This window comes from Myxococcales bacterium (assembly GCA_022563535.1).
Lineage (GTDB): Bacteria > Myxococcota_A > UBA9160 > UBA9160 > UBA4427 > DUBZ01.
The window spans coordinates 1-95,148 of the sequence record JADFNE010000009.1; the positions used below are offsets into that span (position 1 = coordinate 1).

Annotated in this window: 77 protein-coding genes; 40 read left to right on the forward strand and 37 right to left on the reverse strand. The window is 59.9% G+C overall.

Annotation, left to right across the window (positions count from 1 at the left end):
* Positions 1-217: 217 nt before the first annotated feature.
* From glmU to IH881_04565, 4 genes are all read left to right on the forward strand, one after another.
* Positions 218-1,591 carry a bifunctional UDP-N-acetylglucosamine diphosphorylase/glucosamine-1-phosphate N-acetyltransferase GlmU gene (gene glmU / locus IH881_04550; GenBank protein MCH7866942.1) on the forward strand — a complete coding sequence of 458 codons (1,374 nt, stop codon included), beginning with the start codon at positions 218-220 and terminating at the stop codon, positions 1,589-1,591.
* 57 nt (positions 1,592-1,648) lie between these two features.
* Positions 1,649-3,484, forward strand: a complete 1,836-nt coding sequence (gene glmS / locus IH881_04555; GenBank protein ID MCH7866943.1) for a glutamine--fructose-6-phosphate transaminase (isomerizing) — start codon at positions 1,649-1,651, stop codon at positions 3,482-3,484.
* Positions 3,485-3,609: 125 nt separating this feature from the next.
* Entirely contained in the window at positions 3,610-5,307 is a 1,698-nt protein-coding gene (locus tag IH881_04560) for a glycosyltransferase family 39 protein (protein ID MCH7866944.1), read from the forward strand.
* 111 nt (positions 5,308-5,418) lie between these two features.
* The gene (locus IH881_04565) at positions 5,419-7,623 is read left to right on the forward strand and encodes a UvrD-helicase domain-containing protein (GenBank protein ID MCH7866945.1); all 2,205 of its coding nucleotides are present in this window, start codon (positions 5,419-5,421) and stop codon (positions 7,621-7,623) included.
* Here the strand turns inward: IH881_04565 and IH881_04570 are convergent.
* The 6 genes from IH881_04570 to IH881_04595 form a co-directional block, all read right to left on the reverse strand.
* Positions 7,620-9,026: a hypothetical protein gene (locus IH881_04570; protein MCH7866946.1), complete on the reverse strand. Its 1,407-nt coding sequence runs from the start codon at positions 9,024-9,026 to the stop codon at positions 7,620-7,622. The two genes, IH881_04565 and IH881_04570, sit on opposite strands and share 4 nt — an antisense overlap.
* Positions 9,026-9,505, reverse strand: coding sequence for a hypothetical protein (locus IH881_04575; protein ID MCH7866947.1), 480 nt, complete (start codon positions 9,503-9,505; stop codon positions 9,026-9,028). The genes IH881_04570 and IH881_04575 overlap by 1 nt, the downstream gene beginning before the upstream one ends.
* Positions 9,502-10,821, reverse strand: coding sequence for a hypothetical protein (locus tag IH881_04580; GenBank protein MCH7866948.1), 1,320 nt, complete (start codon positions 10,819-10,821; stop codon positions 9,502-9,504). Before IH881_04580 ends, IH881_04575 begins: the two co-directional genes overlap by 4 nt.
* Positions 10,822-10,891: 70 nt before the next feature.
* The gene (locus tag IH881_04585) at positions 10,892-12,232 is read right to left on the reverse strand and encodes a sulfatase (GenBank protein ID MCH7866949.1); all 1,341 of its coding nucleotides are present in this window, start codon (positions 12,230-12,232) and stop codon (positions 10,892-10,894) included.
* 164 nt (positions 12,233-12,396) lie between these two features.
* A complete protein-coding gene (locus tag IH881_04590) occupies positions 12,397-13,704 on the reverse strand; it encodes a hypothetical protein (protein MCH7866950.1) in 1,308 nt (435 codons plus the stop codon).
* 123 nt (positions 13,705-13,827) lie between these two features.
* On the reverse strand, positions 13,828-15,834 hold the full coding sequence (locus IH881_04595) for a glycosyltransferase family 39 protein (protein ID MCH7866951.1): 2,007 nt from the start codon (positions 15,832-15,834) through the stop codon (positions 13,828-13,830).
* 157 nt (positions 15,835-15,991) lie between these two features.
* Between IH881_04595 and IH881_04600 the strand changes: the two genes are divergently transcribed.
* Entirely contained in the window at positions 15,992-17,623 is a 1,632-nt protein-coding gene (locus IH881_04600; protein MCH7866952.1) for a hypothetical protein, read from the forward strand.
* On the opposite strand, the gene IH881_04605 is transcribed toward IH881_04600, so the two are convergent.
* From IH881_04605 to IH881_04620, 4 genes are all read right to left on the reverse strand, one after another.
* Positions 17,602-18,498, reverse strand: a complete 897-nt coding sequence (locus tag IH881_04605) for a glycosyltransferase family 2 protein (GenBank protein ID MCH7866953.1) — start codon at positions 18,496-18,498, stop codon at positions 17,602-17,604. The genes IH881_04600 and IH881_04605 overlap by 22 nt on opposite strands.
* A gap of 21 nt (positions 18,499-18,519) precedes the next feature.
* On the reverse strand, positions 18,520-19,563 hold the full coding sequence (locus IH881_04610; protein MCH7866954.1) for a flippase-like domain-containing protein: 1,044 nt from the start codon (positions 19,561-19,563) through the stop codon (positions 18,520-18,522).
* Entirely contained in the window at positions 19,560-20,552 is a 993-nt protein-coding gene (locus IH881_04615; protein MCH7866955.1) for a glycosyltransferase family 2 protein, read from the reverse strand. The genes IH881_04610 and IH881_04615 overlap by 4 nt, the downstream gene beginning before the upstream one ends.
* Positions 20,553-20,639: 87 nt before the next feature.
* The gene (locus tag IH881_04620; GenBank protein MCH7866956.1) at positions 20,640-21,716 is read right to left on the reverse strand and encodes a class I SAM-dependent methyltransferase; all 1,077 of its coding nucleotides are present in this window, start codon (positions 21,714-21,716) and stop codon (positions 20,640-20,642) included.
* A gap of 141 nt (positions 21,717-21,857) precedes the next feature.
* Between IH881_04620 and IH881_04625 the strand changes: the two genes are divergently transcribed.
* Genes IH881_04625 through IH881_04635 form a run of 3 tightly spaced genes read left to right on the forward strand, consistent with a single transcriptional unit; the run spans position 21,858 to position 24,802 of the window.
* Positions 21,858-22,580 (forward strand): glycosyltransferase family 2 protein, encoded by a 723-nt coding sequence (locus IH881_04625; protein ID MCH7866957.1) that lies wholly within the window; start codon positions 21,858-21,860, stop codon positions 22,578-22,580.
* A gap of 54 nt (positions 22,581-22,634) precedes the next feature.
* Positions 22,635-23,654: a Gfo/Idh/MocA family oxidoreductase gene (locus tag IH881_04630; GenBank protein ID MCH7866958.1), complete on the forward strand. Its 1,020-nt coding sequence runs from the start codon at positions 22,635-22,637 to the stop codon at positions 23,652-23,654.
* 14 nt (positions 23,655-23,668) lie between these two features.
* Complete coding sequence (locus IH881_04635) at positions 23,669-24,802, forward strand: DegT/DnrJ/EryC1/StrS family aminotransferase (protein ID MCH7866959.1); 1,134 nt, start codon at positions 23,669-23,671, stop codon at positions 24,800-24,802.
* Here IH881_04635 and IH881_04640 read toward each other — a convergent pair.
* Genes IH881_04640 through IH881_04650 form a run of 3 tightly spaced genes read right to left on the reverse strand, consistent with a single transcriptional unit; the run spans position 24,756 to position 28,299 of the window.
* Positions 24,756-26,435 (reverse strand): glycosyltransferase family 39 protein, encoded by a 1,680-nt coding sequence (locus tag IH881_04640; protein MCH7866960.1) that lies wholly within the window; start codon positions 26,433-26,435, stop codon positions 24,756-24,758. The two genes, IH881_04635 and IH881_04640, sit on opposite strands and share 47 nt — an antisense overlap.
* Entirely contained in the window at positions 26,432-27,046 is a 615-nt protein-coding gene (locus IH881_04645) for a methyltransferase domain-containing protein (protein MCH7866961.1), read from the reverse strand. Before IH881_04645 ends, IH881_04640 begins: the two co-directional genes overlap by 4 nt.
* Complete coding sequence (locus IH881_04650) at positions 27,043-28,299, reverse strand: glycosyltransferase family 2 protein (protein ID MCH7866962.1); 1,257 nt, start codon at positions 28,297-28,299, stop codon at positions 27,043-27,045. Before IH881_04650 ends, IH881_04645 begins: the two co-directional genes overlap by 4 nt.
* A gap of 5 nt (positions 28,300-28,304) precedes the next feature.
* On the opposite strand from IH881_04650, the gene IH881_04655 reads away from it, so the two are divergent.
* Entirely contained in the window at positions 28,305-30,068 is a 1,764-nt protein-coding gene (locus IH881_04655; protein ID MCH7866963.1) for a hypothetical protein, read from the forward strand.
* 5 nt (positions 30,069-30,073) lie between these two features.
* On the opposite strand, the gene IH881_04660 is transcribed toward IH881_04655, so the two are convergent.
* Together IH881_04660 and IH881_04665 are read right to left on the reverse strand one after the other, a co-directional pair.
* Positions 30,074-32,587: a hypothetical protein gene (locus tag IH881_04660; GenBank protein ID MCH7866964.1), complete on the reverse strand. Its 2,514-nt coding sequence runs from the start codon at positions 32,585-32,587 to the stop codon at positions 30,074-30,076.
* Positions 32,588-32,604: 17 nt separating this feature from the next.
* Positions 32,605-35,046 (reverse strand): tetratricopeptide repeat protein, encoded by a 2,442-nt coding sequence (locus tag IH881_04665; GenBank protein ID MCH7866965.1) that lies wholly within the window; start codon positions 35,044-35,046, stop codon positions 32,605-32,607.
* Between the two features lie 568 nt (positions 35,047-35,614).
* On the opposite strand from IH881_04665, the gene IH881_04670 reads away from it, so the two are divergent.
* Together IH881_04670 and IH881_04675 are read left to right on the forward strand one after the other, a co-directional pair.
* Entirely contained in the window at positions 35,615-36,514 is a 900-nt protein-coding gene (locus IH881_04670; protein ID MCH7866966.1) for a PEP-CTERM sorting domain-containing protein, read from the forward strand.
* Positions 36,515-36,751: 237 nt separating this feature from the next.
* Complete coding sequence (locus IH881_04675; protein MCH7866967.1) at positions 36,752-38,206, forward strand: sulfatase; 1,455 nt, start codon at positions 36,752-36,754, stop codon at positions 38,204-38,206.
* A gap of 60 nt (positions 38,207-38,266) precedes the next feature.
* Here the strand turns inward: IH881_04675 and IH881_04680 are convergent, their stop codons facing one another.
* Positions 38,267-39,388: a D-alanine--D-alanine ligase gene (locus IH881_04680; protein ID MCH7866968.1), complete on the reverse strand. Its 1,122-nt coding sequence runs from the start codon at positions 39,386-39,388 to the stop codon at positions 38,267-38,269.
* A gap of 100 nt (positions 39,389-39,488) precedes the next feature.
* Between IH881_04680 and larE the strand changes: the two genes are divergently transcribed.
* Both larE and IH881_04690 read left to right on the forward strand, forming a co-directional pair.
* A complete protein-coding gene (gene larE / locus IH881_04685; GenBank protein ID MCH7866969.1) occupies positions 39,489-40,400 on the forward strand; it encodes an ATP-dependent sacrificial sulfur transferase LarE in 912 nt (303 codons plus the stop codon).
* Positions 40,401-40,418: 18 nt separating this feature from the next.
* Entirely contained in the window at positions 40,419-41,405 is a 987-nt protein-coding gene (locus IH881_04690; GenBank protein MCH7866970.1) for a hypothetical protein, read from the forward strand.
* Between the two features lie 8 nt (positions 41,406-41,413).
* Here the strand turns inward: IH881_04690 and IH881_04695 are convergent, their stop codons facing one another.
* Complete coding sequence (locus IH881_04695) at positions 41,414-42,718, reverse strand: DUF2029 domain-containing protein (protein MCH7866971.1); 1,305 nt, start codon at positions 42,716-42,718, stop codon at positions 41,414-41,416.
* A complete protein-coding gene (locus tag IH881_04700; protein MCH7866972.1) occupies positions 42,715-44,223 on the reverse strand; it encodes a DEAD/DEAH box helicase in 1,509 nt (502 codons plus the stop codon). The genes IH881_04695 and IH881_04700 overlap by 4 nt, the downstream gene beginning before the upstream one ends.
* A gap of 104 nt (positions 44,224-44,327) precedes the next feature.
* Between IH881_04700 and gatC the strand changes: the two genes are divergently transcribed.
* The 8 genes from gatC (at position 44,328) to IH881_04740 (ending at position 53,295) form a co-directional block, all read left to right on the forward strand.
* Positions 44,328-44,651 carry an Asp-tRNA(Asn)/Glu-tRNA(Gln) amidotransferase subunit GatC gene (gene gatC / locus IH881_04705; GenBank protein ID MCH7866973.1) on the forward strand — a complete coding sequence of 108 codons (324 nt, stop codon included), beginning with the start codon at positions 44,328-44,330 and terminating at the stop codon, positions 44,649-44,651.
* Positions 44,651-46,117 (forward strand): Asp-tRNA(Asn)/Glu-tRNA(Gln) amidotransferase subunit GatA, encoded by a 1,467-nt coding sequence (gene gatA, locus IH881_04710; protein ID MCH7866974.1) that lies wholly within the window; start codon positions 44,651-44,653, stop codon positions 46,115-46,117. Before gatC ends, gatA begins: the two co-directional genes overlap by 1 nt.
* Positions 46,114-47,589 carry an Asp-tRNA(Asn)/Glu-tRNA(Gln) amidotransferase subunit GatB gene (gene gatB / locus IH881_04715; GenBank protein MCH7866975.1) on the forward strand — a complete coding sequence of 492 codons (1,476 nt, stop codon included), beginning with the start codon at positions 46,114-46,116 and terminating at the stop codon, positions 47,587-47,589. The genes gatA and gatB overlap by 4 nt, the downstream gene beginning before the upstream one ends.
* An 80-nt stretch (positions 47,590-47,669) precedes the next feature.
* Entirely contained in the window at positions 47,670-48,746 is a 1,077-nt protein-coding gene (gene mtnA / locus IH881_04720) for an S-methyl-5-thioribose-1-phosphate isomerase (protein MCH7866976.1), read from the forward strand.
* Between the two features lie 176 nt (positions 48,747-48,922).
* Positions 48,923-50,878, forward strand: coding sequence for a response regulator (locus tag IH881_04725; GenBank protein ID MCH7866977.1), 1,956 nt, complete (start codon positions 48,923-48,925; stop codon positions 50,876-50,878).
* Between the two features lie 84 nt (positions 50,879-50,962).
* Positions 50,963-51,898, forward strand: coding sequence for a branched-chain amino acid transaminase (locus IH881_04730; protein ID MCH7866978.1), 936 nt, complete (start codon positions 50,963-50,965; stop codon positions 51,896-51,898).
* A gap of 236 nt (positions 51,899-52,134) precedes the next feature.
* Complete coding sequence (locus IH881_04735; GenBank protein MCH7866979.1) at positions 52,135-52,659, forward strand: hypothetical protein; 525 nt, start codon at positions 52,135-52,137, stop codon at positions 52,657-52,659.
* A gap of 132 nt (positions 52,660-52,791) precedes the next feature.
* Positions 52,792-53,295: a TIGR02266 family protein gene (locus IH881_04740; protein ID MCH7866980.1), complete on the forward strand. Its 504-nt coding sequence runs from the start codon at positions 52,792-52,794 to the stop codon at positions 53,293-53,295.
* 39 nt (positions 53,296-53,334) lie between these two features.
* On the opposite strand, the gene IH881_04745 is transcribed toward IH881_04740, so the two are convergent.
* A complete protein-coding gene (locus tag IH881_04745; GenBank protein MCH7866981.1) occupies positions 53,335-53,652 on the reverse strand; it encodes a YhbY family RNA-binding protein in 318 nt (105 codons plus the stop codon).
* Positions 53,653-53,862: 210 nt separating this feature from the next.
* On the opposite strand from IH881_04745, the gene IH881_04750 reads away from it, so the two are divergent.
* The 3 genes from IH881_04750 (at position 53,863) to IH881_04760 (ending at position 57,176) form a co-directional block, all read left to right on the forward strand.
* The gene (locus IH881_04750) at positions 53,863-55,452 is read left to right on the forward strand and encodes a PilT/PilU family type 4a pilus ATPase (protein ID MCH7866982.1); all 1,590 of its coding nucleotides are present in this window, start codon (positions 53,863-53,865) and stop codon (positions 55,450-55,452) included.
* A gap of 40 nt (positions 55,453-55,492) precedes the next feature.
* On the forward strand, positions 55,493-56,554 hold the full coding sequence (locus tag IH881_04755; protein ID MCH7866983.1) for a PilT/PilU family type 4a pilus ATPase: 1,062 nt from the start codon (positions 55,493-55,495) through the stop codon (positions 56,552-56,554).
* 106 nt (positions 56,555-56,660) lie between these two features.
* A complete protein-coding gene (locus IH881_04760; GenBank protein MCH7866984.1) occupies positions 56,661-57,176 on the forward strand; it encodes a chemotaxis protein CheX in 516 nt (171 codons plus the stop codon).
* Between the two features lie 26 nt (positions 57,177-57,202).
* Here the strand turns inward: IH881_04760 and IH881_04765 are convergent, their stop codons facing one another.
* Together IH881_04765 and IH881_04770 are read right to left on the reverse strand one after the other, a co-directional pair.
* The gene (locus tag IH881_04765; protein ID MCH7866985.1) at positions 57,203-57,505 is read right to left on the reverse strand and encodes a hypothetical protein; all 303 of its coding nucleotides are present in this window, start codon (positions 57,503-57,505) and stop codon (positions 57,203-57,205) included.
* Between the two features lie 196 nt (positions 57,506-57,701).
* Positions 57,702-57,947: a hypothetical protein gene (locus tag IH881_04770; GenBank protein ID MCH7866986.1), complete on the reverse strand. Its 246-nt coding sequence runs from the start codon at positions 57,945-57,947 to the stop codon at positions 57,702-57,704.
* A 276-nt stretch (positions 57,948-58,223) separates the two neighbouring features.
* Between IH881_04770 and mazG the strand changes: the two genes are divergently transcribed.
* Both mazG and IH881_04780 read left to right on the forward strand, forming a co-directional pair.
* Entirely contained in the window at positions 58,224-58,991 is a 768-nt protein-coding gene (gene mazG, locus IH881_04775) for a nucleoside triphosphate pyrophosphohydrolase (GenBank protein MCH7866987.1), read from the forward strand.
* Between the two features lie 156 nt (positions 58,992-59,147).
* Positions 59,148-59,699, forward strand: a complete 552-nt coding sequence (locus IH881_04780; GenBank protein MCH7866988.1) for a hypothetical protein — start codon at positions 59,148-59,150, stop codon at positions 59,697-59,699.
* Here the strand turns inward: IH881_04780 and IH881_04785 are convergent.
* Together IH881_04785 and uvrA are read right to left on the reverse strand one after the other, a co-directional pair.
* The gene (locus IH881_04785) at positions 59,690-60,388 is read right to left on the reverse strand and encodes an FKBP-type peptidyl-prolyl cis-trans isomerase (protein MCH7866989.1); all 699 of its coding nucleotides are present in this window, start codon (positions 60,386-60,388) and stop codon (positions 59,690-59,692) included. The two genes, IH881_04780 and IH881_04785, sit on opposite strands and share 10 nt — an antisense overlap.
* Before the next feature lie 95 nt (positions 60,389-60,483).
* Positions 60,484-63,378, reverse strand: coding sequence for an excinuclease ABC subunit UvrA (uvrA, locus tag IH881_04790; GenBank protein MCH7866990.1), 2,895 nt, complete (start codon positions 63,376-63,378; stop codon positions 60,484-60,486).
* A 138-nt stretch (positions 63,379-63,516) separates the two neighbouring features.
* Here uvrA and IH881_04795 point away from each other — a divergent pair, with 138 nt between their 5' ends.
* From IH881_04795 to IH881_04805, 3 genes are read left to right on the forward strand one after another with little or no spacing between them, the layout of a single operon-like run.
* On the forward strand, positions 63,517-64,746 hold the full coding sequence (locus IH881_04795) for a mechanosensitive ion channel (protein ID MCH7866991.1): 1,230 nt from the start codon (positions 63,517-63,519) through the stop codon (positions 64,744-64,746).
* A 42-nt stretch (positions 64,747-64,788) separates the two neighbouring features.
* On the forward strand, positions 64,789-65,538 hold the full coding sequence (locus IH881_04800; GenBank protein ID MCH7866992.1) for an SDR family oxidoreductase: 750 nt from the start codon (positions 64,789-64,791) through the stop codon (positions 65,536-65,538).
* A gap of 4 nt (positions 65,539-65,542) precedes the next feature.
* A complete protein-coding gene (locus IH881_04805) occupies positions 65,543-66,478 on the forward strand; it encodes a TIGR01777 family protein (GenBank protein MCH7866993.1) in 936 nt (311 codons plus the stop codon).
* A gap of 165 nt (positions 66,479-66,643) precedes the next feature.
* Here the strand turns inward: IH881_04805 and IH881_04810 are convergent, their stop codons facing one another.
* Positions 66,644-66,835: a hypothetical protein gene (locus tag IH881_04810; GenBank protein ID MCH7866994.1), complete on the reverse strand. Its 192-nt coding sequence runs from the start codon at positions 66,833-66,835 to the stop codon at positions 66,644-66,646.
* A 251-nt stretch (positions 66,836-67,086) separates the two neighbouring features.
* Here IH881_04810 and IH881_04815 point away from each other — a divergent pair, with 251 nt between their 5' ends.
* The 4 genes from IH881_04815 (at position 67,087) to IH881_04830 (ending at position 70,878) form a co-directional block, all read left to right on the forward strand.
* The gene (locus tag IH881_04815; protein ID MCH7866995.1) at positions 67,087-68,067 is read left to right on the forward strand and encodes a hypothetical protein; all 981 of its coding nucleotides are present in this window, start codon (positions 67,087-67,089) and stop codon (positions 68,065-68,067) included.
* Positions 68,068-68,273: 206 nt separating this feature from the next.
* Positions 68,274-68,648 carry a response regulator gene (locus IH881_04820; GenBank protein MCH7866996.1) on the forward strand — a complete coding sequence of 125 codons (375 nt, stop codon included), beginning with the start codon at positions 68,274-68,276 and terminating at the stop codon, positions 68,646-68,648.
* Positions 68,649-68,659: 11 nt separating this feature from the next.
* The gene (locus IH881_04825; protein MCH7866997.1) at positions 68,660-69,298 is read left to right on the forward strand and encodes a chemotaxis protein CheC; all 639 of its coding nucleotides are present in this window, start codon (positions 68,660-68,662) and stop codon (positions 69,296-69,298) included.
* Between the two features lie 44 nt (positions 69,299-69,342).
* Positions 69,343-70,878: a PAS domain S-box protein gene (locus IH881_04830; GenBank protein ID MCH7866998.1), complete on the forward strand. Its 1,536-nt coding sequence runs from the start codon at positions 69,343-69,345 to the stop codon at positions 70,876-70,878.
* A gap of 107 nt (positions 70,879-70,985) precedes the next feature.
* On the opposite strand, the gene IH881_04835 is transcribed toward IH881_04830, so the two are convergent.
* From IH881_04835 to rmuC, 3 genes are all read right to left on the reverse strand, one after another.
* Complete coding sequence (locus IH881_04835) at positions 70,986-72,440, reverse strand: adenosylhomocysteinase (GenBank protein MCH7866999.1); 1,455 nt, start codon at positions 72,438-72,440, stop codon at positions 70,986-70,988.
* 231 nt (positions 72,441-72,671) lie between these two features.
* Positions 72,672-73,103, reverse strand: coding sequence for a hypothetical protein (locus IH881_04840; protein ID MCH7867000.1), 432 nt, complete (start codon positions 73,101-73,103; stop codon positions 72,672-72,674).
* Positions 73,104-73,141: 38 nt separating this feature from the next.
* Positions 73,142-74,494 carry a DNA recombination protein RmuC gene (rmuC, locus tag IH881_04845; GenBank protein MCH7867001.1) on the reverse strand — a complete coding sequence of 451 codons (1,353 nt, stop codon included), beginning with the start codon at positions 74,492-74,494 and terminating at the stop codon, positions 73,142-73,144.
* Positions 74,495-74,669: 175 nt separating this feature from the next.
* Here rmuC and IH881_04850 point away from each other — a divergent pair, with 175 nt between their 5' ends.
* A complete protein-coding gene (locus tag IH881_04850; GenBank protein ID MCH7867002.1) occupies positions 74,670-75,626 on the forward strand; it encodes an HDOD domain-containing protein in 957 nt (318 codons plus the stop codon).
* 53 nt (positions 75,627-75,679) lie between these two features.
* Here the strand turns inward: IH881_04850 and IH881_04855 are convergent, their stop codons facing one another.
* The 3 genes from IH881_04855 to IH881_04865 all read right to left on the reverse strand — a co-directional run bounded on the left by IH881_04855 (position 75,680) and on the right by IH881_04865 (position 78,431).
* Positions 75,680-76,177, reverse strand: a complete 498-nt coding sequence (locus tag IH881_04855; GenBank protein MCH7867003.1) for a dihydrofolate reductase — start codon at positions 76,175-76,177, stop codon at positions 75,680-75,682.
* Positions 76,178-76,196: 19 nt separating this feature from the next.
* Positions 76,197-77,018, reverse strand: coding sequence for a thymidylate synthase (locus IH881_04860; GenBank protein ID MCH7867004.1), 822 nt, complete (start codon positions 77,016-77,018; stop codon positions 76,197-76,199).
* 234 nt (positions 77,019-77,252) lie between these two features.
* On the reverse strand, positions 77,253-78,431 hold the full coding sequence (locus tag IH881_04865) for a TraB/GumN family protein (GenBank protein MCH7867005.1): 1,179 nt from the start codon (positions 78,429-78,431) through the stop codon (positions 77,253-77,255).
* Between the two features lie 247 nt (positions 78,432-78,678).
* Here IH881_04865 and IH881_04870 point away from each other — a divergent pair, with 247 nt between their 5' ends.
* A complete protein-coding gene (locus tag IH881_04870; protein ID MCH7867006.1) occupies positions 78,679-79,263 on the forward strand; it encodes a hypothetical protein in 585 nt (194 codons plus the stop codon).
* 32 nt (positions 79,264-79,295) lie between these two features.
* On the opposite strand, the gene IH881_04875 is transcribed toward IH881_04870, so the two are convergent.
* Together IH881_04875 and msrP are read right to left on the reverse strand one after the other, a co-directional pair.
* Positions 79,296-79,913 carry a sulfoxide reductase heme-binding subunit YedZ gene (locus IH881_04875; protein ID MCH7867007.1) on the reverse strand — a complete coding sequence of 206 codons (618 nt, stop codon included), beginning with the start codon at positions 79,911-79,913 and terminating at the stop codon, positions 79,296-79,298.
* The gene (msrP, locus tag IH881_04880) at positions 79,913-80,896 is read right to left on the reverse strand and encodes a protein-methionine-sulfoxide reductase catalytic subunit MsrP (GenBank protein ID MCH7867008.1); all 984 of its coding nucleotides are present in this window, start codon (positions 80,894-80,896) and stop codon (positions 79,913-79,915) included. Before msrP ends, IH881_04875 begins: the two co-directional genes overlap by 1 nt.
* Positions 80,897-81,174: 278 nt before the next feature.
* Between msrP and IH881_04885 the strand changes: the two genes are divergently transcribed.
* Together IH881_04885 and IH881_04890 are read left to right on the forward strand one after the other, a co-directional pair.
* Positions 81,175-82,476: an HD domain-containing protein gene (locus IH881_04885; protein ID MCH7867009.1), complete on the forward strand. Its 1,302-nt coding sequence runs from the start codon at positions 81,175-81,177 to the stop codon at positions 82,474-82,476.
* Positions 82,477-82,854: 378 nt separating this feature from the next.
* On the forward strand, positions 82,855-84,918 hold the full coding sequence (locus IH881_04890) for an elongation factor G (GenBank protein MCH7867010.1): 2,064 nt from the start codon (positions 82,855-82,857) through the stop codon (positions 84,916-84,918).
* A gap of 59 nt (positions 84,919-84,977) precedes the next feature.
* On the opposite strand, the gene IH881_04895 is transcribed toward IH881_04890, so the two are convergent.
* The 3 genes from IH881_04895 to IH881_04905 form a co-directional block, all read right to left on the reverse strand.
* Positions 84,978-85,379: a CBS domain-containing protein gene (locus IH881_04895; protein MCH7867011.1), complete on the reverse strand. Its 402-nt coding sequence runs from the start codon at positions 85,377-85,379 to the stop codon at positions 84,978-84,980.
* Complete coding sequence (locus tag IH881_04900; GenBank protein MCH7867012.1) at positions 85,376-86,716, reverse strand: DUF342 domain-containing protein; 1,341 nt, start codon at positions 86,714-86,716, stop codon at positions 85,376-85,378. Before IH881_04900 ends, IH881_04895 begins: the two co-directional genes overlap by 4 nt.
* 231 nt (positions 86,717-86,947) lie before the next feature.
* Positions 86,948-88,084: a PilZ domain-containing protein gene (locus tag IH881_04905; GenBank protein ID MCH7867013.1), complete on the reverse strand. Its 1,137-nt coding sequence runs from the start codon at positions 88,082-88,084 to the stop codon at positions 86,948-86,950.
* 166 nt (positions 88,085-88,250) lie between these two features.
* Here IH881_04905 and arfB point away from each other — a divergent pair, with 166 nt between their 5' ends.
* From arfB to IH881_04920, 3 genes are all read left to right on the forward strand, one after another.
* Complete coding sequence (arfB, locus tag IH881_04910) at positions 88,251-88,688, forward strand: aminoacyl-tRNA hydrolase (GenBank protein MCH7867014.1); 438 nt, start codon at positions 88,251-88,253, stop codon at positions 88,686-88,688.
* A 179-nt stretch (positions 88,689-88,867) separates the two neighbouring features.
* The gene (locus IH881_04915) at positions 88,868-89,155 is read left to right on the forward strand and encodes a hypothetical protein (GenBank protein ID MCH7867015.1); all 288 of its coding nucleotides are present in this window, start codon (positions 88,868-88,870) and stop codon (positions 89,153-89,155) included.
* Positions 89,156-89,448: 293 nt separating this feature from the next.
* Positions 89,449-89,673: a hypothetical protein gene (locus IH881_04920; protein MCH7867016.1), complete on the forward strand. Its 225-nt coding sequence runs from the start codon at positions 89,449-89,451 to the stop codon at positions 89,671-89,673.
* On the opposite strand, the gene gcvP is transcribed toward IH881_04920, so the two are convergent.
* Complete coding sequence (gene gcvP, locus IH881_04925; GenBank protein ID MCH7867017.1) at positions 89,670-92,552, reverse strand: aminomethyl-transferring glycine dehydrogenase; 2,883 nt, start codon at positions 92,550-92,552, stop codon at positions 89,670-89,672. The two genes, IH881_04920 and gcvP, sit on opposite strands and share 4 nt — an antisense overlap.
* Positions 92,553-92,652: 100 nt before the next feature.
* A complete protein-coding gene (locus IH881_04930) occupies positions 92,653-94,644 on the reverse strand; it encodes a cation:proton antiporter (GenBank protein ID MCH7867018.1) in 1,992 nt (663 codons plus the stop codon).
* Positions 94,645-95,148 lie beyond the last annotated feature (504 nt).

Here is a 95,148-nt window from a genome sequence, read left to right on the forward strand (position 1 = left end):
AAGCCGCGCAGCCTGAAAGCCCCCCTCCCCCCGCAAATTCCAGTCAGACAGGAACACTCACCCGCTCTCACCCCTGGCGGCCCCGCGGGCTACACTCTGCCTTCGCATAGGCCGATGAAATTGTGACAGAGAATTGCGGTTTCGCGGCGATTTCGGTGGGTTCATCGCGATGTAAATGCAGCAAATGCATGAGTCAGATGGGAGTACGGAAGCACTGATGGACGTCACCACGAAAGAACTCGCTGTCGTGATTCTAGCCGCCGGTCAGGGTATGCGAATGAAGTCGCGTCGGGCCAAGGTGCTGCACGAGCTGTGTGGGCGGTCGATGTTGGGCCACGTGGTCACGAGTGCCGAGGCACTTTCCCCCGCACATCTGATCGTTGTCGTGGGTTACGACGGCGCGCAGGTAGAAGCGGAGTTCGAGGGCCGTGTCAAAATCGTCTACCAGACCGAGCAGAAGGGTACGGGGCACGCGGTCATGCAGGCACTGCCTCTGATCGAGGGATTCGCGGGTGATGTACTGATTCTGTACGGCGACACGCCACTGTTGACTCCCGAAACTTTCCAGCGGATGGGTCGGCTCAAGCGCGACACCGGGGCTGATCTTCTCATGCTCACGGCAGTGGGTCCGATTCCGGGTCGCGTCGTGAGGGATGCTTCGGGAAAGGTAGAGCGCATCGTCGAACAACAGGATGCCAGCCCGACTGAACTGGAGATCGAAGAGCGGAACACCGGTGTTTACATGATGAGCGCAGAGCTGGTGCGCGAGGGAATCGCAAATCTCAAAGACGACAATCAACAAAGAGAGCTGTACCTGACCGATATTGTCGGCCACGCTGTACAGAACGGACTTCGCGTCGAGGCGCTATTGCTGGAAGACGGCGATGAATGTCTCGGGATCAATACGCGAGCAGATCTGGCGACAGCTTCGGAGGTCATGCGTCGTCGGATCAATTTGCGACACATGGAAAGAGGGGTGAGCCTCAGCGACCCCAGCCAGGTCTACATCGACGTCGACGTCGAAATTGGGCGCGACTGCGTGATCGAGCCGGGTTGCGTCATTCAGGGCAACTCTGTGTTGGGCGAAGGAGTCCATCTCAAGAGCAATTGTGTGATTGAATCGAGTCGACTCGACGACGATGTCGTGTTGGGTCCAATGGCGCACCTGAGACCCGACTGCCACTTGATGGAAGGCGTCAAGATTGGGAACTTCGTAGAGATCAAGAACGCGACCCTGGGCGAAGGTACAAAGTCGGCACACCTCACCTATATCGGCGACGCCACGGTCGGTGCCGGAGTGAACTTTGGCTGCGGCACCATCGTGGTGAACTACGACGGCGTCAGCAAACACCGCTCGACGGTAGAAGACGGCGCGTTCATCGGTTGCAACTCCAATTTGCTCTCGCCGGTCTCGGTGGGGAAGAACGCCTTTGTCGCGGCCGGTACGACGGTGAGCAAAGACGTGCCCGCAGACGCCCTGGCGGTCGCGCGAGTGAAGCAAACGAACATCGAAGGTTGGGTCGCGAAGCGCGAAGGGCGTGAAACAAAGAGCGCAAAGAAGGACAAGCGCAGTTCAAAGAAAGACAAGTAGAGCGGCTGGGACAGGAAGCTTGCGGAGCCGTGGCTCTGCTCGGCGGGAGCGATAAACATGTCAGGAATCGTCGGATACATCGGTCGTGAGGGAAGTGCTTCGGACGTCTTGATCGACGGTCTGCGGCGCCTCGAATACCGAGGCTACGACTCGGCGGGGGTTGCGATCTTCGACGGCGACATCATCGACGTGCGACGCGCCGAAGGGAAGTTGACGAACCTCGAGGGCGAAATCCGCAGCGCGCCGATCGACGGTCGCGTGGGGATCGGCCACACACGCTGGGCGACCCACGGCAAACCATCCACGCGCAACGCCCATCCGCATCGGGCTGGATCGGTCGTGATCGTACACAATGGCATCATCGAAAATTATCGCGAGCTGCGCAGCGAACTCGAAGCCGCGGGTCGTGTCATTGATTCCGATACCGATACCGAGTTGATCGCGCACTGCATCGAGCAGTCCGTCGACGCGGGAAACGACCTGCTTACCGCGGTGCGCGAAGCCTGTGGCCGGTTGATCGGGGCCTACGCCCTGGCGGCGTTGTGTGAGAAGGATCCGACCACGATTGTTGCCGCGAAAAACGGCGGAAGTCCAATGATCCTCGGATTGGGAGAGAAGCAGTCTTTCCTGGCGAGTGACATCCCGGCGATTCTTCCGTACACGCGCCGGATGGCGTTCATCGAAGACGGCGAGTTTGCCGTACTGCGAGAGGATGGAATCGAAATCGTCTCGAGTACCGGCGAGCCGAGTCCGTGCGAGTTCAAGACTGTGCAGTGGGATCCGATCTCCGCTGAAAAGGGCGGTTACGACCGCTTCATGCAGAAGGAAATCTTTGAACAACCCCGCTCGATCACCGACACGATCGGCACTCGCATCGACGAAGCCAGTCTCGAGATTGATCTCGACGGGATCCAGCTCGACTCCGACTGGGTAAAAAATCTCAGCCGCATCACCCTCGTCGCCTGCGGTACGGCTTCCTACGCGTGCATGATCGGCAAGTACATGATCGAGCACATCGCAAAGATTCCGTGCGAAGTCGATCTCGCGAGCGAGTTTCGCTATCGCAATCCGATTCTCGATGACAAATGCATCGTAATGCTGGTCTCGCAGTCCGGTGAAACCGCTGACACCCTGGCGGCCCTGCGCGAAGGCAAGCGACAGGGTGCGCGCACCATTTGTATTACGAACACCCGCGATTCGACCATCGCCCGGGAGAGCGACGACGTTTTATATACCCATGCCGGACCGGAGATCGGGGTGGCGTCGACCAAGTGCTTTACCGCCCAGATCGTCGCCCTTTATCTGTTTGCCGTGAAGTTCGCGATGATTCGCGAGCTGCTGAGCCGCGAAGAGAAAGAAAAATTCCTCCACGATCTCATCAGCCTGCCGCGCGTGGTTCAAGAAACCCTGGCAATGGATGAGCGGATCGAGCGACTCGCCCATAAATATTTCAAGCACTCAGATTTTCTGTTTCTCGGCCGTGGGATCATGTTCCCCATTGCACTCGAGGGCGCGCTCAAGCTCAAGGAAATTTCCTACATCCACGCGGAAGCCTATGCCGCTGGAGAGATGAAGCACGGGCCGATCGCTTTGATTGACGAGAACATGCCGGTGATGGTGATCGCCAATCAGGGTCCGCTGTACGATAAGTTGATCTCGAATCTCGAACAAGTGCGCGCCCGGGACGGTCAGGTGATCGCGGTTGCGACCGAAGGGGACGAACACATCGCCTCCAAGGTCAACGACGTCATCTACGTTCCCGATCTCGGCGAGTTTCTCACTTCGGTGATCGTGTCGATTCCGATGCAGCTTTTCGCGTACCACGTGGCTACTCGCAAGGGAACCGATGTCGACCAGCCGCGAAATCTCGCCAAGAGCGTAACCGTCGAGTAGGAACTCAGTGAAACCCCCTTCGTAGCACCCGGTTGGCTGGGTTAATTTGTTGAGAATGATCACAGGATCATCCAGCAGAGCCCGAGCGCCGTTTCGAGCACCCTGGCCTACGACCAATCCCGTTGATGACAGCCATCCTGGCCCTCGCCTTCGCGTTGCGTGCGATCATGGCCGTTCGCACCTCGGTCATGTTCGAGGATGGTCCGCACTTTCTCGCTGTTGCCAAGCTCTTTGCAAACGGTGATTGGGCAGAGGCGCTGTCGCATCCCTATCACCCGTTGTATTCGGGGTTGATCGCGGCCTTCGAGTTGCTGATTCACGACTGGGAGGTCGCCGCGCTTTCGGTCTCGGTGATCGGCGGGACGGCGGCGGTCCTTGCGCTGTATCTCTTTTTGCGAGATGCCTTCGATTCGCGCAGCGCGATCTTCGGCGCATTTCTCCTGGCCATCTCTCCCTATGCAGTCCGTTTTACTTCGGATATCGAAAGCGAGGGGGTCTATCTCGCTTTCTTCATGGCCGCCGTTGCGCTTCTCTGGCGTGGATTGGGGCGTGGAATTGAACGTGGAAGCGCCAGCATCCTCGTTGCCGCTGGAGTGAGCGCTGGCTTTGCCTATCTCGCCCGGCCCGAGGGCGCGGGCCTGGTACTGATCGGCATCGGGTTGCTGATCCTCAAGGGGTACAGCGATGGCTGGCGCATCAGCCGCATCACGGGCATATGTTTTGCACTCGCCGGCGGCGCGCTGATGATAGCCGCCCCTTATCTTCGCGTGCTGATGCAGCAACGGGGCGGTTTCGCTCTTTCGGGAAAGAAGAGTGTATTTAGAACCCTCGGTCTTTCGGGTGAATCCGCGAACCCACTGGTGACAGATCCCGCGAGTCTCCCCTTGCTCGTCTTTGTATTCGTCGCACTGATCACCGTCATTATTTTCTCTATTTTGCGCCGACGCAATTCCGATCGACCGCAAACGCAGTCCCGCACCCGAGTGTGGGTCGCAGTCGGCTCGAGCTTGCTGGTGGGCTGGCTGCTGCTCTGGCCCGGTGGACTCAGGGAGTTTGCGAGCGTCCTGGTTTCGACCTTGCGGCCCGAGGTCTCAATCCTCGTGGCGCTGGGCATCTACGCTTCAATTAGCGCTTCATCGCAACGCGAGAGCCAGCCGCGAGACGTGTTCATTGCGGCGATTCTGGCCTTCTATGCCGTCGTATTGCTGGGGCTCCTGGCAAACTACGGCTATCTGAGTCGTCGCCACGTCCTGCCATTGATTCCTCTGCTGTTGGGATACGCGGGTCTGGGAGCGGGCTGGCTGGTGGATCGCGTAGTCGATGTAGGCAACCGAGACGATAAACGCGAAGAATCGCGCTCCGGGCGGGTCGCCTGGATGACGCCCGTGGGCGTGTTGACGGGCCTGGCCCTCGCGATGTTTGCCATCACCGCACCCAAGGTGCTGCGCGACCACCGCGAGGATGCCCTCGCCCAGCGCCTCGCCGCTGAATGGTTGCGCGATCAGGCATACGAACCGGGGGGCCGGGTGGCCTCAGACAAACGCCGAACAGCCTATTACGCCGAGCGCCAATGGTTTCCCCTGACCAAGGGAAGCGGGCTTCGCAGTCTGGAGTCCCTGGTGCGCGAACGGGTGCGGTACATCGTCGCAGACGATCGCGACCAGCTGCTTCCCAGTCCCGGGATCGAATTGCGTGAACTCTATCGCGCGGCTGCTGGGGGACGCAGCGGGGTGGTCTACGAATTGACCCGCAGCATCTCGGTCGAATCCCGGCCCGCGGGCCCGGCAATCGGCGCCGGCCCGCCAAATTACGAATTACATTGAGTCGCTCGCGCCTCTCCATTACCCTGCGGCTCGCGTTCCAGCTCCCGAAATCCTGCAACCGCACGATCTAGCCAAGGGTCGTCTGTGTAATCCCCCCGGAGGTTCGCTTCCTTGCTCCTCGAATCCATTCTCGACGGCCTCAATCCCGAACAACGCGAGGCGGTCGAGTGTGTCGAAGGCCCTCTGCTCGTGCTCGCGGGTGCGGGTTCCGGCAAGACCCGGGTGCTGACCCATCGCATCGCCTACCTGATCGGGCACTGCGGAATCCCCACCGAGTCGATCCTCGCCGTCACCTTTACCAACAAGGCAGCCAAGGAGATGCGCGAACGGGTCGAAAAGGCACTCGGCACCGACGCGGCCGGCTTGTGGCTCGGGACTTTTCACTCCACCTGCGTGCGGATTCTTCGCAGAGAGATTGGCCATCTCGGTCGCTCTCGGGGGTTCGTGATCTACGACGACAGCGATTCCTTGGGCGTCGTAAAGCTTGCCCTCAAGCGATTGAATCTCGATCCCAAGGAGTACGACCCCAAGCGCTATCGCTGGCGCATCGACCAGTGGAAGAACGAGGGCAAGCTGCCCTCGCGCGCCGCCAAGGACGCGGTCGACCTCGACGACGAGCTGTGCGTGGATATCTACACCGAATACCAGAAGATCCTGGCGGACGCCGAAGCACTCGACTTCGGAGATCTGCTCCTGCTCACGGTCGAACTGTTCCGCCGCCATCCCGCGGTCCTCCGTCACTATCAGCAACGCTGGCAGTACACGTTGGTGGACGAATACCAGGATACGAACCGGGTTCAGTACGACCTGGTGCGGATGCTCTCGGCCGCCCACAACAACTTGTGCGTGGTCGGGGACCCGGATCAGTCGATCTACGCCTGGCGGGGTGCTGACATTCGAAACATTCTCGATTTTGAAAATGACTACGAGGGCACTCGGGTCATCAAATTGGAGCGCAACTACCGATCGACTCAGCCCATTCTTTCGGGGGCGTCCGCGGTCGTGGCCAACAACGCGGATCGCCATGAAAAGAACATGTTCACCGAACGCGAGGGGGGTGATCTCATTCGCTGTTTCGAAGCGGTGGACGACCGCGAAGAGTCCCAATATGTGATTCGCGAGATCCTGGGGAAGAACCGGCGTGAGCATCGGCCCTACGGCGATTTCGCCATCTTGTATCGGACCAACGCGCAGTCGCGCTCCTTCGAAGAAGAACTTCTGAAGTACGACATCCCCTACACAATCGTGGGGGGAATGCGTTTCTACGACAGGGCCGAGGTCAAAGATGTTCTCGCGTACCTGCGTCTGATGGTGAACCCGGCGGACGATCAAGCGCTGCGGCGAATCATCAACAAGCCTGTGCGCGGCATCGGCAAGACTACCGTCGACAAGGCGTCGGACCTGGCCTTCCAGCAGGGGATCAGCTTGCTCGAGGGGCTAGCGGTCTTTGCCCAGACCACAGCCAAGCGCTGGGCGGGAAAGATCACCGAGTTTCTCGCGATGCTGGATCGCTTTTCCATCGAACTCGTAGATCGGTCGGTGGACGAGATCATTGGCCATGTATTGAAGGCCACCGGGTACATCACGTCGCTCGAAAAAGAAGGCAGTACGGAGTCGGAGACCCGGGTCGAGAACCTGAAGGAACTCGTGCTGAGTGCCGAAGACTTCCACCTTGCAAACGTGGACAACCCCGACACGGAGAGAACCGAACTCGAACTCTTTCTGGATCAGGTCGCCCTGGTCTCCGATCTCGACAACTATGAACAACGCAGCGAGGTCGTGTCGCTGATGACGGTCCATTCCTCCAAAGGACTCGAGTTTCCCCTGGTGTTCCTGGTGGGCATGGAGGAGGGCATCTTCCCCCATGCGTCATCGAGTCGCGATGCAGCGGGACTCGAAGAAGAGCGCAGGCTCTGTTACGTGGGCATGACCCGGGCAATGGAACACCTGACCCTCGCCTATGCGCGAGAGCGCAGGCGCTACGGAGGAATCAACTACCAGACGCCGTCGCGTTTTCTGAACGAAGTGCCCGAAGAAGTGATGGAAGAGGTGGCTTCACGAGGTGCCAAGACGAGATCGCAAGCCCAGGACGAGTACTCGCAAATCGGCGACGACGATTTTTCGTACAGCCAGGAGATGGGGGACGGGGGTGAGGGGGGAGTTCGCCCGGGGATGCGGGTGCGGCATTCGGTGTTTGGAATTGGAGTGATTCTTTCGTCTTCGGGGTCGGATTTGAATCAAAAATTGAAGATTCGATTCGAGCGGGCGGGGGTCAAGACCGTGATGGTTCGGTATGCGAATCTCGAGCCGGTTTAGGGCTCGAGGTTCTTTTGGTGGGGGGATGGACGGAGGGCTGTGAAGAATAGTAAGAGGGTGCAGGGATAGAGTTGGATTAGTAGGCGTAAGTTGGAAGTGGCCAGGTGCCAGGCGAGGTCTCGTTCGGTGATCAGGTAGATGAAGTAGTAACCGGCGAGTTGGAGCGCCAGGGCGAGAGTTGCGGCGGCGAGGTAGCGCGATTCGATTGTGCGTCGGGGGAACCCAGACCAGACGCCCAGGCCGAGCAGTAGTCCCAGCAGGGGTAGGCCGGTGAGCATCAACGTCATGTTGAAAAACGATGTGATGATCATTTGATGTCTCGTCCATTCGAAGATCCGACCGAGAGATATCCATGTGAAATCGGCCGCGAGGTCATTTTCTCCTCCCACGGTTAGCTTTACCGCGAGCAGCAGGCCAAGGGGAAGCGCGAGTCCCTTCGCGAACTGAAGTACCTCGGTCAGTCTCTCTCGCCACTCGGCTCGCGGGCCCACGACTGCCAATGCGACGGGGATTACCAGGGCAAAGAGCAGTCCTTCGTTTTTGGTCCAGGCGGCGGCGCCGGCCGAAATGCCGGCCGCGAACAACAAGGCCAAGCGATCATGGGGGCGCCTTGCCCCTGCGAGGATCAGCGCAAAAGAGGTCGCGAGAAAAGTTCCCGTTGGGATGTCCGATATCTGCCAGGTTGTCTGGGCCATGAACTGCGGCGAGGCGAGCAGCGCGAGCGCCCCGAGGAACGCCAGCGGACGTCCTCTAGCCTGGGCAATCGCGGCGAAGAGAATTGCGAGAGCAAGCGTGCTGAACGCAACAGACAGCAGCGCAGAGATTGTTTGATTGGCGTCCCCAGCGTAAGTCCAGAGCCGCGCGACGTTGAGCGGAAGTAGCAGGGGGTAGTCGGTGTGGGACCACTCGATGACGTCGGAAAAAGCGCGCTGCCAATGTTCTCCCGCGTCGAAAAAGAAAAATCGCGCCTTCAAGTTCCAGATCGCGAATGCATCCCAGAAACCGAGGGATTCGTCTCGAAACCGCTGCAGCCAGATGTAGCCATTGACGACGAGTGCGGTCGCGAGACCCGCGCCGAGCATCCAATCGATCGCCGATAGCGGCTCCGCGGGTTCGTCGCGCCGGGTGTCGAGTGGAGGTCGACTGCGCTGGGCCGAGACCCCGTAGCCCGCGAGCGCGACTAAAACGGCGATGTCGATCCCAATGACCCAGGGACGTGTCGCCAGACCGAGGATCAAGCAGGCAAAGTAGATCAATGAACTCGCGAACAGGCCGAGGGCTCCCGAGACTGCAGCGCGCAGCACGAGACTGCCGGATACCTGGCGAGGGCGCGGCCAGGCGATCTCGAGTGCAAACCAGCCCGTCGCTCCGCTGATCGTCAATGCAAACAAGGCCAGTTCCATTAGCGATCCCGTGCGCGGGTGAGCGCGATGCTGGCATTCAACGAGACGATGGCAACCCGCGCATTTTTGCGCAGGTACTCGCTCAACTGCTGGGAACTCTGAAAGGCTGCGAGGACAAGGTCGTGGGCCGGTGTGGGGTGCTCCTGATCGGCGTCGAGTTCCACCAGTACCGGCGCCAGGGCAAACTGCGTGAGGTAGTAACGCGCCTGGCCAGAACCGTCAGTGCGAACGTCTATATCACTCTCCGAGACATAGCCGATCACTTTGTGACCGCGAAGCGCGGCCCGGAGCGGTGCCGACTCCGAGAGCATTGCGACGTAACGCGCGGCCGGGTCGAGTTGGCCTTGTTCTCCCGTATTCATCGATGATGCAGATGCTGCGTTTCGCGCTTGCAACCACACGAGCGGGTGGGTGATCGCGAGCAGCAACAGCAGTGCCGCCGCGATCATCAAGGCAATGGGTTGCCCGAGGATCTTCATGACATCTCCCGCCCGAAATCCAACGAGAGCAAGCGCAAGCCCAGCCCATATAAAATCAAAGTGCCTCCCCCCTGCACGACCGGAAAATAGATTTCGTGGGGAAGCGGTGCGAGGGACACGGTGAGGGTCGCCATCAGGCCGAGCAGGGCCAGGCCCGGCAGGATGCGCTCGACCACCCATTGGCCCGCGCCCTCGGGCACACGTGCTATGCCGGTGCAAAGCGTTGAGAGCAGCAGGGGAACGGTCAATATGAAGTAGTGTTCCCAGACCAGGTTTGCGCTCAACAGGAATATGCTGCAGCCGATCCCCAGCCGCGTCACCTCGCGAATGGCCTGTTCTCTACTTTGCAGCGAAACATTCGCCACAGGATCGTCCCGTCGTATCCAGCTGGCGAACACGACCGGCAGGCAGAGTGCGATGGCGAGGACCAGTGAGTAACCCGAAGCACCAGCTCCCGCGACAAACGGCAATGGTGCGTAGTTTCCCATTCCCACGGCGATGATTTCTGGTGGAATCCATTGAATGGCCTGGGCCCATCCGAGCCAGCATTCGACCGTACCGAAGAATGCGCTCGAACTCGCAAACGCAAGCGCGACCCCAGTGGAGACTCCCGCTCCTTGATACAGCAGTGTTCGGAATTGTCGGGTGAGCAAAAGGTCTGCGAACAACAGCACGCTGACGAGCGCGATATTTGGTTTGAACATCGTCGCGCATCCGAGTAGAGCGCCGGCAAAAAACAACGACTTCGCACTTCCGACGTGGCGCTGGAGTGTCAGAACCAGGGCGAGCAAGCCCAATTGAACGTTGTTGACGTTCATGACTTGAGTTTCTGACTGAAAGGGAGCGAAGCGCAGGAGCAACGCGTTCAATATGATCAGGGTTGCGATCCAGGAGATGCCCAGGAGTCGCGAGATCCCGACAACCCCCGCAACAAAACTCGACAGCGAAATGACGTGCCAGCGTCCGTAGTCGGTTTCGTAGTCGCCGCTTGCGAACAAGTGAATCGCGGCGTAGAGAAATGGTGTCGAGTAGGTTTCGAGGACCGGTCGACCGGTGGCCACTACGAGCTGCCGCTTTGCATCTTCGTCGTGTGATGCGCGCCCGAGAAACAATGCGCCAATGCGGGTGCGTTCTTCGTCCGTGTAGGGGTTGTGGACACCGTCGTGCTCAACCGCTTCACCCACCACCCAGAACTGGTAGTAGTCCATTCCCGCGAACGTCTGGCCGCGGGACCACGATTCGGCAATCGCGTAGCCGGACAACAGGACCAGCAAGACCACCGCGATGCGTCGAATCTGATCTGTGGCGACTCGCATGGGCTCCCGGGACTTGCTTTACAACTTCTCGAGGCTAGCTCGGATGCTAACTCGGTTCAGACGTTGCCGTTCATGGATCTCGTTTCGACTCTTTGTCTTTGTCTTTGTCATTGTTGTTGTCGTCGTCGTTGTCTGTGTCGCTGTCGAGGTAGCCGAGCGCTTTCATCTGGCGACGGGTTTCGGGGTCGAGTTTTCCTACCGGCGAGGGCGGAAGTGCCGACCGACCTGCAGTCCAGCGCTCGAGTGCTTCTGACATGGTTTTCAAAACCTCGGGTTGCCCGTTACTCAGGTCGTGAGTCTCTCCCGGGTCGGATTTCAGATCGAAGAGCCCCGCGTCGAAATCGCCCGGCTTTGAAGACAGAATGAGCTTGTAATCACCCGAATAGATCGCCCGCAGTTCCCGCTGAAAACGTTCTCCCTTCCACTGCACGTTTCCAGCGCTGCGATAGAGCTCGGTGATCGCGGGATGTGTCAATGCGTTCAAGGCTTGACCCTCGATCGCGTGCGGCAGCGATATCCCGATCGCCTCGAGGAGCGTCGGCATGATGTCCACGGATTGCGCTCGAATCTCGCGGTCGACTTCCAGCGCAACACCCGCCGGGGGCTTGATGATCAGGACACCGCGCACCACTCCCTCGTAGAGCGAAAAGCCGTGACCCTCGAGATCGTGTTCGCCAAAGTGTTCGCCGTGATCCGAGGTGACTACGATCCAGCTCGAGTCATAGTGATTGCGAGCCTTCAACTCATCGATCACCCGGCCAATCTGCCGATCCATGAAGAGGATCTCGGCGTCGTAGAGGGCAAGTTCTTTCGAACGAGCAAAATCTTTGGATGGCTTCAGGAACTGCTCCCAGCTGGATTCGTGGGGTTCGTAGGGATCGTGAGGATCGAAGTAGTTCAAGAAGAGGAAGAACGGGTCGAGACCCGCATGATCGATGAAGCCGATGGCCAGGTCGCTCACCAGATTGCCGGGACGTCCGCTCAGCGAATCGAAAGCCGCGTCGTAGTGGTCGAACCCCTGATCGAGGCCAAAGACCGGCTTGAACCACGGTCCCGCGGCGACGGCATAGGTTAGGTAACCCTCTGCTCGGAGAATCTCGGCGAGGGTGATGGCTTCGTCGGGCAATCGATTTACGCGAAAAGCGTCGAAGCTTTGGGGTGCGCCGTCGGCGTCACCGAGCCCAACATCACCCTGGTTGCTGTAGTGTGCCCCGTGGGTCGACGGATATAGGCCGGTAAAGAGTGAGGCGTGGGTCGGCAACGTCCAGGAGGACGTGGTCAAGAAGTTTTGCATCACCAGACCGTCTGCGGCCAAAGCCTCGAGGTTGGGAGATGTGGGCCTGTCGTAGCCGTAGAGCGAAAGGTGGTCCGGACGCGTGGTGTCGAGGCTGATCATCACGATGGAATTCATCGCCGTTTTTGGCGGAGTTGTTGGTGGCTTCGCAGATAGCTCGTGCGCCTCGTCCTTCGCACAATCCTCTGCACACGAAACACTCACCGCGATGCAAAGGGCGAGCAGAGGCGCAAGCAAGAGCCCGGGCCCAGCGCCTGCCCGCCAACGTCTTTCGCATCGCTTCATTCGACGTCGCCCGAGCTTGCTTCGAGTTCTTCACCGGATTCTTCGCCAGGTTTCAGCGCAGCGAGCAGACACATCAGCGGTTCGATTGGGACACGGTACCGCCCGTGGCCATGTACAGTGAGGTAGTAGGGTCCACCAAAAAGAAGGATCGCCGCGAGCAGGGCGCCGGTTCCAAATTTGCGCGCGCGGACGGCGCCTCGCAGCGCGAGTGCCGTGAGCGCGATCAACCCCAGCGAATAGAACCATGGGATGTGTCGATAGCCCGCCCACCACTCACCCACCCAAAAACCGCTGAAGCGCGTAAGCGAGTTGGCAATGAAACGCCCCGGTCGCGCGAAGATCTCGGCCAGTGCCCACTCGCGTGCCATGCGGTCGTAGTTCCGCTCACCGACGGCTGCGAACTTTTCGCCCTGGGCTGCGTCGTGCCAGGGACTCGGGGCCAGACCGTGAAACGATTCAGCGTTGGCCCCGGGATAGTTTCCCACCCAAAGATTGACGCCGACGTTTCCCCGCAGCGGATTGATCGAACCAAACTGCTGAGCGTTGCGAATCGTCCAAGGGGTGACGACGATCGCAAAGCAGATCAGCGCCGCTGCGAAAGCCGTGCGCCGCTCCCCTTTCGGGTTCGTGAGAAACAGATGTGCAATTGTCACCGGCGCGATCGCGATTGCAGCGCCGTCGGCCATCAAAGCGAGAGCGAAGGTTGCACCTGCCAAGCCCCCCGCCCCGCGCGCCCGATACATCGGGACCAGCAGCGTATAAAAGTGCAGCAGCAACAAGAAAGCGAAGAGTTGCGAGGGCCAGGCCCAGGCGAGGAATTGCCAACCGTTGGGATTGACGAGAAAAATTCCAGCCGCCACAAACCCCACTGAGCGGCCGCCAAAGCGCACACCCAAGAGATAAAGCAGCCCCGCACTCGCGGCTTGAAATAAACAGTTGACGACCAACATCGCCTTGGCCGCCGCGAGTGTGTAGGCGCCGAAGAGCTTGAAGATGGCTGCCAGCAGCAGGGGATAGAGGGGCGAGACCCAGGCGGTGGGTAAGAAGACCTCGCCATCGGGCGAAACCGAGAAGCCGTGTCCGGCCGCGATGTTCCCGGCGATGTGACCTACTTCGAAGCCGAAGGCGAACCCGTTGCCCGCCATGGCCTCGAGGTCGAACCAGGCCCCACCGAGTCCCAGCTTGACCGCGAAGACCAACGCGACCACACCGAGGGCGCGCTGTACTTCACTCGCGGGCAGCGTCGCGGACAGTCGCGCAGCGGCCGGTGCCCAGCGCCACTCTACGCGCGCTAGCGGTTGCACCGAGCCTTCCCCCCAGCGCCAAACTCTCGACTCATCGCAACTGGCATTTCCCGAGTCTAACTCGATTCGAGACCGTAAATACCTGTATCTAAACGTATTTGAAGAAAATTTTCGAGCAAAGGATCAGCCCAGGTAGGTCCACACGATGACCGCGACTGCGGTCCCGAGCCAGCCGTGAAAAATTACGCGCAGCGGCGCCATGCGAGGGGATTGCAGCGCGCGGTCCACCACCGAGATACCGCTGGCCGCTGCGATCGAGAGTGGCAGGATTGCAGCCAGTACGTAGAAGGCCTTGGCCTGTGCGTAGTAGGGAACGCGAAACGTCACGATGAAAAGTGAAAACAACAAGACGAACATGACGACGAACATGAACGAAGCGGCGATCCTCGCATGCAATGAGTCCGCGCGAAAAGCGCGCTCCAATAGCCGACCCGAACCGATTGCCAGCAAGAAGCTGAGGGGCAGTGCGGTCCAGTAGCCCAGGGTCATGAAGTCGTAGTTCCAGTACGGGTGACGTGTGTCGACGTGCACCATTCCCGCCAGCAGACCGTCGCCCCAGAAAGTCGAATAGATCCCGTCCCAAAATGAATAGAAGCCCGCAAAGAAGGGATGCCGGAGCGACTCGCCGAAGCTCGAGTAATAAGACGCGGTGTGAAAGCCCGGGTACTCCCACCAACTCGATGTGCCGGGAAGGTTGACGTTCCAGATCACCCACTCGCCGTACGCCAAATAGTTGCGGAGATAGAACCATCCGCCTACGAGCGCAGTCGCGGCCAGGATGCCCGCGAAGGCCGCGCCGCCCCGCCGCGCCGCGGTCGTTCGATCATCACCGTCGAGCAGGCCGATCTTGCTGCCGATGACTGCGGCAAATACCGGCACCAGGATGAGCCCTGAAAACTTCGTCGCGATCGCGAACCCCAGCGCTCCTCCAACTGCCAGCCATTGGCGTGTCGAAGTCTTCTCCGCAAGCAGTGCGTTCAAGGCGAGTAGCGTCGCGAAACTGCTCCACGCCACGAGCAGTGATTCGTTCGAGACATAGGCCGACACGTAGAGGTTCATCGGCAGCAGACCCGCGAAGCCAACCGCGAGAGCCGTCTTCACCGGGTCGTTGTCAAAGAAACGCCGGGCGCAGAAGTAGGCAACCCAGACCGTCGTCAAGCCACTGCCAAAGCAGACGATGCGGTACACCACCTGCCCCGTGGCAGACTCTCGTGTTACGTCGCCGGCCAGTACGAGTGCTGCGGTCAAGAGATAGAAAAGAGGGGGGTGATAGGTAGACCAACCCTGGGTCGCATCGGGGAGACTTCGGTTTTCGATCAGGTAGTCGAGATACTGGAGATGGGCGGGGATATCGAAACCCATCATGACCGGAAGCTGTGAGATCTTGAGGACGAAGACCGCGATCCAATAACAAGTGACGCCGCCGAGCACGGCCTTGGGTAGCCAGGCGAAATTCGCGTCGACGCTTCGATTGCGTGCTGCAGTCGAGACCCCGGCGAACAGCAGGAACAGGATTCCCAAAACCAGGGCGTGTCGGCCGAAGACCTCGCCAGGGCGGGGCATGATGAGAGAATCTGCGAAGAGTTGATTGTCCCGAGCGGGCGCCGCCTGGGCGACTGCGATCCCCTGAGCGCTGACTTCCCAACGGGTGTCGGTTTCGACTTCGATTCCTTTCCCCCGAATGGCGAGTTGCAACAGTGCGGGACCGCTCGGGTTGCGTACCTGGACTCGAATTTCGTTCGCCCCCGAACGCAGCTGTTCCGTGACATCGACCGCTAGCGTGTCCTGCCACGAATCGAGGGGTTCGTCCCAGAACAGGCGAGTGCCGTTCAGCTTGAGCTCGAGGGAGCGCAGGCCTCGGGCAGTCAGCATCGCCGGGCCGAAACCCTGATCGACCTCGAATCGCCGGGTGAACGTCGTTGCGGGGGCATTTTCTCGAAGAACCGGAATGGCATCGCTCGAAGGCACGATGGGATAACCGATCCAATTCGCCCCGTTGCCTCGGGTCAGAAACGATGCATCATCCGACCAATAGACTTCATGCAAGAGTGCTGCACTGCAGATCAAAAGCAGGGCTACGAGGGATGCGATCTGGAGTCGGGTGAGGGTGGATCCCCGAATGGCCGCCATCCCTGACCCTCTTCCTTCGATTGGTACTTCGATTGGTAGTTGACGAACGACGATTGACGATCGAATCCGCCACTTGATTTGGGCGTCGAGTCGACTTGCGCGCCACCGCCCGACCCGATTCAGTATAGTGGGAAGTGATCAGGAGGCGAGTTCCTCGGTGCCCACAACCGGTGAAGAGTCCGAAACGGCGCGGGAGCATTCAAAGCCGTGGGTTTGGCCCATGGGACCGCCATTGTTCCTGGCCCTGGTCTCATTGGGCGTATTTGTTTGGATCACCGTCCAACGCGCGCAGCATCCCTTTGAACTCGAGTGGATGGAGGGCGGCTCCCTTCAGCACTTGACGCGGATCCTCACAGGCCAGGCACTCTACGCCGCGCCCTCGATCGATTTCGTTCCCTTTCCCTACCCACCGCTCTATTACTACGCGGCGATTCCCGTGACGAGCCTGGTCGGAGTCAACTTGCTGTCGCTTCGCATCGTGTCGTTGCTGGCCACGTTCACAACGGCGGCACTCCTTTGCGGACTGGTGCGGCACGAAACCCGGCGCTGGGAAATCGGCGTGATCTGCGCAGGCTTGTTCCTCGCGACTTATCGCGCAAGCGGTGCGTACATGGACGTGGGTCGAATCGACTCCCTGTTCGTCGCCCTGGTCGTGGGAGGCGTATACCTCCTTCGGGTTCGGGACGATCTGGTGGGTGTGGCGCTCGCCGGGGTGCTGGCCTTCCTCGCCAGCATGACCAAGCAGACGGGCCTCGCGTTGTTCGCGCCCTTGGTGTTTTGGTGTTTGTATCGCGACTGGATCGCCGTTGATGTCGCCGCCGGACGCTATCGACGCTCGATCGCGTTTGTCGCAACGATATTGGGACTGGTGACAGTCGCCTCGATCCTGCTCAGCCGAGGAGAGAATTCCCATTTCTTTTTCTATCTGCTTGGCGCGCAGAGTGGACACGAAATCCGCTGGTCGCTGCTGCCGTACTTTTTCTGGAAGGATCTCTTCATGGCACTTCCCCTTGCCGTGCTCGCGGTGTTTGCCGTGCTCGCGGGGTCGAGGTTTGGGTCGGGGTCATGGACGATCAAGCGATCCGAAGACAAGCTCGGCATGTTGTTCTATCTCGCATACTTCGCCGGGACGGTCATCGCCTGGATCGTTCCGCGCATCAAGGTCGGTGGCGCGATGAACAACCTGATCCCGCTGCACGCATGTCTGGTGCTGATGCTGGGGGTTGCCCTTGGCATGCTGCTGGATCGGGAACGACAAAGTCGTGGAGTCGCGACACTCCTGTCGGCCCTTCTAGTGTGCCAGTTCGCATGGCTCGGATTCGATCCGCACATTGCGCTGCCCAAGCCTGGCGATGTCGTTGCCGGAAAACGTCTGGTCGAGCAGTTGTCGACGGCTGAAGGCGAAGTATTGATCCCCGCCCATGGCTACCTCGCTGGGCTTGCGGGCAAGCGTCTCTTCGCGCATCAAATGCCGGTAGATGATCTCGCGAACAGCGGCCTGCCAGACGCCGAAGCGCTTCGCGAAGAGTTCAGCAATGCCATTGCCAATCGGCGATTCGGAATCATCATCGATTCGACGAGTCGTTTCTTGGAACAGTATCCCGACGATCATGTTCTCGAAGAGAATTACCGGATCGCGGGGCCCGTCTTCGGGAACATCGGCAAGCTCGTGCCTAGATCGGGTTGGCAAGTGGGGCCGGGTGTCGTTTGGGTGCCGCGGGAAAAGAGCCCTCAGCGGGAAGAGAGCCTTCAGCGGGAAGAGAGCCCTCAGCCGATTTTAGACCAGTAGCGCAGGGCTTCGATCGCGGTGCTCGGTCGCAGCTGCAATATTGCGCGCAGGGTTCGATATAAAAGATGAAGCTTGATGATGCGCTTGCGGCTCGAAACCTTTTCGGCGCGCACCCATCCCAGTTCACGCGCCCGGTCGGCGATGCGATTGAATACCAGCACCTCTTCGTCGAACCGCAGCATGCTCTCGGACTGTCGGGTCGTTGCACTGCCCGGGTGACGCCGATACGCATACCCTCGCTCGGGCGAACCCACCAGGGTATGTCCGTCCATCAATAGACCGACGACAAAGACGAGGTCCTGCACTTGTTTGAATGCCGGGTCGAAGCGCCGGTCTGCGATCCGCGACTTCCGGTAGCACAGGGTCGGGGTCATGATGAAGTAACCCGCCATCAGGCTCGCAACTGCATCCTCGCCGTGCAGCACCAGTTCGTCGCCCGACGATCCTGGAATCAGGAAACCCTTCACCGCGTCGGCCATGGAAAAAACCTTCGATCCGTCGTAGTTCACGATCTCGGTCTGACAGAAGAAGGCGCTGGCATCCTGGTGTTTGTTCGCGAGGGAGAGCATCAGGTCGACGTAGCCCGGGGTCAGCGCGTCGTCTGCGTGGAGCAAGGTCACGAGATCACTCTGGCTGTGATCGAGACATCGATTCCAAGTCTCGACCATGCCGAGGTTTCCGGAGTTCTCGAGGTAGCCAATCCGAGGGTCGCCGTACGCCTTCAGCAGTTTCTCTAGCGAGAGATCGAGTCCCGAGTCGTCGCATACAAACAACTGCCAAGAAGAATTTCGCTGGGCCAGGACACTGTCGACCGCAATGCGCAGCAGGTTCGTGTCACGGTAGAACGGGATGGCGAAGGTAATTTCGGCCGTCATCCGGAGAAGCCTTGGATGGTCTCAGGACGCGGGATTCGGGGCATGGAAATCTCCGCGTTGACGATCGATGCTGAAGATCGCAAAGCCCACCATGGCCCATGCGATCGCTGTGGCCAGGAGTGAGAGCGAAAGTGCCAGTGCAGCTTCGCTCGGCATTCCAACGGCCCCAAACAACGCAACGTAGAGATACTCACGAACCCCCGTTCCTCCGAGGCTGATCGGGATGACGCTCGCCAGCGTCACGAATGGCACGATGATCGCAAACCAGTACCAGTCGATATCCATTCCGGCGAGTGGAATCGCGAGACAGTACACCGCAACCACGGGAAGTCCCTGGTTGAGGAGACTCAGGGCAAAGGCGCGCCACAGCACCCTCGGAGATTCGGCCAGGTCGGCGACGGCCCCCAGGGCGTTGTCGATTACACTTGCCCCCCGCTTCGAGATACGAGCGATGGGTCGGATCAAGTTTCGAAGAAGTCGATTGGTCGTGGGATGCAGTGCAAACACCGTAACCAAAGCGATCAGCGCGCATGCCGCCATCGCGATGGCCGCGAGATAGCGGTCTTCACCGGGCAGCGGAATGAACGGCACCGCCACCAGTCCAAAACAGCCGAGCGCCGAAAATCCGAGCAGTCGTTCCACTGCGACGATCCCCAGCGCTCGCGAACCCTCGCCCGCTGCTCGCCTCACGTCCCAAACGCGATACGCGTCGCCCAGGATGGCGCCGGGGAGTACCAGATTGAAGAAGCCAGCCACGAGATAGGCGCGCAACAAAACCCACCAAGCGACTTCGAATCCGGCACCCGCGAGCAAGGTCGAAAACCGCGTCGTACCGATCGCAAAACTCACGCCGAGCAACGAAAACGCCAGGGCGAGCCAACACGCAGCCTCGCCGGGACCCGTTTGCCAGGCTGCCAGGATCGCCGCCAGAAAGCCGGCTTCGCGATCCGGCAGGGCCATGCGAAAGACCAGGACCAATAGTGTCCCGGCCACGGCCAGGCGCAGGACCAGGCGAAACAGGGCGCCGGGAGTAAAGAACCCGATCGCTTCGCCCGCGTCTTTCACTTGTTGGGATGGGGCGGCAGCAGGCGTTTGTGGAGGACATCCCGGGGAACGTTTTGAATGTCAAAATTCAAGAACGCCAGAATCAACTGTACACCGAGCAGGACCGGCAGGGCGGCGACCATCACGGTTCCGCTGGTCGCGGGCACGTTCTGCGAAATGCCGGTGAGCCAGCGTGTCATTCCGAACCACGTGCCCCAGGTGAGTGACGCAATGCCGATGATGATCTCGATCGAAGCGATGCTGAAGTCGCGCAAGTAGTAGCTGTAGAAGATGCGCTTGAAGGTATTGGCGACGTGCTTTGCGGCAAACTCGAAGATGACCGAGCGAACCCTCAGGTTGCTGCGCTCGCCGGCATAACGCACCGGCATGGGCACGTCGGTCACGACCGCGCGCAACGTGCCCAACCTGAACAGCATGTCCGATTCAAAAAAGTATCGTCGGCTGAGTTTGTGAAACGGGAGCTGCCGGGCAACGCCTGCGTGCAGCGCGGTGAAACCATTATTTGGATCGAAGACGTTCCAGTAACCGGTCGATATCTTGTTCACGAATGAGAGCAGGGAATTGCCGATCAAGCGCACGGTAGGCATCGCTTGCAGTCCGTCGAACTCGAAGAAGCGATTCCCCTTTACGTAGTCGGCTTGTCCCTGCAGGATCATGGCAACCAGTCGGGGAATCAGGGCCGGATCCATCTGGCCGTCCCCGTCGAGCTTGACCAGGATTTCCGCGCCGCCTTCGATGGCTTCGCGATATCCCGCAAGGGTCGCACCGCCGACCCCTTGATTCTCCTTCAGGCGGATGACCTTCACCCGAGAATCGCGGCACTCCGCTTCCACCAGATCTGCCGTGTGATCGGGGCACGCGTCGTCGACCACATAGATTGCCTGGCACTCGGGACCCACGCCCGCCACGACGTCGAGGATGGTTTGGGTCACGCGAAAACAGGGGATCACGACGGCGATCGCAGGAGTGAGTGGAGTCGCGGAAGTCATGATCAACCCTATCGGCCAATGGGTACCCGAGCCAAAGCCAAAGCGATCAACTCAATTACCGACACAACGGCCGTGACAATAGCAGCCCTAGCTGGATCTCTCTTCTGGCGTGATCGCCGTGAGCAGCAATTCTTCACCACATAGCGCGCCGAATCTCGTGAGTATGTACTCCCACATCCAAAACAGCCCGCTTTCAAACAGCCCCCAGGCAGTGAGATCTTCGACGCGAATGCCCGGCAGGAATCCGCGTTCTGCGATCTTCGAGCTCGCTTGCCACACGAAGTGCGCCGACGAACTCGGAGACGCAACGCTAACGACGCGAAACCCTGCGCGCCGGGTTACCTCTGTGAGGGTGCCCGCATTGAAGAGGTTGATGTGGCGCGGTGGATCGAGGTGGAGCCAGTTGCGGCCAAAGTGGCGGTGACCGCGACTTGCGGTGTTGGGTGTCGCAATGACCAGCTTTCCACCGGGGCGCAGACAGGCAGCGCATTCGACGAGCGTTGCAATCGGATCGAGCAGATGTTCAATCACATGGGAAAGCGTGATGGCATCAAATCCGTCTGGTGCGGCGGCTTTCGCATTTTCGAGTTCTGTGTAGACGCAATCATCCCCCAGTGTTTCGCGCGCGACTTGTGCGGCGCGTGGGTCGTGTTCGAAGCCTGTGACCCGCCAGCCGAGACTTCGCATGTGACGCAAGAACTCGCCATCGCCACATCCAAAATCGAGCAATGTTCCGCGCGAAGCTCCAGAAAGCCCCATGGTTCCGCGCCGACCCAATTCCGCCAACGGACCCACTAGGGAAAACAATCGACCCAAATTGCGTTCTCGCGGATCTGAAACGATGTCGCCGTAGTTCTGAATCGCGGCCGGGATTCCCCGAGTCACTGCGCGAACCAGGAGTGGTTCGTCTTCGGGACTCGAGTGGGTGTAGTAGTCGGAATAAAGGCAAGCCAATCCGGCGGGACTCGGCTGTGGGCTCAGCCAGATCAAATGGCAGCGCGGACAAAGCAAATGCGTCCAGGTGCCGGGGGCGTTGAAATGGCGATCTTGCAGGTCGGGATAGCAGAGCTCTCCCGCGCAACCGCATAACCCACACATGGGCTGGGGCACCGCATCGAGAGTTTTAGGGTCCTCTCGATCCTGTACTTTCGATTGCTCTGACATCGAACCCCCGGATGCAGCTCACTCCCGAGTCTTACGCATCATACGCGGATCCGGGAGTGTCGATCGGCGATTGACATGTGGGTGAAAACCCTGCCCAGTCCCTGGCAGAGGGGTATGCTCTTCGGCCCGAGGAATCAACCTGTGTATCGTGGATTGCGCGTCATCGCGATGGCGCCCGTGCTCAACGAAGAATCAAAGATCGGCGAGGTCGTGCGTCGCACGCCGCGTCCCCTCGTCGACGAGATGCTCGTCATCGATGATGGTTCGACGGACCGTTCGGCCGAAGTCGCGCGGGATCTCGGAGCAAGGGTGATCTCCATGGGCCGGGTTGTCGGTGTAGGAGCGGCGTTGCGTGCGGGTTACGCCGAAGCGGTGAAGGGTGGTTTTGACGTGGCCGTCGTGATGGCTGGCAACAACAAAGACTCACCCGAAGAGATCCCCAGCTTGCTTGATCCGATCGTCGACGCCGCTGCCGACTTTGTGCAGGGTTCGCGCTTCTTGAAAGCCGAGGCCAACTTTGGCCCCATGCCCTTTTATCGCAAGGTTGCAACTCGCGTGCACCCCCTGCTCTTCTCATTGGTCGCGCGACGCTGGGTCACGGAATCGACCAACGGATTTCGAGCCGTGCACCGGCGTGTTCTCGAAGACCCGGCGATCGACCTGGACCAGGCCTGGCTCGACGAATATGAACTCGAACCTTACCTCTACCTTCGAGCGATCCGATGCGGTTACAAGATCGCCGAAGTTCCTGTCACGAAGGTGTATCCTCCTAAGGCGCTCGGGCAGACCAAGATGAAGCCCATAACCGGCTGGTGGTCCATTTTGCGCCCACTAGTTTTATTGGGTCTCGGAATCAGGAAGTAAAGAGGTCGCAGATGAGATTGAGGGTGAAAGGGTGAAAAGGGCGGACCCAAGAGCATGATCAATGTCGCGGTGGTGGGTTCGGGGCATTGGGGTCCCAATCTCATCGGAAATTTCCACAATCACGCGCGCAGCGAAGTTGGCTGGGTGATCGATCAGGACGAAGATCGACTCGCGGAGGTTCGCCTGCGCTTTCCCGAGATCCGGGCCGAACTGAACTTGTCGAAAGTACTCGACGATGCCTCGGTTGACGCCGTCGTCGTCGCAACTCCGACCTCGACTCATCACGAAATCGCGCTTGCTGCGCTACGTGCGGGCAAGCATGTGCTGGTCGAGAAGCCGCTAGCGAATACGGTCGAAAAATCGATCGAGTTGGACGAAGTCGCCCGGGAGGTCGGCAAGATCCTGATGGTCGGACACGTCTTCGTGTACAACGCTGCCGCCCAACTCGCCAAACAGTACATTACCAACCACGAACTCGGTCGCGTCTATTACATCTCGATGGTGCGCACCAACATGGGTCCGATACGAGTGGATGTCAACGCAGCTTTCGATTTGGCTGCCCACGATATTTCGCTGGCAAATTTTTGGTTGGACACCGACCCCCTGAGCGTCTCGGCCACTGGAGGTGCATGGATCAACAGCGGCATCGAAGACGCGGTGTTTGCGACCCTTCGCTACCCAGACGACATTCTCGTCAACCTCCACGCATCGTGGTTGAATCCGATCAAGACGCGAGACATTCGTGTTGTCGGAGACAAGCGGATGCTGACTTTCGACGATGTTCATCAAACCGAACCTCTGCGTATTTACGACAACCAAGTCGACGCCGAAGTTGCCCAGGTGCCATTCGCAGATTCGTTCTCGTCCTTTCGCATGACCGTGCGCGAAGGTGATGTCACGGTGCCGCGAGTGCCAATGGTCCAGCCGCTCAAGCGCGAGTGCGAGCACTTCCTCGACTGCATCGAAAAGTCTTCCGAGCCGATATCCGGCGGGCGAGAAGGAATATCTGTGGTGAAGACCCTCGTCGCGATTTCAAAATCCATGGCTGAAAGAGGCCGTGAAATCGCGATTTAGCTGCGAGTAGGCCCATGAGTGGAGGCGTGATGGACATCCCTCTGGTCGATCTGGCGATTCAACATCGCGAGATCGAAGAGGATATCAAGCGCGGTTTCGAAGAAGTGTTCAAGCAGGCTGCCTTCGTCCTGGGCCCCGCGTTGGACGACTTTGAACGAGCGTACGCGAAGTTCTCAGGTGTCAGACACTGCATCGGAGTCGGCAGTGGCACCGACGCGATCGAAATGATCCTGCGCGCCCAGCAGATCGGGGTTGGCGACGAGGTGATCGTGCCCGCGAACACCTTCATCGCAACCGCGCTCGCGGTGACTCGAGTGGGCGCGGTTCCTGTGTTTGTCGACTGCGACCCGGACCACTACTTGATCGACGCCGCAAAGACCCGGACGTGCATTGGAAAGCGAACTCGCGGAATCATGGCGGTCGATCTCTACGGTCAGGTTGCCCCGTTCGAGCAGCTGGAAGATTTTGCCCGGGGTCGCGATATCGCGGTGATAGAGGATGCCGCCCAATCCCACGGCGCGCGGCGCAATGGTTGTCTCGCGGGGGGGTTCGGGGTGGCGGCCGCGACGAGTTTCTATCCGGGAAAGAACCTCGGTGCCTACGGAGATGGGGGTGCGGTTCTGACCAACGATGACGACTTCGCCCAAAGGGTGCGGGAGCTGCGGAACTGGGGTGAAACGGAAAAGCACCAACATCCCCGAATCGGTTTCAACTCCCGACTGGACACGCTTCAAGCGGTGGTGCTGCGCGCCAAGCTCGACAGGTTGCCGCGCTGGAACGAGGAACGGTGCGCTGCCGCCGCACGCTACGACGAACTACTGGCGGAGTCTGATGAGCTGGTTCTACCCAAGATCAAAGAAGGCAACGAATCCGTCTGGCATCTTTACGTGGTGCGAGTAACCGAACGCGATCGAGTTCTTGCACAACTCAACGATGCGGGAATTGGTGCGGCAATCCACTACCCCACGCCCTGCCATCTCCAGGGAACCTATGCGTCGTTGGGGCACTCGCCGGGGAGTTTTCCGGTTGCGGAGAAGGCCGCCGGTGAGATTCTCTCTTTGCCCATCTTTCCGGGCATCACCGAAGAACAGCAGCAGCGGGTTACGGAAGTTCTGCTTCGCGCAATTGGAAACGGAACTTCCCGTTGAAGTGCAGCTGGTGAGGTCGTTCGAAGCGAACACTCTTGAACGCCAAATTGCCCGATCCGTCTAGATGATCTCGGATCGTATAGTGCTCGGGATCGCTCGCGTGAAGAGCCTCGAGAAACGGAGCCCCCAGTCCAAACAAGTCATAGGGCGCTTCGTGAATCAAGTAGATGGTGTGGCGATCGCCGTTCGCGATGTACGGAGAGCGAACGATCGCGGGTTTCGTCAGGGCCCAGATCGGTTCGCTCAACTTCACGTGCTGCGTTGTGAAGAGCAGTGGTTCATGAAAGCCCCAATCCAGGCTCACGAACCTGCTGTTCTCTGCATCCGATGAATTGTCAACTTCCCTGGCGAAGTCCTGCAAGGCGATACTGAAGCGTCCCGTACCCCCGGTATCGCGTATGAGTTGTCGTGTCTTTGAAATCGTGTCGGCGTTGCTGTAAAGGCAAGCCACCAGCGAGATCGCAATGCAGCTGCGCGCGAACAGGCGAGTTCTCTGTGTTGCCCAGCTTCGCTGCCACAACCCGACCCCTGCGGATGCGACAATGAGGTGAGGGAACGGCAAGGTATTGAGCATGTGATGAGCGCGAACGGCGCCGGGGATCAGCAGCATGAATGCGGCGAGGAGAATGGTGGTCAGGACCAGGAACCCCGCAGAACCCGATCGCAGGCTCGGTCCGCGCAATTTCGGAAACGCGATGACGACTGCGCTGATGCACAAAACGAAAATGAACCCAGTGGCGGGCGCATCCACGACGAAGAGATCGTCGAACAACCCCCCCGCACTGATCAATCGAAAGAAGTGCGAGCCGTCGAGCACGCTGGCGAGTACGTCGATCCGATAGCCGATGTCGCCGCGGTCCGCGATCGCCGAGCCGGCGAGCAAGATCTCGCTCACGACCGCGATGGCGGGGCTCGCGGTCAATAGAAATACGGCACTTCCGGCGGCAATCTTTGCGCGATGATCGCGCCAGGCCGCGATGGCTACGTCTCGGCGAAACGCAAGCATCCCGATGGACAGAGCCGCCAGAATTACCACGAAGTCGACTCGGCTGTAGATCCCCAGTCCCATGCAAGCGGCACCCAGTACCAAAGCGAACCAACCCGAATGCCGCTTGTCCGGCGCGAAAGCCAGGCTGAGAAAGTAGAGCCCTGCACCACGACACAGGAGCATGCTGGTAAACGGGCCCCACTCGAATTGAGAAAACAAGTAAAAGGATGGATCGCTCGCGATCAACAATCCCGAGATCACTGCCGCATGGTCCCCAAGAAATCGTCTGGCCCATAGCATGCAAAACAACAGTCCGAGCAATCCGGTCACGAGGGTCGATACTCGCAACACGAAGGGACTCGCGCCAAAGACGGCCAGGCTCGGGATCAGTAGCTGACTCTTGAGGGATCCGAGATACGCAGCATTCCGGATGGGAAACGGCCTGCCGGCGATCCACTCGGTCCGCACGCTGGCCGGATGTACCCCTGCGCGATCCGGCTCGACGAAACCCCGTGCTTGTTGGGCGAGGAATGCTTCGTCGTAGTACAGGCCGAGGTCATCGATTCGCGGCAGCGCGAGCGACAGCGTTGCCAGTGCCATGACCATCCAGGCGAGCGGGACGATGAGCGCTTTCTGGGAAATCATTGGCTCGTGGGCTTTGCGCCAAGTTGCGCCACGAAGTGCAAACCTCGATCAAACAACAGGCTGGCGGGCCACGGGTAGATGCCCAGGGACTGGTTCCACTGCCTGATCTCCAGCCCGAGTTCGTGAAATGCATCATGCCACTCTCGATGGCTCCAGTAATGATACGGCAGATCGACCCCGAACCTTTTGTTGCCGACGTCGTCCATGAAGCGAAGGGTTTCTCGGGCGAACAATCCGTTCCTTCTATGGTCTTTGATGATGATGAAGCGCCGTGCCACGCGCTTGGCTTCCTTCAACAACTGCGTGGCGTCCTGGCTGTGGTGCAAGACGTCTACGAAGACGACGCAGTCAAAGGAGTCGTCGGCGTGGGGGATGGTGAAGCCGTCGAATTCGCGCACGGGGATCAACGCGTCTGGCCGAACCATTACGTCGATGCCCTGGATCGCGATGTCTCTGCGCTGTGATGCAAGCAACGAATCGAGTGTGCCGTCGCCGCACCCGACATCCAATACGGATGCGTCCTTTGGCAACAGGCTCTCGATGTGGCGAGACAACACGCGGACTCGGCGCTCAAAGCCGTACGATTGGTGCAGCCGTTCGGCCAAACTCACCTGCGGCCCATCCCGAGAAGACTGACGAAGAAACCCGAGAGCACGGTCTGAAGGCCGAGGGCGGCAAGGGTCACGCCCGGGATCACCCAGCGCATGGTGACCTCGTAGTCGAGGGGGCCAAAATCCGCCTCACGCCAGGCGTTGGCGGTATGGCCGATCAATCCGAGGCCGACGACGAAAGCTGTCCCGCCGACCACGAGCCCTTTTTCGAGATTCACGACTTCAAAAAAGCGGTCCATGCGCGGGTCCCTGGGCATGAATCCTTCGCTGATCGCGAATGTCTTGGCGAAGATCGCGAAAAGAATCGACTGATAACCCAGCAGAAATGCGAGGCTCGAGACCAACAAGGTGTGGGGGCCAAAGCTTATGCCGAAGACCGTAGTCGAGGGGAGCGCAACCCCGTAGCCCCCGATCCCGAACAGCAGAAGTGCCATACCTGGAATCAAGAACAACCACCGAGGGCTGTACATCAGGAAGAAACGAACCGTGCGCCAACCGTCGCGGAAGGTGCGCAGATGCGGTCCGTGCGCCTTGCGTCCATCCGGATGGAGTGTGATTGGAACTTCGGTGATTCTGGCGTTGTACAGGGCGGACTTGATGATCATCTCCGTTGCAAATTCCATCCCGGTGCAGCGTTGATCCAGTCGCAGGTAATGGTCCTTGCGAAAGCCGCGCATGCCGCAATAGATGTCGGTGACCGGCGTACGAAACATTCCGCGCACCATGAAAGAAAGCATTGGATTGCCCAACCACCGATGAAGAAAGGGCATGGCGCCGGGGAGCACAGTGCCGCCACCCCGTGGCAGGCGACAGCCCTGTACGACATCGTAACCCTCGCGCAGCTTTTCGATGAACTTGGGGATCTCGAGAAAGTCGTAGCTATCGTCCGCGTCACCCATCAGCACGAAGCGACCCCGGGCCGCGGAAATTCCGCCCATCAGCGCGGCACCGTATCCCTGCTCGCTCACGTTTTCGATTCGCGCGCCGAGCCGTTCTGCGATTTTCTGGGAGCCGTCGCGGCTGCCGTTGTCGGCGATGATGATTTCACCGGCAATGTCATGGTCTTTGAAGACTCGCAACACCTTGGTGATGCAGATTTCCAGGGTGTCGGCCTCGTTGAGGCACGGCATGACTACCGACAGTTCGATGTTGGTTTCAGCTGGCACGCGTCCGACGAGGTTAGCCCAGCCGCCACCGTTTCCGCGCACTCTTCGGGCCTGCTTTCTGTATGCTCGACCGGGAAATCGAGACATGGTCGGTGGAGAGCGAATTTTTGAGTTCCAAGCGTTCAAAAAAGGCCTCCTCAAAACGGCAACGGGCCGGCAGTTCCCAAGAGCGACTGCAATCCGCGAAGCCTCCCCACGCATCAGATGGCATCGTCTTCCATGCCCTTCTTTACGCGGCGTTTGTTGCGGCGTGCTTGATTGCCTACGGCCCCGCACTGGACGGCTCGTTCATCTCCGACGATGAACACTACGTCCTCAACAACGCCTTCGTACACGACATCAGCTCAGACAACTTGATTGCGATTCTCGACCCGACGGGAACACCTGCGAAGTTGGTCGAAAACTACGCGCCGGTTCACCTGTTTATCTACGCCCTCGAATGGCAATGGTTCGAGCGAGACACCATGGGCTACCATGTGGTCAACATCGCGCTGCACGCATTTGCGTCGCTATTGTTGATGATCGTATTGCGAGGGGGAGGGATCTCTCGGACTCCCGCGCTCCTGGGCAGCGCGTTCTTCCTGTTGCACCCGGCCAATGTCGAAGCGGTAGCGTGGATATCACAGCTCAAAACCCCGACCGCATTGACCCTCTGCCTGCTCGCCCTGATCGCACACCGCTCGCGGCCCGCCCTGGCGGCGGGATTCTTCGCCCTCGCATTGTTGGCCAAGCCGACGGCGGCAGTTGCGTTGTTCGTACTCGCAGCCGCGACCTGGCAAACCCAGCGGAACGACAAAGGCACCTCCTCCGCTCCTTCGCAGTGGGCCTGGATTGGCGTCTGGGTCCTCATGCTCGTCAGTTTTGCCTTTGCCGAGTTCTGGGCTTTCAATCAGACCGCCGGCCAGGCCCCCGTACTCTACGCCGATCCGATCGTGCGACTGCGCACCGTTTGTGCGGTCTCGTTGCGTTACCTCGTGATGGCAGTCTCCTCTTCGGGGCTCTCCGTTTTTCAAGAGCCGCCCCCCGCAGATTCATGGTTTGACCCGTGGTGGCTTGGATCACTGTTGATGTTGGGGTTGGTCGCCTCTCGCACCTGGTTTGTGCTGGTGCGCAATCGCACTGAAGCGCTTTACTGGATCTGGGCCATCGTCTCGTTCGCACCCATTTGCGGGATCATTCCCCTGCCATTCCCGATGGCCGATCGCTATCTCTACTTCATCTTGCCCGGTTTGATTGGAGCAGTGTTGTTTGCGGGTCGCGATCACTTCGAAGGTCTATTGGACAGGTTCGGCACGACATTCGAGCCGCAGAAAATCCGGGGAGTTCTCGTCGCTCTCGCGATCGTGTGGGTGTTGGGCAATTCCTTTCGCGTGCATGAGCGCGCAATGGTCTGGAAGTCTGGCTTTTCAATGATGGCGGACGCTGAGAAGCACTATCCCCAGGGAATGGCGGCACAGACGCGCATCGCTCGTCGGCTCGCGTTGGCTGGAGATGCAGAAGGGGCAGTGGTTGCACTCCGTGCGGCGCGAGCGCGGGGATACAATCGACTCGACCATCTGTTGTCCGAACGAGGTTACGACCGCATCCGGCAGAGTTCGTCGTTCGTCGCGCTCTTAAACGAACTGGCGACCGAATGGATCGAGCGATTCGAGCAGATCGAAGAACCCGACCAATACGAGTTCCGCGTCATGGCACAGGCCTACATCGTGTTGGACGATTTCGAGACTGCGATCCGCAGGATCGAAGCCGGGATTCAGGTCGAGGGGCCGATCACGGAAGGATTGAAAGAAGATCTCGAGCGCTTGTTGAGGATCCAGCGAATCCGCGCAAGCAGATTGCCCAACCGGCCGGATTGATCCGTCTACTCGCTGTCGATCGCAGAGATCAGCGACTGACGCGTTTGCGCGGCTTGCGGAAAACTCGGATCGAGTGCCAGCACCTCGTCGATCAACTCGAGGGCTTCGCTCTCCCGGTTCAGCAACCGCAGGGCAACCGATTCCTGAAAGAGAAACCGCGAGTTTGGATTCGCGACATTTCGATTCGCGAGGCGGAGAAATTCGAGGGCCTGGAAGGGCTTATCCGCGCGAAGATAGGCGAATCCGAGGGTATGGAGGGCATGGGGATTTGAACCATGTCGCTCCACGAGTTCCCCCGCGATCTCGATCGCGCGACGAGGGTCGTCCTCAGTCAAGGCAATCAAGTAAGCGCGGTCGGTTCGAGTGTCGATCGTGTACTCGTGGTTCGCGATCGCGAAGTCGAGCACTTCGAGGGCTTCGGCGTTTCGTTCCTCGAAGCGCAGCATGCGAGAACGCATGAGGTGGAACTGCGCGATTTTGCGAGAGTTCACCAGCCACTCGCCCCCCCGGTCTGCGCGCATTCTCTGGATCCAGTTCTCGAGGCGTTCCAGATGACGGTCCATCGGTCCGGCCTTTGAGTAGAGATGCAGGGCAAAGTCGGCCAGGTTCGGCAGCAGGGGATCGGTGCGCAATGCCAGGTTGGCGTCTCTCTGGGCTCCCGCGAGATCTCCGCGAGCCGCGCGCATGTGGGCTCGCAGATCTTGAATTTCTGCGGGGTATCTCTCGATCGCGAGTTCCTCGAGTTTGCTGGATGCAGCATCGATTCGTCCCGACTTTACGTTCGCGTAGATCAGCGCTGCAATGAGTTCACGATTTTTGGGATCTTCGGCAATCGCGCCGCTTAGCAGATTGCGGATCAGAAGTTGCTGTTTCGGATTGCCGGCCTCTCGCCTGGCAAACTCGAGTGTTGCCTGGGTTGTGGACAAGGCGTATCCGATCTGCCTCAGGAGGATCTTGCGCCCCTGGCCGGCCTTGCCTGTTTCGTACAGCGATTGCGCCTTCATCAGATGCTGTGCGGAGCTGAGTTTTCCATGCCGCTCGATTTCTTCGAGCGCTTCGAGGTAGTCGGAATATTCACCACCTTCGAAAAGAATATCGGAGTAGAGCTTGTGCAATCCGCCTTCGAAGTAGCCCTTGGCTGCAACGGCTTTGCGCGCAGCGCTGACCGCCTTTTTCCTGTGCTGATGAAAACGTTCGAGCTTGGCCAGCATCTCGTAGGCTCCAAAAATTTCCATCTCTTGCAGCAGTGATTCGAGAGTTTTGACCGCCTCGAAAGTCTTGGCCTGCAACCCGAGCTTTCTTGCAAGTTCGAGTTTGGTCCAGGGACTGTCGGGAAAGTCTCGCTGAAGCCGCAAAAGCGTACGCTCGGCGTAGGAAGTCCTGTAACCCGTGGTTTCATAGTTGCAAAGGCCCGCCAGCATTCGCGGCGGATCGATGCCGAGATCAATTTGTTTGTTGAAGTACGCGGCGGCGGCCGTGTAACCCTGGGTCCTTCCGATGTGGTAGGCATACAGGATGTGTACTTCAGCGTCATCCGGGTAGAGCGCGATGAGATCTGCGTAGACCGCATCTGCGGAGCCGCCGGAGGACTGCCGCGCCCCGGCCAGTTTTTGCCACTCCCGCATGTCGCGGGGAGTGATCTCCAACAGAGCGGTGATCGCGTCCGCGTAGGCGCCGGTGTTTTGCTGCATACGGGCGACCTTGGCCAGATGTCTTGCCGCAGCCATTTTCGGCGCATCATCTTCCGCTTCGCGCGCGCTCTCGAGGGAGATTCGTGCCGAGGCGAGGGCCTTTGCTCGGTTGTGCGAACCAGTCGACTGAATGCGTGCCTGTTCGGAGCGCGCTTTCCATTCGGGTTGGCCACCTGCGGCGATGTACGCTTCGAATGCATCGACCGCCCTGCTCCGCAGGGATTCGTCGATGGGTTTCCCTCCCTGGGTGCTCTGTTGCAGCATCGCATAGTAAACGAATCCGAGATGCCAGTGTGCGTTGGGGTCACTGGGGTCGAGGTCGATTGCAAGTAAAGCGATACGCAATGCTTCGTTGATACGTTTGAACGAAAATTCGCTCTTGGACAGGGCAAGCTGTGCATTGGCGTGCTTCGGATCGCGCGCGACCACCGATAATATCAATCTGCGAGCTTGCGAAGGATCGACTTCTCGCAGCACGTTGGCGAGACGAAGGGCGACCGAATTCATCTCTGGCTTGAGGGTGAGCACTTCCTGCAGGTAGAACCGGAGGTCGTGTGGATTTTCTCGATTCTCGGCTGCGTCCGCGAGTTCGATCAGTGCTGCCAGATTATTGGGGTTACTGCTGAACGCAGCACGGAACTCGATATTTGCTGCCGCATCATTGCCCTCAGCAGCATATTCACGTCCGCGCTCGAGGTGGTAGTCGGCTCTTTCCTCGGGCGAAGAACAACCGGTGTTGAGCGAGACGAGCGAAAGAAGAACGAATCCCGCAAGCGGGCGAAAAAGCTCGCGGATAACCGGAATTGCCCGGCGAAGAATCGACGACACCCAAGTCGCTCCCAATGCTAAGAAGAGTCACCGAGCCGCGCCAGCTCGGCTTTGGCGTCAATGAGTTCGGGAAATGTGCTGCCCTCGATCGCCTGTTCGAGCGCTGCTCGCGCTTGTTGGTTCGAGCCGGCCTTTGCCAATGCCACACCGAGCCGGAAGCGAATCGACGGGGAGTCGGGTCGCAGCTCTAGCGCCTTGTTGAAGGATTCGATCGCCTTTGCATGGGACCCCCGCTTGAGCTGAACCCATCCGAGAGTGTCGAGAGTGTCCGCGTCGGGCTGCATGGAAGATGCCCGGGTGGCGAGGGTGAGTGCCAGATCGAGTTCGGAGTCGGTCTCGGCCAGATGCCATGCGAGATCGTTGGTTGCGGGAACGTGTCCCGGCTGTCTTTTGGCGATCTTGCGCAAGCGTGCGACGTAGTCCTCGGTTTTGCCCTGGCTTCGCACGAGCATCGCCGCCGAGTAGGCGTAGTCGGGGTCGCCGCGACCGATTGCGGCCGCCCGGTCGAAGTAGGTGAGTGCAGTATCCAGATCTCCTGTGCGTGCGGTGAGATTGCCCTTCGCTTCGAGGGCCGAGGCAAGTTCCGGATCCTGCGCGATCGCAGCGTCGATCAATGCGCTCGCTTCGTGGATTCGACCCTCGAGGGCCAGCGTTCGTCCCTTCGTTTCCATGGCAATTGCGCTCTCGGGATTGCGCTCGTAGAGGGCGCTCGCAGCGGCTACCGCATCGCCCTTGCGGTCCGCGGCAAACAGCAACTTGATGTAGGTCTGCAGGGCCACCAGATTTGCGCTGTCTGCGAGGTCGAGATCGCTCTTTTCGATCACGTCGATCGCCTGGGCAAGACCTTCGTGCTCGCTCACCAGGGTGGCACGCTCGGCGATCGCGTCTCCGGCGAATATGGTCTGTTGGAGTGCGTCCAGAACTCGATAGGCCGACTCGAGATCGCCAAGTTTGTCGGCCGAGCGCGCGTCGATGATGTGCGCATCGGGCTTGTCGAGTGGACGATTCTGAACGTGCCGCGCCGCGAACTGTCGGGCGATTTTGAATTTCCCCATCGTGAAGTAGATTCGCGCGAGTTGGAGTGAAGCATCAGTTTCTGTTTCTGATGCACGCACCGATTCGCGAAATTCGACAGTCGCGCGATCGTGGTTCCCCGAGCGCTGGGCCGCGACCCCTGCGAGGTAGCGCGCTCGCGCGTTGTTGGGCCACAGACGGAGCGCTTCGTCGAGTTTCTGGAGGGCTTCGGCGGGCTTGTCTCGCGCCAACAGGATGGCGCCAGTCAGAAGATGCCGGTAGCTGGGCTCCTTGAGGCTCTTTGCGACTTCTTCGGCGCTGTCGAGATCCCCTTCTTCAATGAACAGATCGCCCACCGTGAAGCGAAGCACGTCGGGCTCGCGCTTGGTCCTCGAGAGTGCCGTTTGGAGTGCCTTGCGGGCTTCTTCGGGTTTGTTGTTCTGTCGGTACAGGTTCGAGAGCTTTTGGTAGGCCCGCGCGGTATCGAACAGCTTCGCGCTGTTTTCCATCAGTGCTTCGGCCTCTTCGACGGCTCCGTTGTCGGCGAGCATGTCTGCCAAGGTCGAGCGCAGGTCGAAGTTTTCCGGGTTGTTGTCCACCGCACCGCGCCAGATCTCGATCGCTTTGTCGGCCTGGTCGGTAATGATATAGAAGCTCGACGCCCACGATCGAACCATGGGATGCGCGGGATACTTTTCGAGACAAACTTCGTGGGTCTGCTGCGATTTGTCGTTATCGCCCTGATCTGCATAAAAGCGCGCGAGGATGCCGCAGGCGCGTGCGGCCTTGTCGACACTGGTTCCCTCTTCGGTGATCTTGATCAACTCGAGTTGGCTCGCTTCCGCTTCGTCAAAGCGCTTGAGATCGACCAGGGATGACATCTTGATCGCATACCCGTGGGCGTCCCCGGGCTTGAGCGTCAAAATGTGCTCTGCGTCTTCCAGGGCTGCGTCTGGCCGGGCGGCGCCGAGCAGTGCCTGGGCGCGACCGTAGAGGGCGACGCGATTGTCGGGGTCCCTTTCGAGCACCCGGTTGATTGCGCGGATCGCCTCTTCGTGGGAATCCTGCGAAATCAGCGTGGCGGTGAGGAGCAGGCCCGCCTGGACTCCGTACTCTTCACTGTTGGTCGCTTTCATTAATGGCCACAGCGCAAGGCTGGCACGACCGGTTTGTACCAGGGCCACGCCCAGTCGGTAGTTGGCCTCGGGATGGTCGGGATCGGCGGTCAAGAGCACGCGCAATGGCTTGATCGACTCGTCGAAGCGCCCCCCGGCCTGAATCGCGCGAATCTCGGCAAGCCGGGTCTCGGGATCGTTGTAGCAGCCTCCCAGGAGCAGGCCGACGAGCGCGAAAAATGCGACGATTCCGAAGCTGAGCCGCGACCTGGGGGTGGCGCTCCTGATCGGGGATTGATCGCGGGTCTCGAAATTGGTCGTTTGTTGCATGGCTGGCCGAAGCCTCCGTGAATCAAAATGGCGACCGAGAGTACGCCAATTTTGAGAGTTTCCAATCGCTTGGTCGAACACCCGCTGGGCGTAGCCCAAGACTGGCTCTCGTTGCGGTGAGTGGTCGCAAAGTCGAGAAGGTGAAGTGTTTTCTCGGCCAAATTCTCCGATTCGCCCAGGGGATGGACAGCTGTCGGAAAGTTGCGAATTTCTTGTGTATCGTGATGTCTCTCCCGGTGGGCAAGGGCAGGAAAAGATTTTCCCAAGAAGTCCTAAAGTTTCTTCTCCCAGAGGGGGGTCTAGTTCTGTACCAGCCGTTCCTGGCATCGGTTAATATTAAACAAAAACCGCATGTTACGTAGAAACCCGGGCAGGAGTGAATGGTGGCATCCGAATTGCATCTTGGAGAGGTGGAAACCGAGTGAATCGCAGCCCCCGGAGAGCTTTGACTCCGGAATTTGCTTTCTTTCCGCATAGAAAATTGCGCCAAGTGGTAAGGACAGTGGAGCCTGCAGCACCGGTTGAAACGATTTTTAGAGACTCAGAGAACGAAAGAGAGGACGAACTCATGCGCAATATGTTAGTAGCCGCATTGGCTTTCGGGATGGCGCTCGCCTTCTCGACCCCGGCGAGTGCGGGGCTTGCCACGCTGGATCCGGCCCAAAGTTTCTTGGATATCAAGCTTGGTTCCATTCCTCGGATTCGCCTCAACGCGCAATCCGCGAGCGTTACAATCAGCGGCGGACCCGGGGCACACTCCATCGCCGAGTCTGCAAGTGTCTTCCAGACGGACACCTTCACAGTTCAATCGGCGGCCTTCACTGGTTTTCCAGATCTCACCGGACTCAAGATCAGCTTGCACGCGGGTATCGGTAATTTCGGTGAGAACGCCTCTTACGTCAACCCATTCGGGCCCGGTCCGATTCAAGGTTTCGGTGGTTCTGAAGCCAACACGGGTTTCGCGACCCTCACCGCCGGTGGCTTCCAGTTCCTGATCTCTCTGGGCAACCTCGGCTCCGGCGGCATGACGACTCTGGCCGCAGTACTCCAGAACGTTCTCGTCGTCACCGGCGCACCGTTCAATACCGGCCCCGCAGTAATCACCGGTCTTTCCTCGAACATCTTGCGAGTGCCGAGCCTGGGCAGCATCACGGGTGTGGCGTTCACCCTCAACCTGACCACGGTTCAGCTGCTCACCGCAATCGAACTCACGACCGGCGCGGGAGCGAAACTGGAAAACAGCATGGTAACCCTCAGCAGTGGGTTCAATGGTCTGGTCTCCGAGGATTCGAGCGGTCAGATCAAGATGGTTTCGCCCTTCCGCCTGAAGACTGGCGGCCTTGCGGGTAACATTGCGGGTTCCGTCACCAAGACGTTCACCTTCGTTCCGGAGCCGGGCACTATGCTGCTGCTCATCAGCGGCGCTGCTGGCCTGGCGATCGTTGGCCGAAAGCGAATGCGCAAGTAAGCATGCGCCTCGGCGAGAGCCAATGAAGCTCTAGAAGAGGCGGCCATCCTTCGGGGTGGCCGCCTTTTTCTTTTTGATTTCGCGAAGTCATCTGCCGATGGGTCTGAAAATCCGGGTTAGACTCCCGGACCCACGACCACTCGGGCTCGCGAGAACCTGCCTCGCTGGCCAGACGAGCAAGCGCAACAAGCGCAACAAGCGCAAAGACGCAAAGAGTAGAAGCGAGCCTCAAAAGCGATGGCAAACCGCACGTTCTCCGATTCAGCCTGGATCTACTTCGCCGGGGCAGGCCTTCTCATCGTCGCCGCCATCGCGAGCCAGATCGAGGTGAATCTTCCCCGCGATCGTCCCGAAAGGCCGGTGGAAGCTCTGCTCGAACTCGGAGCGCGCGACGATCTCAACGTCCTCTTCATCGTGATCGACACGCTGCGGGCCGACCGCATGAACGCCTACGGCTACCACCGGCAGACAAGTCCGATCATGGCCGATCTGGCCGCAGGCGGGATCCGCTTCGCATCCGTTGAGAGTCAGTCGAGCTGGACCAAGGCTTCGATGGCTTCCATGTGGCAGGCAATGTACCCGCAATACACCGGCATTCAGCGCTACTTCCAGTCGATGACCGACGATGCCGAGATGCCCACCGAAATCCTTCACGACGGCGGAATCATCACCGGTGGCATCTGGCGCAACGGATGGGTGGCAGCAAATTTTGGCTTCAATCAGGGGTTCGATCTCTACGTTCGTCCTCATCCGGTCCGTCGCGGAGACATGCAAAAGGGGAATCCTTCTGCCCGCAATTTGAACGGAAGCGACTATGACGCCACCGAGGCGGCCTTCGGATTTTTTGATGCGTACAAGCAGGACCGATGGTTCCTCTACGTCCACTATATGGACGTACACCAGTTTGCCTACGCCGATACCTCACCGATCTATGGAACCAGCGTCAGTGACTTCTACGACTCGTCCATCCACTGGGTGGATCGCAACGTCGGCATGCTTGTCGACGCATTGCAGGATCACAACCTGGTCGACAAGACCTTGATCGTGATCATGTCCGACCACGGTGAGGCGTTCTGGGAGCACGGCCAGGAAGGACACGCGCGCACACTCTTCCGCGAGGTGCAGGGTGTTCCCCTGTTGATCATCCCGCCCTTCAAAATTCCGGGAGGGATCGTCGTCGAGCCGCAGGTTGCGAACGTCGATATCTGGCCCACGATCCTCGATCTGCTGGACCTTCCGCCCCTGGGGCGCGCGGACGGAAAATCGCTGCTGCCGTTGATGTTGGCGGCGGGGAGCAGCGATCCTCCTGGCCCAGACGCCCAGGCTCTCGCGAATCGCACCCTCTACGCTCAACTCGATCTCTCCTGGGGCAAGGTGGGAGTCGATTCAGACCCGCTCGTTTCCATGATCAAGGGCGACTACCGCGCCATCTTGCGCAACAAGATCGACGGCCAGGAATGGCTCTACGATCACTCCGTCGACCCGTTGGAAAGAAACAATCTCGCCCAGGAGAAGCCGGATCTCTTCTCCGAACTCAAGGCCGAGATTCAGGCATTTCTCGCTCGGACTCCCGACGACCCGGTTGAAACCGAGGACGTCGAGTTGTCGGAAATGCGCCTGCATCAGTTGCGGGCGCTCGGCTACATGATCGAGCCGCGAACCAAAAAAAATGCGCCGGGTGGGGATGATTGAGGAGGCCAGCAGCCCGTTGAAGGGCCGTGCCTGGCGACCGCAGGGTTTTTCAACGGGCTGCTAGCCCTCGTAGTGGGTTATCAGCGCAGCGTCCTGCTCGTGGCGTTCGAGGGCGAGTTCGATCAGGCGATCGAGCAGATCCGTGTAGCTGAGCCCGGTGGCTTCCCAAAGCCGGGGGTACATTGAGATCTGGGTGAAGCCCGGCAGGCTGTTGAGTTCGTTGATGAAGATTGTGCCGTCGTCGCGGCGCATCAGGAAATCGACCCTCGCCAGGCCCGCCGCGTCGAGTGTCTTGTAGGCGCGCACCGCAAGTTCGCGGATTGCGTCGCTCTCGGTCTGGGTCAAATCCGCTGGAATGATCAGCTCGGTAGCGTCGTCGACGTATTTGGCTTCATAGTCGTAGAACCCACCCTTGGGTCGGATTTCGCCGGCCAGAGAAGCCTGGGGTGTGTCGTTGCCCATCACCGCGACCTCGAGCTCGCGCGCGTCCACCGCCTGTTCGAGCAATACTTTGGTGTCGTAGCGGCGAGCATCTTCGATGGCCGCAACCAGGGTGTTGATGTCCTCCGCTCGTCGGATGCCGACAGACGAACCCGAATTGGCTGGCTTGACGAAGAGTGGCGCACCCAGCTGCTCGAGGCCGATCCGCGCGGTTTCGGAGATCTGTTCGGGCAGCAGATCGTTACCCTTGAAGGTGATCCATGGCACGACGGGCAGGCCGTCGGCTTGCAACAGGCGCTTGGCGACGTCTTTGTCCATCTGTATGGCGGAACTCAATACCCCGGAACCCACATAGGCTACGCCGGCCAGCTGCAACAAGCCCTGGAGCGTACCGTCCTCGCCACCTCGCCCGTGGATGATCGGAATGACCACGTCGAGGTCGGCGCCGAGTAGTGATTCGCTGCCGTCCGCGGAAATTAGCGTTGCGCCCTCGGGCGTGGCGGGGAGCATCACTTCCCGGGTATCGCTGTCAGGCAGTGCCCGTGCTCCTTCTGCGAGCAGCGCTCCGGGCAGGGTTCCGGCGGGCGCCGCGTGCCAGCGTCCTGCCGGGTCGACGCCAATCAGGGTGATGTCGTATCGCTTGGTGTCGAGGGCTGCGAGAATCGATGTCGCCGAACGGATGGAGACCTGGTGTTCGACGGACCTCCCCCCAAAAAGCAATCCCACCCGCAACTTGCTCATCTCGACCCCCTGGTTGGCCGTCATGATATCTCCAATTTTCGCGAGTTGCCTGATTTCGGGCTTGCTTGACCCCATACGGAAAGCCTCGTACCTTGGCCCGATGGCCCTCCCCTCCGCCGAATCGCCGCAAACGCTCCCGCCCGAACTGAGGCGCAAAGAGGCGGTTCTCTTGGAGCTGCTGAGGAAAACCGGCGGGCTCGCGGTGGCATTTTCGGGTGGAGTCGATTCGAGCTACCTCGCCTACGCGGCCAAGCAGAGCCTGGGCGATAAATGTCTCGCGGTGACGGCGCTGTCTCCGTCCTATCCCAAGGTGCAGCGCGAGATGGCGGAGAAAATCGTCGCTGATTTCGACATTCCCCATCGCTTCATCGAAGCCCATGAAATGGAGAACGAAGCATATCGCGTCAACCGCCCCGATCGCTGTTACCACTGCAAGACGGAACTATTCGACCGGATTGACGAACTGATGGGCGAGCTCGATTTCAATACCGTCGCCTATGGGATCAATTGCGACGACACCGGAGACTTTCGCCCGGGTCACGAAGCTGCGCGCGAACACCAGGTACTGGCACCGCTCCTCGACGCAGGCCTCGGCAAGGAAGAGATTCGTGCGCTGTCGCGCAACGCCGGCTTGCCGACGGCCGAACTGCCCGCATCCGCTTGTCTGGCGTCGCGCTTACCCTACGGCACCCGGGTCACGACCGAGCGACTCAGCCAGGTAGAACAGGGCGAAGATCGCCTTCGCGCGCTCGGCTTTCGCCAAATACGATTGCGCCATCACGGCAACCTGGCACGCATTGAAGTGTCGCCAGAGGAACTTCCCAAGGCGCTCGATCCAGCGATGGCCGCCGCCATGGCAAAGGCCATCAAGAGCTTGGGTTTTCGTTTCATCGCGCTCGATCTCGAGGGCTATCGCACGGGCTCGCTAAACGAAGTCCTCAACAATCGCGACCGACTTGATCGCGACCGACTTGATCGCGATCGCCTGGGCCCAACGGGCAGTTCGCGCTGACGCGCCGAGTAGTCAACCATGGATCCATTCATCGAATGCGTGGGTGATCCCCGCGCGATGGGCCACTGCCAGGGGCTCGCACATCGAGCACTGATTCAGCAGCGCGTCGTGGCGGCGGGCGGCAAGATCGGGCGCAGTCGCTGGCCAACCCTGCGCGCGTTGACCTCGGGTTCCGATCTGGGCCGCGGTGCCGGTCGCGAAGTGATTCGACACTACACGCATCTGGCCGAGCGCATGGCCGGAATCGCGCGCAATGCGGACGTTTCGTTTTCCTCACTGATGGAGCTCTTCAACACGAGCACCGGCGGGGCTGCACCCGACGACGAACTCGTCGCGGAGGCGGTCGCACTGGGGGTGCGGCGAATGGAAAACGCAAAAAACGGCCCCGTGATCGTGCGGACGCTGTCCGGAGCTTCTTTTGACACCAGTCCGTGGATACTTCGCAGAAGTCGGCCAGAAGTGGGCTTTGCTTCGGCTGAGATTACCTTGCCGTGGCTCGCGACGGCAGTCGCGGGCATCAACGAGTCCGGCGTCGCAGTCGCGATCGCACCGCGCAGCGAATCCTATGGTGGAGGGGTCACCGCCGGAGCGGTGAACGCTCGCAATGCTCCTCATGCAGTTCTCCTGGTGCAAGAGTGCCTCCAGCGTTTCGAAGATATAGAAGGTTGCCTGGACTGGTGTCGCAAGCGACCCCGGTCGGGAAACGTCAGCTTGATGATCGCGGATGCTGCGGGGCATCTGGCGCGGATTGAAGTAGAGGGGGTCGATTGCACGATCGCCGAAATAGATGCCGACTTCGCACTAGACGGAGCACCGCCGGAAGTGGACGAAGAACTCCGCTCCCATCTTCGCGATCACCAGCAAATTGATCTCGCCGCGTTGTCCGCCATTGGAGAATCGGTGGATCAACTGGCGGTGTGGCTCGAGCCGATTCGCCGCAAGCTTACGATTCGATCGATCGGTGATGTCGAAAGCGCCGGAAAGGCGATCGAGATCGCGGTCTAGCAGCCCTGTTAGCCCGGAGAGCTTTGCCCAGCGTCCCGCCGGTAGCGCTGTCGCTCTGCGTTGAGCGCCTGAAGCGTGAAAACCAACCCCGTGGCGAGAAAAAACAAGTTTGCGGTGTTGCGCGCCGCGATCAGCCAGCCCGGCCAGTCGGGTTTGCCAACGAAGTCCCATGTCCCCAACAGAAATGCGTCACCGCAAAGCCACGCATAGGCACCGTAGATATAGACGGTCGCGAACAGCGATGCAGAAACCGCCAACCATCTGCTGGAAAGCAGCCAGAACGGAATCGACCAGGCGAGATACTGAAACGCCCAAAAATTCGTGAGTCCGTAGAAGAGTGCGAAGCTAGCCGCCACGCTCGTTGCCAGGGCAACGGGTTTGCGCTCGTTTCGCCGCAACCAGCCCAACAAAACGATCGGCGCGATGCAGATTGCGCTGTTGTAGTCGAGCGAGGCCTGGGTGAAGTCGACGAACGGGAGACGCAGGGCTGCTGGAAGTGACCCGACGTCGGGATAGAGATTGAGGAGTCCCCAGGTCGTGATGCCGCTGCCCGTGTGGATGCGAAGTCCGGGATAGAGGAGCACCGCATCGATTACCGCCTGGGCGTTCATCAACAGGGCGGGTCCGTATCCGATCAATGCAACGGCGCCACCCGCGAGACAGAATCGCAAACGTTCCCGCAGGTCCGGCAAGGCAAAGAAAAAGACGGGGGCGGCGAGAATGCCGGGGATCTTGAACCAGAGGCAGAGTCCAAGAGCTGCCCCTGCCCACAGGCCCTGGTTCCTCGATACCAGCAGAGTCGTCGCGAGAAGAAAAAACGCGATGGAGCTGTCGGTGTTGCCATGATACGAGGAGTAGATGATGGCCAGCGGGTGCAGCCAGTAGGCCGCGGCGACCCATCGCGCATGAGGAGTTCCGGCGAGCAGGCGAAGGATCAACCACACACTCGCGAGATCGAACAATGAAAAGGGAAGTCTCAGGAGGGCCGCGAAGGAAATGCCCGTCGCGTCTGCAATATTGGCAAGCGTCGCGACCAGCCACGCCGCGGGTGGCGGGTGATTGAAAATCAACGCCCCACCCTGGTAGTAAGAAATCAGGCCCTGCTTTGCGAGTGCGATGGTGTGGAGGTGCCAGATGTCGACATCGAGAGTCCCGGATGTCGAGAAGGTGAAGAAGAGTCGCAAGGCCATACCGACCGCGATGGCCGCGAAGAACCAGTATGAACCGTAACCCCGGCGAATGACGTGATCGGAACGCTTCGCCTTTGAATCCCGGGACATTCCGTTTGGGTCGTCGCGGGTCGGCGAACTCAACGTGGGCGTCTACCGCGGCCACCTCCGGGTTTTCGTCCGCGACCGCCGCCACCACCGGAACGCCCGCGCCCGCCGCCTGAACCCGAGCGCCCGCGCCCGCCGCCCCGGGAGCCATTGCGCTGTTCGCGTGAGTCTGCGTTCGCTCCGGCTTCGTCGCCCTGCTCGCTTGCTTTGGGTTCAGTCACCGTCGTTTCGGGTCGGTGATCCGCCAGATATGCAGCGAGGATGCCCGCAAGATCTCGCCGACCCTCGTGGCTGTCCGCCAGAGTTTCGACGACGGGAATGAGACGATCGATTTGATCGGTGACCACTTCGGCCGGGAGCGCGCGCATCTCGTGCTCGACCTTGACCTTCAAGCGCTCGGCAATTCGATCGCGCATGTCTTTTTCGCTCGGAACCTTGCGCTCGGTAATCTTGATCTTGTTCACGTTCTGCATGTGCTTGAAGTTGCCGATGTCGAGCCCCGAGACCAGAGAGATCGCCACGCCACTCTTGCCTGCGCGTCCAGTGCGGCCGGTTCGGTGAACGTAGACTTCGGGAGAATCGGATGCTGAATAACTGATCACATGAGAGAGATTGCTGATGTCGATGCCCCGGGCAGCGACGTCAGTGGCGATGAGAAAACGCAGTTCGCCCCTCTTGATGCTGTTGATCGCCGCTTCTCTGGCCACCTGAGTCAGGTCGCCGGAAATCTGATCGGCGTCGATGTTGCGCCTTTGCAGGTAGCTGGTGACGTAGCGGACGTCCGCCTTGGTGTTGCAGAAGATGATTGCACTCTCGGGGTCCTCGTATTCGATAATGCGCAGCAACGTGGCTTCTTTGTTGGAAGCGGTGCAGACATAGTAAATGTGCTCGATCTGCTGGGGGGAGAGATCTTCTCCCTCGAGGGCCAGGAACTCGGCATCGTTTTGGAAGAAGCGGGAAAGCGACCTCACCTTCTCTGGAATGGTCGCGGAGAAGAGATGGGTTTTTCTGTTTTCCGGCAGATGCGAGGCAATTTCCCTCATGTCCGGCCAAAAGCCTAGGGACAGCATTTCGTCGGCTTCGTCGAGGATCAGCACCTGAAGCTCGGAAAAGTCGATCCGCCCATTGCCGAGATGATCGAGGATACGCCCGGGCGTTCCCACGATGATGTGTGCTCCCGCCTGCAACCCCTCGTTTTGCGGTCCGTATCCGACACCGCCGTAGATGGCGAGGCAACGCACTCCGCGGTACTTGCCGATCGCCGCCGTATCTTGAGCGACCTGGATGGCGAGCTCGCGGGTGGGGAGCATGATCAGCGCCTGGGTGGCCTTTGATTCAGTGTCGATGGCCTCGCAGATCGGAACTGCGAAAGCGCCCGTCTTGCCGCTGCCGGTGAACGCCTTCACGATCAGGTCGCCGCCCGATTGCATGAGCGGGATGGCCTTTTCCTGAACAGGCATCGGTTCGGTCCAACCCAGCTCGGCGATCGCGCGCTGAATGTCTTTGGAGAGACCCTTGAAAACGTCGGATTTGCTTGTCATTTCGGGCCGAGCCTATCCTTCGCCGGTATTCACCGCAATGGCGCCATACGCGAGCGCTCTCCAATCTGTCGCCCCGCGCTGCTCCGCCTGAGACTTGTCGCTGAATGCGGGCTAGCCTGCTCGCCATGTCCCGAATTGACGCCGATACGATCCAGTACATCGCCAAACTGGCCCGGCTTTCTCTCGACACCGACGAAGTTGCACAGATGACTGCGGATCTGGACCGCGTTCTCGAATACGTCGCAACCCTCGAAGAACTCGATACCGACGGGATCACGCCCACCGCCCATGCGATCGCCCTCGAAACGCCCCTGCGAAACGACGAAGCCGTCGGCGGTATGGATCCCGAGTTGGCCGTATCGAACGCCCCGGTTGCCGCTGGAACTGCCTTCTCAGTGCCCAAGGTCCTCGACGGAGAAGCGGTCTGATGGACCCCGCAAGCGCCGGCCTCGCCGAACAGCGCGACTTGCTCGCCCAGGGAAGTTGCTCCTCCCTCGAACTCGTCGATTCAGCCATCGAACGAAGCGAAAGGTTCGATGCCCGGTTGTCTGCCGTAGTCGCACTGCGGGCCGATGCGGCGCGACGGGAAGCTGGCGAATCCGACGCGCGCCGAATTGCCGGCGAGTTGCGTTCGCCCCTCGATGGCCTGCCAATTTTGCTGAAGGACAACATGGTTCAGCGGGGCGAACTCACGACCTGCGCCTCGCGCATTCTCGAGGGATATGTCTCCCCGTTCGACTCGACGGTCGTCGAACGTCTTCAAGCTGCGGGCGCCATCTTGCTCGGCCGCACGAACATGGACGAGTTCGCCATGGGATCGTCGACGGAAAATTCGATCTACGGTCCCGCGCGAAACCCGTGGGACCTCGAGCGAACCTGCGGAGGTTCTTCGGGAGGTTCGGCAGCAGCCGTGGCCAGTGGCATTGTGGCGGGGGCGCTCGGCAGCGATACCGGCGGATCGATTCGCCAGCCCGCCGGTTTTTGTGGTGTCACCGGCATCAAGCCGACGTATGGACGCGTATCGCGTTGGGGGCTCGTGGCATTTGCCTCCAGCCTGGATCAAATTGGCTGCTTTACACGATCTGCGGCGGACGCTGCGCTGTTGCTGCAGATCATCGCCGGACACGACGCCAGAGACTCGACATCGATTCCCGAACCCGTGCCCGATTACAGCGCCGGGCTCACCGGTGAACTCGCGGGGCTCACGGTCGGACTGCCGAAGGAGTACTTCGAAACCTCGGGCGGCGATCCCGGGGTTCTCGACTGCGTTCGCAGCGGAGTCGCCGAACTCGAGGCCGCCGGGGCGAAGGTCGTCGAAGTCACGCTTCCCCACACGCGCTACGGGGTGTCGGCCTACTACCTGATCGCAACCGCGGAAGCGTCGAGCAACCTCGCGCGCTTCGACGGTGCACGCTACGGCCGCAGGGCCGAGGGCGTGACCGAACTCAATGAAATGTACGAACGCTCGCGCTCTGAAGGCTTCGGAGCTGAAGTCAAGCGCCGCATCATGCTTGGCACATATGTGCTCTCTGCTGGCTACTTCGACGCCTACTACAAAAAGGCGCAGCAAGTGAGAACACTGTTGCGCGATGACTTCGACGCCGCGTTTTCGCAATGCGACGTGATCGCCACTCCGACCAGTCCAGAGATCGCGTTTCCCCTTGGCGCGAAGAGCCATGATCCGGTTGGCATGTTTCTATCCGACATCTATACGGTTTCGGCCAATCTCGCCGGGATTCCGGGGATCTCGGTTCCCTGCGGCGCCAAAGCCGGGATGCCTGTCGGTCTACAACTGCTCGGACGTGTGCTCGACGAACAGACCCTGCTGAGGGTTGCAGACGGTTTCCAGCGTCGAACCGATTATCACCTGGCGCGACCGAAGGATTTCGCATGAGCGACAACCTCTACCGGGGATACGAAGTCGTGATCGGTCTCGAGGTGCACACGCATCTGCGAACCCAGTCCAAACTCTTCAGCCCGGCGCCGGTTCGCTACGGAGACGAACCCAACGTCAACACCCACCCGATCGATCTCGCGCTACCCGGGGTGCTCCCGGTGCTCAATCGCGCTGTCATCAACCTCGCGATTCGCCTGGGGTTGGCCACCAACAGCACGATCAACCACCGTTCGGTGTTCTCGCGCAAGAACTACTTCTATCCCGATCTTCCAAAGGGCTATCAAATTTCTCAATACGACGAGCCCACGGTGAGTGGCGGTTGGCTCGAAATCGAAGTTCCGGAACCCGGCGGCAAGCGGGGTGCGGTGCAAAAGAAGCGCATCGGCATTACCCGTGCTCACCTCGAAGAAGACGCGGGCAAATCGATCCACGACTCGGCGCTGGCCGGCACCGAGACTCTGGTGGATCTCAATCGCGCGGGGGTCCCGCTGCTCGAAATCGTCTCCGAGCCCGACCTGCGGTCGGCTGCAGACGCCAGCGCGTACCTGAAGAAACTCCGCGCGATCCTGCGCTACATCGGTGTTTCGGACGCTGACATGGAAAAGGGGCAATTTCGCTGCGACGCAAACGTTTCGCTGCGCAGACCGGGCAAAGAGTTCGGCACGCGAACCGAGACCAAGAATCTCAACTCGTTTGCGTACGTCGAAGCCGCAATCGAAGCCGAGATTGAACGACAGGCAGAGTTGCTCGACGACGGTGAACAAGTGGTTCAGGCCACCATGTCGTTCGATCCAGGGACCGGTCGAACCGCCGTGATGCGCTTGAAAGAAAACGCGGACGATTACCGTTACTTCGACGATCCAGATTTGATCCCGCTCTTGATCTCCGAGGAAGAAATTGAAGCCGTGCGCAAAACCATGCCCGAGCTTCCAGACGCGAAACGGGACCGCTTCGAACGCGATCACGGACTCTCGCGAGCGGACGCCACCACCCTGATTGCTTCGATTGCCCTCGCGCAGTTCTTTGAGGACACGATCGCGATTTTCAATCAACCCAAAACCGTGGCGAACTGGATCATGCGCGATGTGCTGCAGTTCCTTCGGGAGAAGACTCTCGACATCGAAGATCTCACTTTGACGCCCCAACACCTCGCGGCGCTGGTGAGTCTGGTCGATTCGGGTCGGCTCACAGTCACAAGCGGCCGAGAAATCTTTGTCGAGCTTGCAGAGTCGGGGGGAGACCCCGAGGCGATCATGCGGGAGCGCGGTCTCGAAGCGGTGCAGGACACCGGATTGATCGAAGGACTGGTAACGGAAGTGATCTCCAACAATCCCGATTCAGTGGCTTCGTATCGCGAAGGCGACGCCAAGGTGTTGAACTTCTTGATGGGCCAGGTCATGAAGGCCACCAAGGGCAAGGCGAGCCCTGCAGAGGTCAAGAGCATTCTCGAACGAGAACTACAAAATTAGGCACAACTTTTTTAATTTCGAGCCCAAGAGTAAACTTCCCGAATCGCGTGCCATCCAGTCGCAGTTCCCTCGGAGATCCGATGACGGTTGAGACACAGAGTTGGTTTACATTGCGTTGGAGTGACGACGCGGTGTTGATGCTCGATCAGCGCCAACTCCCAGAAGAAGAGGTCTATCTGACCCTTCGCAGTCTCGAAGAAATCGCGCAGGCGATCGAAAACCTGGTGATTCGCGGGGCGCCGGCGATCGGTTGTGCGGCGGCGATGGGGATTGCCCGGGCCGCGGTCACGAGTGAAGCCACCCGCGTCGATGCCCTGGTAGATGATCTAGAGCGCGCCAGCGAGCGCCTCGCCCGCACCCGCCCAACTGCCGTGAACTTGTTCTGGGCGCTGGGAAGAATGAGCGAAGTCTGGAAGTCGAGCGCCGCCGAAAGTACCGCCGATCGCGGCGAGCAGGATGTCGAACGCATCCGGGCGGCGTTGATTCAGGAAGCCCAATTCATCCATGACGACGACATCAGGACGTGTCGCGCGATCGGAAGCGCGGGACTCGAGTTGGTTCCCCCCGGCAGCAGAATCCTCACCCATTGCAATGCCGGAGCCCTCGCCACTGCGGGTTACGGAACTGCGCTCGGACTCGTGCGTGCGGCGGTCGAGGCCGGTCGCAACGTGAGTGTGATCGCCGACGAAACCCGCCCGTACTTGCAGGGCGCGCGCCTCACCGCCTGGGAACTGCAGCGCGATCATGTTCCCGTCACGGTCATCACCGACAGCATGTCGGGGTATCTCATGCAACAGGGCAAGATCGACCTGGTTGTCGTGGGCGCCGACCGCATCGCCGCCAATGGAGATGTGGCGAACAAGATTGGAACCTACGCGGTGGCGGTCCTGGCGAAGGCTCACCAGATTCCCTTTTACGTTGCCGCGCCGGTCAACACCGTGGACCTGGCGACGCCGGACGGAGCTGCGATTCCAATTGAAGAGCGCGGACGAGCTGAAGTCGCCGAACTTGCGGGTCGCACGCTCGTGCCGAAGGGCGTACCGGTGCGCCACCCGGCGTTCGACATCACCCCGGCGGAGTTGGTGACCGCCATCGTCACCGAACGGGGCATCCATCGCCCCCCGTATTCGGCTTCCCTGGCTGCCCTGGCCATCTGACCCGCCCCCCGGCGAGTGTGTGGCGCGATCAAGAATGTGACCGCCGTCACAAAGTTTTACTTCTTCGGAACCGAATAGGGGTGACAATCCCACATATCAAGCGCGTGCAACTGCCTAATTTGTAGGCAATTTATTGCGTATTGCGACGATAGGCTCGTCCGAAGAAGAGGAAGCAGATGGTGTCCCGCAGGACGGTGCTGTGCGCCCTGGATAATCGAGATCTGGCCCGGATCTTCGAGAAGGCGTTGGAGGGAGCCGACTACCGGGTTCTGATCGTCCACGACGGTGTTCGGGCGCTTTCGACATGGCGCAAAGATCAGCCCGACCTGGTGATCTCCGACGTTTCCCTGTCCAAGCGCGACGGCTTCGAAGTAGCTGAAGACATCCGTCGGCAGGCGGAAGCTGGATTGACCCCCTCCCCTATCATCTTGCTCAGCGACTCCACGATTACGCCCCACTACCAGGAACGGGCAGATTCACTCGGGGTTGAACTCCTGCTCGCCAAGCCGGTCCCCCTCGATGAGTTGTTGGACCAGGTGAGTCGTCTGCTCAAACCATCGTGTCCGCCGTCCGCAAGCCCGGTCGCCGCGAAACGATCCAAGGGCCGGGCCAAGACGGGTGCTCGCGCGACCAAGCCCATGACCGGCAGTTTTTCCGAGCTTCCCTTTCCGCGGTTACTACACCAACTGCACGGCCTGCGTGCGACCGGGGTGTTGATGTTGGCCAGCGGTCGCAAGCGCAAGGCGATCGAATTGCGCGAAGGTGTCCCGATCGCAATCAAGTCCAACCTGATCCACGAATGCCTCGGCAACACCCTGGTTCGCAGCGGCATCTTGAACGAGGAGCAACATCAACAATCACTCGATCGCATGAAGCGGGGAGAAGGTCTGCAGGGCGAAATCTTGATCGCCATGGAATTGGTGGACGAGGAAACGCTTGCGAGTGCGTTGTGCGAACAAGCGCGCCAAAAACTCTTCGAGATTTTCGAATGGAAGAATGGAACCTTCGAGCTGGAGGTTCGAGGCAAGATCAAGCGTGCCAATGCCCTCGCGCTGGACAGCAGCACGGCCAACGTGATTCTCGAGGGTGTGCGCTACCACTATCCAATCGCCGCGATTGACAAGTTTCTGTCGACCCATCGCGGTCGCTATCTGTCCCCGGCCGCGAGCCCGTTTTACCGCTTTCAGGAAATCGACCTCGAAGAAGATGAAGCTGCCCTGGTTTCGCAGCTCGATGGACTGAACCCTGTGGAAAAATACGCTGCTGCGAGCGAGGGCATGCGGCGGGCTCTCTTCGGTTTGCTCGTCACCGGCATGTTCGAGCTTCAGCAGAACGAATCGCCCAGGGATGCCGACGATGAGGACAGAGCGAAAGCCCCGTTCGAGCGGAAGGCAAGGCCCCGGAACGAGACCGCGATTCGAGCGGAGCTGGCCGAACTCGCCCAGAACCTTCGCAACAAGAACTACTTCGAAATGTTGGGCGTTGCACAGTCGTGCACCGAGCCCGCGCTCAATCAGGCCTACGCGGATCTCGCTCGACGCGCCCATCCCGATCGATTCCAGACCAAAAGTCTGGCGATCCGCGAACTCGCATCCGAAGTATACGAGCGGGTCAACGAGGCTTTCGAGACTCTGCGGGACCGAACGCGCCGCCAGCGCTACATCCTCGAGTTGCAGATTGGCCAGGGGCAAAACCGGGACGATGAATCCGGCCAGCGCGCACTCGCCGCCGAGACCGCCTTTCAGAGCGGAATTGGGATGATTCAGCGGCGCGCCCACGAAGAGGCGCTGATGCAGTTCGGAAAATCCCTCGAGCTGAACCCGGAAGACGGCGAGTATCACGCCTACTACGGTTGGTGTCTCTATTTGTGCAACCCGGACTCGTCGATCATGGTCGAAGAGGCGATCGAACATGTGAAACGGGGCGCGCGGCTCGCGGGCGATCGAGAGAAGCCGTTTCTGTTCCTGGGACGTCTCTACAAGGTCATGGGGAAGGTCGCGCCGGCGGAGAGAATGTTTTCTCGCGCCGTCCAGATCCAGCCCAACTGTATGGAAGCGATGCGGGAGCTGCGGCTGATCAATTTGCGTCGAGAAAAGAGCCGGGGGCTGTTCAAGCGCATCCTGCGCCGCTGAACCCGCCAATCTGTTAGTTTCTGCGGTCTTTCGAGCGCTCCGGCGGCTGCCGGTTGCGTGGACCGGAACGGACAGGGAGCGGAAATGGCCAGCAAGCCCCAAGGTGGCGTCAGCGGCGAGACGATCTGGATGGACGGCGAGTTCATCAATTGGTCCGACGCCAACATTCACATTCTCACGCACACGCTCCACTACGGGCTCGGCGTATTCGAGGGCATTCGCTGCTACAGGACCGATGATGGGCGCTCGGCGGTGTTTCGCTTACCCGAGCATCTGCGCCGCCTCTACGACTCGGCCAAGATCAACTTGCTCGAAGTGCCATTTGATCAGGGCGTTTTGCATGAGGCCGTGCTCGAATCTCTGCGCCGCAATCACCTGACAGCGGGATACATTCGGCCGCTGGTCTTCATCGGGGACGGCGCGATGGGCCTGCACCCGGGGGACAACCCGATTCGGGTCGCGATCATCTCCTGGGCATGGGGGAAATATCTCGGCGAAGAGGGGATGGCACGCGGCATCTCCGCAAAGATCTCGACGTTCAGTCGGCACTATGTCAACTCGAAGATGACCAACGGCAAGACATGCGGTGACTATGTCAACTCAATCCTCGCCAAACGCGAAGCCCTGCAGGACGGCTACGACGAAGCCATCATGCTCGATCCTCAGGGTCTGGTCAGCGAAGCCACGGGAGAGAACGTCTTCATTGTGCGCGACGGCGTGATTGCAACGCCTCCCCTGCACAGCGTGCTCGACGGAATCACCCGAGAAACGCTGATCGAACTGGCCCGTGCCGAGGGAATCGAAGTGGTGGAGCGGAGCATCACCCGAGACGATCTCTACATCGCAGACGAAATTTTCCTGACCGGAACCGCGGCCGAAGTCACGCCGATTCGCGAACTCGATCATCGGGTCATAGGTGAGGGAAAGCGCGGTCCCGTCACCGAGAAGCTCCAGGCGAGGTTCTTCGATCTGGTCTCCGGCAAGCTGCCCCAGTACGAGCGCTGGCTCACGTACCTCTAGATTCGCTCTAAAATTTGCTTTTCTGATCCTCAGCCCAGGCAATCATGCCGGCGTGACTTGACATGTGTCACATCGTGATACATTAGGTTGCGAACAAACCGGAACGCGCCTGGGCTTGCGAGGTGCACGACATGCGAAACTGCGAACCCAATTCATCGGGCAATGCTTCAGGCAATACATCAGAGAGACGCTCGAGTTCATGTGGCTCCCGCCACCGAAGTCGGCGCAAGGAGCGTGTGCTCCACACCAGAATCTCTGAACAACTCTCGCAGGACATCAGGCGACTGGCGGAGGATCTGCGAGTCCCCGTGTCGAACCTGGTGCGCAATGTCCTCGAAGAGGTCTTTACCGCGGTCGAGAACGTCTCGGACGACGTAGGCGACTTCTTCGAAGACGTGATTGACGAAGCGGAAGGTGTACGCGAACGCATTCGCAATCAGCAGCGGGCGGCCAGGAGGCAGTGGCGAGATGCGCGCAGGAGCCGCCACGGCCACCGGAGCACACGAGCGGATGTCGAAGAGGAGCTTCGACGCGACGAGGCCGTGGAAGCCGGCCACGCGCCGTCGGACGCGAATCGAGGCAAAGCGGCAGCCGCTGACAAGGCCGGCGATGTCCTGGGCTGGCAGCCCATTGTGCTCAATCAAGCCGTGAGCTGCGCGGTCTGTAACACAGCAATTGCCCCCCGGGAAAATGCCTTCATGACGATCTCACAAGGCGGCGGGTTGGGGAAGGTGGTGTGCCCCAGCTGCACTGGGAGTTAAATACGGAAGAAAACTCGGGAGTTTTCTGTCTTACCTGCAGATTCGGGTGTAATTACCGTCAATTCCAACTCAGTGTATTCCGATGAATTCGTGACGGGGGTTTCTTGACGGAAGCCCTACGCGGAGAAATCTATGCTCCCGAATCTTCCCGCGACTTTTCGCGAGTACATGCTGCTCGAGCGGCGCAGAGCCAGCGAAGAAGGAATCACGGTTTCCGACTGGCAGCGCTGGGTACAGCTCAAGCGCATCCTTGACCGTCAGTTCAAGCAGGAGGGTCACGAAAGTTCAGATGATCGCCGGGAAGACTCGGTCCGGGTTCCGACCCGGTTGCGGGTTGGATTTGAATCCTATGGCGAGATTCGAGAATCCCTGATGACCAATGTCTCGCGCGGCGGGCTGTTCATCTCGACCCAGAGCCCGCTGCCGTTGGGCACCAAGATACGGGTTCAGATGCGAATCGAGGAGACGGGTGACGTGGTGGATGTCCCGGGAGAGGTGGCCTGGCACAACATGGGTCCCGACCTGGAGACCGAAGCACTCGGGATGGGAGTTCAGTTTGTACGCCTTACCCCAGAGGAAGAAAAGGCGATAGAAGACCTTTACGAACGCGCTCTGCGGAAAGCGATGTCGCGGTAAACCGGTTTGTCCGGTTTGCGCTGGACGCGACGATCGCGATCAGGCCGAGCTGCGAGTGGGCAACTCGATGCGAGGCTCTTCCGGATCGGGGCGAAACAGAATCGCCATATGGCCCACGAGCCCGCACAGGTGGGCGCCGCTGCGCTTGGCCAATTCCGCCCCCAGCTCTTTCTTGCCCTCAGCACCCGGCAACTTGATCTTGACCAGTTCGTGATCGGTCAGCGCCTGATCGAGGGCCGAGATCACCTGATCGCTAATCCCCGCTTCGCCGACTACAACGATGGCTTTCTTGCCGTGGGCAAGCTTGCGCAGGTGTCGCCGCTGGAATCCGGCCAGGGCTGGTAGGGGGGAAGTCATGGGCGGCCGACCTTAGCATGTGAGGCGGGTGGCAATGACGGATTCTTCGGTTTTCGCTGGAACCACGAACCTCGCGCCCCAAGCGAATTCGTAATTTCCGAGCGAGCTGCTCAACGCCACATCCCGGATTGCCGATACCCCCTCACGATGACCACAAAGCAGCCCGTACACCTGATCGGTCGTCTTGCGATCCAGTGCAAGATGATCACCATGGAGCAGCTTCAGGAAGCGACCCGCGAGCAGGGCCGCGATCCCGAGCGGCGGCTCGGAGACATCTTTGTCAAACTCGGCTTCGTCGACGAAGCACAGATCGAGAAGCTCAAGAAACTGCAGCGCGATCTGGTGATCAAACATCGCGCGAAACAGGCCGCGAGCGGGAGAACCGTAGCCGAATCTCCCTTGCGGCCACCTCGACAGGTCGAGCAACCCGTAGCGCCCGGCGCCGCGCCGGTTCAGGAACCGATACCGCAAGCAAAACCAGCACCACGACCAGTACCCCAACCAGCATCACAAGAACAGCCGACCCCGACCCTCGAAGATGCGAAAGCGGAGCCGGCGGCAGCCGCTGCCGCGGCAGAACCTCCGCGGCAAGCCTTCGCCAAGATCGAGACCATCCAAGCGCAGGTCGTTGTGCCCAGCGATGCCCCCGCGCCGCCGCGAACCGAACCCAAGGTGCAGGCAGCACCCGTCGAGTTTGACGACGACGATAGAGCTTCTCTCAATCTCACGATCGCAGACCCCAGCCAGGCGGACCTGGACCAACTTCACAACGTTCTCCGCGACGCGTTCAGCAAAGGCGCGAGCGATATTCATCTCCACTCCGGAGCTCCTACCCAAGTGCGAATCAACGGGGCGCTGCAAGAAGTGAATGGTTCAAAGCTCGATGCCGCGGCGACCGAGCGCATGGTCAGCGCGGGGCTCACCTCAGCCCAGCGCGAGGAACTGTGCCGGTTTGGTGAACTCGACATGTGCTACGACGTCGAAGGCGTCGGCCGATTCCGCACCAACATCTATCGACAGCAACGCGGCTTCGATGCCGTTTATCGTGCCATTCCCGCTGATCCTCCGACGCTGGATCAACTCGGTCTGCCCAGCGCGCTGGCCAAGCACACCAATTATCACCAGGGCATGGTCTTGATCACGGGGCCCGCCGGTTGCGGCAAGTCGTCGACCATGGCGGCGCTTGTCAACTTGATCAACGAAGAGCGGGACGAACACATCCTCACGATCGAAGATCCGATCGAGTACGTTCATCCATCGAAGCGCTGCCTGGTCAATCAGCGTCACGCGGGGCGCCACACGTCGAGTTTTGCACGCGCCTTGCGTGCTGCTCTGCGCGAGGATCCCGACGTAATCGTGATTGGAGAGCTGCGCGATCTCGAGACTATTTCACTGGCGATGACTGCCGCGGAGACCGGTCACTTTGTGCTCGCTACGCTGCATACATCGAGCGCAGTGCGCACCATCAGTCGAATGATCGGCGCGTTCCCCTCCAATCAGCAAGGCCAGGTTCGCACCATGCTCTCGGAGTCATTGCGCTGCGTAATCTCGCAGCGGCTCGTGGTGGCCGCCGATGGAAGTGGACGGGTTCCGGCCCTCGAGATGCTGGTCATCAACAAGGCGATCGGAAACCTGATCCGAGACGAAAAGACGATCCAGATTCGATCGGCGATTCAGACCGGTGGAGCCCACGGTATGTACCTGCTCGAGCAATCGCTCAGCGAGTTGGTGCGCAGCGGCCAGATCGCCCGGGAAGAGGCGCTGCGAATCGCCGAAGACAAGAAGCTCATTACGGCTTGATGCCAGATCGACTGGCCAGGGCCAGATGCAGGAGACCACCATGGCGCAGCTCGACGAGCTTCTGATCTATTTGAAGGAACACGACTGCTCAGATCTCCACATGGCCACAGGCCTCCAGCCCCGGGTTCGCATCAAGGGGCAGATCCGGGTGATCGAGGGCAAGGATGTCCTTACGGATGAGGGGCTGCGAGAGCTGCTCAAGGAGATCGCAAGTCCAAGGCACTGGCAAGAATACATCGAGACCCAGGATGTCGACTTTGCATACGGCCTCGAGGGTGTGGCGCGCTACCGCGCCAACTACTTCGTTCAGCAAAACGGCGCGGGCGCAGTTTTTCGGATCATTCCAGAAGAAATCATCTCGATCGAGAAGCTCAAGCTCAAACAATCGATCGAAGATCTTGCAGAGCTCGAGAGTGGACTCGTGCTGGTCACGGGACCCACGGGTTCTGGTAAGTCGACCACCCTGGCGGCGATCATCGACAAGATCAACAAAACGACCTCGAAGCACATTGTGACGATCGAGGATCCCGTCGAGTTCGTCCACCAGAATCGCGGCTGCATATTCTCACACCGCGAAGTGGGGCTGCACACTCAGGGCTTTGGACCCGCGTTGCGCTCGGCGATTCGGCAGGACGCAGACGTGATCCTCGTCGGCGAAATGCGGGAGCGAGAGACCATCGCGTTGGCCATTACCGCGGCAGAAATGGGAATGTTGGTCTTCGCGACCCTCCACACCAACAATGCAGCCAAAACGATTGATCGCATCATCGACGCCTTTCCCGCAGAAGAGCAGAACATGGTGAGGATGAGTCTCTCTGAATCGCTCGCGGGGATCATCTCTCAGTTGCTGCTTCCGACCGCCGACGGCAAGGGGCGCATCGCGTGCAACGAGATCCTGCTGAAGACTCCGGGACTGCCCAACGTGATCCGCGAAGGCAACACTCAAATGCTGTATTCCATCATGCAGGCGGGCAAGAAGGACGGCATGCAGGCGATGGATGACGTGTTGTTCGAGCACGCAAAGGCCGGAGTGATCACCGCCCAGGACGCCTATATGAAGGCCACAGAGAAGTCGCGCTTCGAGCCCCTTCTCGAAAGCTGAGACCTGCTCCATTCTTCAGAATCGCTGTTTTCGACTCAAGCTGACAGCACACGCTCGCCGATGAATTCCAACACCTACGGCAAATTCGCAAGGAGTTGGAATCGACATGTCGACTGAGAACATCGCACCCCACATCGAGATCAACACCACGGTCCTGGAAGCGCTGATCAAGGCAACCAAGATGGGCCTTCAAATGACAGGCGTCGACCCGACAGCTGTCGGATGTTCAAGGTTTCCGGCCTCAAAGCACGGCCTCAGTGTATTGGTGGGGCTGATGGGTGAATGGGTTGGGACGTTGACCCTCAACATGCCGAAGGAAGTCGCCTACCTGCTGACGGAAGGACTGCTGGGCGAGAAGCCCACCGAGTTCAGCGAAGAGATACTCGACGCCGTCGGTGAAGTCGGGAACATGATCTCGGGCTCATTCAAGGACGCCCTCGAGCCCAGCGAGATCTCGATTGACGGGATCTCTTGCCCCGCCCTCGTGATGGGGCCGAGCTACGAGTTCTACTATGCCTCGGGCTTCGTGACCGTAAGTGTCGATTTTGAGGTCGAAGAAATCTCGGTTACCAAGATGGAGTCTCGCTTCTTCTCCGTCTCGGTCTCCCTGATGAAGCGCTGAGTTCGTCACCGAGCAAAGAGTTCGACTCAGTGAAGTGTCGCGCCCTCAGGTCGCTGCATCGCCAGCCTCTTCAGCGCCTCCACGAGCTTTTTCTGGTTGGTCTGGAGCGTCTTGAGCGATTCCAAAGTCCGTTCGGCGGTCTCGAGTGTCTGGATTTGCTGAAGGAATGTGTGGCGAGCTTCGCTCAGCAGCATGTCCCTGGTTTCGCCGGTAAATTGGGTGTCGATCTTCCTGACGGCTTTGAGCAGGACATCCGCTGAGTTCTGGTGTCCGGGGTTCCGGACCGCGAAGGCCTCTATTTCCTCGATGAGTATCTTTGCAACAGACATGTGGATCTACAGTGCAATCACCATGCCGGTGATCTGCGAGAGAGGCGAAACCCCAGTGCGAGCGACGTGATCCGGTGGTCTCTGCACATTGGATGCAGATTGTGATCACCTCCGGTGAACGCCCCGTTTCGCCGTCATCATCCCGTGCACTACCCAGCCTGGGCGCGGGTGCGAACTTTTCGTCGTAGCACCGAATTCAGGCGCGAATGTTGATGCGGCTACCGCGGTCTGGTTCGCCTGCGGGATCCTGATTCTCGGGCTCATGCTCATGGGAAGTCGCAGTGGGGTCGCGCCGCGTTCTGCGCTTCTTCCGGTGCCCCTCGCCACTGCCATCCCTTTCGGGGTCGAAGATGGGGGGCTCCGAGCGTTTGACCGCGGCGGGGATGAGGTTCTTCTGGGGCTCGGGCTGTACAGGAATCGGGATGCTGTCGGGAACGTCCATCCAGGCTCCTTGCTTTTCAGGCTCACATCGCCAGTGTCGACGATCTGTCAACGGGCCGGCGAAGCAGCGGGCGGCATACGATCGAAGCGCTTGTAGGTGTATCGACCCGAGAGCATTTCAAATTGAGATGCCGCGTCGGGACTGCGTCTTTGCGAATCTTTGCTGCAGTCGCGCTGCCAACCACGCTCATGCTCGTTGCATCGCAGGCTCCGGGTCTTCATACTCGCATCGATGTCGGATTCGAAATCGTCTCCAATTCGGGAGCTGCTCGAAATCATGGCGCGGCTGCGCGACCCCGCGGACGGCTGCCCCTGGGATGTCGAGCAGACCTTTGACTCGATCGCCCCCTATACCCTCGAGGAGGCGTACGAGGTCGATCACGCCATTCGCATGAATGACATGGAGTCGCTGTGTGATGAGCTTGGGGATCTGCTGTTGCAAGTCGTCTTTCATGCACAAATGGCGGACGAAGCGGGCCACTTTGCCTTCGACGATGTCGCGGCCGCGATCTGCGGCAAGCTGATTCGCCGTCATCCGCACGTGTTTGGCGACCCCGAGCGCGGCGGCGAGCGCGAGCCATTCCGCACAACAGCAGATCAGACCCGTTTTTGGGAGGAGAGCAAAGCGCACGAACGCGCGAAGCGGGCGGCTGCGAAGGACGAACCCGCGAGCCCCTTCGAAGGAATCCCGCGAGCGCTGCCCGCCCTCGCCCGTGCGGCCAAGTTACACAAACGCGCGTCGCGGCTTTCCTGCTCGACGTCGTCAGATCTGGAGCCACAGCCCGAATCAAAGTCGAACGGAGAGTTCGATCTGTCGGCCTTCGACAGCGCACTCGAGGTCCTGGTCCGGGAAGCCAGGCGCGGCGACGATGCCCAGCACCCGCAAGCCAATCGAATGCTGGGGCAGATCTTGTCCAGGTGCGTAGACGCGGCCCGCAACCTGGGGCTAGACCCGGAAGCCGCGCTGTCCGCAGAAAATTTCGAGTTCGAGTCGCGCGTCGAGCAGCGTCACCTTCAAGTTCACCGCGCGGACGAGGGCGACTGAACCCTCCACGATTGAAGTAGGGCACACGCTTTTCCACGCATAGTGGAACCGCCGACCGTTAATCAAGATGATCCCGGAAAGATCCGATACGGACCTAGGCCCAGCCGAAACTCGGCTGCGCCTTTGTCCCTATTGGTACCGTCTCGGAGATCGAGCGTGGAAAGCAGTCCCAGTGATTCCGTGACGCTTGCTTCAAAGGAAGCGGCGGCGTTGTCGTCGCTCGCCGCCGAATCCTTTCCCCAGCCGGTGCGCCGCCGGATGCGACGCCGTCGGCGGAGTCTGCGGCGAAGGATCGTCGATGCCCTGACGCCCTTCTGCATTGTGGCAGGGCTGACCATCTTCGCGGGGGGGATGGTACAACTGGTCGAAGTTGGGGCCGCCGGTCAATCCAAGTCCCGGAGAAGCCATGCGACCTTGCGCGTTGAAGTCGGGCCTCCGCCGTCCCTCAGGGCGCAACTCGCCAAGAACAAATATCAAAATACGCGGCGAGATCGACCCATAGCCGTGCGGAATGATTCGATGCACCAGATTCAAGTCTCGAATCAGATCGCATTTCCAATGGAAGCGCAGCGCAGTTTGGTCGAAATGTTCGCCACACCGAAGCGAACGTCCGGCAGCGTGAACGACATTGTGGACTGGGGACTATTGTTCGAACCGGGGAGCGAAGACCCTCGATCCACCCTTCAGCGAGGCACTGCTCAGCGCTGAGCGGCTCCAACGATCTCCAGCAACTCAACCTCGAAGACCAACGTCGCACCACCCGGGATGGTGGGCGGGCTGCCTCGATCGCCGTAGGCGATCTCTGACGGGCAAACCAGTTTGCTCTTGCCCCCGACCTTCATCATGGTGACGGCTTCGGTCCAGCACGCGATCACGCCGTTCAAGGGGAGCGTCACCGGCTGGTCGCGCTCGACCGAGCTGTCGAAGACGTTGCCATTTCGCAGGGTGCCGTGATAGTGAACCTTCACCTTGTCCGTGGGAGTGGGCGACGGACCGCTTCCCTCGCTGATGGTCGTCAGCACGAGACCCGAATCGTACTTCTTCGCACCCGGTTCCTTGGCGGCAGCAGCGAGAAACATGACCGACATCTTCTTCTCCGCTTCGACCACTGCGGCTCCGCGCTGCTTACGAAGAGCCTGGATCTGGCTCATGTACTCCCGGGTATTGACGTGACTCGCCGCCCCCGTGACGCCGTCCTTGATTCCGTCGAGCACTACCTCGAGGTCGGCACCTACGAGGCCAAAGGAATGGAGACCCTGGGACATCGCAACCCCCAGGACATACAGGATGTTGTCTTCCTTCTTCGCAGCTTCGGCCGCTGCGGCTTGCATGGAGGCGAATGCCAGCGAGATCAGGCATATCGCGCCAATGAGAGTGTTCGTGCGACTGCGATGCATCAATCAATTCCTTAGTGGCTCGGTTCGACAGAGGGTCGTGACGGTTGGACAGGGCCAAAACCACAGCGGTTCCCCCCAGCAAGGGGTTAAAAAAATCAGGCTTGCCGTTTCCCCGTTTTGGCCCGACTTGCTCTCTTCTTGGGCCGGCGCGCGGATTTCAGGAGCTTCTGAAGATATCGTCCAGTGTGTGAGGCGCGTATTCGGCTCACTTGCTCGGGTGTTCCCTGGGCGATCAACTCTCCGCCCTCCGGCCCCCCCTCGGGTCCGAGATCGAGGATCCAGTCGGCGCGCTTGATGACGTCGAGATTGTGCTCGATCACCACCACTGAATTGCCGGCGTCGACCAGTTCCTCGAGCACGACGAGAAGCTTGCGTACGTCTTCGAAGTGCAAGCCGGTCGTGGGTTCGTCCAGGATATAGAGCGTCCGCCCGGAGGCCCGCTTGGAGAGCTCGCGCGCGAGCTTGATCCGCTGGGCTTCACCCCCCGAAAGCGTCGGAGAGGGTTGACCCAGGGGTAAGTAGTCGAGCCCGACTCGCGACAGCAGCTCGAGTGGACCGTGGATCTTGCGGTGGACTGCAAAGATCTCCATTGCCTCGAACACCGTGAGATCGAGCACGTCGGCGATGTTCAACCCCTTGTACTTCACCGCGAGGGTTGCTTCGTTGAAGCGCTTTCCCTGGCACTCTTCACAGCGCACGAAGACGTCCGCCAGGAAGTGCATCTCGATCTTGCGAACCCCGTCGCCTTCACAGGCTTCACAGCGCCCGCCTTTGACGTTGAATGAGAAGCGTCCGGGTTTGTAGCCGTGGATGCGCGCGTCGGGCAACTGGGCGAAGAAGCGGCGGATTTCATCGAATACCTTGATATAGGTCGCCGGGTTGCTGCGCGGGGTGCGTCCGATGGGCCGCTGGTCGATGCCGATCACCTTGTCGAGCTGTTCGGTTCCGGTGATCGTGCTGTGCTTGCCGATTCGCTTGGTCGAAGCATGGAATTTGCGCGACAGCGCGGGATGCAGGATGTCGTTGACGAGGGTTGATTTCCCGGCCCCCGAAACCCCAGTGACCGCGGTCAGCACACCGAGTGGGAGTTCGACATCGATATTCCGCAAATTGTTTTCCCGGGCGCCGCTGATCTTGAGGCTGCCCTTGGCGCTGCGCCGCTTGCTGGGAATCTCGATGCGTTTTCGATTCGACAGGTAGGCGCCCGTGATCGATTTTTTGCACCGCTCGAGACTTTTCGGTGTGCCCGCGTGGACAATCTGGCCCCCGGCAACCCCGGCCCCCGGCCCAAAGTCGATCACCCAATCGGCGGCCCGGATCGTCTCTTCGTCGTGTTCGACCACCACCACCGTGTTGCCGATGTCACGCATGCGCAACAGCGTATTGAGCAAGCGGCGGTTGTCGCGCTGATGCAATCCGATCGAGGGCTCGTCGAGGATGTAGATCACACCTGTCAGGTCCGATCCCACCTGACTTGCAAGGCGAATGCGCTGGGACTCTCCGCCCGAGAGAGACGGACCCGAGCGATCGAGTGAGAGATACCCGAGCCCAACCGCCCCAAGGAAATCGAGCCTTGCGCGAATCTCTTTCAAGATTTCGATGGCGATCTCTTTGGCCGCGCCCTTGAGTTTGAGGTCGCTGAAGAATTGACGAGCGTCGTTGACCGTCAGGTTCGAAATCTCGACAATGCTCTTCCCGCTGACCCGTACCGCCGCCGCTTCGGCGCGAAGACGCGTGCCGCCGCAAGTCGAACAGTCTGTATTGGCAAGCCACTGGCCGTACCAGCGCTTGGCCCGGTCGCTCTTCGCCTCGGTGAAGCGGCGCATCAACCGGGGGATCGCGCCCTCCCAGGTCGAGTTGAAACTCCCATGACTACTCTTGCCCTGCCAGGAAAGCTTGTAGCGCCGATCGCCGGTCCCGTAGAGCAGCGCTTCGCGTTGGCGCTTCGGAAGCGAGCGCCAGCGTTTGTGCGGATCGACGCCGAGATAGGCGACGATCTGGGCGCGGAACCCCGTGCTCCAGCCGGTCTTCTCACTGACCTTGTTACCCCAGGGCTTGACCGCGCCCTGGTCGATGCTGAGTTCCGGGTCGGGCACCACCAACTCGGGGTCGATCTCCACGCGCACGCCCAGACCATTGCAGTCCGAACACATGCCCTGGGGACTGTTGAATGAAAACAATTGGGGGGTGAGTTCGGGAAAGCTCACTCCGCAGTCGCCGCAAGCGGCGCTCTCGGAGAACGTCCGCTCGACTTCGCCCTGCTTCTTTCCGCTGCCGGTGATTGCCGTCAATATTCCGTTGCCCACTTCGAGGGCCTTCTCGACGGATTCGTTGATTCGCGAACGATTCTTGGGCTCGAGGATCAGACGATCGATCACGACATCGACGTTGTGCTTGCGGCGCTTGTCGAGGGATTCGATGTCCTCGCTCATCACCATTTCCCCATCGACGCGCAGGCGCAGGTAGCCGGCCCGACGCATGTCAGCGAGAAGTTCGCGGTGTTCACCCTTGCGATTCGCGAGCAGCGACGAAAGCAGGATCAAGCGCTCTCCCGGCGCCTGGGCGAGCAGCTCTTTGCCAATTTGCTCTGCCGTCTGGCCGGTCACCTTTTTCCCGCACAGGTGACAATGCTGAAGCCCGACGCGAGCGAAGAGGACCCGGAGGTAGTCGGAAATCTCGGTGATCGTGCCGACCGTCGAACGAGGATTCGACCCCGTGGTCTTCTGTTCGATGGAAATCGTGGGCGACAACCCGCGAATTGTCTCGTACTTTGGTTTCTCCATCTGGCCGAGAAACTGGCGCGCATAGGCGGAGAGCGATTCAACGTAGCGTCGCTGACCTTCGGCGTAGAGGGTGTCGAAGGCCAGAGAGGACTTGCCGGAGCCGGAGACTCCGGTCATCACCGACAACTTTTTCTTGGGGATCTTGACGTTGATGTTCTTGAGGTTGTGCTCGCGGGCACCCTTGATGAATATGTGGTCTAACTCCATGGGATCCAATTTTCGCTGCCGGCTGGTTCAGTATAGGGTCGGTGGCCGGTTCCCGACACGGGTTGGAGCGAGGACTGTGGGGACGTCTGGCGGGAGCCCGGTGATATCGGAGTCCCGCCCATCGATAGGGAGATCGCAGTGGATCTGCAAGAACTGGCGGGAAACTTCAGCCGCGAGCAGCCAATCATCTCCCAGGTGCTAGGAGTGGGGGCGCTCGCCCTGCTTGGATGGATCGCCAACTTCGTAGCGGGACGCTGGATGCTGCGCTTGATGCGCGGCGTGGCGAGTCGGAGCAGCAACCACTGGGACGATGCGCTCGTGAACGCTCGCTTCTTTTATCGCATTGCCAACCTCGCACCCGTCCTCGTGATCTACTTCGGGGTCCAGGTGCTGGAACTGCATTCGACCGTCGGACTCGTGCTGCAGCGGGCGTCCCTCGCATTCGCAACGGTCCTGTTGGCTGTCGTGGTGAGTGCTTTTCTCGATGCCGTGCACGAGATCTACGCGCAGTTGCCCGAAGTCGGACAGCGACCGATCGGGGGCTATCTCGGGTTCATCCGCCTCGCCAGCTATGTCATCGGTACCATCCTGGCGGTGTCGATCCTGATGGATCGCTCGCCCGTGATCTTCTTGAGCGGCCTCGGGGCGATCTCCGCCGTTGTCCTGATCGTCTTCAAGGACACCCTGTTGTCTCTCGTTGCGAGTATCCAGATCACCAACAATCGATTGCTTAATATTGGTGACTGGGTCGAGATGCCGAACTACGGAGCCGATGGCGACGTGATCGACATCACGCTCAACACCGTCAAGATCCAGAACTGGGACAAAACCATCACGACCGTTCCCACCTATGCGTTCATCAGTTCTTCGTTCAAAAACTGGAGCGGCATGTCCGACTCCAAATCGCGTCGCATCAAGCGGTCGCTTTTTGTCGATGTCACCAGCGCTCGATTTCTGGAACCCGGCGAGATCGAAAAGTTCTCGAAGTTCGCGCTCCTGCGGGGCTACTTCGACGATAAAAACGTCGAACTTTCAACTCACAACGCCGAACCCGGGCGAGACACCTCGATCAACGCCGACATTCGCAGGTTGACGAATCTGGGGACACTGCGCGCCTATATGCTCAACTATCTTCGCTGCCATCCAAAGATCCATCAGGATCGAACTCTGATGGTGCGCCAATTGAGCCCGAGTCCCGAAGGGCTGCCGATCGAGGTCTATTGTTTTACCAACGACATCGTCTGGGCCAACTACGAAGGCATCCAATCGGACATTTTCGATCACTTTCTCGCCATCGCTCCAGAGTTCGGGATCAGGATCTTCCAGAATCCGAGCGGTGCGGATCTGGCCAATCTTTGTCCAGATTGACCAGCATCGGCGCGCAGCAAGCCCGGCTGAGGAGGCACTGAGTTGAGTTCTCTCGATCTGAAGGGCCGAACCGCGGTCATTACGGGCACGAGCCGCGGGATCGGGGCGGGTCTGGCCGAGCACTTTGCGGGTCACGGCATGCGCCTGGGTCTGTGTTCGCGCAGCGCGCCCGCGATGCCCTCGAGTGAAGACGTGATCGCCCGCTCGTTGGATGTCCGCGACGAAGCAGGCATGCAGGGCTTCGCCGACGAGGTAGCGGAGCGCTTTGGCGCGATCGATCTGTGGATCAACAACGCCGGTGTCTTGTCTCCGATCGCATCCTTGCGCGACGTATCGGTCGCGGATTTCCGCGAACACATCGACATCAATCTCACGGGTGTGTTTCTGGGCAGCCGGATCTACGTACAACATGTGCGTTCGCGTTCGGAAAGTGGTGTGTTGCTCAATCTCTCCTCGGGGGCTGCCTGGGGGGGCTATGCGGGTTGGTCGGCCTATTGCGCGAGCAAAGCCGGCGTGGCGCTCCTGACCCAGTGCATTGCCCTCGAAGAGGCGGGCAGCGGGTTGCGCGCGCACGCGATCGCGCCCGGCGTAGTCGATACCGAGATGCATACGCTGATTCGCGCTACCTCCGCCGAAGACTTTCCTTCCCTCGATCGCTTTCTCGAAATGAAGCGCGACGACACGTTCAACTCGATCGAGTTCGTCGCGGAGTTCATGCTCGCCCTCGCATTCGATCCAGCCCAACGCAGCGACGAAGTCGATATTCGCGTGCCCGACGAGAAGGGCGACTGAGGGGGTGCGGATCTTCGTCACCGGCGCAACGGGTCTCGTCGGTAGCGGCCTCTGCGCTGCGCTGCTGCGTCGGGGCGACGAAGTCACCGCGCTCAGTCGCAAGCCACCGCCCGCCGCGAAAGATTCGCCCCGCTGGATCGTTGGCGACCCTGCACTCCCGGGCCCATGGCAAAAAGAGATCGACGGAGCGTTCGCGATCGTCCATCTGGCGGGGGAATCGATTGCCAGCGGTCGCTGGACTCGGGCGCGCAAGGCCCGACTCCTCGCGAGCCGGGTCGACAGCACGCGGTTGATCGGGCAGACCCTCTCGACCTGCGCGAACCCGCCCAAGGTCTGGGTCAACGCATCGGCGACGGGCTACTACGGAATGCGAGGTGAGGAGCAACTCGCCGAGGATGCAGCCCCGGGAGACGATTTTCTCGCGCGACTGTGTTGCGAATGGGAAGCTGCGGCACTTGCATGCGCGAGCGAGACCCTGCGCGTCGTCTGTATGCGCTTTGGCGTCGTCCTGAGCGCCCGGGGCGGTGCGCTCGCAAAGATGCTACCGCCATTTCGTCTGGGTCTGGGCGGCCCAGTGGGACCTAGAGAGCGCTGGTTCCCGTGGATTCACGAGAGCGATGCTCTCGGATTGCTAATGCATGCAGTTCATCCCCGGCGCGAAGCCGATCACGCCGGCTACAAGGAGCGTGCCCTCAGTGGCCCCGTCAATGCGGTTGCACCGGGCACGGTTCGTATGGGTGAATTTGCTTCCGCCCTGGGCTCGGCCCTGGGGCGTCCCGCGCGGATTCCTGTCCCGTTGGCTCTGTTGCGGCTCCCACTGGGAGAATTCGCTGAGTTGATCTCGCCGGGACAGAGGGTGCAGTGTGAGCGAGCACTCGCGTCGGGCTACCGGTTTGCACATCCTGCGATTGATGCCGCACTGCGTGCGTGTCTGGTGTGAAGGCGAGGACCGCTCCGCCGCCCAAGGGCTTCGAGCGCCCCTGGGCAGCAGAGCATTTAGACCGGCTCATTTCGTTCTTGCTGTTCGAGCCTGTGGCCGGGGTCGAGTTCCAAGCTCCAATCAGCGCCATTTCGAGCGCCTTTTGGTTTGGTTCTCGAACTTCCTCTAACCGAAATCTCGATCCAACACAGTCTTGCGACCGTCGCTTCGCGCACTCTCGATGGCGTCATCGCACATGCTTCGGATGCGGTCCGAAAGGGCCGCAAGCACGCTCGATGAGGTCTTCATCGCGCCCTTCTCTTTGATGTAGCCCTTCACCTTTGAGGCTACGACCAGAACTTCAGTGGAATTTGACATTGCTTAGAAGTCCCCTTTGAGGAGAAGCTTGGATACGTTGTGCATCCTCGCAGTGATGAGAATGCACGAATTACGCCGAAACGCAACACAGGGCACTCCCAGCGCACCAACTCGTAAAAACACCCTATGGTATCAATGGCTTGAGAACGTTGGTCAAACCCTACGGATCGGATCAGCTGCCGGGACGAGGTTTCCCCTGGGCCGCCCCACGGTAGGCTTGGCCGGAAAATGAAATCCTCGAGAGGTGAGATCTGACGCCAGAACCTGTCAACGCGCCCCACGGCTCGGGTGTTGGGCGATACGCACCGTCGACAACTGGCCCAGCGCATCCCGGGACGCTACTCGCCGCGCTCTTGTGTTGGCTCGACGCGCGTTCTCAGGGTGATCGTGTCTTGTTGCGTCTCGAGAACCTGGATCCCGAGCGATCGAAGCCTGAGTATCAGCGAGCCATGGTCGACGATCTGGCCTGGCTGGGTCTCGACTGGGATGCCGAGATCGTGCAGTCGGACCGACTCGACCACTACGGCGAGGCGCTCGATCAGCTGGCGCAAAAAAACTTGTTGTACCCGTGCTCGTGCACCCGCGCAGAAATCCGCGAGGCCGCAATTCGCACTCCCGACGGCGGGTTTCGCTACGACAACCGGTGCCGCGCGCGCAAACTCCCCAGCCGGGCGCAGGGCGGTTGGCGCGCGAGTTCCGATCCCCTGCGCGCGCGTCTGCCCGAGGGCTTTGTTTCTCCGGTTGACCTGGGCGGCCTCGATCTGCGTCAGGATCCAGTCGCGGCCTTCGGAGACCCCATCGTGTTGCGCAGGGACGGCGCCTTTGCCTACCACCTCGCCGGTGTCGTGGACGATGCAGCTTGCCGGGTGACACGAATCGTGCGGGGCAGAGACCTCATGTTCAATAGCGCGACCCAGATGGCTCTCAGGCGCTGCCTGGGACTGGAGGCGCCCAACTACCGTCACCACATGCTGCTGCTCGAACGGCAGGGAGAGAAGCTCGCGAAGCTGCACGGGTCGGTCTCGAGTGCTTCGCTTCGCAAGGTCTACTCGTCCACCCAGTTGTGCGGTGTACTTGCCTTCGCAGCGGGACTCATCGCCAGCCCCGGCCCCACAACTCCGGCCGAGCTCCTGCGGGAATTCTCCTGGGACCGCGTCCGGGGTGAAGACCGGGTCGCTCACTGGACCGGCGAGCATCTCGAGATCTCGGCCGTCCCGGAATCCTCAGCCTAGGAACCTAGGAACCACCCCCGTCCTGGCCACGAGGTTGCCCTTATACGCCGCCGCGCGAATTCTTGCGCTGCTGTTCTCATCTCGTACTCGGTCTGACATTGTGCTGATTGCTCTTCACCGGGAACGGAACCCTTCCGATGAGACTGCAATGCGTCGCGCCCGGCTCGTGAACTACGGGCTTCATGACGCAAGGAGGATCCAGGTCGATGGCTTCAAAACGAACGTTAATCGTCGACGACAGCCTGTCTACGCGCATGATGACTGCATCCATGCTCGCAAAGTTGTGCCCAGATTGGGCTGTCGTGCAGGCCAAAGACGGTGCCGACGCATTGGAAAAGTGTCAGGACGACGAGTTCGATTATTGTCTGGTCGACGTCAACATGCCGGGAATCGATGGCTTCGAACTCGCCGGCAAACTCAGAGAAAAGTACCCCGCCGCACACATCTGCATGCTCACGGCAAACATTCAGAGCAAGATCCAGGAGCGGGCTGCGGCCGCGGGTTTTCAGTTTCTTGCAAAGCCGGTGACTCCCGACAAGCTCGAGACTTTTGTATCGGCCTGCAAAGACCACGACGCCTAGGTTCGAACTTCATGGAACTGACCGCACTCCAGCTCGATGTATTGGGCGAACTCGCCAACATGGGCCTCGGCACCGCCGCCGCTAGCCTGAGCGAGATGGTGAACGACGAAGTCGTCCTCGCGGTACCCAAAGTCGAATTCATCGCTCGCGCTGACGTCATGAACCGCTTGGGGCTCGCTCCCGACAAAATGCTAAAAGGTGTCGAACAGGTATTCTCGGGCACCTTGCGTGGTCATGCCCTGCTCCTGTTTCCAGATGGACACAGTCTGAGCCTGGTTCGCATGCTCCTTGCGAATACTGGAATGTCAGATTCAGAGTATCTCAATGAGCTCGAAGAAGAGGCCCTGATAGAAGTCGGTAACATCATTCTCAACGCGACGTTGAGCGTATTTGCCGACACCCTCGAGATTGAACTCAACACTGGATTGCCGAACCGAGTGGAAGGCCGTGGCGCGGGGGTCATTGATGCGATCTTCGATCTCGAACCGGATTCCACCGGTAGCGAAATGTTGCTGATCGGCATTGAATTCAGTGTTCACGAGAAACCGGTCCGTGGCTTTGTCGCGTTGCTCCTCGAAGTAGGCTCCTTACTCAAATTGACGGAAAGCCTCGATCACTACATTGAAGACAAGTTGGGCATCGCCCCCTAGGCGACCCGCGCGTCATTCACGTCATCGGAGGCCTCCCCGCAGCAATGAGCTCTGAGCAATCAGAGACTTCAGCATCCCTTCTCGCCTATGCGATCGACGCCGCGGAAATCGGCGTGATCATTGTCGATGCCGCAGGTGAGATCGTCGTCTTCAACGACTGGGTCTCTCGGACTTCCGGCATTTCGGTTGAGCGGGCGCTGGGGGAGCAGATCGAAGCAGTCTTCCCGGAAATTGCGGGATCTCGCATTTGTGCCGGGATCGACTCCGCCCTCACTCGCGGGCTCTCGGTCGTGTTGTCGCCCTACTTCGCGAGGACGAGCTTTCCGCTGCACGCAGCCGGAGTCTCGTTCACTCGCGACACCCGGCTCGAGATGCAGCAGAAGGTATCGATCAAGCCGATCGTGGCCGAGGGCAAGGTCGTGCAATGCATCATCCAGATTCAGGATATGAGCGATGCCATGCATCGCGAATCTCTTTTGCGGGATCAGGCCGTAAACAACAAACGCATGATGTCGGAGCACCGGATCAATGAGGAGCGCCTCCGCGCGATTCTCGATGGGGCCTTTGACGGCATCATTACACTCGACAAAGACCACTGCATCGAGAGCTTCAACCCCGCGGCCGGCCAAATCTTTGGCTACCGCGCCGACGAGATTGTGGGTTGCGAGATCGACCTGATCATTCCCGGGATCCTCGAACTGGACGATCATCGAGAGTCAGAAATCCTGGAGCGCCTGAGAGTCGGGGAAGGAATCATTCTGCAGACCACGGGTCTGGATCGCAGCCAGCGGGAGTTCGTCGCCGAGGTCGCTCTCAAATCCATGCAGGCGGGAGACGAACTGAAGATTGTTGCGATGGTGCGGGACATCAGCGAACGAAAGGCGATCGAGCAGGACCTAAGGGACTTTGTCTACGTGGTGTCCCACGATCTCCAGTCTCCCCTCCACACCGTACTGAGCTTTGCCAAGCGGTTGCGGAAGCAAACCAGCGGCAGGCTCGATGAGAAGGGCGAGAAGTCCATCGGCTACGTGATCGGCGGTGCGGAGAGGATGGTCCGCCTGATTCGTGACCTGGGCGAGTATTCGAGAATTGAAACCCGCGGGCAGGTCCTCGAATCCTTGCGTCTGGGCGATCAGATCGACTCTGCACTCGAAAATCTTCGGATCGGGATCGAAGAGTGCGGAGCGGAGATCAGCGTCGGGGACATGCCAGTCGTTCTGGGAGATTCGACGCAACTCATTCAACTCTTCCAGAACTTGATCGGCAATGCACTGAAGTTCTGCACTGAATCACCGCCCCAGGTGAACCTGGCAGCGAAACCCATGGGTGAATTCTGGGAGATCACGGTCGAGGACAACGGCATCGGGATTCGGGAAGAGTTTCAGGAACGAATCTTTCATGTGTTTCAGCGGCTTCACACCCAGGACGAATATCCGGGTACGGGGATCGGGCTGGCGTTGTGCAAAAAGATCGTCGACCGGCACGGCGGCCGCATCTGGCTCGAGTCGGAGACCGACCGGGGCACGACGTTCCTTCTCACGCTTCAGAGTGCTGAGCTGGAAAAGGACGCAAACGACTAGCCGGCACAGGGATCTTCTCCCTGTGCCGGCTCGGTCGTGGCGGTGACACCTGCGAGTTCTTCGCAGCGCTAGTGACGGCTCTCTTGATAGGCTCTTGATAACGGCTCTTAATAACGATAGTGCTCGGGCTTGTACGGACCCTCGACATCGACACCGATGTACTCGGCTTGTTCGGAAGTGAGCTGCGTGAGCTTCACCCCCAGTTTGTCGAGATGCAGTCGCGCGACTTCTTCGTCGAGCTTCTTGGGCAGGACCATCACCGTGTTTTCGAGCTGGCCCTTCTTCTCGTGAAGTTCGAGCTGTGCGAGCACCTGGTTGGTGAACGAAGCGCTCATGACGAAGCTCGGATGCCCCGTGGCGCAACCCAAGTTGAGGAGCCGGCCCTCGGCCAGGATCAACACACTGTGTCCGTCGGGGAAAATCCATTCGTCGTATTGAGGCTTGATGTTGATGTGTTTGATACCCGGGGTTTTCTTGAGACCGGCCATGTCGATTTCATTGTCGAAGTGACCGATGTTCCCGACGATCGCCTTGTCTTTCATCTTGGACATGTGATCGGCGGTAATGAGGTTGTAGTTGCCAGTGGTGGTTACGAAGATGTCGACAATGCCGAGGACATCTTCGAGAGTGGTGACCTGGAACCCTTCCATCGCGGCTTGCAGCGCACAGATCGGGTCGATCTCGGTGATGATGACCCGGCAACCTTGTCCCACCAGCGCCTGGGCACAACCGCGGCCCACCTGGCCGTAACCGAGCACCATGGCGACCTTCCCGCCGAGCATGACATCGCTTGCGCGCATCAGGCCGTCCGGGAGTGAATGTCGGCAACCGTAGATGTTGTCGAACTTGCTCTTGGTAACGGAGTCGTTGACGTTGATCGCAGGAAACAAGAGTTCGCCCCTGCGTTCCATCTGGTACAAGCGCTCGACGCCCGTCGTCGTCTCTTCAGAGACGCCGTAGCAGCCAGCGGCAACCCCGGCCCAGCGCTGCTTGTCACGATCTTGATTCAGTCGCAGCAGGTCGAGGATGACGCCCCACTCTTCTGTGTCCGTGTCGGGATTGAAGTCGGGCACCTTTTCGGCCTTCTCGAACTCGAGACCCTTGTGGATCAACAACGTTGCGTCGCCACCGTCGTCTACGATCATGTCCGGACCCGAGCCGTCCGGGTAGCGAAGGGCTACATCGGTGCACCACCAATACTCTTCGAGGCTTTCACCCTTCCAGGCGAACACCGCGATGCCCTGAGGATCGTCGGGGGTGCCGTTCGGTCCAACCGCGATGGCGGCCGCCGCGCTGTCCTGGGTGGAGAAGATGTTGCACGAAACCCAGCGCACGTGGGCGCCGAGTTCGACGAGGGTTTCAATCAAGACGGCTGTCTGCACCGTCATGTGCAGGCTGCCCATGATCTTCACACCGTCAAAGGGCTTCTTTCCCTTGAAGCGATCGCGCAAGGACATCAGTCCGGGCATCTCGATCTCGGCAAGCCTCATTTCCTTGCGGCCCAACTCGGCGAGGCTGAGGTCCGCGACCTTGAATGGGATGTCGTCCTGGTGGTTGGCCATGCTCTACTCCTGGTGGTGGATCCTGATGGTGGAAGACCGGTAGGGGAGGTCCCATCATCGCGACCCCCTCAGCGAACAATCGGCTGACGCCGATTAATATATCCTTATATTCGGATGCAGTGTTATACTGCTTGAGTCGAATGTCAAGACGAAGAAAATTCCTTGTGGATTGGAATTGCCTTCCGGGACTCGAAACTCGGCGCAGAACCGTGCGCCCCCTGGGACCCGCGTCTAGAAGACCAGTTTGAGCGCCACTCCAGCCCCGGCGACCGCCACCACAGCCAACACTGCGAGCCAGGCGAGTGTGCGTCTCAAACCGGCTACCGACTGCGACAGGTTGGATTGATTCCGCGCGAGCCGGTCCAACTTCTCCTGAATGTCCGCGAGATGGCTGAGCTGTTCCTCTGATTCCCACACCTCTTCGAGCCGCCCTTTCAAGCTTTCGAACTGTGCTCGCAGGTTCGCGTCGAGCAGGTCGAGCTGTTGTTGAATGGAAAGTTCGAGGGTCGCCAGTTTTGCAGCAATCTCTTCGGCGTTCCCGGGGCCAATCGCGTCCGCGCTGCGTTTGCGCATTTTGATGCGGCGCCAGAAGGACGGCCGTGCCTGCTCTTCCCTGGCCGGGGTCGACGGGTTGCGCAGCGGTACCATGGTAGAGGATGACATAGGTTTTCCTTTTTCGGGTATTTCCGGTCGAGTGGAGGTCATTCTTTCTCGGTCCCCTCAGCGAGTTCGGTAGTTACCGTACCCACAGATTCAACGGGTCCCGCTTTCGCCACGAGCTCAGCTGGCAGCGCCTTCCTCGTTTTCGCCCCAAGCTCCTTGATCGTCTCGACCTGCCGAATCAGGTTTCCAGTTCCCGAATAGAGCCGCGAATGGGCTGTTTCATATTCTGCCTGTGCCTGCTTGATTCGATTCCCAACACCCTCTAGAGACTCGACGAATCCTGCGAACTTGTCGTATAGAAGTCCGGCTCGCTTGGCAATTTCCTCCGCGTTCTGATGCTGTCGCTCGATCCCCCACATCGCAGAAACAGTTTTGAGCATCGTCATCAGCGTAGTAGGAGTCGCAATCGCCACGTTTCGCTCGATCGCCTTCCCTGTGAGTTCCGCGTCAGCATTCAACGCCACGGCCAGCGCGCCCTCGATTGGAACAAACATGATCACGTAGTCCAGTCTGCTCCCGACTGCCCCGGTGTAGTCCTTTTTTGCGAGTTCATCGATGTGTGCGCGCAGGGAGGTTACGTGCGCTGCCAGCGCTTGCTGTTTTTCCTTTTCGTCCTCGGCATTTACGAACTTCTCGAACGCCGTGAGGGACACCTTGGAGTCGACAATAATCCGCTCGCCATCCGGCAGGTTGACGACGATATCGGGCCGGAGTCGGCGACCCTCGGCGTCCGTCGAACTCGCCTGGCTGTCGTACTCGATGCCTTCTCGCAGGCCTGTTTTTTGGAGGATCGTCTCGAGAATCATCTCACCCCAGGCGCCTTGCGTCTGGGACTCGCCCTTGAGCGCCCGGGTCAAATTACTGGCTTCGTCCACCATTGTCTTGTTGAGCTTGCCTAGCTGCGAGAGCTGCTCTTTGAGGGCTGCGTTCTGCGCGGAAGCCTGGGTGTGGCGATCGGTCAGCCCGCGCTCGAAGTCGACGATCTTCTCCCGAAGCGGCTTCAACAGGCCTTCGATCTGCTCTTTGTTCTGGGACTTGAGGGTGTTGCCGTGCTTCTCGAGCATCTCGGCGGACAGCGCCCGGAACTGGGTCGTGAGGATCTCGGCCTGCTTTTCGGCGTCTTCCTTGGCGTGCTTCAGGGCCTGAGCGGCGGTGGCGAGGTCCGTTTCGGCTTTGTCTTTTTCCTTGCGCAGCCCGCTCTGATCCTCGCGGAGAATCCCGAGATCCTTCTCCAGCCGTAGGATCTCGTCCGACTTCGCCGCCAGCCTGGCGTCGAGGGTGGCAACCTGGCCCTGTAGAGCGATCGCCGACTGCTGGCGGTAGAGGCCTGCGGCAACGGCCACGACCCCAATCAGGACCAGCGCGATCAAGACGACGGTGAGCATTTCCATACGTAGAGTTCCTTGCAGCGAAGATGAGGGAGAGAATAGTCATCACGGGGCCGGAGTTCGACCCATCGAACGCCGGTTTTCGGTGGTTCTCCCGATCAAGCTCGATCGCTCTCGATCCGCAACGCAGCATACGGGGCATGTCGAAACCCAGCCCTGTATCGGTGTAGAGAATTCAGTGGTCGAAAAGACGATCGATCGATCCAATAGTATGGAGTACAGCGATCCCAGGGATTCGCAGGTCGACCGGCTGGTCTACGAGATCCGGCGACTGATCCATGCCGGCGGTCCATCGGTGTCTTTTCTCGAAGAGGTCGTCAACGCGCTGCGCGCCGACGAGCTGCGCCTTCCGATTCTCCCGGATTCCGTGAGCCGAGTGATGCAGTTGGTCGATCAGGCCGAGGTCGACATGGGAGAGCTCTCCCGGGTCGTCGAACTCGACCCCGCACTGGCGGTCAAGACCGTGGGCGTCGCGAACAGCGCCTACTATCGAGGTGTCGATCCGGTCGTTTCCGTCGCGGGCGCGTTGATGCGGATGGGACTACAACACGCGCACAACGTCGTTGTCGCAGTGGCACTGCGATCGAGCTTGTTCAACGTACAGGGCTACGAAAACGAGGCGCATGCCGTTTGGATTCATTCGCTCCACACGGCACTCGCGACCCGGGCGGTGCTCAGCGAAGTCCCGCCCTGGCAAGAAGTTTGTTTTCTCCTGGGCCTGTCCCACGACATCGGGCGATTCGCGATGTTGAGTTTTGCGGCGGAATTGCGGGGCCGGGATCGAAAGAAAATGAGACCGTGCCCTGCCGTCGTCGAAGAAGTTTCCGACCTCATCCACGCTCAACTTGGCGCCCTGGCGGTCGACTCCTGGAGCTTTAAAGAAGAGTTCAGCCTGGTGATCGAGAACCATCACAAGCCGGGTGCGATCGTGGATCACCGGGCGGTTCTCGCCAATGGACTCGCGGCGGGGGAGGCCCTCGCTCACAGCATCGAAGATGGAAGCTCGGGCGAGGAGGGAGTCATGGACGAAGCCCTGATCGAACTCCTGAACAGCGTCGGAATCGATGAAGCACAAGGTCCGGATCTGGTTGCCACGGTGCACGAAGGCTTCGAGGCGTTCGCGAAATTGGTGTAGTGCGGTGAATCGCGGTGTAGTACGCGTCCTCGGGGTGATATCCGGCGAAAGAGTCAGCGAACGCGGTCGAAGATCTGGTGGGTAAACGCGTGGGCGTGGCGTGCGTCTGCGGGGTGCGGCTCCTCGCCAACCTGCTTCCAGTCATTTGGGTTGAAAGCGGGGAAGTAGGCATCGCCCGCGAGTTCGACGTGGACGCGAGTCAGGTAGAGGCGGTCGGCCTTTGGCAGCGCCTCCGCGTAGATCGACTCACCGCCAAACGCGAAGAGTTCCGTTTCTCCACGCTTCGCTGCGGCAGCAATTCCGCCTTCGAGGCTTCCGACCACGATGACGTCCGGATGGGGCTGGTAGTCGGGGTTGCGGCTCACGACGATCGAGGTGCGTCCCGGCAAGGGCTTGCCGATCGATGCATAGGTCTTGCGACCCATCAACAGTGTATGCCCCATGGTGATTCGCTTGAGATATTGAAGTTCGTCGGGCAGTCGCCAGGGAAGTCCCCCCTCGCGGCCAATCACGCTGTTCTCAGACAGTGCGACAAAGATCGATAGCTTCACCGATCACCTCCCTTGTGACTCAGACGGAGATCGGTGCCTTGATGCCCGGATGGGGATCGTAGTTTTCCAGCTTGAAGTCTTCGTAACGAAAATCGAATACCGACTTCACCGAGGGATTGAGGTGCATCTGCGGCAGTTCCCTGGGCGTTCGTGCCAGTTGTCTTTGCGTCTGCTCGAGATGATTGCGGTAGATGTGCGTGTCGCCGAGGGAAATGATCAAATCCCCCAGGCCGAGTCCAACGCTCTGGGCGACCATCTGGGTCAGCAGCGCGTAGGACGCGATATTGAACGGAAGCCCCAGAAAAGCGTCGCAGCTTCGCATGTACATGCTGCAACTCAGTCGCTCTTCGGCGACCCCAAACTGAAACAACAGATGACAGGGAGGAAGCTTCATACGCGGAATCTCCCCGACGTTCCACGCCGAGACGATCAGGCGCCTGGAATGGGGTGTGTCGCGAATCTGATCGATGACGGCCGCGAGTTGATCGATCGTGCGTGTTGCTCCGCGATCTTCGGGACTGCCGCCTGCGGTCGCGGGCCAGCTTCGCCACTGAGACCCGTAGACCGGGCCGAGTTCGCCGTCCTCGTCGGCCCATTCATCCCAGATTGAAACTCCGTTTTCTTGTAGATACCGAACGTTGGTGTCCCCGGAGATGAACCAGAGCAGCTCGTGAATGACGGATTTGAGGTGAACCCTTTTGGTGGTGAGCAACGGGAAGCCGTGGGCGAGATTGAAACGCAATTGGGCGCCGAACAGGCTAATCGTGCCCGTTCCCGTGCGGTCGGTTTTTGGCGTTCCGTGCTCCAGGATGGATCGCTGTAGGTCGAGATAGTTCTGCATGGTTCCCTCGCGTGCGCGTGCAGGAGCGAGTCTACCTAAGCCTCATCATCGAGAAAGTAATTAAAATCCTCAGACGCCTCTCCGTGCAATATCTCACAAGCGTGAGCCGGGCTCTTCGCGTTGAACGGTTGTGACAAAGACTCCCTTTGAGCGGGTTTCCTTGACCAGGGTCACGGTCGTCGCAGGCGCTGGATGTCGATCATGATTGAGTCGGCAGCGTAGCGCGACCCGCTGCTACTGAAACATTCTGGTGACGATGACGCTTCCCCCGACATAGGTTCCGATCAGGCTGCCCAGGGTCGTGAAAATGAACGTCAAAAAGACCCTCAGCAGCCGGCTTCGCCACCAGCCGCTCAGTGTCGCGATGTCATCGCCAACGGAGTTGAACTCGTGGACCCGGGGAGGCTGCATCCAGGTCTGTACGAACGCCGTGACGTAGCCCGCTCCGATCACTGGAGTGAGACTCGTGAAAGGGGCAGCGAGGAAGCCGGCAAGGATCGTAATCGGGTGTGCCAGGGCGAGCGCACCGCCAATCGCACAGGGAACCGCGTTGACGAGAAACCAGAAGAGTGCGTTGTCGCTCGCCGCTTGTGCGCCCTGAGTCAACCCGATATAGCCGAGTGCGCCGACGATCAAGGCGGGGATCGCCCAGCCAACCCACTTCCAGGCCGATGAAGTCTTGGGAATGATCGAGATCTTTTCAAGGTCCTGGTCTACCCCTGAGAGGATCGCTTTCCTCATGCCCTGTATGTGGCCTGCCCCGACGACGGCAACCAGCTTGTCGCCCTTGGACTCTCGAATTTTCTGGGCCAGGAAAAGGTCCCGCTCGTCGATCAGCGCCTCTTTGAGCGCCGGCATCGTTTCACCCAGCTCATGCATGAGTTCGCTGAGCACGTCCTTCTGCTTGATGCGGTTGAGTTCTTCTTCGCTGATTTCGGGGTTTTCGAAGGCACTCACCGTGAAAGTGGAGATCAGCATCGCCTTCTTCCACAACGACAGGGCCGCCCAGGCCCGGCGCAGGGTGATGCGGATGTCCCGATCACAGAGCGAGATCGGAATTCCGTATTCTTCGGCCGCCTTGGCGGCTTCGAGCAACTCACTGCCCGGGGTTACCCCGAGCTTGCCGCCGAGACGCTTCTGATAGGAACTCAGCAACAGGTTCATCAGCAGGGGGGCGAGTTGTTGCTTGCGGATGACTTCACGCAAATCGAGGTCTTCAAAGCGCTTTTGTTGGGAGAGGGCCGCGTAGCGCTGGGCGTCGAGTTCGATGCAAACGCAATCCGGCTGTTCGGCCTCGATGACCGCACGCACCAGATCGACGGATTCTTGGGAGATATGGGCCGTGCCCACCAGGATGAACTCTCGTCCGTCGAGTTCGATGACCTCGACGTCCTCTGAGGACCGGTGTTCCATTCCCGCTTCGCTCACCCGAACTTTCTCCCGTTCAATTTCTGTAGCTGCCTGTTCCGAAGCCGCCTAGGGTGACTCCAACTGTCCCCAGGTTCAAGCGATTGCTGGGTCGCCCGATGAATTCTCGCGTTCTATGGTCTATCGGTGATCAGGGTCTCTCGATGAACGGAATCGGACTCAATCTGCGATTGGACTGATGCGGCTCAATTTGATGTCCGGCCGAGGCAGTTGGCCTATCGTAGTCGAGAACATGCTGAAGCTCATGGCGGATACTGTAAAGAATCGACGGATCCTGCGGTCGGTGTTGGCCCGGACGCTGATCCTGCCCGGAATTCTCGCTCTCGGGCTGCAGCCAAGTTCTCCTGCTGCGGCGGACGGGGTCGTGGCCATCGCGACCTTGATCCCATACGCGGAAAAAGCTGAAATTCGCGATTCGATTCGCGAGGACTGCGGCCTGAGTTCCAAGCTCTCCAAGTTGGTCGTGGAGAAGTCTCTCAAGAACGACATGGCGATGGTTCGTGTGGGCAACCTGAACAGCGGAGAAGTCCCCGGCGATATCGAAACCACGCGAGTTCTGGATCTCCGAATCACCGACGCGATCGAAACCAATAGCGGCCTGCTTCCCACCCACTCGCTTTCGATCGACGGAGTCTTGAAGCAGGACAACCGAGTCGTCGGCACCTTCGTCGGGACTCGGTTTGCTCGCGCGAGCTTCATCCCCTTTCGGCGGGGCGAGTGCGCAATTCTCTCCGAAGCCGTCAGGCTGCTGGCCAAGGATGTGGTCAAGTGGATGAAGAATCCGGAACTCGACGCCCGACTGGGTGACGCCCACTAGTCCGCATTAGGACCTTCATGAAATGATTCGGGCTAGGCCGTCTTTCGTCGAGTGATCCGGCGCCACGGCACCCGCGTCGCAAGCAGCGCCGCCAGGATGGCAGCGTAAATCAAAGGTTTTCGCAGGTCCGCTTTGACGAGCCATAGGAAGTGGACCACCGCGCCGACTCCGGCCAGATAGACCAACCGATGCAACGTGACCCAGCGCTTCTTCAGTCTGCGGATGGCGCGCTGGTTCGAAGTGGCGGCCAGCACAGACAGCACCGAAAAGGTGGCGAACCCGACTGTGATGTAGGGGCGTTCGATAATGTCTTCTCCGAGGAAGGTGAAATCGAAGCCGAGGTCAAAGACGAGATACGTCGCGAAATGAACGCACGCGTATGTAAAACAGGCCAGCCCCAAAGTCCGGCGATGAGGTGCGAGCCAGTTCCAGCCGCTGAGCTTCCGCAGCGGAGAGATGGTCAGAGTGAGCAAGAGTAGACGCAGTGCCCACTCGCCAGTTTCGTGGGTGATCTTCTCGATCGGATCTGCGCCGAGTTCATCCCGATAAAAATCAATTGCCAGGCCGACTAGCGGCAAGATCGATACGGCGAGTACCGCGAAGCGAGAGGTTCGCGCCGCCAAGGGACGACGTGCTGCTCCTGCGGCCATCAAAAGTACCTGTGAAGATCCATTCCGCTGTACAGCGATGCCACCTGATCCCCATAGCCGTTGAAGGGCAGGGTGCGCTGCTTGCCAAAGGAACCGATGCGACGTTCGCGCGCCTGGCTCCAGTACGGGTGGTCGTGTTCAGGATTTACGTTTGCATAGAAACCGTATTCCCGTGGCGCGCTCATGTTCCAAGTGGTCTCCGGCTGGGTCTCCTGCAGGCGGATCTTGACGATCGACTTGATGCCCTTGAAGCCATACTTCCAGGGAACCACGAGGCGCAGAGGCGCGCCGTTTTGATTAGGCAACGACTCTCCGTACATACCGACTGCCAGAATCGTGAGTGGATGTGTCGCTTCATCGATCCGGAGGCCCTCTCGGTACGGCCAGTCGAGGACTTTCCTGCGCTGCCCCGGCATTTGCTTCGGGTCCAACAGTGTTTCGAAGGCCACGTACTTGGCCTTCGATGTCGGTTCAAATTGTTTGAGAATCGCAGCGAGTGGAATTCCCAGCCAGGGAATCACCATCGACCAGGCCTCGACACAGCGCATCCGATAAATGCGCTCTTCGAGGGTATGGGGCGCGAGCAGGGTTTCGAGGGGAATGCGTCCGGGCTTTGCGACCTCGCCCTCGACCACGACCGACCACGGCTCGGTCTTGAAGTCTTTCGAATATTTCGCGGGGTCCTCTTTGTCGCTCCCAAATTCGTAGAAGTTGTTGTACCGCGTTGCGTTCTTGCGGCTCGTCAGTTCCTCGTCTGTGCGGAAGCCGGCGTGGTTGGGCTTTTCGTAGACCAGTTTCGTGCCCGAAGCTGTATTACTTTCCGCGTTCTCGGCTTCGGCTTCTTCGCCGCCGAAGCAACCGGCCGCGAGTACGCCGCCCAGCAGGGCTGTGGTGCCTGTCTTCAAGAATTGCCGCCGACCGATGAACCATTCGCGTGGAGTGATGTCTCGGCTGGCCAAGGGTCGTTCAGCCCTGATGAGCAAATCCGTATCCTCGTTCTAGCTCCCGATCTTGGAGTCGGAAGACAGTGGCGCGTCCACCATACATAGCAGAGACCTGGTTGGAAACGGTCGTTCGCTAGAACTCCGGATACGACGAGCAGGCCGTTCTCGATTCAATTCTCAATGTTGGATTTCAACCGGGCTGGAATTTGTCGATGTCACCGAACTCTCTCCAGCGTCATCGGCGCCGGGACGATGAGATAGGACGACCATCTTCCGAAACGAAGTCTTGAATCTGTGAGAAGGGTACGGGAATCCGAATGTTGTCGACATCAATATTTTCGCAGAAATTGGATCGTGCAATCTTCGTCACGTACTTCCTGGGTGCCATCGTTCCGCTGATCGCGCTCGGCTTCGTGATGGAACGCTATGTGCTTTCTGCTGTGAGCGACGACCAAAATGCGACGATCGGAATGCTGGGAATGATGTGCAGCATTTCGCTCCTGTCGCTCGGAGCTTTCTTTTCGCTGCGGCGTCTCACGAACAACGCCGTCGGACGGATGGATGCGGACTATGCGAGACTCAAGGGAATCCTCACCGCATCCAACGAACTCTCGTCTGCCCTCCACGTTCAGGCAGTGACGGAAGTTGCAGTGGGATGCGCGCGCACACTTACCAGTGCCAGTGCGGTGCTGTTGTTCATGCGGACGAGCGAAGGCAAAACTCTCGACCTGTTGGGCTCGAGCGGCGATCAGGCACAAGCCGTATTCTCGTCCAACGAAGAACTGATTCGGGAGCTGATCGAAAATTGTATTGCCAATCAGCGCCCGGTGGCGCTGGGATCCGGCGCGGCCGCGCGAAAAGGCGCTTCCGGTCGGTCCGATACCATCGGTGCGGCATTGGTATTTCCGTTGATTTTGGAGGGTGGCGGTTCCGGTTCCGTCGTAGTCCTGAAAGATTCGCCGGACCAGGGCGGCTTTTCTCTCGCAGAGCGGGACGCGATGACGACACTTTCATCGCTGATCGGTGTTGCCCTGCACAACGTCGAGTTGCAGAACGCACAGCGAAACTTCTTCGCCCACATCACCGAGTTCCTGGTCGCGGTGATGGATTCTCACGTCGACGGGCGCAAGGGCCACGCCATGTCGGTTGCCGAGCTTTCCAATCGCCTGGCACGAGAGTTGTCGCTCCCAGAAGCGAATATGCAGCGACTTCATTTCGCGTCACTACTTCACGATTTGGGCATGCTGAAGATTGAACAGTCGCAGCAACGATCTCCCGGACACTTTCAAAGACATCCCCAGATCGCGCATCGGGTTCTCTCCCGTATTCGCCTCTGGGAAGATGTTGCGCCGATCGTCCTCTACCACCACGAGTGGTTCGACGGTTCGGGCTATCCCGAAGGAATCTCGGGCGAAGAAATTCCCCTGGAAGCGAGAATCATCGCCGTGGCAGACAGCTACGACGCGATGATTCGCCCCGACAAGCATCGCATGGCGATGACCACCGGGGTTGCCGTGGAAGAAGTTCGCGCCCACGCGGGAAGTCAGTTCGACCCTCGGGTCGTCAAGGCGCTCGAGCAGTTGGCCCAGCGCGGCGAGATCCCCGGCGCATCCGACTGAGATCGAACGTCCGCGCGGTGCAGTAGCGAGATTCCCCTGTAATTGCGCGCGCTTTGCACGCCCCCAGTTGTTCATTTCCCTGCGCTTCTGTACAGGCTTGTGCACAATTGCGCGGATTCTGGACCGCCTCGGATTTTGCTCGGGCTCTCCGGCAGAAATGATCCAAAACCTGGAGAATCGTGGTTTATCCCGACGCTCAAAAAGTGCATGATGTCTACAGTGACTAGCGTTTCGGGAACACGGACCCGGGCCCGAGGCGTGAACAAGACGGTATTGGGATCGACCCCAGTTCGAACCGCCAGAGAGGATACGAAGAGCAAGCGAAATTCAACCGGCCAGAGCGTCGAGACATCTATTTTATAGGGAGAGAGCCAGTTCATGCAAAATGTGCATATCGAGAATACCCGAAACTTTGCTCTTATCGGCCACTCTGGCGATGGGAAGACGACCCTGGGTGAATCACTCATCCACTGCGCTGGTGTGACCGAGGTCGCCGGTCGCGTGGATGACGACACTTCGATCCTCAACTACCTGCCTGAAGAAAAGCTGGGTCACACCGCTTCGATTACCTCCCACGTCTTTGGTTTCGATCACTCCGAACATCACCTCACCCTCGTCGACACACCCGGCGACCCCAATTTCCAGGGCGACGGAAAGATTGCCCTCCAGGCCCTCGACGCCGCAGTTCTACTCGTCTCCGCAGTAGACGGCGCCAAGGCCGGTACAGAAAAAATGTTGCGCGCCGCTCAGAGCGCGGGAATGTCCGTCATCGTTTTCGTGAACGGGTTCGATCGCGACGATGCCGACCTCGATCACGTATTGGACAGCCTGTCGGAACTGGACATCAACCCGGTTCCGATCGCCCTCAACATCGGGAACAGCACGGGACTCGAGGGTGTCGTCGATCTCGTCCACATGAACAGTGTTACGGAAAATGGGCGGGGGCCCATCCCGGATTCAGTTCTCGAGGAAGCGCAACTGCGCCGGGAAGCCCTGGTCGAATCTGTCGCCGAGACCAATGACGACTTGCTCGAGAAGTATTTGGAAGAAGGAGGACTCAGCGAAGCAGAACTCAGCGCAGGTCTCGCAGAAGCCGTGCGCAGCCACCAGCTGGTTCCGGTCGTCTGCGGTTCTGCCCTCACCGAAGTTGGAGTGAGTCTGCTGCTCGCCGATCTCGAAGAGTACATGCCCTCTCCCGTTGATCGCGGCCAGTGGATCGGCAACGGCCATGCGGGGAGCGAGCCGGAGATCGCGAAGCCCGAACGCGATGCACCGTTTTCTGCGGTCGTCTTCAAGACGATCATCGATCGTTACACGGGCACGCTTTCAGTGCTGCGGGTCGTTTCGGGAACTGTGCGCACGGACTCGCACATCATGGATGCGACCACGGGTGAAAAACTCCGGGTCGGCAAGTTGATGTTGCTCCAGGGAGAGAAGCACGTGGAAGTCGCAGAAGCGGGGCCCGGGGACATCGTCGCCGTGGCAAAGCTCAAGGACGTCCACACCGGGCATGTGCTCACCGATGAAAAGGGCGGCATTCATCTTCACGAACTGGAAATTCCCGGCGGCGTAATTTCTTATGCGATCGAGGCGGGGAGCGGAAAAGAAGATGAAAAGATCTTCGTTGCGCTCGGCAAGCTCGCCGAAGAAGACCCGTCGCTGCACATTGGTCGGGACGACGCGACCGGCGAGTTCCTGCTGACGGGCATGGGCGAGTTGCACATCCGCACGACCGTCAAGAAATTGCATCGCATGTTCGATCTCGAGATCCATCTCAAGACACCCAAGGTTCCGTATCGCGAGACGATCTCGACGAAGCTCGCCCACGTCGAAGGCAAGCTCAAGAAGCAGACGGGCGGCGCGGGTATGTACGGCGTCTGCTACATCGACGTTGAACCGCTGCCACGAGCCGCGGGCTTCCAGTTCGAAGACAAGATCGTCGGGGGATCGATTCCCAAAGGATTGATTCCTGCGGTCGAAAAGGGCGTCAAGGAGGCCTGCCAAAAGGGACCGCTGGCGGGATTCCCCGTGGTCGACATTCTCGTGAGGTGCGTGGATGGCAAGTACCACTCGGTGGATTCGAACGAGATGGCTTTTCATCTCGCCGGGTCATTTGCCCTCAGAGCTGCAGTGCAGAAGGCGAACCCCGTTCTCCTCGAGCCCTACATGATTGCCGAAATCACGATTCCCGAAGATTCAGTAGGGGATGTCATGGGCGATATCGCCGGTCGGCGTGGGCTCGTCCAGAACACGGAGTCGAAATTGCACCAGTGTGTAGTGATTGCCAAGGTGCCGATGTCCGAGATGCTCGACTACGCGACCACGCTAACCAGCTTGACGGGCGGCAAGGGAGAGTTTCATCTCGAGTACTCCCACTACGCCGAAGTCCCCGCGAAGTTGAGCGGAAAGATCATCGAGGCGGCGGCAGAGAAGGAGCACTAGCCGCGCTCAGGGCTGCGCAACTGGATTGCCCCGATGACTCAGGTGTGTGAAGGGCGCACTCAGGTGTGGAGGGCGATCCAGCGCAATACGTCGCTAAAGCTCAACAGCCCCACCAACTCGCTTCTGTTCATGATGGGAGCAGTGCGAATACCGGTCATACGCATCAGGTTGATGCAGTCCACCACTGCGAGGTGCTCGGGAAGGCTCACGACCGGACTCGTCATGATTTCTCCGACCACGAGCTCTTCTAGGATTTCGGGTTCCGCGTCTCCCAGAAGCTGAACGATGTCCTTGGCCGAAATGATTCCCATGCTGCGCCCCGGACCCGGTGCGGGCACGAGCAGGCAGTGGATGCGGAGTTCGTGCATGCGCTTGAGTGCTTCCATCACAGTCTGGTCTGGGTCGCAGACCTCGAGATTGGTGCTCATGAGATCTCGGGCGGTCAATTCAGCGAATCTCATGCTTCAATCCTGCTCGCCGAGATGTGTCGGGCCTCTTCGTCATATTCGAAGCGAGTGGGGCCGAGATTGGTTTCAATGTGGAGACGTCGGCTCCCGAAGCAGATTTCAACTCCGACACCTACCGTGCCCTCGATGTCAATGCGGGCCACTTTGAGCAGCTCGGCGCGAGCCGCGCAGCGCTCCTGTCGTTGCTTGAGTTCTTCCCGTTCGAGTGCGAGATTCGTTCGCGACTTCTTGCCGCCCTTCGCGCGAAAGCCCTTGACCCCACCCCGGCTGGCGCCTCGCCGCGCGATTGTGCGCTTCGTCTTGTGCAGCGCAGTTTCGATCGCCTTCTGATCGCGAACGGACTGATAGGGTTCTCCGACACGAAGTAGTGTCCCTGCTCCACTCTCCGACCCCGCCTCCAATGCGACGATCAGGGTTTCGACGATCGCTTCGCCGCCCAGAACGCGTCTCCCGACCTCGAGTTTTTGGGCGCGCAGCGAAGTGCTCACGCAATCAGTGGCCAGGGAGAGCGTTCCCCTGCACTCCACCCGAGCGTTTTGGGCATGGCGGGCGCGGAGGTCGCCTCCTGCGCGCACATAGCCTCTGTCTCCGCCGTTGATTGCTCCCGCGACCTGGACGTTTCCCTTGCCGTCGACGCGCCCGCCGAACACTGCGCCCTTGATGTCGATATCCCCGCCGGCTCGGACTTCGAAGTTCTCATTGACCGCCCCGGTGATCGAGATGCTGCCTTCGGTCTCCAGATGGCCCGAGCGCACATCGACGTCTCCCGAGTGTTGATAATGGTCGAGGACATCGAGAAGGCTTCCGGGCCGAAAATGAACTGCACCATCTTTCAGGGACTGGATCGTCCCATTGTCGAGTTTCTCGACCCCGCTCCCCAAGGCAATCGTGCTCTCCTTGCCCGGCAATCCGGCGATCGCTTTTCCGGTCACCTGTATTCCTGGTGCTCCATCTACTGCGATGTGTGCATACGCAACCGCGTCACCCACGGAGACCCGGGTGAGCAGCCCCCGGTTGAGCAGATCGAGGCTGCCGTCGGAGCGGGACATTCCGGGATGGGGTCCGGGCTGAAAGGTCAGCTCGAGCTTCCCGTCCTGCCCCGGGCTCGGGGGCGTTCCTTGGGCAATCGGCTGTTGGTCGAGCGAAAACTTTTCGTTTCCGATTCGACTCTCGAGTTCGACGAGCTCTCGTTCGTCGACGCCGTGAACGATCCCTGCGGCCTCGAGGGCCGCCGCGACAGCGCCTTTGCCCAGGCTATCTCCAGGGGCGATCGAGATCGTGGCCTCGAGTCCGTCGTCATCCACGGCGATTTGAATGCGATCGCCCGCCATCGGCAAGGGGACCTCTGATTGGGCTGCAGCTACAGGAAAGTGCACGGCGCACGTTCCAGTGGGAGCAGATCTTTCTCATCGGCCGCCCGCGAATCCAGGCTGAGGGGGGGTGGCAGATGGATTGAGATTTTGGGCCCATGGCTCGATGACGCCATCGAGTCGTATTCGCCAACTTCTCGTCGGTAATGCGGGGTAGGAATTGTACGGGCGCAAAGCACACGGATGTGCAATTCAGCTCGCGCGCCGCTCCACGATTTCTGAAACGATCACGTTCTGATTGGTAGACCCGTCGGCATCGTCCGAGTTCGCGAGGTCTGGCAACCGGCCGACCATCTTGTTCAGATAGTTTTCACATTCCCTGGAGATATCGTAAAAAGACAAGACCAGGCCTTCCTCACCATCGTCCCGGGTAACGCGAGCGTTGACGACCATGGGTTCGGAGCGCGCGCCAATGTGCACCGCGACCAGCAAGTCGTCGCCGGGGACCAGGCTGTCGTTGGGTTCGACTCGCATTCCCCCGATCGAGATGTCCCGACACAGCAGCACGCGGGTCGCCTCGTCATCCACGGTCACCACATGCTTTTCAAATTCCTTGCGCGGGGCGGTGCGACGTTCAGTCGGCTGTTTGGACTCGACCGCGGGTGGCTTGAGGCCCGCGCTGCTGTCGGCCTGCTGGAGCCGTGCGGGCCCGCTCTTGTAGCTTTCAAATAATTTGCGCAGGAGCTTTCCCTGGGCCGGTGAGAGGCCGCGAAACGATCCGGCGACCACGTGCCCCTTGATTCCGTCGCCAGCCTTGGCGGTTCGAATTGCCTGGCCCGGGATCATGAAGCCCTTGCCGCCCCCCATCTCAGCTGGAAAGTAGAGCTTGAGCTTGATACCCGCCTTGATCGGCTTGTCGCATATCAGACGGCATCCGTGGAGGGAGATGTCTGCGAGAAGCGCATCGCGCTTGAACAAGCCGCTCCGCAGCTGGATCTTGGCTCCGACGGTGACGCGCGTCCGGCGCCTGCGCTCGGGTCCTTTGTAGATACAGTGCAGCACGAGTAGACGAATCGCTGCGGCGTGAACCGGGCGGGCGACGATATAGTCGACGCCCACGCGTTGGAGCATTGCGCGCAGGGTGCGGGAATCATTGTCGATGATGGCGATGCGTCGCGTGTTTTGCTCAATCTCTTCGCTGGTGAAAAAACTGAGTCGCTTTTGTGAAGAGACAATGAGATCCCATCGCGTGCGATAGTCCACGTCGATGGGGCCGCCCATGCGTTCGACAAAAGCGAATCCGAGGCCCTCGAGCAGATTGCGGATATCGCTGAGTTCTTTGTCGTGAAGCAGCAGTATTCTGGGAGCTGAATCGTCCAGATCCACCACACCCTCTCTCTCGTATTGGCTTTGTGAAATCGCCTCTAGCGGAGATAGAATCGGTATAACGGCTCCAGAGCTGAAGTGAAGGAAGACACAATTGGTGTGAACCCCATGCGCAACTGCCGCGTTGGAGAGGGAGAAACCGATTCGATAGCGTTGCAGCGTGCGGAAAATGGCCGACAACGATCTCGAAATTGCTCCCTACCTGACGCTTCCCGAGGCGGAAATTCGCGAGGCTGCGAGCCGCTCAAGCGGACCCGGGGGCCAACACGTCAATAAATCCAACACCCGGGTCACCCTGCGCTGGAACGTCCGGTACAGCCAGGTCCTGAACAGCCGTCAGCGAGCCCTGTTGCTGGATAAGTTGAGAGTTCGACTCACGCTGGAAGGGGATCTCGTCGTCAACGCAGACCGTACTCGCAGCCGGGCGCGCAACCGGGAACACGCCCGGGAGCGAATTGTCGAGCTGGTGCGCGAGGCCCTTGTCGAGCCAGAAGTGCGACGCCCAACAAAGCCCAGCCGTGCCTCGAAGATTCGAATTCGCAAAGAAAAAACGAATCGCAGCGTGGTCAAGCGCCATCGCGGCCGGGTGTCGCGCGACGATGATTGAGTGAGTCGAGCAGCGCGCCAATGACTTGGACAGACCCGGTGCTGAGGGTTTACCCCCCACAAAATGCGGTTATGTCCCTATTGTGGTCGCCCTTCGTGTAGACGACGAGATCCACTGCATCGCAGAATGAATCGCGTATCACGTCCTCAACTACCCATAGAGATAAATCGGGGGTTTGCATGGCTGCACGACGAAAGACGACAGCAAAACGATCGGCGGGAACAGCCCGCAAGAAGAAGCGGCCGTCAAAGGCCAAGAAGAAGGCGACCTGGGGTGGTCGTCGCACCGGAGCAGGCAGACCCATCGGTTCGGGCTCAGGTCCTTCGCCCAACTCGCGCAAGAATCGGGTGGCCGTGATGTTTACCGACACCGAACTCGACAAGCTCAACAGCCTTGCGAAGAAGCAGAAGCTCCCCGTAGCGACCGTGGCCTACCGCTTGATCGAGCGCTCCTTGAAGCGCGCCTAGGTGCCTGAATAGTTTTTTCTGGCACTTCCCGCGGCCAGTGGTCGCGCTGCTGGCCCAGGAACTGAATTTCGGGGTCTTTCTACTCCGCGCAGGTGTTGTACTGTGGGGTCCCCGACGGGACGTATCGTTTTACCCCCCCAATTAGGCTACGGGCTGCGCTTCCGACCTGTTGGAAGTAGACTCCGGCGCCGTCAGATCAGGGTGTTGTGCACACGGCCGGGACAAAGGCTTCGAACCGATTACCGGAATGATGCAGACGCGAGCGCCGCTGCAGGCGAACAAGGGGAAGCCCAATGGCCAAGAAGAGTAAGACCGGTGTATTGAAGCGACTTCGCGAGGTCAAGAAGGCCGAGAAAGCGGCGCTCAAGCGCGAGGAACTGCGTCTACGCAAGGAAATGGGCCCGGGCCCCTCGACCCAGACGGAAGTAAAAACGGAGCCCCTGATCGCCACGGCTGATGATCTTGCGGGCTACGGATTCCCAGTAGCGGGCGAAGACGAAGAAGAGATCGAAGGCTAAGAGCCCTGGCTCGGGTGAGTGCAGACCAGGTTTCGATCTCCCCAGGCATTGTCGACGCGTCCGACCGGTGGCCAGTACTTGAATTCACGCGTCCACGGCGCCGGGTAGGCCGCGAGTTGTCGCGAGTAGCCGTGGGTCCATTCGTCGCCGGTGACTTCCTGTGCCGTGTGTGGCGCATTCTTGAGCGGGTTGTCGACCCGATCCAGTACACCCGATTCGATGGCGCGAATCTCTTCGCGAATCGCGATCAGTGCGTCGCACAACCGGTCCATCTCGCCTCGGGTCTCGCTTTCGGTCGGTTCGATCATCAGGGTCCCGGGCACCGGAAAGCTCATGGTCGGTGCGTGAAAGCCGTAGTCCATCAAGCGCTTGGCGATATCTTCGACCAGCACACCACTGCTCGCTTCAAAAGACCTGCACTCGATGATGAACTCGTGGGCGACCAGACCAGCAGGCCCAGTAAACAGCACCTCGTAGTCGCCGGTCAGGCGCTGTGCCATGTAGTTGGCGTTGAGGATCGCTACCTGGGTCGCGGTCTTGAGACCGGCTGCCCCCATTAGCGCGATATAGACCCAGCTGATCGGCAAGATGCTCGGGCTGCCATATGGTGCCGCGGCCACCGCTCCCTCGCCGTCGATCGGGTTGCCGGGCAGGAACGGGCGCAGGTGTTCCCGGGCGGCGATCGGACCCATCCCCGGTCCCCCACCGCCGTGTGGGATCGAGAACGTCTTGTGCAGATTGAGGTGACATACGTCGGCCCCGATCATGCCGGGGGAAGTCAAGCCCACCTGTGCATTCATGTTGGCCCCGTCCATGTACACCTGGCCGCCAGCCTGGTGCACCGTCTGGCAAATCTCCTGGATGGGGAGTTCGAATACGCCATGGGTCGACGGGTAGGTGATCATCAACGCGCCGAGGGTCTCGCTGTATTCTTCGGTCTTGGCCAAAAGGTCGTCGAGATCGACGTTGCCCTTGGCATCGCAAGCCACCGGCACGCACGAAAAGCCGGCGATGGTCGCACTCGCCGCGTTGGTGCCGTGGGCAGATACTGGGATCAGGCAGATCTTTCGCCCCTGTTCTCCGCGAGATTCGTGATAGCGACGGATCGCGAGCAGCCCGGCGAGTTCGCCCTGGGAACCGGCGTTGGGTTGAAGGGAAACTGCCGGCAGTCCCGTAATGCTCGCTAACCAAGACTCGAGCTGGGCAAACAATTTTGCGTAGCCCCGAGTCTGGTCTTCGGGTGCGTAGGGATGCATGCGCCCAACCTCTGGCCAGCTGAGGGGCAGCATCGCACTGGTGGGGTTGAGTTTCATGGTGCATGAGCCCAATGGGATCATGGAAGCATTGAGCGAGAGATCCTTCGATTCGAGCCGATGGATGTAACGCAGCATTTCGGTTTCGGAGCGATAGAGATGGAACACCTCGTGGCGAAGGAAGTCACTCGTGCGAGCGAACCGCTCGGGAATCGCAACCTCGGCTCGTTCAAAAAGATCGTCGAGGTCGAGAGCTTCAGCATCGACCGGGCCCAGCGCGGCGAGAATGTTGCGCAGATCTTCCGAGTTGGTCGTCTCATCGAGCGCGATGCCAATGCTGTCGTCTTCGTAGCGCCGCAGGTTGATGCCGCGCTCTGCCGCCGCCGCGATGAGTTCGACCCCCGAGCGATCGCTCCGCACCCGCAACGTGTCGAAGAAGGGCCGGTCGAAAACCTCGAGGCCGAGTTCGCGAAGTCCGAGAGCCAGGGCTGCCGCGTGGGCGTGGATGCGAGCGGCGATCCGCCGCAAGCCGTCGGGCCCGTGATAGACCGCGTACATCCCCGCCATGATGGCGAGCAGGACCTGTGCAGTGCAGATATTGCTCGTCGCCTTGTCTCGCCGGATGTGCTGCTCGCGGGTTTGCAGGGCGAGTCGGTAGGCGAGGTTGCCGTGCCGATCGCGGGAGATTCCGACCAGCCGTCCGGGCAACTTGCGCGAGTACTTCTGCTGGGTCGCGATAAACGCCGCGTGGGGCCCACCGAACCCCATCGGGACGCCAAAGCGCTGGGTGAGGCCGACGGCGATGTCTGCGCCAAACTCGCCGGGCGGCTTGAGCATCACCAGTGAAAGTAGATCGCAGACCATCACGACCAATGCCCCGGCTGCGTGTGCCGTTTCGACAATCGAAGTCGGATCGACAATCGCTCCGTCGGTCGTCGGGTATTGAACCAGGACCCCGCAGAGGTCCATCGCCTCGACGTCGATCGACCCGGCGGTTCCCACATGCACCGTGAGCCCGAGGCCCGCAGCTCTTGTCCGCACCACGGCAATGGTCTGGGGATGGCAGTCCGAGCAGACAAAGAAGCCAGACTTCTTGCCGTGGGTCGCAGCGCGACACATCGCCATGGCTTCGGCGGCGGCACTCGACTCGTCGAGCAGCGAAGCGTTGCACAGGGGAAATCCGGTGAGGTCGCTGATCGCCGTCTGGAAATTGAGCAAGGCTTCGAGTCGACCCTGAGAAATTTCCGCCTGGTAGGGGGTGTACTGGGTGTACCAACCCGGATTCTCGAGAATGTTTCGCTGGATCACCGGTGGCACGATCGTGTCTGAAAAACCCATCCCGATGCACGATCGCATCACGCGGTTCTCGGACATCATCTCTTTCAACGCTTCGAGCAGGGCGAACTCGCCGCTTGGTTGTCTCGCATGGCTATCGAGGGCCATCGGTTCTTTGAGGTGGATCGCCTCGGGCACGGCTGCTTTGCAGAGCGCATCGAGGCTGCTGTGGCCAAGTTCGACCAGCATGGCTTCGATTTCGCCCGCCCGGGGGCCCAAATGGCGATGGGGGAAAGTATCGACAGCCTGGGGACTGCCTGTGCTTTCGCCCGGGGTCGTGTTCTTTGTCATGCCTCAATCCTCGTCGAGGAAATCGCGTTGCCGTGTCGTCCCATGCGCATCAGAGGTGGAGAGTTTAACGCGATTTGCTCGCCGAGTTTGGGAACGGGAATCAATTCGCGCATTTCTCATCCGCTTCGAAAAGATCCTCCAATGAGGACAGCGAATCGGCCGCACCCAGAACCAGCAGGCGGTCTCCGGGGCACGGGATATAGGTGGGCGCCGGAACCGAATCGATCGAACCGGCGCGGTCGACGGCGACGATGCTCGCCCCCGTCCGCGCTCGCACGTCGAGTTCGGCGAGGTTCATTTCGGACCGGAACCTTTCGGGAACCGTGATCCAGTCGTGGTTTTCTTCGCGCAGCAGATCGGCCAGCCAGGGGTCGATCTCGAATTCCGGAGCCGCCCGGATCACGCCGTAGTCCTCTTCGCGCAGGGCATCGGCAAACTTGCGAACCGCCGCCGAATGGAAGTCGAAGTGCGAGAGCGTCTGGCGCACCAACTCGATGCTTCCCTCGTATTCTTCGGCCACGACCGTGGTCGCGCCGACGGCTTCGAGCTGGTCGACCTCGTGCACAAAACGCGCCCGGGCGATAATCGGCAGTTTCGGCGCGACGGTGCGGATACGGGCCACGATCCGGAGCGTGGCCAGAGAGTCGGAAATCGCGATCGTGACGAGCCTGGCCTGGGATACGTCGAGGCGTTCGAGAAAGGACGGTCTGGCCGCATCTCCAAAGACGATCCGCTCGCCGCGTGCCGCGGCTTCGGCGACCGTCATCGCATTGGTGTCCACGACGACGTAGGGCAGGTTCTGGGACTTCAGAAGTTTGGCCAGGGTGCGGCCGGCGGGGCCGTAGCCGATCACGATGACGCGGTCGCCGTCCCTGGCCCGGTCGGTATACATGGAGTTTCGGGGTTCGCGGTGCCTCCCACCGAATGCGGCCTCGGCTCTGCTGGCGATCGCGGGCGCAAAGTGAAGCAGGAATGGTGTCGCGAGCAAGCTCAGGATCGAAGCGGCCAGAACCGCCTGGTGGAGGCTCGCATCGATCAGTCCCGCGCGCTGAGATACCTCGGCGAGCACGAAAGAGAATTCACCGCATTGCGCGAGGGCAATTCCGGAGAGCACACCGACCCGCACGCCGCGGCCCAGGACCAGGCCGCTTATGCCTACGATGATCGAACCCTTGACCAGGGTTGCCGCGAGTAGAATCGCAAACACCAGCGAAGCCTGTTCGATCATCACCATGGGCTCGAATAACATGCCGACGGCGGTAAAGAAGATCCCGAGTACGACCCCCCGCAAGGGAATGACTTCGGAGAAGAGTTGCTGGGCATAGGGCGAAGAACTCGCCGCAACTCCAGCCAGAAAGGCGCCGACGGCCAGGGTCAAGCCGAGTTCTTTGGCCAGGAAAGCCGATCCGAGTACGATCAACAGCGCGAGCAGGCTGAAGAGATCGGGAGATCGCAGTCGTCCCATGCGCTCGAGTACCCAGGGCACCGCAAGGCGCACGACGAACACGACGACGCCAAGTCCGGCCGCAGCACGTGCCACAGCCAACACCATGCTCGAGGTCGTAAGCTCCCCGGCGTGGGCGAGTAGCGGGACCATCAGCAGCAGCGGCACGATGCTGAGATCCTGAAACAACAGGATCGACATCGTGAGTTGACCATGAGGTGAACTGAGTTGACCCTGGTCGGCGAGCAGGCGCAAGACCAGGGCGGTGCTCGACATGGTCACGATGCCGCCGAGCATCAGCGCTGAGCCAACGCTCATGTCGAACGCCATCGCGAACCCGCACACGATGGCCATGGTCAGAACGACCTGGATTCCACCGCCAATCAGGGCTCCGCGCCAAAGCCTTCGCGCTCGTTCGATTGGAAGGCCGAGGCCGATCTCGAACAAGAGGAATACGACACCAATCTCCGCGAGCGCTCGCACCCGTTCGGGTTCGGGAAAGAGTCCCAGCACACCGGGGCCGGCGACCGCACCCACCACGAGAAACCCCGCGATGGCGGGAAGCTTCAGGCGTTCAAAGAGGGCCAGGCCCGCGGCCGACAGGCCCAGCAGGAGGATGACCTCAAACAATTGAATCGATTCGTTCAATGCAATAATTCCGCAACTGCGAACGCCAACTCGGCGATCCGCGCGCGCCGCGGTTCTCGAATCCGATCACAAAGCTTCATGGGCCGGTGAGTTCGGGAGGGGGGTCAGTGATCGCCTGCCAAGGTCCAGTATCTGATCTGTGTGATCGGTACCGAGGAGAAAAATACTGAGCCAGATCGCAGCTTATACAAAACAGATGCTGCGGCGTGGGGCGAGTTGCTCGATGGGTTCCGGTTAGTTGCTTGTTGGGGCATTGCGGGGGGAGGCCTGGGGGGCTTGCTTTACTGGGCGTGTTGCCATTTGGGCGATGAGGGAAGGGGGGGGTCGGGGGTGCTGGGTTGGTGCGGGGCGTGGCGGTGGCGCGGACAGTGGGTGAATGAAAGTTCACGAGTTGTGGTTGTGTTTATTTTGTTTATCTGACGCAGTATTGGGTTGATAAGGGCGATGGTTCCTGCTACAGTAGAGGCATGGCAGTAATCAAGCAGTTGGAACTCGCTGACTTCG

Bases quoted from the DNA above. Each gene is read 5' to 3' on its own strand.
- glmU (MCH7866942.1), top strand. From the start codon at position 218: ATGGACGTCACCACGAAAGAACTCGCTGTCGTGATTCTAGCCGCCGGT.
- IH881_04575 (MCH7866947.1), bottom strand. From the start codon at position 9,505: ATGAAGATCCTCGGGCAACCCATTGCCTTGATGATCGCGGCGGCACTG.
- IH881_04770 (MCH7866986.1), bottom strand. From the start codon at position 57,947: ATGGACGTTCCCGACAGCATCCCGATTCCTGTACAGCCCGAGCCCCAG.
- IH881_04615 (MCH7866955.1), bottom strand. From the start codon at position 20,552: ATGACTTCCGCGACTCCACTCACTCCTGCGATCGCCGTCGTGATCCCC.
- IH881_04630 (MCH7866958.1), top strand. From the start codon at position 22,635: ATGATCAATGTCGCGGTGGTGGGTTCGGGGCATTGGGGTCCCAATCTC.
- IH881_04885 (MCH7867009.1), top strand. From the start codon at position 81,175: ATGTTGTCGACATCAATATTTTCGCAGAAATTGGATCGTGCAATCTTC.
- IH881_04870 (MCH7867006.1), top strand. From the start codon at position 78,679: ATGCTGAAGCTCATGGCGGATACTGTAAAGAATCGACGGATCCTGCGG.
- IH881_04820 (MCH7866996.1), top strand. From the start codon at position 68,274: ATGGCTTCAAAACGAACGTTAATCGTCGACGACAGCCTGTCTACGCGC.
- IH881_04750 (MCH7866982.1), top strand. From the start codon at position 53,863: ATGGAGCAGCTTCAGGAAGCGACCCGCGAGCAGGGCCGCGATCCCGAG.
- IH881_04865 (MCH7867005.1), bottom strand. From the start codon at position 78,431: ATGGAACACCGGTCCTCAGAGGACGTCGAGGTCATCGAACTCGACGGA.
- IH881_04900 (MCH7867012.1), bottom strand. From the start codon at position 86,716: ATGGCGGGCGATCGCATTCAAATCGCCGTGGATGACGACGGACTCGAG.
- IH881_04665 (MCH7866965.1), bottom strand. From the start codon at position 35,046: ATGCAACAAACGACCAATTTCGAGACCCGCGATCAATCCCCGATCAGG.
- arfB (MCH7867014.1), top strand. From the start codon at position 88,251: ATGGCCGACAACGATCTCGAAATTGCTCCCTACCTGACGCTTCCCGAG.
- IH881_04860 (MCH7867004.1), bottom strand. From the start codon at position 77,018: ATGCAGAACTATCTCGACCTACAGCGATCCATCCTGGAGCACGGAACG.
- IH881_04785 (MCH7866989.1), bottom strand. From the start codon at position 60,388: ATGCATCGCAGTCGCACGAACACTCTCATTGGCGCGATATGCCTGATC.
- mazG (MCH7866987.1), top strand. From the start codon at position 58,224: ATGGCGCGGCTGCGCGACCCCGCGGACGGCTGCCCCTGGGATGTCGAG.
- IH881_04895 (MCH7867011.1), bottom strand. From the start codon at position 85,379: ATGAGATTCGCTGAATTGACCGCCCGAGATCTCATGAGCACCAATCTC.
- IH881_04825 (MCH7866997.1), top strand. From the start codon at position 68,660: ATGGAACTGACCGCACTCCAGCTCGATGTATTGGGCGAACTCGCCAAC.
- IH881_04670 (MCH7866966.1), top strand. From the start codon at position 35,615: ATGCGCAATATGTTAGTAGCCGCATTGGCTTTCGGGATGGCGCTCGCC.
- IH881_04745 (MCH7866981.1), bottom strand. From the start codon at position 53,652: ATGACTTCCCCCCTACCAGCCCTGGCCGGATTCCAGCGGCGACACCTG.
- IH881_04570 (MCH7866946.1), bottom strand. From the start codon at position 9,026: ATGGAACTGGCCTTGTTTGCATTGACGATCAGCGGAGCGACGGGCTGG.
- IH881_04620 (MCH7866956.1), bottom strand. From the start codon at position 21,716: ATGTCAGAGCAATCGAAAGTACAGGATCGAGAGGACCCTAAAACTCTC.
- rmuC (MCH7867001.1), bottom strand. From the start codon at position 74,494: ATGGAAATGCTCACCGTCGTCTTGATCGCGCTGGTCCTGATTGGGGTC.
- IH881_04875 (MCH7867007.1), bottom strand. From the start codon at position 79,913: ATGGCCGCAGGAGCAGCACGTCGTCCCTTGGCGGCGCGAACCTCTCGC.
- IH881_04605 (MCH7866953.1), bottom strand. From the start codon at position 18,498: ATGACGGCCGAAATTACCTTCGCCATCCCGTTCTACCGTGACACGAAC.
- IH881_04725 (MCH7866977.1), top strand. From the start codon at position 48,923: ATGGTGTCCCGCAGGACGGTGCTGTGCGCCCTGGATAATCGAGATCTG.
- IH881_04595 (MCH7866951.1), bottom strand. From the start codon at position 15,834: ATGGCGGCCATTCGGGGATCCACCCTCACCCGACTCCAGATCGCATCC.
- IH881_04640 (MCH7866960.1), bottom strand. From the start codon at position 26,435: ATGATTTCCCAGAAAGCGCTCATCGTCCCGCTCGCCTGGATGGTCATG.
- larE (MCH7866969.1), top strand. From the start codon at position 39,489: ATGGCCCTCCCCTCCGCCGAATCGCCGCAAACGCTCCCGCCCGAACTG.
- gatA (MCH7866974.1), top strand. From the start codon at position 44,651: ATGGACCCCGCAAGCGCCGGCCTCGCCGAACAGCGCGACTTGCTCGCC.
- IH881_04830 (MCH7866998.1), top strand. From the start codon at position 69,343: ATGAGCTCTGAGCAATCAGAGACTTCAGCATCCCTTCTCGCCTATGCG.
- IH881_04560 (MCH7866944.1), top strand. From the start codon at position 3,610: ATGACAGCCATCCTGGCCCTCGCCTTCGCGTTGCGTGCGATCATGGCC.
- glmS (MCH7866943.1), top strand. From the start codon at position 1,649: ATGTCAGGAATCGTCGGATACATCGGTCGTGAGGGAAGTGCTTCGGAC.
- IH881_04765 (MCH7866985.1), bottom strand. From the start codon at position 57,505: ATGTCTGTTGCAAAGATACTCATCGAGGAAATAGAGGCCTTCGCGGTC.
- IH881_04680 (MCH7866968.1), bottom strand. From the start codon at position 39,388: ATGAGCAAGTTGCGGGTGGGATTGCTTTTTGGGGGGAGGTCCGTCGAA.
- IH881_04915 (MCH7867015.1), top strand. From the start codon at position 88,868: ATGGCTGCACGACGAAAGACGACAGCAAAACGATCGGCGGGAACAGCC.
- IH881_04810 (MCH7866994.1), bottom strand. From the start codon at position 66,835: ATGTCAAATTCCACTGAAGTTCTGGTCGTAGCCTCAAAGGTGAAGGGC.
- IH881_04585 (MCH7866949.1), bottom strand. From the start codon at position 12,232: ATGAATTCCATCGTGATGATCAGCCTCGACACCACGCGTCCGGACCAC.
- IH881_04835 (MCH7866999.1), bottom strand. From the start codon at position 72,440: ATGGCCAACCACCAGGACGACATCCCATTCAAGGTCGCGGACCTCAGC.
- IH881_04840 (MCH7867000.1), bottom strand. From the start codon at position 73,103: ATGTCATCCTCTACCATGGTACCGCTGCGCAACCCGTCGACCCCGGCC.
- IH881_04650 (MCH7866962.1), bottom strand. From the start codon at position 28,299: ATGTCTCGATTTCCCGGTCGAGCATACAGAAAGCAGGCCCGAAGAGTG.
- IH881_04755 (MCH7866983.1), top strand. From the start codon at position 55,493: ATGGCGCAGCTCGACGAGCTTCTGATCTATTTGAAGGAACACGACTGC.
- gatB (MCH7866975.1), top strand. From the start codon at position 46,114: ATGAGCGACAACCTCTACCGGGGATACGAAGTCGTGATCGGTCTCGAG.
- IH881_04920 (MCH7867016.1), top strand. From the start codon at position 89,449: ATGGCCAAGAAGAGTAAGACCGGTGTATTGAAGCGACTTCGCGAGGTC.
- gatC (MCH7866973.1), top strand. From the start codon at position 44,328: ATGCGGGCTAGCCTGCTCGCCATGTCCCGAATTGACGCCGATACGATC.
- uvrA (MCH7866990.1), bottom strand. From the start codon at position 63,378: ATGGAGTTAGACCACATATTCATCAAGGGTGCCCGCGAGCACAACCTC.
- IH881_04730 (MCH7866978.1), top strand. From the start codon at position 50,963: ATGGCCAGCAAGCCCCAAGGTGGCGTCAGCGGCGAGACGATCTGGATG.
- IH881_04635 (MCH7866959.1), top strand. From the start codon at position 23,669: ATGAGTGGAGGCGTGATGGACATCCCTCTGGTCGATCTGGCGATTCAA.
- gcvP (MCH7867017.1), bottom strand. From the start codon at position 92,552: ATGACAAAGAACACGACCCCGGGCGAAAGCACAGGCAGTCCCCAGGCT.
- mtnA (MCH7866976.1), top strand. From the start codon at position 47,670: ATGACGGTTGAGACACAGAGTTGGTTTACATTGCGTTGGAGTGACGAC.
- IH881_04890 (MCH7867010.1), top strand. From the start codon at position 82,855: ATGCAAAATGTGCATATCGAGAATACCCGAAACTTTGCTCTTATCGGC.
- IH881_04740 (MCH7866980.1), top strand. From the start codon at position 52,792: ATGCTCCCGAATCTTCCCGCGACTTTTCGCGAGTACATGCTGCTCGAG.
- IH881_04580 (MCH7866948.1), bottom strand. From the start codon at position 10,821: ATGCGAGTCGCCACAGATCAGATTCGACGCATCGCGGTGGTCTTGCTG.
- IH881_04700 (MCH7866972.1), bottom strand. From the start codon at position 44,223: ATGACAAGCAAATCCGACGTTTTCAAGGGTCTCTCCAAAGACATTCAG.
- IH881_04675 (MCH7866967.1), top strand. From the start codon at position 36,752: ATGGCAAACCGCACGTTCTCCGATTCAGCCTGGATCTACTTCGCCGGG.
- IH881_04690 (MCH7866970.1), top strand. From the start codon at position 40,419: ATGGATCCATTCATCGAATGCGTGGGTGATCCCCGCGCGATGGGCCAC.
- IH881_04760 (MCH7866984.1), top strand. From the start codon at position 56,661: ATGTCGACTGAGAACATCGCACCCCACATCGAGATCAACACCACGGTC.